Annotated in this window: 106 protein-coding genes and 2 pseudogenes (2 of these 108 cut by a window edge); 61 read left to right on the forward strand and 47 right to left on the reverse strand. The window is 73.4% G+C overall.

All coding sequences use genetic code 11. The annotated features are described in order from the left end of the window. A protein-coding gene (locus BLU42_RS01025; RefSeq protein WP_091072477.1) for a UvrD-helicase domain-containing protein crosses the window boundary here: on the forward strand, positions 1-299 show its 3' end. 2,245 nt of this gene lie to the left of the window's left edge; the window shows 299 of its 2,544 coding nt (coding positions 2,246-2,544); its start codon lies off the left edge, out of view; it ends in the stop codon at positions 297-299. Positions 300-517: 218 nt separating this feature from the next. Here the strand turns inward: BLU42_RS01025 and BLU42_RS01030 are convergent, their stop codons facing one another. The 3 genes from BLU42_RS01030 to BLU42_RS01040 form a co-directional block, all read right to left on the reverse strand. After that, on the reverse strand, positions 518-1,453 hold the full coding sequence (locus BLU42_RS01030; protein WP_091072483.1) for a M23 family metallopeptidase: 936 nt from the start codon (positions 1,451-1,453) through the stop codon (positions 518-520). A 289-nt stretch (positions 1,454-1,742) separates the two neighbouring features. After that, the gene (locus BLU42_RS01035) at positions 1,743-2,708 is read right to left on the reverse strand and encodes a M23 family metallopeptidase (RefSeq protein ID WP_091072486.1); all 966 of its coding nucleotides are present in this window, start codon (positions 2,706-2,708) and stop codon (positions 1,743-1,745) included. Positions 2,709-2,805: 97 nt separating this feature from the next. After that, the gene (locus BLU42_RS01040) at positions 2,806-3,702 is read right to left on the reverse strand and encodes an esterase/lipase family protein (protein ID WP_091072490.1); all 897 of its coding nucleotides are present in this window, start codon (positions 3,700-3,702) and stop codon (positions 2,806-2,808) included. 54 nt (positions 3,703-3,756) lie between these two features. Between BLU42_RS01040 and BLU42_RS01045 the strand changes: the two genes are divergently transcribed. The 4 genes from BLU42_RS01045 (at position 3,757) to BLU42_RS01060 (ending at position 7,823) form a co-directional block, all read left to right on the forward strand. After that, positions 3,757-4,197 carry a cobalamin B12-binding domain-containing protein gene (locus tag BLU42_RS01045; protein ID WP_091072494.1) on the forward strand — a complete coding sequence of 147 codons (441 nt, stop codon included), beginning with the start codon at positions 3,757-3,759 and terminating at the stop codon, positions 4,195-4,197. Between the two features lie 126 nt (positions 4,198-4,323). After that, complete coding sequence (sucC, locus tag BLU42_RS01050) at positions 4,324-5,511, forward strand: ADP-forming succinate--CoA ligase subunit beta (RefSeq protein ID WP_091072496.1); 1,188 nt, start codon at positions 4,324-4,326, stop codon at positions 5,509-5,511. A gap of 36 nt (positions 5,512-5,547) precedes the next feature. Further along, complete coding sequence (gene sucD / locus BLU42_RS01055) at positions 5,548-6,429, forward strand: succinate--CoA ligase subunit alpha (RefSeq protein WP_091072498.1); 882 nt, start codon at positions 5,548-5,550, stop codon at positions 6,427-6,429. Between the two features lie 161 nt (positions 6,430-6,590). Next, positions 6,591-7,823 (forward strand): FAD-binding domain-containing protein, encoded by a 1,233-nt coding sequence (locus tag BLU42_RS01060; RefSeq protein WP_091072501.1) that lies wholly within the window; start codon positions 6,591-6,593, stop codon positions 7,821-7,823. Between the two features lie 42 nt (positions 7,824-7,865). On the opposite strand, the gene BLU42_RS01065 is transcribed toward BLU42_RS01060, so the two are convergent. Continuing rightward, entirely contained in the window at positions 7,866-9,722 is a 1,857-nt protein-coding gene (locus BLU42_RS01065; protein ID WP_091072504.1) for a hypothetical protein, read from the reverse strand. Between the two features lie 169 nt (positions 9,723-9,891). On the opposite strand from BLU42_RS01065, the gene BLU42_RS01070 reads away from it, so the two are divergent. From BLU42_RS01070 to BLU42_RS01090, 5 genes are all read left to right on the forward strand, one after another. Next, positions 9,892-11,229: a cell division protein PerM gene (locus BLU42_RS01070; protein WP_091072513.1), complete on the forward strand. Its 1,338-nt coding sequence runs from the start codon at positions 9,892-9,894 to the stop codon at positions 11,227-11,229. A 45-nt stretch (positions 11,230-11,274) separates the two neighbouring features. Then, positions 11,275-11,928 (forward strand): phosphoribosylglycinamide formyltransferase, encoded by a 654-nt coding sequence (purN, locus tag BLU42_RS01075; protein WP_091079007.1) that lies wholly within the window; start codon positions 11,275-11,277, stop codon positions 11,926-11,928. Then, the gene (gene purH, locus BLU42_RS01080) at positions 11,921-13,534 is read left to right on the forward strand and encodes a bifunctional phosphoribosylaminoimidazolecarboxamide formyltransferase/IMP cyclohydrolase (protein WP_091072515.1); all 1,614 of its coding nucleotides are present in this window, start codon (positions 11,921-11,923) and stop codon (positions 13,532-13,534) included. Before purN ends, purH begins: the two co-directional genes overlap by 8 nt. A 67-nt stretch (positions 13,535-13,601) precedes the next feature. Then, on the forward strand, positions 13,602-14,453 hold the full coding sequence (locus BLU42_RS01085) for a bifunctional methylenetetrahydrofolate dehydrogenase/methenyltetrahydrofolate cyclohydrolase (protein ID WP_091072518.1): 852 nt from the start codon (positions 13,602-13,604) through the stop codon (positions 14,451-14,453). Then, on the forward strand, positions 14,450-14,767 hold the full coding sequence (locus tag BLU42_RS01090; RefSeq protein ID WP_091072523.1) for a DUF3017 domain-containing protein: 318 nt from the start codon (positions 14,450-14,452) through the stop codon (positions 14,765-14,767). Before BLU42_RS01085 ends, BLU42_RS01090 begins: the two co-directional genes overlap by 4 nt. 24 nt (positions 14,768-14,791) lie before the next feature. Here BLU42_RS01090 and BLU42_RS01095 read toward each other — a convergent pair whose 3' ends face one another. Both BLU42_RS01095 and BLU42_RS01100 read right to left on the reverse strand, forming a co-directional pair. Next, positions 14,792-15,586: a DUF4190 domain-containing protein gene (locus BLU42_RS01095; RefSeq protein ID WP_091072527.1), complete on the reverse strand. Its 795-nt coding sequence runs from the start codon at positions 15,584-15,586 to the stop codon at positions 14,792-14,794. Positions 15,587-15,668: 82 nt separating this feature from the next. Then, on the reverse strand, positions 15,669-16,682 hold the full coding sequence (locus BLU42_RS01100; RefSeq protein WP_091072529.1) for a malate dehydrogenase: 1,014 nt from the start codon (positions 16,680-16,682) through the stop codon (positions 15,669-15,671). A gap of 106 nt (positions 16,683-16,788) precedes the next feature. On the opposite strand from BLU42_RS01100, the gene BLU42_RS01105 reads away from it, so the two are divergent. Then, positions 16,789-17,364 (forward strand): nucleoside/nucleotide kinase family protein, encoded by a 576-nt coding sequence (locus BLU42_RS01105; protein WP_091072532.1) that lies wholly within the window; start codon positions 16,789-16,791, stop codon positions 17,362-17,364. Positions 17,365-17,425: 61 nt separating this feature from the next. Here BLU42_RS01105 and BLU42_RS01110 read toward each other — a convergent pair whose 3' ends face one another. Together BLU42_RS01110 and BLU42_RS01115 are read right to left on the reverse strand one after the other, a co-directional pair. Continuing rightward, positions 17,426-19,645, reverse strand: coding sequence for an NADP-dependent isocitrate dehydrogenase (locus BLU42_RS01110; RefSeq protein ID WP_091072535.1), 2,220 nt, complete (start codon positions 19,643-19,645; stop codon positions 17,426-17,428). A gap of 326 nt (positions 19,646-19,971) precedes the next feature. After that, complete coding sequence (locus BLU42_RS01115) at positions 19,972-21,288, reverse strand: UDP-glucose dehydrogenase family protein (RefSeq protein WP_091072538.1); 1,317 nt, start codon at positions 21,286-21,288, stop codon at positions 19,972-19,974. A gap of 229 nt (positions 21,289-21,517) precedes the next feature. Here BLU42_RS01115 and BLU42_RS21230 point away from each other — a divergent pair. Further along, positions 21,518-22,885: pseudogene (locus tag BLU42_RS21230) on the forward strand (hemolysin family protein); the annotation flags it as partial. A 105-nt stretch (positions 22,886-22,990) separates the two neighbouring features. Then, positions 22,991-23,896, forward strand: a pseudogene (locus tag BLU42_RS21235) (DMT family transporter); the annotation flags it as partial. Positions 23,897-23,932: 36 nt separating this feature from the next. Here the strand turns inward: BLU42_RS21235 and BLU42_RS01125 are convergent. Next, complete coding sequence (locus BLU42_RS01125) at positions 23,933-25,837, reverse strand: Na+/H+ antiporter (RefSeq protein WP_197680567.1); 1,905 nt, start codon at positions 25,835-25,837, stop codon at positions 23,933-23,935. 83 nt (positions 25,838-25,920) lie between these two features. Here BLU42_RS01125 and BLU42_RS01130 point away from each other — a divergent pair, with 83 nt between their 5' ends. Beyond that, positions 25,921-27,501 (forward strand): acyl-CoA mutase large subunit family protein, encoded by a 1,581-nt coding sequence (locus tag BLU42_RS01130; protein ID WP_091072548.1) that lies wholly within the window; start codon positions 25,921-25,923, stop codon positions 27,499-27,501. Between the two features lie 43 nt (positions 27,502-27,544). On the opposite strand, the gene BLU42_RS01135 is transcribed toward BLU42_RS01130, so the two are convergent. Continuing rightward, positions 27,545-28,438 carry a siderophore-interacting protein gene (locus BLU42_RS01135; RefSeq protein ID WP_091072552.1) on the reverse strand — a complete coding sequence of 298 codons (894 nt, stop codon included), beginning with the start codon at positions 28,436-28,438 and terminating at the stop codon, positions 27,545-27,547. 122 nt (positions 28,439-28,560) lie between these two features. On the opposite strand from BLU42_RS01135, the gene BLU42_RS01140 reads away from it, so the two are divergent. From BLU42_RS01140 to BLU42_RS01175, 8 genes are all read left to right on the forward strand, one after another. After that, positions 28,561-29,808: an amidohydrolase gene (locus BLU42_RS01140; protein WP_091072557.1), complete on the forward strand. Its 1,248-nt coding sequence runs from the start codon at positions 28,561-28,563 to the stop codon at positions 29,806-29,808. A gap of 194 nt (positions 29,809-30,002) precedes the next feature. Continuing rightward, positions 30,003-31,121, forward strand: coding sequence for a BMP family lipoprotein (locus tag BLU42_RS01145; protein ID WP_172825724.1), 1,119 nt, complete (start codon positions 30,003-30,005; stop codon positions 31,119-31,121). 1 nt (position 31,122) lies between these two features. Next, entirely contained in the window at positions 31,123-32,742 is a 1,620-nt protein-coding gene (locus tag BLU42_RS01150) for an ABC transporter ATP-binding protein (RefSeq protein ID WP_091072559.1), read from the forward strand. Next, positions 32,739-33,977 carry an ABC transporter permease gene (locus tag BLU42_RS01155; protein WP_407940240.1) on the forward strand — a complete coding sequence of 413 codons (1,239 nt, stop codon included), beginning with the start codon at positions 32,739-32,741 and terminating at the stop codon, positions 33,975-33,977. Before BLU42_RS01150 ends, BLU42_RS01155 begins: the two co-directional genes overlap by 4 nt. Continuing rightward, positions 33,974-35,284 carry an ABC transporter permease gene (locus BLU42_RS01160; RefSeq protein ID WP_091072563.1) on the forward strand — a complete coding sequence of 437 codons (1,311 nt, stop codon included), beginning with the start codon at positions 33,974-33,976 and terminating at the stop codon, positions 35,282-35,284. The genes BLU42_RS01155 and BLU42_RS01160 overlap by 4 nt, the downstream gene beginning before the upstream one ends. 106 nt (positions 35,285-35,390) lie before the next feature. Beyond that, complete coding sequence (locus tag BLU42_RS01165; protein ID WP_269458007.1) at positions 35,391-35,861, forward strand: cytidine deaminase; 471 nt, start codon at positions 35,391-35,393, stop codon at positions 35,859-35,861. Further along, a complete protein-coding gene (locus BLU42_RS01170) occupies positions 35,854-36,921 on the forward strand; it encodes an adenosine deaminase (protein WP_172825725.1) in 1,068 nt (355 codons plus the stop codon). Before BLU42_RS01165 ends, BLU42_RS01170 begins: the two co-directional genes overlap by 8 nt. Continuing rightward, on the forward strand, positions 36,918-37,349 hold the full coding sequence (locus tag BLU42_RS01175) for a hypothetical protein (RefSeq protein WP_091072571.1): 432 nt from the start codon (positions 36,918-36,920) through the stop codon (positions 37,347-37,349). Before BLU42_RS01170 ends, BLU42_RS01175 begins: the two co-directional genes overlap by 4 nt. A gap of 12 nt (positions 37,350-37,361) precedes the next feature. Here BLU42_RS01175 and BLU42_RS01180 read toward each other — a convergent pair whose 3' ends face one another. Beyond that, positions 37,362-38,585 (reverse strand): ArgE/DapE family deacylase, encoded by a 1,224-nt coding sequence (locus BLU42_RS01180; RefSeq protein ID WP_091072573.1) that lies wholly within the window; start codon positions 38,583-38,585, stop codon positions 37,362-37,364. Positions 38,586-38,667: 82 nt separating this feature from the next. Then, positions 38,668-39,213: a DinB family protein gene (locus tag BLU42_RS01185; protein ID WP_091072577.1), complete on the reverse strand. Its 546-nt coding sequence runs from the start codon at positions 39,211-39,213 to the stop codon at positions 38,668-38,670. 121 nt (positions 39,214-39,334) lie between these two features. Between BLU42_RS01185 and metG the strand changes: the two genes are divergently transcribed. From metG to BLU42_RS01205, 4 genes are all read left to right on the forward strand, one after another. Next, positions 39,335-41,119 carry a methionine--tRNA ligase gene (gene metG / locus BLU42_RS01190; protein WP_407940241.1) on the forward strand — a complete coding sequence of 595 codons (1,785 nt, stop codon included), beginning with the start codon at positions 39,335-39,337 and terminating at the stop codon, positions 41,117-41,119. A 102-nt stretch (positions 41,120-41,221) separates the two neighbouring features. After that, positions 41,222-42,079, forward strand: coding sequence for a phytanoyl-CoA dioxygenase family protein (locus BLU42_RS01195; RefSeq protein ID WP_231918384.1), 858 nt, complete (start codon positions 41,222-41,224; stop codon positions 42,077-42,079). A gap of 61 nt (positions 42,080-42,140) precedes the next feature. Then, on the forward strand, positions 42,141-42,533 hold the full coding sequence (locus tag BLU42_RS01200; RefSeq protein ID WP_091072580.1) for a PPOX class F420-dependent oxidoreductase: 393 nt from the start codon (positions 42,141-42,143) through the stop codon (positions 42,531-42,533). Positions 42,534-42,643: 110 nt separating this feature from the next. After that, on the forward strand, positions 42,644-43,918 hold the full coding sequence (locus BLU42_RS01205) for an MFS transporter (protein WP_091072583.1): 1,275 nt from the start codon (positions 42,644-42,646) through the stop codon (positions 43,916-43,918). Positions 43,919-43,936: 18 nt separating this feature from the next. Here BLU42_RS01205 and BLU42_RS01210 read toward each other — a convergent pair whose 3' ends face one another. Next, on the reverse strand, positions 43,937-44,794 hold the full coding sequence (locus tag BLU42_RS01210; protein ID WP_197680568.1) for an NAD(P)-dependent oxidoreductase: 858 nt from the start codon (positions 44,792-44,794) through the stop codon (positions 43,937-43,939). Between the two features lie 128 nt (positions 44,795-44,922). Here BLU42_RS01210 and BLU42_RS01215 point away from each other — a divergent pair, with 128 nt between their 5' ends. From BLU42_RS01215 to BLU42_RS01230, 4 genes are all read left to right on the forward strand, one after another. Then, positions 44,923-45,588, forward strand: a complete 666-nt coding sequence (locus BLU42_RS01215; protein WP_091072588.1) for a hypothetical protein — start codon at positions 44,923-44,925, stop codon at positions 45,586-45,588. Between the two features lie 168 nt (positions 45,589-45,756). Continuing rightward, positions 45,757-46,671 (forward strand): hypothetical protein, encoded by a 915-nt coding sequence (locus BLU42_RS01220; RefSeq protein ID WP_091072591.1) that lies wholly within the window; start codon positions 45,757-45,759, stop codon positions 46,669-46,671. Between the two features lie 128 nt (positions 46,672-46,799). Further along, the gene (locus BLU42_RS01225; protein WP_269458026.1) at positions 46,800-47,201 is read left to right on the forward strand and encodes a DUF3253 domain-containing protein; all 402 of its coding nucleotides are present in this window, start codon (positions 46,800-46,802) and stop codon (positions 47,199-47,201) included. 249 nt (positions 47,202-47,450) lie between these two features. Continuing rightward, positions 47,451-48,674: an MFS transporter gene (locus tag BLU42_RS01230; protein ID WP_091072594.1), complete on the forward strand. Its 1,224-nt coding sequence runs from the start codon at positions 47,451-47,453 to the stop codon at positions 48,672-48,674. Here the strand turns inward: BLU42_RS01230 and BLU42_RS01235 are convergent. The 4 genes from BLU42_RS01235 to deoC are packed head-to-tail and all read right to left on the reverse strand — an operon-like array spanning position 48,671 to position 52,755. Continuing rightward, positions 48,671-49,255 carry a hypothetical protein gene (locus BLU42_RS01235; protein ID WP_231918385.1) on the reverse strand — a complete coding sequence of 195 codons (585 nt, stop codon included), beginning with the start codon at positions 49,253-49,255 and terminating at the stop codon, positions 48,671-48,673. The two genes, BLU42_RS01230 and BLU42_RS01235, sit on opposite strands and share 4 nt — an antisense overlap. Positions 49,256-49,274: 19 nt before the next feature. Further along, positions 49,275-50,204: an aldehyde dehydrogenase family protein gene (locus tag BLU42_RS01240; protein ID WP_231918386.1), complete on the reverse strand. Its 930-nt coding sequence runs from the start codon at positions 50,202-50,204 to the stop codon at positions 49,275-49,277. Continuing rightward, positions 50,201-51,673 carry an aldehyde dehydrogenase family protein gene (locus tag BLU42_RS01245; RefSeq protein ID WP_091072598.1) on the reverse strand — a complete coding sequence of 491 codons (1,473 nt, stop codon included), beginning with the start codon at positions 51,671-51,673 and terminating at the stop codon, positions 50,201-50,203. The genes BLU42_RS01240 and BLU42_RS01245 overlap by 4 nt, the downstream gene beginning before the upstream one ends. 29 nt (positions 51,674-51,702) lie before the next feature. Beyond that, a complete protein-coding gene (gene deoC / locus BLU42_RS01250; protein ID WP_091072602.1) occupies positions 51,703-52,755 on the reverse strand; it encodes a deoxyribose-phosphate aldolase in 1,053 nt (350 codons plus the stop codon). A 99-nt stretch (positions 52,756-52,854) separates the two neighbouring features. On the opposite strand from deoC, the gene BLU42_RS01255 reads away from it, so the two are divergent. Then, the gene (locus BLU42_RS01255) at positions 52,855-54,252 is read left to right on the forward strand and encodes a TrpB-like pyridoxal phosphate-dependent enzyme (RefSeq protein WP_091072606.1); all 1,398 of its coding nucleotides are present in this window, start codon (positions 52,855-52,857) and stop codon (positions 54,250-54,252) included. Between the two features lie 103 nt (positions 54,253-54,355). Here the strand turns inward: BLU42_RS01255 and lat are convergent, their stop codons facing one another. Then, entirely contained in the window at positions 54,356-55,693 is a 1,338-nt protein-coding gene (gene lat / locus BLU42_RS01260) for an L-lysine 6-transaminase (RefSeq protein WP_091072609.1), read from the reverse strand. Positions 55,694-55,893: 200 nt separating this feature from the next. Between lat and BLU42_RS01265 the strand changes: the two genes are divergently transcribed. From BLU42_RS01265 to BLU42_RS01280, 4 genes are all read left to right on the forward strand, one after another. After that, complete coding sequence (locus BLU42_RS01265; protein ID WP_091072613.1) at positions 55,894-57,243, forward strand: sensor histidine kinase; 1,350 nt, start codon at positions 55,894-55,896, stop codon at positions 57,241-57,243. A 7-nt stretch (positions 57,244-57,250) separates the two neighbouring features. Further along, on the forward strand, positions 57,251-57,934 hold the full coding sequence (locus tag BLU42_RS01270; RefSeq protein WP_091072616.1) for a response regulator: 684 nt from the start codon (positions 57,251-57,253) through the stop codon (positions 57,932-57,934). Positions 57,935-58,007: 73 nt separating this feature from the next. Continuing rightward, the gene (locus tag BLU42_RS01275; RefSeq protein ID WP_091072619.1) at positions 58,008-58,265 is read left to right on the forward strand and encodes a hypothetical protein; all 258 of its coding nucleotides are present in this window, start codon (positions 58,008-58,010) and stop codon (positions 58,263-58,265) included. Between the two features lie 135 nt (positions 58,266-58,400). Beyond that, complete coding sequence (locus BLU42_RS01280; RefSeq protein ID WP_091072623.1) at positions 58,401-59,297, forward strand: hypothetical protein; 897 nt, start codon at positions 58,401-58,403, stop codon at positions 59,295-59,297. Between the two features lie 127 nt (positions 59,298-59,424). Here BLU42_RS01280 and BLU42_RS01285 read toward each other — a convergent pair whose 3' ends face one another. Genes BLU42_RS01285 through BLU42_RS01300 form a run of 4 tightly spaced genes read right to left on the reverse strand, consistent with a single transcriptional unit; the run spans position 59,425 to position 63,416 of the window. After that, entirely contained in the window at positions 59,425-61,086 is a 1,662-nt protein-coding gene (locus BLU42_RS01285) for a phospho-sugar mutase (protein WP_091072626.1), read from the reverse strand. Between the two features lie 10 nt (positions 61,087-61,096). Continuing rightward, a complete protein-coding gene (locus BLU42_RS01290; protein WP_091072631.1) occupies positions 61,097-61,909 on the reverse strand; it encodes a purine-nucleoside phosphorylase in 813 nt (270 codons plus the stop codon). A 57-nt stretch (positions 61,910-61,966) separates the two neighbouring features. After that, the gene (locus BLU42_RS01295) at positions 61,967-62,929 is read right to left on the reverse strand and encodes an SDR family NAD(P)-dependent oxidoreductase (RefSeq protein WP_091072634.1); all 963 of its coding nucleotides are present in this window, start codon (positions 62,927-62,929) and stop codon (positions 61,967-61,969) included. A gap of 31 nt (positions 62,930-62,960) precedes the next feature. Next, complete coding sequence (locus BLU42_RS01300) at positions 62,961-63,416, reverse strand: gamma-glutamylcyclotransferase family protein (protein WP_091072638.1); 456 nt, start codon at positions 63,414-63,416, stop codon at positions 62,961-62,963. Positions 63,417-63,525: 109 nt separating this feature from the next. Here BLU42_RS01300 and BLU42_RS01305 point away from each other — a divergent pair, with 109 nt between their 5' ends. Then, positions 63,526-64,938: an NAD(P)H-quinone dehydrogenase gene (locus tag BLU42_RS01305; RefSeq protein WP_091072641.1), complete on the forward strand. Its 1,413-nt coding sequence runs from the start codon at positions 63,526-63,528 to the stop codon at positions 64,936-64,938. An 8-nt stretch (positions 64,939-64,946) separates the two neighbouring features. After that, on the forward strand, positions 64,947-65,243 hold the full coding sequence (locus tag BLU42_RS01310; protein WP_091072644.1) for a hypothetical protein: 297 nt from the start codon (positions 64,947-64,949) through the stop codon (positions 65,241-65,243). 84 nt (positions 65,244-65,327) lie between these two features. On the opposite strand, the gene BLU42_RS01315 is transcribed toward BLU42_RS01310, so the two are convergent. Then, positions 65,328-65,564: a hypothetical protein gene (locus BLU42_RS01315; protein WP_091072646.1), complete on the reverse strand. Its 237-nt coding sequence runs from the start codon at positions 65,562-65,564 to the stop codon at positions 65,328-65,330. Continuing rightward, positions 65,561-66,283 (reverse strand): haloacid dehalogenase type II, encoded by a 723-nt coding sequence (locus BLU42_RS01320; RefSeq protein ID WP_091072650.1) that lies wholly within the window; start codon positions 66,281-66,283, stop codon positions 65,561-65,563. The genes BLU42_RS01315 and BLU42_RS01320 overlap by 4 nt, the downstream gene beginning before the upstream one ends. A 72-nt stretch (positions 66,284-66,355) precedes the next feature. On the opposite strand from BLU42_RS01320, the gene BLU42_RS01325 reads away from it, so the two are divergent. Continuing rightward, entirely contained in the window at positions 66,356-67,249 is an 894-nt protein-coding gene (locus tag BLU42_RS01325; RefSeq protein ID WP_231918387.1) for a Sir2 family NAD-dependent protein deacetylase, read from the forward strand. A 161-nt stretch (positions 67,250-67,410) separates the two neighbouring features. Here the strand turns inward: BLU42_RS01325 and BLU42_RS01330 are convergent, their stop codons facing one another. After that, positions 67,411-68,217: a hypothetical protein gene (locus BLU42_RS01330; RefSeq protein ID WP_091072655.1), complete on the reverse strand. Its 807-nt coding sequence runs from the start codon at positions 68,215-68,217 to the stop codon at positions 67,411-67,413. A gap of 107 nt (positions 68,218-68,324) precedes the next feature. Further along, complete coding sequence (locus BLU42_RS01335; RefSeq protein WP_231918388.1) at positions 68,325-70,112, reverse strand: acetyl/propionyl/methylcrotonyl-CoA carboxylase subunit alpha; 1,788 nt, start codon at positions 70,110-70,112, stop codon at positions 68,325-68,327. 109 nt (positions 70,113-70,221) lie between these two features. Between BLU42_RS01335 and BLU42_RS01340 the strand changes: the two genes are divergently transcribed. Continuing rightward, positions 70,222-70,794: a DinB family protein gene (locus tag BLU42_RS01340; protein ID WP_231918389.1), complete on the forward strand. Its 573-nt coding sequence runs from the start codon at positions 70,222-70,224 to the stop codon at positions 70,792-70,794. Positions 70,795-70,822: 28 nt separating this feature from the next. Here the strand turns inward: BLU42_RS01340 and BLU42_RS01345 are convergent, their stop codons facing one another. After that, positions 70,823-71,299, reverse strand: a complete 477-nt coding sequence (locus BLU42_RS01345) for a VOC family protein (RefSeq protein ID WP_091072663.1) — start codon at positions 71,297-71,299, stop codon at positions 70,823-70,825. Between the two features lie 144 nt (positions 71,300-71,443). Beyond that, entirely contained in the window at positions 71,444-72,874 is a 1,431-nt protein-coding gene (locus BLU42_RS01350; RefSeq protein ID WP_091072665.1) for a cation:dicarboxylate symporter family transporter, read from the reverse strand. Positions 72,875-73,046: 172 nt separating this feature from the next. Here BLU42_RS01350 and BLU42_RS01355 point away from each other — a divergent pair, with 172 nt between their 5' ends. The 3 genes from BLU42_RS01355 to BLU42_RS01365 are packed head-to-tail and all read left to right on the forward strand — an operon-like array spanning position 73,047 to position 76,715. Then, positions 73,047-74,642, forward strand: a complete 1,596-nt coding sequence (locus tag BLU42_RS01355; RefSeq protein WP_091072669.1) for a sensor histidine kinase — start codon at positions 73,047-73,049, stop codon at positions 74,640-74,642. Continuing rightward, positions 74,639-75,313 carry a response regulator gene (locus BLU42_RS01360; protein WP_091072672.1) on the forward strand — a complete coding sequence of 225 codons (675 nt, stop codon included), beginning with the start codon at positions 74,639-74,641 and terminating at the stop codon, positions 75,311-75,313. The genes BLU42_RS01355 and BLU42_RS01360 overlap by 4 nt, the downstream gene beginning before the upstream one ends. A 28-nt stretch (positions 75,314-75,341) precedes the next feature. Beyond that, positions 75,342-76,715 (forward strand): serine hydrolase domain-containing protein, encoded by a 1,374-nt coding sequence (locus BLU42_RS01365; protein ID WP_231918390.1) that lies wholly within the window; start codon positions 75,342-75,344, stop codon positions 76,713-76,715. Between the two features lie 86 nt (positions 76,716-76,801). Here the strand turns inward: BLU42_RS01365 and BLU42_RS01370 are convergent, their stop codons facing one another. From BLU42_RS01370 to BLU42_RS01410, 9 genes are all read right to left on the reverse strand, one after another. Further along, on the reverse strand, positions 76,802-77,152 hold the full coding sequence (locus BLU42_RS01370; protein ID WP_091079036.1) for a hypothetical protein: 351 nt from the start codon (positions 77,150-77,152) through the stop codon (positions 76,802-76,804). Between the two features lie 182 nt (positions 77,153-77,334). Further along, entirely contained in the window at positions 77,335-78,123 is a 789-nt protein-coding gene (locus tag BLU42_RS01375) for an SDR family NAD(P)-dependent oxidoreductase (RefSeq protein ID WP_091072677.1), read from the reverse strand. Continuing rightward, positions 78,120-78,956, reverse strand: a complete 837-nt coding sequence (locus BLU42_RS01380) for a M55 family metallopeptidase (RefSeq protein WP_091072680.1) — start codon at positions 78,954-78,956, stop codon at positions 78,120-78,122. Before BLU42_RS01380 ends, BLU42_RS01375 begins: the two co-directional genes overlap by 4 nt. Continuing rightward, positions 78,953-79,909, reverse strand: a complete 957-nt coding sequence (locus tag BLU42_RS01385) for a N(4)-(beta-N-acetylglucosaminyl)-L-asparaginase (RefSeq protein ID WP_091072686.1) — start codon at positions 79,907-79,909, stop codon at positions 78,953-78,955. The genes BLU42_RS01380 and BLU42_RS01385 overlap by 4 nt, the downstream gene beginning before the upstream one ends. Further along, on the reverse strand, positions 79,906-80,763 hold the full coding sequence (locus BLU42_RS01390) for an ATP-binding cassette domain-containing protein (RefSeq protein WP_197680570.1): 858 nt from the start codon (positions 80,761-80,763) through the stop codon (positions 79,906-79,908). Before BLU42_RS01390 ends, BLU42_RS01385 begins: the two co-directional genes overlap by 4 nt. A gap of 29 nt (positions 80,764-80,792) precedes the next feature. Next, positions 80,793-81,866, reverse strand: a complete 1,074-nt coding sequence (locus BLU42_RS01395) for an ABC transporter ATP-binding protein (protein WP_172825726.1) — start codon at positions 81,864-81,866, stop codon at positions 80,793-80,795. Then, entirely contained in the window at positions 81,863-82,789 is a 927-nt protein-coding gene (locus BLU42_RS01400; RefSeq protein ID WP_091072696.1) for an ABC transporter permease, read from the reverse strand. Before BLU42_RS01400 ends, BLU42_RS01395 begins: the two co-directional genes overlap by 4 nt. After that, entirely contained in the window at positions 82,786-83,727 is a 942-nt protein-coding gene (locus tag BLU42_RS01405) for an ABC transporter permease (protein ID WP_091072699.1), read from the reverse strand. Before BLU42_RS01405 ends, BLU42_RS01400 begins: the two co-directional genes overlap by 4 nt. Then, positions 83,724-85,274, reverse strand: coding sequence for an ABC transporter substrate-binding protein (locus tag BLU42_RS01410; RefSeq protein ID WP_091072702.1), 1,551 nt, complete (start codon positions 85,272-85,274; stop codon positions 83,724-83,726). The genes BLU42_RS01405 and BLU42_RS01410 overlap by 4 nt, the downstream gene beginning before the upstream one ends. A gap of 174 nt (positions 85,275-85,448) precedes the next feature. On the opposite strand from BLU42_RS01410, the gene BLU42_RS01415 reads away from it, so the two are divergent. The 3 genes from BLU42_RS01415 to BLU42_RS01425 are packed head-to-tail and all read left to right on the forward strand — an operon-like array spanning position 85,449 to position 89,177. Further along, the gene (locus BLU42_RS01415) at positions 85,449-87,590 is read left to right on the forward strand and encodes an amidase family protein (RefSeq protein WP_157719709.1); all 2,142 of its coding nucleotides are present in this window, start codon (positions 85,449-85,451) and stop codon (positions 87,588-87,590) included. After that, positions 87,587-88,300, forward strand: a complete 714-nt coding sequence (locus BLU42_RS01420) for an SDR family NAD(P)-dependent oxidoreductase (RefSeq protein WP_091072707.1) — start codon at positions 87,587-87,589, stop codon at positions 88,298-88,300. Before BLU42_RS01415 ends, BLU42_RS01420 begins: the two co-directional genes overlap by 4 nt. Before the next feature lie 19 nt (positions 88,301-88,319). Continuing rightward, positions 88,320-89,177, forward strand: coding sequence for an alpha/beta fold hydrolase (locus BLU42_RS01425; RefSeq protein WP_091072710.1), 858 nt, complete (start codon positions 88,320-88,322; stop codon positions 89,175-89,177). 27 nt (positions 89,178-89,204) lie between these two features. On the opposite strand, the gene BLU42_RS01430 is transcribed toward BLU42_RS01425, so the two are convergent. The 5 genes from BLU42_RS01430 to BLU42_RS01450 form a co-directional block, all read right to left on the reverse strand. Next, positions 89,205-89,885, reverse strand: a complete 681-nt coding sequence (locus BLU42_RS01430) for a GntR family transcriptional regulator (protein WP_091072716.1) — start codon at positions 89,883-89,885, stop codon at positions 89,205-89,207. Positions 89,886-90,027: 142 nt separating this feature from the next. Then, positions 90,028-90,651, reverse strand: coding sequence for a rhomboid-like protein (locus tag BLU42_RS01435; RefSeq protein WP_091072719.1), 624 nt, complete (start codon positions 90,649-90,651; stop codon positions 90,028-90,030). 32 nt (positions 90,652-90,683) lie between these two features. After that, positions 90,684-91,439: a decaprenylphospho-beta-D-erythro-pentofuranosid-2-ulose 2-reductase gene (locus tag BLU42_RS01440; RefSeq protein ID WP_091072723.1), complete on the reverse strand. Its 756-nt coding sequence runs from the start codon at positions 91,437-91,439 to the stop codon at positions 90,684-90,686. Positions 91,440-91,481: 42 nt separating this feature from the next. After that, complete coding sequence (locus BLU42_RS01445) at positions 91,482-92,951, reverse strand: FAD-binding oxidoreductase (protein WP_091072725.1); 1,470 nt, start codon at positions 92,949-92,951, stop codon at positions 91,482-91,484. Continuing rightward, positions 92,948-93,940 (reverse strand): decaprenyl-phosphate phosphoribosyltransferase, encoded by a 993-nt coding sequence (locus BLU42_RS01450; protein WP_091072728.1) that lies wholly within the window; start codon positions 93,938-93,940, stop codon positions 92,948-92,950. The genes BLU42_RS01445 and BLU42_RS01450 overlap by 4 nt, the downstream gene beginning before the upstream one ends. Before the next feature lie 102 nt (positions 93,941-94,042). On the opposite strand from BLU42_RS01450, the gene BLU42_RS01455 reads away from it, so the two are divergent. Further along, entirely contained in the window at positions 94,043-94,495 is a 453-nt protein-coding gene (locus tag BLU42_RS01455) for a hypothetical protein (RefSeq protein ID WP_091072730.1), read from the forward strand. 12 nt (positions 94,496-94,507) lie between these two features. Here BLU42_RS01455 and BLU42_RS01460 read toward each other — a convergent pair whose 3' ends face one another. Then, positions 94,508-95,089 carry a hypothetical protein gene (locus BLU42_RS01460; protein ID WP_157719710.1) on the reverse strand — a complete coding sequence of 194 codons (582 nt, stop codon included), beginning with the start codon at positions 95,087-95,089 and terminating at the stop codon, positions 94,508-94,510. Positions 95,090-95,320: 231 nt separating this feature from the next. Between BLU42_RS01460 and BLU42_RS01465 the strand changes: the two genes are divergently transcribed. Together BLU42_RS01465 and BLU42_RS01470 are read left to right on the forward strand one after the other, a co-directional pair. Next, a complete protein-coding gene (locus BLU42_RS01465; RefSeq protein ID WP_091079039.1) occupies positions 95,321-95,845 on the forward strand; it encodes a Dps family protein in 525 nt (174 codons plus the stop codon). A 136-nt stretch (positions 95,846-95,981) separates the two neighbouring features. Beyond that, positions 95,982-97,403, forward strand: coding sequence for an aminotransferase class I/II-fold pyridoxal phosphate-dependent enzyme (locus BLU42_RS01470; RefSeq protein ID WP_091079042.1), 1,422 nt, complete (start codon positions 95,982-95,984; stop codon positions 97,401-97,403). 81 nt (positions 97,404-97,484) lie between these two features. Here the strand turns inward: BLU42_RS01470 and BLU42_RS01475 are convergent, their stop codons facing one another. Next, entirely contained in the window at positions 97,485-97,982 is a 498-nt protein-coding gene (locus tag BLU42_RS01475) for a DUF309 domain-containing protein (RefSeq protein ID WP_091072735.1), read from the reverse strand. Continuing rightward, the gene (locus BLU42_RS01480; RefSeq protein WP_157719711.1) at positions 97,979-98,641 is read right to left on the reverse strand and encodes a TIGR03085 family metal-binding protein; all 663 of its coding nucleotides are present in this window, start codon (positions 98,639-98,641) and stop codon (positions 97,979-97,981) included. The genes BLU42_RS01475 and BLU42_RS01480 overlap by 4 nt, the downstream gene beginning before the upstream one ends. A gap of 124 nt (positions 98,642-98,765) precedes the next feature. Here BLU42_RS01480 and BLU42_RS01485 point away from each other — a divergent pair, with 124 nt between their 5' ends. From BLU42_RS01485 to BLU42_RS01510, 6 genes are all read left to right on the forward strand, one after another. Further along, positions 98,766-99,560: a nitrilase-related carbon-nitrogen hydrolase gene (locus BLU42_RS01485; RefSeq protein WP_157719712.1), complete on the forward strand. Its 795-nt coding sequence runs from the start codon at positions 98,766-98,768 to the stop codon at positions 99,558-99,560. Between the two features lie 98 nt (positions 99,561-99,658). Then, a complete protein-coding gene (gene hisD, locus BLU42_RS01490) occupies positions 99,659-100,984 on the forward strand; it encodes a histidinol dehydrogenase (protein ID WP_091072744.1) in 1,326 nt (441 codons plus the stop codon). Positions 100,985-101,116: 132 nt separating this feature from the next. Continuing rightward, positions 101,117-102,442, forward strand: coding sequence for an ABC transporter substrate-binding protein (locus BLU42_RS01495; RefSeq protein WP_091072747.1), 1,326 nt, complete (start codon positions 101,117-101,119; stop codon positions 102,440-102,442). A 95-nt stretch (positions 102,443-102,537) separates the two neighbouring features. Then, positions 102,538-103,416: a carbohydrate ABC transporter permease gene (locus tag BLU42_RS01500; RefSeq protein WP_091072750.1), complete on the forward strand. Its 879-nt coding sequence runs from the start codon at positions 102,538-102,540 to the stop codon at positions 103,414-103,416. Continuing rightward, positions 103,413-104,327 carry a carbohydrate ABC transporter permease gene (locus BLU42_RS01505; protein ID WP_091072754.1) on the forward strand — a complete coding sequence of 305 codons (915 nt, stop codon included), beginning with the start codon at positions 103,413-103,415 and terminating at the stop codon, positions 104,325-104,327. Before BLU42_RS01500 ends, BLU42_RS01505 begins: the two co-directional genes overlap by 4 nt. After that, positions 104,324-105,028, forward strand: a complete 705-nt coding sequence (locus BLU42_RS01510) for an alpha/beta fold hydrolase (RefSeq protein WP_091072757.1) — start codon at positions 104,324-104,326, stop codon at positions 105,026-105,028. Before BLU42_RS01505 ends, BLU42_RS01510 begins: the two co-directional genes overlap by 4 nt. Before the next feature lie 124 nt (positions 105,029-105,152). On the opposite strand, the gene BLU42_RS01515 is transcribed toward BLU42_RS01510, so the two are convergent. Continuing rightward, a complete protein-coding gene (locus BLU42_RS01515; RefSeq protein WP_091072761.1) occupies positions 105,153-105,872 on the reverse strand; it encodes a GntR family transcriptional regulator in 720 nt (239 codons plus the stop codon). A 127-nt stretch (positions 105,873-105,999) separates the two neighbouring features. On the opposite strand from BLU42_RS01515, the gene BLU42_RS01520 reads away from it, so the two are divergent. The 6 genes from BLU42_RS01520 (at position 106,000) to BLU42_RS01545 (ending at position 112,463) form a co-directional block, all read left to right on the forward strand. Beyond that, positions 106,000-107,355, forward strand: a complete 1,356-nt coding sequence (locus BLU42_RS01520; RefSeq protein ID WP_157719713.1) for an ABC transporter substrate-binding protein — start codon at positions 106,000-106,002, stop codon at positions 107,353-107,355. Next, a complete protein-coding gene (locus BLU42_RS01525; RefSeq protein ID WP_231918391.1) occupies positions 107,352-108,320 on the forward strand; it encodes a carbohydrate ABC transporter permease in 969 nt (322 codons plus the stop codon). The genes BLU42_RS01520 and BLU42_RS01525 overlap by 4 nt, the downstream gene beginning before the upstream one ends. Positions 108,321-108,405: 85 nt before the next feature. Then, on the forward strand, positions 108,406-109,215 hold the full coding sequence (locus BLU42_RS01530) for a carbohydrate ABC transporter permease (RefSeq protein ID WP_157719714.1): 810 nt from the start codon (positions 108,406-108,408) through the stop codon (positions 109,213-109,215). 75 nt (positions 109,216-109,290) lie between these two features. Beyond that, positions 109,291-110,103, forward strand: a complete 813-nt coding sequence (locus tag BLU42_RS01535; protein WP_091072771.1) for a 6-phosphogluconolactonase — start codon at positions 109,291-109,293, stop codon at positions 110,101-110,103. A 51-nt stretch (positions 110,104-110,154) separates the two neighbouring features. Continuing rightward, on the forward strand, positions 110,155-111,456 hold the full coding sequence (locus BLU42_RS01540; protein ID WP_091072773.1) for a family 4 glycosyl hydrolase: 1,302 nt from the start codon (positions 110,155-110,157) through the stop codon (positions 111,454-111,456). Beyond that, entirely contained in the window at positions 111,453-112,463 is a 1,011-nt protein-coding gene (locus tag BLU42_RS01545) for an N-acetylglucosamine kinase (RefSeq protein ID WP_091072775.1), read from the forward strand. The genes BLU42_RS01540 and BLU42_RS01545 overlap by 4 nt, the downstream gene beginning before the upstream one ends. A 24-nt stretch (positions 112,464-112,487) precedes the next feature. Here the strand turns inward: BLU42_RS01545 and BLU42_RS01550 are convergent, their stop codons facing one another. Continuing rightward, the gene (locus BLU42_RS01550; RefSeq protein ID WP_091072777.1) at positions 112,488-112,949 is read right to left on the reverse strand and encodes a MarR family winged helix-turn-helix transcriptional regulator; all 462 of its coding nucleotides are present in this window, start codon (positions 112,947-112,949) and stop codon (positions 112,488-112,490) included. 276 nt (positions 112,950-113,225) lie between these two features. Between BLU42_RS01550 and BLU42_RS01555 the strand changes: the two genes are divergently transcribed. Continuing rightward, a protein-coding gene (locus tag BLU42_RS01555) for an MEDS domain-containing protein (RefSeq protein WP_172825727.1) crosses the window boundary here: on the forward strand, positions 113,226-113,581 show its beginning. 592 nt of this gene lie beyond the right edge of the window; 356 of the gene's 948 nt are visible here — the first part of the coding sequence; the start codon lies at positions 113,226-113,228; its stop codon lies off the right edge, out of view.

The raw sequence follows: 113,581 nt of genomic DNA on the forward strand, positions 1-113,581 counted from the left end.
ACCTCGTGCACTGGCGGCGTACGGAGCGCGCGGTGACGAGCTGGCGCAACACGTCGGCCACGGCCTCGCGCCGCGACGACGGCGCGTGGCGCGACCGGACCGGCTACGCCTCGCCCAAGCCCAAGGTGCGGGTGGTGCCGGTGGTCGACGCGGGCGACCGGGTGCTGCACGCGACCTTCGGTATGGGCAAGGTGCTGAGCACCTCCGGCAGCGGCGACGACGTGAAGGCCGACGTCGACTTCGGCTCCAGCGGGGTCAAGCGCCTCGCGCTGAAGTTCGCGCCGCTCGAGAAGCTCTAGCCGCGACCGGGTCCGGACACGACCCTCGGTCGGGCCTGGACGGACGAGAACGGGACGCCCCGCCCCTCGTGGAGGGACGGGGCGTGGTGCCGACCGTCAGACGCCTCTCGGCGAGTGGCCGCTCGTGGCGGCGAAGGGTGAGGCCCGGGGTCATGATCCGGCCGACGAGAGCATCAACCGGCGGCGGGCCCGGGTTGTTCCCGCCCGACGGGGGAGACCTACGGGTTGAGCCCGTGCGCCTTCAGCCAGCCCAGCGGGTTGACCGCGCGGTAGACGTCGCCCGGGGTGATGCCGGCCGGGTAGATCTCGAAGTGCACGTGCGGGCCGAACGTCCGGCCGGTCATCCCGACCGCGCCCACGGTCTGGCAGCCGCTCACGCTCTGACCGACCTGCACGGACACCGTGGACATGTGGGCCATCAGGCTCTGGGTCCCGTCCGGGTACTTGATCGCCACGTAGTTGCCGGCCCAGCCGCTGGCCGGACCACGGCCCGCGTTGGTCACGACGCCCGAGGACGGCGCGCGCAGCGTCGTGCCGATCGGCGCCGAGAAGTCGAAGCCGGTGTGGTAGCGCGCCCAGCTGCCGACCTGGCCGAAGGTGGCCGCGACGCGGTAGTGGGCGGCCGGCAGGCAGCTCTTGCCGTTCGCGTCGCCGTCGCCGGTCGTGGCGGCGGGCTTGTCGGCGGGGGCGGGGTCGTCGCTCTTCTGACCCGAGGCGATCTTCTTGGCCTGCTCCTGGGCGGCGTCGGAGGTCTCGGCGAGTTCCTGCTCACGCTGGTCGACCTGCTTGCCGGCCGCCGCGGCGGTGATTTTGTCGTCGGTCTTGGCCAGCTCCTCGGCCCGCTGGTCGGCGAGGCTCTTGACCTTCGCCGGGTCGAGCGCGGTGCGGGCGCTGCTGCGGCTGGTCTGGGCGGCGGCGCCGTCGCGGGCCGCACCCCCCTCGACGGCGGCGGCGGTCGCGGCCTGCGTGCGGGCGGCGGCGCCGGCGTCCGGCGTGCCCCCGGTCAGCGCCAGGGACCCGGCGACACCGAGGCCGACGGCGGACACGGCGAGCGCGGCGACGCCGTGCTGCAGCCAGCCGCGCCGGTTGACGCGGACGTCGTCGATGAGCGCGCGTCGGGCCTGGTGGCGCTGCGTCGGGGACGTACTCGGCACTGATCACCTCGTGCAGCGGGCGTGACCGTCGTACATGACGGTCTCCCGCCGCGGCTCGTGGGGGGTTCGCGGACGGAGTAAGGCCCGTCGCCACCAGGGGGGTGCGGCAACGGGCGCTCCAGAACCATAACGGAACCGTAACGAGAGGCAAAACTTCTCAGTACCACTGTTGAAAGTGGTACTATCCCTCCGCCTGCGACCTAGATTCGTGCGGATCACGACCTGTGCGCAGGCTGTGCCGTCCCTGAGGGGCGCCGTCCGCGGCAGCCTCGTGGAGCCGCGGCGAGGGTCAGCGGGTGGTGACGCCGACGCTGCGGAGGAACGGGGTGGGGTCGACGGCCTTGTAGACGTCGCCGAAGCGGACGCCCTGCGGGTAGAGCTCGAAGTGCAGGTGCGCGCCGAACGCCCGGCCGGTCTGCCCGACGTAGCCGATCACCTGGCCGGTCTGCACGGTGTCGCCGGTCGAGACACCCATGCGCGACATGTGCGAGTACATCGTGGTGCGCCCGTCCGCGTGACGCACGGCCACGTGGTTGCCGGCCCAGTCGCCGGAGTTGCCGGCGTAGACGACGACGCCCGCGAGCACGGAGTGGATCGGGGTCCCGTACGCGGCCCGGAAGTCCAGGCCTGTATGGTAGGTCGCCCAGGAGCCGACCGCGCCGAACTTGGCGCCGACGACCCCGGTGCTAATCGGGAGCGTGCCGCGGGTGCCGACCGGCAGCGAGCCGGACGTGCCGGTCACGGGCTGCAGGGCGGAGCCGGACAGGGTCGGGTCGACCGTGGGGTCGGGGGTCGCCCCCGTGACCAGGCCGGCGTCGACCGCGGCCTGCCGGGCGGCCACGGCCGCCTCCAGCCGCTGCTGCGCGATCTTCGCGGCCTCCGCCTGGACGGCGGCCTGGGCGCTGGTGAGCTGCTGCTGGCGCGCGGTGCCGGCGTCGCTGAGGGACGCGCGGGCCACCTTCTGCGCGTCGCGGGCCAGCGCGTCGCCACGCTGCGCGGCGACCTCGGCGAGCAGGGCCGCCTGGAGGTCGGCGCTGCGCCGGGCGACGGTGGCGTAGTCGGGCGCCGCGGCCTGCGGCTGGGCCTGGGCAGGGCGGGCGGTGCCCGCGTCGGCCCGGACGGCGAGGGGCGACGACCCGGCGGCGACGAGCCCGGCCACGGCGATGAGCAGGGCCAGGATCGTGTTCGTCACCAGCGTGCGCTGCTCGCTCGCAGACCGCGCGGGCGCGCGGTGCAGGACGGCGGTGGAGGACACGGGGCTCCTGGGTCTCGTGGCGTCGCCGGTGCGGCCGGCGCCCTGCCGGCAGGGGCGGTGCGCCCCTCGGGCGCACCTTCTTCCGGCACCTGAAATTCTACGTGCCGGAGGGTCCTCGCGCACGGTCCGCCGCCGATTCGGTGCGGGTGTCCGCCCGCTCCTGCCGGGAGCGCGAGAGCAGGTCGGCGATCTCGTGCGCCAGCGCGCGGTGGTGCGGCATGGAGAGGTGCCCGACCCCGTGGACGTCGACGTTGGTGGCGTCGAGGTCGGGGTGCTCCAGCCGGGCCCGGCGCGCCGGCACGACCAGGTGGTCGATGTCGCTTGCGTACGCCACGAAGCGCGTGCGGCAGCCGGGCGCGGGCTCCGCGAGCGCCCGGACGACCGCGCTGCCCGGGGCGAGCTGGCGGGCCATCGGCAGCACCGGGACGAGCGGGGCGAGGCGGGCCAGCTCCGTGCCGCCGTGCGGAGTGCCGAGCGTCACCAGGGTGTCGACGACCTCGTCGCCGCCCTGCTTCTGCACGAACCAGCGGGCGAGCAGGCCGCCGAGGCTGTGCCCCACCACCTGCACGCGCTCGTGGCCGGTCTCGCGGACCAGGCGGTGGACCACCTCGCCGAGCGCGGCGGACGCGCGGGCGACGTCGCTGGTCAGCAGCCCGTAGTCGTGGGCGGCGACGGTCGCGAAGCCGCGGGCCCGCAGCAGCCGGTCGAGGCGGGCGAAGACCGAGTGGTTGTCCACGATCCCGTGCACCAGCAGGATCGGTGTCGTCGCGGCGCGCGGGTCGAGGTTCACCAGCCCGCGCTGGCCGGGACCGGCGGCGTCGCCCCGCCGGCGCAGCGTCCGGGCGGCCGACCCGGGCAGCGCGCCCAACGGGTAGCGGGCCAGGTGGGCGGCGATCCAGCCGGCCTCGCGGGCGAGCCCCGGCACCGCGGCCAGGGCCCTCGGCGGCACGGCCCGCGAGCGCCACGACGGCGCACCGTCCCGCGCGACGACCACCGCCCCAACCTACCGGCGCCGCCGTGCGCAGGGGTGCTCACTAGGGTGGACGGCATGGTTCCGGGACCGGGCGAGGCGGGTCGCGCGACGGCCGTGCCGCGCCGCGTCGTCGTGGCCAAGCCCGGCCTGGACGGGCACGACCGGGGGGCCAAGGTGGTCGCCCGCGCGCTGCGCGACGCGGGCATGGAGGTCATCTACACCGGCCTGCACCAGACCCCGGAGCAGATCGTCGCCACCGCGCTGGCCGAGGACGCCGACGCGATCGGGCTGTCGGTCCTGTCGGGTGCCCACCTCACCCTCTTCACCCGGGTCATCGACCTGCTGGCGGCGGAGGACGCCTCCGACATCGTGGTCTTCGGCGGCGGCATCATCCCCGAGGCCGACCGGGCCCAGCTCCTCGAGCGCGGGGTCGCGGGGGTCTTCGGGCCGGGCGCGACGATGGCGTCGATCGTGGAGTGGGTGCGCGAGCACGTGCCCGAGCGCGAGGCCGGCTAGCCCTGGTTCCCGCGGTCGACGGCCCGTACGACCGCCCGGTCGCCACGGACTAGGCTCGTCCACCGACCACGACCCAGCAGAGAGGGTGTGCGGCGCACGCCGCCGGACGCCTCAGGAGGATCACGGATGGACCTGTTCGAGTACCAGGCGCGCGACATCTTCGAGGCCCACGGGGTCCCGGTGCTGCGCGGCATCACCGCCACGACCCCCGAGCAGGCGGTCGAGGCGGCGCGCCAGCTCGGCACCCCCGTCGTGGTCGTCAAGGCGCAGGTGAAGACGGGCGGTCGAGGCAAGGCGGGCGGCGTCAAGCTCGCGAAGAGCCCGGAGGAGGCCGGCGAGCGCGCCGCCGAGATCCTGGGCATGGACATCAAGGGCCTGACCGTCGAGACCGTCATGGTCACCGAGGGCGCCGACATCGGCGAGGAGTACTACTTCTCCCTGCTGCTCGACCGGGCCAACCGCCGCTACCTCGCCATGGCGTCCAAGGAGGGCGGCATGGAGATCGAGCAGCTCGCCGTCGAGCGCCCCGACGCGCTGGCCCGCGTGGCCGTCGACCCGCAGGTCGGCATCGACGCGGCGAAGGCCGACGAGATCGTGCGCGAGGCCGGCTTCGACGCGGAGGTCGCGCCCAAGGTCGCCGCGGTGCTGCAGCAGCTCGGCAAGGTCTACGAGGCCGAGGACGCCACCCTGGTCGAGGTGAACCCGCTGATCCTCACCGGCTCCGGCGACATCGTCGCCCTCGACGGCAAGGTCTCCCTCGACGAGAACGCGGCCTTCCGCCACGCCGACCACGCCTCGCTCTCCGACACCTCCGCGGAGGACCCGCTGGAGGCGGCGGCCAAGGCCAAGGGCCTCAACTACGTCAAGCTCGACGGCTCCGTGGGCATCATCGGCAACGGCGCGGGTCTCGTGATGAGCACGCTGGACGTCGTCGCGTACGCCGGCGAGGGGCTGCCCGGCACGCCGAAGCCCGCGAACTTCCTCGACATCGGCGGCGGCGCGAGCGCCGAGGTCATGGCCAACGGCCTCGAGATCATCCTCGGCGACACCCAGGTGAAGAGCGTCTTCGTCAACGTCTTCGGCGGCATCACCGCCTGCGACGCGGTGGCCAACGGCATCGTGCAGGCCTTCTCGCTGCTCGAGGGCCGCGGCGAGCCGGTGACCAAGCCGGTCGTCGTCCGCCTCGACGGCAACAACGCCGAGCTCGGCCGGCGGATCCTCACCGACGCCGGCCTGCCCGGCCTCGAGCAGGTCGACACGATGGACGGCGCCGCCGCCCGGGCCGCCGAGCTCGCAGCCCAGCCGGCCGCCTGAGCCCCGGACGAGACGAACACAGGAGCACACGAACAGATGTCGATCTTCCTCACCAAGGACAGCAAGGTCATCGTCCAGGGCATGACCGGCTCGGAGGGGCGCAAGCACACCGCGCGCATGCTCGCCTCCGGCACCAACATCGTCGGCGGCGTCACGCCGGGCAAGGGCGGCCAGAGCGTCGACTTCGACGACAGGTCGGTCCCGGTCTTCGGCTCGGTCGGCGAGGCCATCGAGGCCACGGGCGCGGACGTCACCGTGATCTTCGTCCCGGCGAAGTTCACCAAGGGCGCGGTGGTCGAGGCCATCGAGGCCGAGATCCCCCTGGCCGTCGTCATCACCGAGGGCGTCCCGGTCAAGGACAGCGCCGAGTTCTTCGCGCTGTCGCAGGGCTCCAAGACCCGCCTCATCGGCCCGAACTGCCCCGGGCTCATCTCGCCCGGGCAGTCCAACGCCGGCATCATCCCGGCCGACATCACGCCGCCCGGGCGGATCGGCCTGGTCAGCAAGTCGGGCACGCTGACCTACCAGATGATGTACGAGCTGCGCGACATCGGCTTCTCCTCCGCCGTCGGCATCGGCGGCGACCCGGTCATCGGGACGACGCACATCGACGCGCTCGCCGCCTTCCAGGCCGACCCCGACACCGACGCGATCGTCATGATCGGCGAGATCGGCGGCGACGCCGAGGAGCGCGCGGCCGAGTTCATCCTCGCCAACGTCACCAAGCCGGTCGTCGGCTACGTCGCCGGCTTCACCGCGCCCGAGGGCAAGACCATGGGCCACGCCGGGGCGATCGTGTCCGGCGGCGCCGGCACCGCGGCCGGCAAGCAGGAGGCCCTCGAGGCCGCCGGCGTGAAGGTCGGCAAGACGCCGAGCGAGACCGCACGGCTGATGCGGGAGATCGTCAAGGGCCTCTAGCCCTCCCGGGCCCCAGGGCCCGTTCCAGCACGCCGCGAGACGCCGGCGGACGACAGCCCCGGACCAGCTCCGGGGCTGTCGTCCGCCGGCGTCTCCTGCGTCCGGGGCAGGGCGGGGCAGCACGGGGCATCCTGTCGGAGGTCCCGGGTAGAAGTTCTGCCGTGCCTCTTCTCCCCGCGCCCCCGTCCACCGTCGACGGCGCGAGCCTGGGCGACGTCGAGGCCTGGGTCGCGCAGCACCTCGGCGACCTGACGCTGGAGGGGCCCGACGGTGTCCGGGCGGGCGGGTTCGACGGCGGGCAGTCGGCGGCCGACGCCGCGCTCGCCACGCTGGACATCAGCGGCTACGCGAACACCCGCAGCACCGTGCTCCCGGAGGAGCGGCGGGGAGCCAGCCGGCTGTCGCCGTACATCCGCCACGGGCTGCTCCTGCTGCCGCAGGTGTCGGCCGCGGTCGCCGACGCCCCCTCCTTCGACCGCAAGCGCTTCCGCGACGAGCTGCTCTGGCAGGAGTACGCCCGGCACGTGTACGCCCGTCTCGGGCGGCGGTTCCGCCGGGCGCTGCGCAACGAGTCGCCGGCCGAGGGGCGGGCCACGTGGCACCGGCCGGGGTGGGACCCAGAGATGGCGTGCATGGACTTCGTCACCGACGAGCTCCACGGGCAGGGCTGGGTGGTCAACCAGACGCGCATGTGGCTCGCCTCGCAGTGGGCGGTCCGCGCGGGGCTCGACTGGCGCGAGGGCGAGCAGGCGATGTTCGTCCACCTGCTCGACGGCTCGCGCGCGGCCAACGGCCTCGGCTGGCAGTGGACGGTCGGCGCCGGCAGCACCAAGGCGTACGGGTTCAGCCGCTGGCAGGTGCAGAAGCGGGCCCCGCAGCTCTGCCGCCGCTGCCCGCTGCGCGACGCCTGCCCGATCCAGGAGTGGCCCGACGTCCGCCTCCAGCGCGTCGACGACCGGGCCGACCTGGCGCGCGGGCCGATCCCGGCCGGGCCGGAGGAGGTCGAGGGTGAGGGCGGCGACGCCGTCTGGCTGACCGCCGAGTCGCTCGGTGACGCCGACCCGGCGCTGGCCGCCGACGACGACCGGCCCGCCGTGTTCGTCTTCGACGAGCCGCTGCTGGCCACGCTGCGGCTCTCGGGCAAGCGGCTGGTCTTCCTGGCCCAGACCCTCGGCGAGCTCGCCGCCCGCCGTCCGCTCGAGGTGCGCCGCGGCGAGGTCGTCACCGAGCTCGAGGGGCGTCGCCTGGCCGCGACCTGGACGCCCGTGCCCGGCTGGCAGCAGCGTGCCGCCCGCCTGCAGCCCGTCGAGGTCCACCCGTGGCCGTGGCTCGTCCGGCCCCGCCCGGCGGGGATCGGCAGCTACTCCGCCTGGCGGCGGGACCTCAAGGTCTGACGCCGCGCCTGCCGACCCGGGGCGACGACGCGGGAGCTGGCCTCAGCCCTGCTGCGTCAGACGCTGCACCCCGCGCACCGTGACCGTGTTCCACTCCTCGGAGCTGATGTCGAGGCCCTTCTGGGGGTTGAGGAACACGAAGGCCACCTTCGTGCCCGAGGAGGCGATGCCGACGCGGAAGCGGGTCGTGGTGCTGCCGGCCTTCTGCTCGACCTCGGTGGTCCAGCCGGCCACCGACGCACCGCCCTCGGCCACCCCGGTGACCTTGGTCGCCTTGTCGACGGTCGCGGTGAGCTTGCGCTCCTTGCAGCTGGCCCAGTCGTCCTTGATCTTCTCGACGAGCTTGGTCGCTGTCGCCTCGTCCTTGGCGGTCAGCACGATCTCGTTGAGCCCGAAGATGCCGGGCACGTCCTGGAGCAGGTAGACCCGTGAGCTCTTCTCGACCGCGGCCGTGGTGGACCAGTTCACCGACTCGCACTGCGAGCCCGTGAAGTCCTCGCTCGGCGCCTCGACGGGCGTGCCCACCCAGGGGGCCGGGCTCGAGCTGGCGGGCGGCAGGTCGCCGGTGGCGAAGAAGCCCGGCTCGTCCCCGCCGACGGGCGGCGGGGCGTCGGAGGTGCTCGGGCTGTCGGCGCAGGCGCCGCCGGCCGTCGCGCACTGCGCGCCGACGACCGAGGCGAGGCTGGCGGTCACGTTGTTGACGTTCAGGGCGTCCTTGCCCGGGGTCGAGGCGTCGACGACGTCGATCGCACGGCCGGTGCGGCTCACGACGACCCAGTGCTGGGTGGTCTGCCCGTCGGCGGCGGAGCGGACGGCGACCGCGGTCGCCTCGTCCCCGACGCCCTGGAGGGCCCGGCCGGTGAAGATCCAGTCGCCGGTGACCGCGCAGGTGCCCATCGCCCTGGACGTGACGGAGAAGGCCTGCGTCGCGTCCTCGACGGTCGCGTACGCCTGCGCCACGTGCAGCACGGACGGTGCGTCGGACCCGTCCGCGGTGACGGTGCGGCTGAGGGTCTGCTGCGCGGTCGGGGCGCCCTCGAGCGGGTCGCTGCCGAGGCAGCTCGGACCCGTGCCGGCGGGCAACGGGCCACGGACGACCTCGCCGACCGTCCAGGTGCGCTTCGGCAGGATCGAGGTGGCCCCCTGCGCGGTGAGCATCGAGGAGTCGTCGAGCAGCGCGGCGGCGCTGGGCGTCGCGGCCGCGGAGCTGCTGGTGGTGCCGCCGGGGACGCCGTCGGCGCCGGGCTGCTGGTCGCTCACGCCGACCACGGCGTAGCCGACGCCCAGGCCGACCACCACGACGGCGGCCACGGCGCTGACCAGCAGGGCCAGGCGGCCGCGGCGCCCGAGGCGGCGCGGGCGCTCGTCGAGGTCGTCGAGGTCGGGGTCGGTCACGGCGGCTCCCGCCCGGCCGTCGCGGCCCGTGGTGCGGGGGAGCAGGGTCGTCGCGTCCTCGTCGTCGGCCGGACGGGCGCGCGGGGTGAAGTTCAGCCGGCGGCTGCCGGTCGTGGGTCCCGACGCGGGGTCGGCGGCCGGCGCGTCCGCGGCGCCCGGCTCGGTCGACGCCCCCGCGGGCTCGCCCTCGGAGGAAGCACCCTTCGGTGCGCTCGTCGCGGCCGGGGCGTCGGAGCCACCCGTCGGCGTACGCACGGTCGCGGCGTCCGCGTCGGCGGCGGCCTCGCGGAAGATCGGTCGGGCCTCGTCCTCGGTGAAGCGCCCCGGCGCCCCCGGGGCGGTGCTGCCGGCGCCCTCCGCGGCACCGTTCCCGGAGCCGGGCGTGCCGTCGCCGGAGCCTGTCCGCCCCGGCTCGGAGCCGCGCGGTGCCGAGGGTCCGGCGGGAGCCGGGTCCTCCCCGGGAGCGGCTCGGCGGGGGCTGTGCGGACTTCGGTCGTCGGCCATGGGCGGGAACGTGCTCCTCGTGGCTCGTCGCGGGCACACCGCGTCGCCACGTCTCGACGGTGCTGGGCCCGGGCGTCGGTGGCCGCGGGCGGGGACCACCAAACTTTACCCCTGGTCGCGCGTGTCCCGCCCTCCTCGATGCGGGCCCGTGGGAAACGATGGGCCGGACATGGCTCAGCTCACCTCACCCCGTCGTCCGGACTCGCCCGAGCGGCACCGGCTCGTCCTGAAGGCGTCCGAGGCCGCCACGCCGGACGAGCGGGCCGAGGTCGACCCCGTCAGCTGGCCGGTGGCCGCGGTCGTCGGGGGTCTGACCACCGCCGCGGTCGGCTGGGTGCTCGTCACCGGCCTGGTGGTCTGCGGGTGGCTGATGGGCGACGACACCCGGCTGTCGGGCGCGATCGAGCTCGGCACCCGCCTGTGGCTGCTCGCCTGCGGCGTCCCGGTGCCGGTCGCCGGGCTGGACGTCACCCTCGTGCCCTGGGGCGTCACCGCGCTGAGCGCCGCCCTGCTGTGGCGCTTCGGCGGCTACGCCGTGCGCCGGGCGACCGACGAGCGCACCGGCCCGCTGGCCGTCGGGCTCGTCGTGGCGCTGGCGCACACGCTCCCCGTCCTCGCCGTCGCGGTCTTCCTCGGCGAGCCGTGGCGTGCCCCGGGCCGCTGGGCCGCCGTCGTCCTCCTCCTGCTGGTGGCGGCCTGGAGCGGTGCGGCGCACCGGTCGGGCCGCCCGGTCGGCTCGTCCTGGCCGGGCCCGCTCCGGTCCCTGCCCCGGGCGGTCGTCGGCGCCCAGCTCGTGCTCCTGATCGCGGGCGCCGGGGTCCTGGCCCTCGGCCTGGTGACCGGCTGGGACCGGGTCGTCGCGCTGACCTCCTCGCTCCAGGCCGGCACGTTCGGCACCATCCTGCTGGTGCTGCTGCAGCTCGCGCTGCTGCCGAACGCGCTCGTCTGGTCCGGCTCGTACGCCCTGGGCGCCGGCTTCAGCCTCGGCTCCGGCTCGGTGGTGGCTCCTGCCGCCACGTCCCTCGGCGTGCTCCCGGGCCTGCCCGTGCTGGGCGCCCTGCCGGCGGCGGGCCCAGGCAGCACGCTGCAGCTGTGGTGGCTCGTCTCCGGCGCCGTGGCCGGGGCCCTCGCCGCCTGGCTCGCCCTGCGCTCGGGCGCGCCCCGCCGCTTCGACGCGACGACGCTGGTCGGCGGGCTGGCCGGCGTCGCGGCGGCCCTCGTCTTCACCGGCGTCGCCTGGACCACCAGCGGCGACCTCGGCACCCTCCGCCTCACCGGTCTCGGCCCGCGCCTGCTGCCCCTGCTGGTCATGAGCACCACCACGCTCGGGCTGTCGGGCATGGTCACCGGCGCCGTCGTCGGGGTCGTGCGCCACCTGCGTCGCGGGGACCGGCACGGGACCGAGGGGTCCGACGCGGAGCCGACCGTCCTCGTCGGCGGCACGCACCCCGGCGACCAGGACGGACCGGACGACGCCGAGGCGACCGAGGTGATCGAGGCGCGGTGACCGGCGGCGCCCCCGGCGCCGCTCGGTAGGGTGGCGGCCGTGCCGATGCCCGAGCCCGACCTCAGAGGTGGCTCGTCGGACCGACCGCCCAAGCGCCTCGTCGTCCTCCTGTCGGGTACCGGGACGCTGCTCCAGGCGCTGCTCGACGCCTGCGCCGACCCCGGCTACGGCGCCACCGTCGTCGCGGTCGGCTCCGACCGCGAGGGCGTCCTCGGCCTGGAGCGGGCGAGCGCGGCCGGGGCGGAGACGTTCGTCCACCCGCTCGTCGACCGGGAGCAGCGGGCCGCGTGGGACGCCGGGCTGGCCGACCTCGTGGCCGCGTACGAGCCTGACCTCGTCATCAGCGCCGGCTTCATGAAGCTCCTGGGGCCGGCCTTCCTCGAGCGGTTCGGCGGGCGCACGATCAACACCCACCCGGCGCTGCTCCCAGCCTTCCCCGGGATGCACGGTCCCCGCGACGCGCTCGCGTACGGGGTGAGGTACACGGGGGCGACCGTCTTCCTCGTCGACGCCGGCGTCGACACCGGCGTCGTGCTCGACCAGGCCGTGGTGCCCGTCGAGGACGACGACACCGTCGAGACCCTGCACGAACGGATCAAGACCGCCGAGCGCGACCTGCTCGTCACCACCACCCACACGCTGGTCACCCGCCCCTGGCGCGTGGTCGGCAGGAAGGTCCACCGGGACCCCCATGACTGACACCTCCGACACCCCCACCTCCGGCGCGGTCGCCGAGCGCATCCCCGTCCGGCGCGCGCTCGTCTCCGTCTACGACAAGACCGGCCTGGTCGACCTCGCCCGGGCGCTCGTCGACGCGGGCGTGGAGATCGTCTCGACCGGCTCGACCGCGAAGACGATCGCCGGCGCCGGGCTGCCCGTGACCGCGGTGGAGGACGTGACCGGCTTCCCCGAGTGCCTCGACGGCCGGGTCAAGACGCTGCACCCCAAGGTCCACGCGGGCCTGCTCGCCGACCTCCGGCTCGAGACGCACCGCCGCCAGCTCGACGAGCTGGGCATCGCGCCCTTCCAGCTGCTGGTCAGCAACCTCTACCCGTTCACCCAGACCGTCGCCTCCGGCGCCTCGCCCGACGAGTGCGTCGAGCAGATCGACATCGGCGGGCCGGCGATGGTGCGGGCGAGCGCCAAGAACCACCCGAGCGTCGCGGTCCTGACCTCCCCCGAGCAGTACGCCGAGCTGACGGCCGCGCTCGCCGACGGCGGGACCACCCTCGAGCAGCGCAAGCGCCTGGCCGCGGCGGCCTTCGTGCACACCGCGACCTACGACGTCGCGGTCGCGAGCTGGATGGGTTCGGTGCTCACCGGCTCCTCCGCCGGCGAGGACGGCGCCGCGGCCGACACGTTCCCGGCGTGGCTCGGGGCGACCTGGGACCTCGCGGCGTCGCTGCGCTACGGGGAGAACCCGCACCAGGCCGCCGCGCTCTACCTCGCCCCGGGCTCGGCCGGCACGCTCGCCGGCGCGCATCAGCTGCACGGCAAGGAGATGTCCTACAACAACTACGTCGACGCCGACGCGGCCCGCCGGGCGGCGTACGACTTCGACTCCCCGGCCGTCGCGATCATCAAGCACGCCAACCCCTGCGGCATCGCCGTGGGCGCCGACGTGGCCGAGGCGCACCGCCGCGCGCACGCCTGCGACCCGGTGTCGGCCTTCGGCGGCGTCATCGCCACCAACGTCGAGGTCAGCGTGGCCATGGCCGAGCAGGTGGCCGAGGTCTTCACCGAGGTGATCCTGGCCCCCGGCTACGAGGACGGCGCCGTCGAGGTGCTGGCCCGCAAGAAGAACATCCGCATCCTCGTCACCGACGCCCTCGCCGACGGCGGGACGGAGTTCCGTCGCATCGACGGCGGCCTGCTGCTGCAGGAGCGCGACACCGTCGACGCCGAGCACGACGGGCCGGCCGGCTGGACGCTGGCCTGCGGCGAGCCGGCCGACGAGGCCACGCTCGCCGACCTCGAGTTCGCCTGGAAGGCGTGCCGCTCGGTCAAGTCGAACGCGATCCTGCTCGCCGCCGACGGCGCCTCGGTGGGCATCGGCATGGGCCAGGTCAACCGGGTGGACTCCAGCAGGCTCGCGGTCAGCCGCGCCGGGGAGCGCGCCGCGGGTTCCGTCGCGGCGTCCGACGCCTTCTTCCCCTTCCCCGACGGTCTGGAGATCCTGCTCGAGGCCGGGGTCCGGGCGGTCGTGCAGCCGGGCGGGTCGATGCGCGACGACGCCGTCGTCGAGGCCGCCCGCAAGGCCGGGGCGACGCTCTACCTGACCGGCGCCCGGCACTTCTACCATTGAGCCCGCACCGCTGAACCGCAGCCGTACGGCTCCCGCAGCAGACACCTCGTCGAGGAAGGCACGACCCATGACCGCAGAGACGCTGGACGGCAAGGCGCTGGCCGCCACCATCAAGGCCGAGCTCAAGGAGCGCGTGGCCGCCCTCGCCGAGCGCGGGATCGTGCCCGGGCTCGGCACGGTGCTGGTCGGCGACGACCCGGGCTCGCACTCCTACGTGCGCGGCAAGCACCGCGACTGCGCGGAGGTGGGCATCGCCTCGATCCAGGTCGAGCTGCCGGCCTCGACGAGCGCCGCGGAGCTGGAGGGCCGGATCCGCGAGCTCAACGAGGACCCGGCCTGCACCGGCTTCATCGTGCAGCTCCCGCTGCCCGGCGCGCTCGACGACGCGTGGGCCCTGGAGCTCGTCGACCCCGGCAAGGACGCCGACGGCCTCCACCCGGCCAACCTGGGCCGCCTGGTCCTCGGTGAGCCCGGCCCGCTGCCCTGCACGCCGCGGGGGATCGTCGAGCTGCTGCGCCGCAACGGCGTCGGCCTCAGCGGGGCCGAGGTCTGCGTGATCGGCCGCGGCACCACGGTGGGCCGTCCCCTCGGGCTGCTGCTCACCCGCAAGAGCGAGAACGCCACGGTCACGCTCTGCCACACCGGCACCGTCGACGTGGCCGAGCACACCCGACGCGCCGACATCGTCGTCGCGGCCGCCGGACGGCCGAGGATCGTCACCGCCGACATGGTCAAGCCGGGCGCGGTCTGCGTCGACGTGGGCATCACGCGCACCGAGGCCGGGCTGGTCGGCGACATCGACCCCAGCGTGCGCGAGGTGGCCTCGTGGATCGCCCCGGTCCCCGGCGGCGTGGGTCCGATGACCCGGGCAATGCTCCTGACGAACGTCGTCGAGCGCGCCGAGGCGCTCGCGGGGTGAGCGGGCCCGGCACGCGTCCGCGCGACCCGGCCGGGGGAGGTCTCGTCCGGCCCCGGCGGCAGTGGCCGCTGCTGCTCGTCTCCGCGCTCGTGCTCGGCGGGGTCGTCGCGGCGCTGCTCGGGCCCGAGACCTGGCGGGCCGGCTGCATGGTCGTCGGCGGTGCGCTCGTCCTCGGTGCGCTGCTGCGGCTCGTGCTGAGCACCCGGCGCGCCGGGCTGCTGCGCGTGCGCAGCAAGGCCTTCGACGTCGGCGTCATGCTGCTCGCCGGCGGGGCCGTGCTGGTCCTGAGCGTGGTCGTGCCCGCCGGTCGGTGACCGGCGGGCACCACGGGTTCGGGTCTAGCTGCTGCTGGCGACCGCGGCGGCGATCGCGATCCCGTAGATCAGGATACCGAGTCCCTGGAGCACGACGCCGATGATGCCGAGGATGCGCCCCGTGACGATCGTGGAGCGGTTGTTGTAGGCGGCCGGGTTGGCGTCGATCTCGCGGAGCGCCTTGTTGCCAGTCGTGATGGCGAAGATGCCGCAGATGAAGCAGACGACCAGGCCGAGGATGCCGAGCACCAGGACGGTCGTCCCGGACTGGTGGGCGACGGGGGCGCCGCCGTAGCCGCCCTGGTAGCCGCCGTAGGCCGGCTGGCCGTAGGGGACGGGCTGCCCGTAGCCGGCGTCGGGCTGGCCGTAGCCGCCCTGCTGCCCGTACGCACCCGGCTGGCCGTACTCGCCCTGCTGCTGGCCGTACTCGCCGCCGGGCTGCCCGAGCTCGCCCTGCTGCTGGCCGTACTCAGCCTGCTGGCCGTAGTCGCCCTGCTGCCCGTACGGCGCCTGCTGCTGGCCGTACTGCCCGGCCTGGTCGCCGTACTGGCCCTGCGGGGAGCTCTGGTCGCCCCCCTGCTGCTGCCCGTAGGGGGAGGAGTAGCCCTGGTCGCCCTGCTGGCCGTAGCCGCCGGCGGCCTGGTCCGAGCCCGAGCCGTACGACGACCCGTAGGAGGACGAGCCGTACGAGGACGGGTCGACGGCCGACGAACCGGCGCTGTCGGACCCGCTGCGGCCCGCCTCGTCGGAGGACGGGGGCTGGTAGGGGTTGGTGTCGCCGCCGCTGGGCTCGTTGCGGGGCTCGTTCGGCTCGCTCATGGCCGACATCATCGCGCATCAGCGGGTCGCACGCGGTCAGGTGCGCGCGCGACCCGCGCCGGCGGGGCTCAGGGCACAGGGCTCAGGGAACGAGGCCCAGGGAGCGCACCGCCTCGCGCTCCTCGGAGAGCTCGGCGACCGTGGCGTCGATCTTGGCCTGCGAGAACTCGTTGACCTCGAGGCCCGGGACGATCGTCCAGTCGCCGCCGCTGGTCGTGCAGGCGAATGAGCTCACGATGCCCTCGGGGACGCCGTACGAGCCGTCGGACGGGACGGCCATGGAGACCCAGTCGCCCTCCGGCGTGCCCAGCACCCAGTCGTGCATGTGGTCGATGGTCGCCTTGGCCGCGCTGGCCGCCGAGCTGGCGCCACGCGCCTCGATGATCGCCGCCCAGCGCTTCTGCACGGTCGGCAGGAAGTCGCTCTCCAGCCAGGCCTTGTCGTCGACGACCTCGGCGGCGCTGCGGCCGCCGATGCGCGCGTTGAAGATGTCGGGGTACTGCGTGGCGGAGTGGTTGCCCCAGATCGTCACCTGGCTCACCTCGGCGACCGGCACACCGGCCTTGATCGCCAGCTGGCCGGCGGCGCGGTTGTGGTCGAGGCGGGTGAGCGCGTTGAAGCGCTCCTTCGGGATGTCGGGGGCGTTGCTCAGCGCGATCAGGGCGTTGGTGTTGGCCGGGTTGCCCGTGATCAGCACCCGGACGTCGTCAGCGGCGTGGTCGTTCAGCGCGCGGCCCTGCGGCTTGAAGATCGCCCCGTTGGCCTCGAGCAGGTCGCCGCGCTCCATGCCCTTGCTGCGCGGGCGCGCGCCCACGAGGAAGGCCAGGTTGACCCCGTCGAAGACCTGGTTGGGGTCGTCGCCGATCACGACCGACTCCAGCAGCGGGTAGGCGCAGTCGTCGAGCTCCATGACCACGCCCTCGAGCGCCTTGAGCGCCGGGGTGATCTCCAGGAGCCGCAGCTGCACGGGCTGGTCGGGGCCGAGCAGCTCGCCGCTCGCGATCCGGAAGAGCAGGCTGTAGCAGATCTGCCCGGCGGCTCCGGTGACGGCGACCTTCACAGGCTGCTTCGCGGTCGCTCCAGCGGTGGTGCTCACGGGTCTCCTCGTTCTCTCGTCGGTCTCGGGGTCGTGCTGAGGGTGGTGCGGTGGGACCTCCGTGCGGAGGGTCCGGCACCCCGACGCTAGTCCGTACGGTGGTGCGGTGACGGTCCGGGTCGGGATGGCGCAGGCACCGGGCTTCGTCCGCGAGCGCCTGGCCGGGCTCGGCGGCACCCGCTGGGTCGGCCTCGACGGCAAGGGGGCGTCGGGCAAGACGACGCTCGCCGCCGCCGTGGCCGCGGCGCTCGGTGCCGCCGCGGTCGTCCACGTCGACGACTTCGCCCGGCGCTCGGTGGAGACCTGGGAGCGCGACCGGTTCGTCGCGCAGGTCCTGGCGCCGCTGCGGGCCGGGCGGCCGGCGCGCTACGAGCGCTGGGACTGGGACGCCGACACCTCGCTCGGCTGGGCCGAGGTGCCCGTCGGTGTGCCGGTGGTCGTCGAGGGGGTCTCGAGCACCGACGTGCGGCTCGGCGTCCCGTGGGACGTCACGCTCTGGCTGGACGTCGCGCCGGAGGTGCGGCTCGCCCGGGCCCTGGCCCGCGACGGCGAGGCGATGCGCGAGCAGTGGGTGGAGCGGTGGATGCCGGCCGAGGACGCGTACGAGGCCGCCCAGCGGCCGCAGGAGCGTGTCGACGCGGTGGTGGTCGGCGACGCCGCGCCGGTTTCCTTACCGCAGTGAGCGCCCGAGGCCCCTCGGGGGCCAGCAGGACGCGACCGGGCAAGAAAACCGGCGCGCGAGGTCAGCCGAGCTGAGCCAGGACCTCGTTCAGCGTCGCCGAGGGGCGCATGACCTCGCCGGCCTTGGCGTCGTCGGGACGGTAGTAGCCGCCGATGTCGACCGGGTGGCCCTGCACGGCGAGCAGCTCGTCCACGATCGTCTGCTCCTGCTCGGCCAGCCGCTGGGCGACCGGGCCGAACGTCGACGCCAGGTCCGCGTCGTCGGACTGCGCCGCCAGCTCCTGCGCCCAGTAGAGGGCGAGGTAGAAGTGGCTGCCGCGGTTGTCGATCGTGCCCAGCCGGCGCCCGGGCGAGCGGTTCTCGTTGAGGAAGGTCCCCGTCGCCCGGTCCAGGGTGTCGGCCAGGACCTGCGCGCGCGGGTTGCTGGTGGACTGGGCCAGGTGCTCGAGGCTGACCGCGAGCGCGAGGAACTCGCCCAGGCTGTCCCAGCGCAGGTAGTCCTCGCGGACGAGCTGCTGCACGTGCTTGGGCGCGGAGCCGCCGGCACCGGTCTCGAAGAGCCCGCCGCCGTTGATGAGCGGGACGACGGAGAGCATCTTGGCCGACGTCCCCAGCTCGAGGATCGGGAAGAGGTCGGTGAGGTAGTCGCGCAGCACGTTGCCGGTCACCGAGATGGTGTCCTCGCCGCGGCGGATCCGCTCGAGCGAGAACGCCGTCGCCTCGACCGGCGCCAGGACGCGGATGTCGAGGCCCTCGGTGTCGTGCTCGGGCAGGTACTGCTCGACCTTGGCGATCAGGCGCGCGTCGTGGGCGCGGTCGGCGTCGAGCCAGAAGACGGCCGGCGAGCCGGTCGCGCGGGCGCGGCTCACGGCGAGCTTGACCCAGTCGCGGATGGCGACGTCCTTGGTCTGGCACATGCGCCAGATGTCCCCGGCCTCGACCTCCGTGGTCAGGACGACCTCGTCGCCGCTGCCGACGACGCGGACGGTCCCGGCGGCCGGCACCTCGAAGGTCTTGTCGTGGCTGCCGTACTCCTCCGCGGCCTGCGCCATCAGCCCGACGTTCGGGACCGAGCCCATCGTCGTGGGGTCGTACGCGCCGTGGGCCCGGCAGTCGTCGAGGACGACCTGGTAGACGTCGGCGTACGAGGAGTCCGGGATCACCGCGAGGGTGTCGGCCTCGGCGCCGTCGGGGCCCCACATGTGGCCGCCGATGCGGATCATCGCCGGCATCGAGGCGTCGACGATGACGTCGCTCGGGACGTGCAGGTTCGTGATGCCGCGGTCGGAGTCGACCATGGCGAGCGGCGGGCCGGCCTTCAGCCCGTCCTCGATCGCGGTCCGGATCTCGTCGCCCTGCTCGAGGGAGTCGAGGCCCGAGAGGATCGCGCCGAGGCCGTTGTTGCCGTTCAGGCCGGCGGGCAGCAGCACGTCGCCGTAGCGCTCGAACACCTCGGGCAGGAAGGCCCGGACGACGTGGCCGAAGATGATCGGGTCCGAGACCTTCATCATCGTGGCCTTGAGGTGCACCGAGAACAGCACGCCCTCGGCCCTGGCCCGCTGCACCTGCTCGGCGATGAACGCGTCGAGCGCGGCGACGTGCATGACGGTCGCGTCGACGACCTCGCCGTCGAGGACCTTGACGCCGTCCTTGAGGACGGTGACCGTGCCGTCCTGGGCGACGTGCTCGATGCGCAGGGTCGCGTCGGCGTGCGCCACGGCGGAGGTCTCGTTGGAGCGGAAGTCGTCGGCGGTCATGTGCGCGACGTTCGTCCTGCTGTCGGCCGACCAGGCGCCCATGGAGTGCGGGTGGTTGCGCGCGTACTGCTTGACCGATGCGGGCGCCCGGCGGTCGCTGTTGCCCTCGCGCAGGACGGGGTTCACCGCGCTGCCCATGGCCCGGCCGTAGCGGGCGCGGACGTCACGCTCCTCGTCGGTCGAGGGGGAGTCGGGGTACGCCGGCAGCGCGAAGCCCTGGCCCTGCAGCTCGGTGATCGCGGCCTTGAGCTGGGGGACCGAGGCCGAGATGTTCGGGAGCTTGATGATGTTGGCCTGCGGCGTCTTGGCCAGCTCGCCGAGCTCGGCGAGGGAGTCGGGCACCTGCTGGTCGGCGGGCAGGAGGTCGGCGAACTGCGCCAGGATCCGGCCGGCCAGGGAGATGTCCCGGGTCTCGACCTCCACGCCGGCCTGGCCGGTGAAGGCCTGGATGATCGGCAGGAAGGAGTAGGTCGCCAGCATCGGCGCCTCGTCGGTGTGGGTGTAGATGATCGTCGAGTCGCTCACCCCACGAACTTATCGTGCGCCCGGCGCGGCCCCCGTGGGCGCTCGGCGCGACCGGCCTCCGTGCGACCTCTCCCGAGACCGCCGAGCGGTAGGTTGCAGCGCCTTCCCGGGCCCAGATCGCGCCGCAACCTACCGCTCGGCGGTGGTTCGGGAGCGCGCTCGCCCCGGCGGGACCACTGGTCAGCAGTGGTCCGCAGCGGCGTCCGATTCGACTCAGAAGTGACCAGTGGTCAGCCAGGGGGGCTGGTGCCGCGTGGACCCAGCCCTCGCCAGACGGGGCGCGGCGACCCGACCCCGGTCCGCGTCCGAGCGAAGCGAGGACCACGTCACATCGTGGCGGCGCGGCCGATCTGCACGACCTTCCAGCCAGCGTTGCGCCAGGTGGGGGCGTGGAGCTTGAGGCGGGCGTCGATGAGGACCTTGGCCTTGACCAGGTCAGCGAACTTCTCCGGGTCGAGCTGGCGGAACTCGGGCCACTCGGTCAGGTGCAGGACGACCTCGGCGCCGAGCATGGCCTGCTCGACGCTGGCGACCTGGGTGAACCCCTCGCGCGGCGGGAGCCGGGCCTCGGGGTCGTAGATCCGCACGTCGGCGCCCGCCGCGTGGAGCCGGTCGGCCACCGTGAGGGCGGGGGAGTTGCGGGTGTCGTCGGTCCCCGGCTTGAAGGCGGCGCCGAGGACGGCGATGCGCTTGCCGGTCACGTCGCCGCCGGCCTGCTCGATGGCGAGGTCGGCGATCTCGGTGCGCTGGCCGTCGTTGATGGCCTCGACGGCGTGGATGAAGTCGGACAGGACGTTCACGCCGAGCTCGTCGGCCCGGTAGGCCAGCGCGGCGATGTCCTTGGGCAGGCAGCCGCCGCCGAAGCCGAGGCCGGCGTTGAGGAACTCGCGGCCGATGCGGTTGTCGAAGCCGATCGCGTCGGCGAGGAGCGTGACGTCGCCGCCTGCGGCCTGGCACATCTGCGCCATCGCGTTGATGAAGCTGATCTTGGTGGCGAGGAAGGAGTTCGCCGCGACCTTGATCAGCTCGGCCGTGGCGATGTCGCAGCGCACGACCGGGGTGCGGTCGCTGATCGGCAGGGCGTACACCTCGTCGAGCACCTCGAGCGCGTGCCGGGAGTGCGTGCCGAAGACCAGGCGGTCCGGGTGCAGGGTGTCCTCGACCGCGTACGCCTCGCGCAGGAACTCCGGGTTCCACGCGACCTCGACCGCGTCGCCGGCCGGCGCGAGCCCACGGATCCGGGCCTCGAGCGCCATCGCGGTGCCGACCGGGACCGTGGACTTGCCGACGACCAGGCACGGCTCGGTCAGCAGCGGCGCGAGGCTCTCGACCGCGGCGTGCAGCTGGCTCAGGTCGGCCGCACCGTTGGCCTGCGACGGCGTCCCGAGCGCGAGGAAGTGCACGTCGGCCCAGTCGGCGATCTGGGTGTAGTCGGTCGTGAACCGCAGCCGCCCGGTCGCCGTGTGCTTCTCGAGCAGCGGCTCGAGCCCGACCTCGAAGATGTGGGACTGGCCGGCGTTGAGGACCTTGACCTTGTCCTCGTCGATGTCGATGCCGATCACCTCGTGACCGAACTCGGCCATCCCGGCCGCGTGCGTCGCACCGAGGTAGCTGGTGCCGATGACGCTGACACGAAGAGTCATGCGCGGCATCCTCGCACGCGCGCGCCCGCCTCCCGCGTGTCCGAACGGCCCCGCGGGGGCGTGGCGGGTGACGCGACGACGAACTTCTCGTGAACGGCATCGACCGCGCGGACCCGCGCGTTGCACCCGCAGATGGGTCACCATGGACGTGGCCCGATCCACCCGACAGGAGCACTGCGAAGCCCGTGACCAGACGCCCGACCCACCGAGCGCCCTCGAGCAGCACCGCATGAGCTCCACCCTGTCCGACGTCCTCGTCGTCCTCGTCCTGATCCTGGTCGGCTCGGTGTTCGTCGCCGCCGAGATGTCGCTGGTGTCCCTGCGCGACAGCCAGGTCAAGCAGATGGCGCACCAGGGACGCCGCGGCCAGGCGGTCGCGCGGCTCAACGACAACCCGAACCGCTTCCTCTCCGCCGTGCAGATCGGGGTGACCCTCACCGGCTTCCTCAGCGCGGCGTTCGGCGGCGCGACGCTGGAGGAGTCCGTCTCACCGCTGCTGGTGCGCTGGTTCGGCCTCGACCCCGACGTCGCCGGGACCATCTCGTTGGTCGTCATCACGATCCTCATCTCCTACGTCTCGATCGTGGTCGGGGAGCTCACGGCCAAGCGGCTCGCGCTGCAGCGCACCGAGGCCTTCGCCCTGGCGCTGGCCCCGATGGTCGACGTCGTCGCCAAGGTGCTGCGCCCGGTGATCTGGCTGCTGGGCGCGTCGACGAACCTCCTCGTCAAGCTCCTCGGCGGGGACCCGACCGCGGGGCGCGAGGAGGTCAGCGACGAGGAGATCCGCGCGCTGGTCAGCGGCTCGACGACGCTCGGCGCCGAGGAGCGGCGGATCGTGGACGACGTCTTCGACGCCGGCGACCGCAACCTGCGCGAGGTGATGCTGCCGCGCACCGAGGTCGACTTCCTCTCCGGCGACATGCCGGCCCACCGCGCCGTGCGCGAGCTGGCGCGCTCGCCGCACTCGCGCTACCCCGTCACGGGGGAGTCGGCCGACGACATCCTCGGCTTCGTGCACGTGCGCGACCTGCTCGACCCCGACGTCAGCAGCAGCGGCACGCGGCTGTCGGAGATCGTGCGCCCGGTGGTCCGCATGCCCGACACGGTGCGGGTGCTCCACGCGCTGTCGGAGATGCGGCGCGACCGCTCGCACCTCGCGATCGTCGTCGACGAGTACGGCGGCACCGCGGGCATCGTGACGATGGAGGACCTCGTCGAGGAGCTCGTCGGGGACATCACCGACGAGTACGACGTCGTGGAGGCCGAGCGCCCGGGCATCCGGGGCGACCTGAGCCTGGACGGGCTGACGACGGTGGAGGAGTTCGAGGACCTCACCGGCCTCGGGCTCGAGGACGGCCCGTACGACACCCTGGCCGGCTTCTTCATGGCGCGTCTCGGGCAGCTGCCCGCGGTGGGCGACGTCGTGGTGGCCGAGGGCCGCCGCAACGACGACGACGAGGCCGACCCGGTGCGCGTCGAGCTGAAGGTGACCGAGCTCGACGGCCGCCGCGCCGCCCGCTTCGTGGCGCACCTCCTCGACGGCGGCGAGTTCACCCCCGCCCCGAGTGAGCCGCCCGAGGACGTCAGCATGAGCGCAGCCGTCGCCTCCCGCACGCCGGCGCGGGCCGGTGCCGGACGCCTCGGGCTCGCCCAGATCACCGCGGCCGCGGTGCTCTGGGGGACCGCCGGGGTCGTCGCCGCCCTGGTGCACCGCTCGACCGGGCTCGGCCCGCTCGAGATCAGCTTCTGGCGCCTGGCCGTGTCGGCGGCGGTGATGCTCCTCATCGCGCTGCCGCGGTTCAGGACCGTGCTCGTCGCCGCCCGCCGGGACCCGGGCCCGCTCGCCCTGGCCGGGGCGGCGCTGGCCGCCTACCAGGGCCTGTACTTCCTCTCGGTCACCACCGCGGGCGTCAACGTCGCGACGATGGTCAGCCTCGGCACCGCACCCGTGGTGGCGTCGCTGTGGGAGGCGCTGCGCGGGCGCCGCGCGCCCGGGGTGCGGCAGGGCGCCGTCCTGGTGGTGGCGGTCGCCGGCCTGGTGCTCGTCGCCGGCGGGCACGGCGGACCGGCCGGCCCGCAGCAGGGGCTCGGGGTGCTGGCGGCGGTCGGTTCCGGCGCCGTCTACGGCGGCAGCACGGTCCTCGGGCGCCACCTCGCCCAGCACACGCCCGCCGTCGCCATGACCACGCTGACCTCGGTCGTCGGCGCCGCCTGCCTGGCGCCCTTCGCCCTGCTGGCGGGACCGGCGGTCGTCCCCGCCGACCCGCCGCTCCCGCTCTGGGCGGCCTGGGCCGGGATCGGGGCGATGGGCGCGCTCGCGACCGCCGTGGCGTACGTGCTCTTCAACCGCGGCCTGCGCGGTACGCCGAGCAGCGTGGCCGCGGTGCTGACCCTGGTCGAACCGCTGACCGCGGCCGTGCTCGCGGTGGGCGTGCTCGGCGAGCCGGTGGGCGTGGCCACGCTCGTCGGGGCCGGCCTGCTGCTCGGGGCGGTGGCGGTGCTCTACCTCGCGCCCGGCGCCCGGGACGTGGGCACCGCCGGCGGTGCTCCGTCCGGGGCGCCCCCCACCGTGGCCGAGGACGACCTCACGGCTCCGACGTCGGGCTGAGCACCGCGCGTACCCATGTCCACCAGGCGCGACGACCTACCCGAGGCGCTCGTCCTTGTAGCACCAGCGCCAGTCCTCGCCGGGCTCGAAGGAGCGCATCACGGGGTGGTGGGTGGAGTGGAAGTGCTTGTCGGCGTGCCGGCCGACCGAGCTGTCGCAGCAGCCGACGTTGCCGCACTCCAGGCAGATGCGCAGGTGGACCGGCGTGAGGCCCTCCCGGACGCAGTCGAGGCAGCGGCCGTCGCCGTCCGGCTCGACCTCGGGCGGTGCGTCGGCGAGGTGCTGGCAGGGGCCGATGGGGTCGACCGGCGTCCGGACGTCGGAGTTGATCTGGTCGATGCGGTCGGCCCGGTCGGTGGCGATGGTGAGCATCGACTCCTCGATGTCGAAGGAGTCGAGCACCTCCTCGACGACCTCGTGGTCGACCGTGCCGTTGGAGCGGACCTTGAGCACCGCGTCGCGCTGCACCTGGAGGGTCTCCAGCCGCAGCCGGCGGTAGGTCTCGGCCGGGGTCTCGCCGTTGCTGTGGTCGCCGAGGCGCTCCCAGAGGCGCTCGGGCCCCGACGAGATCCGGTCCCGCACCCGCTCGACCGCGTCGGGGTTGTCGTCGGACCCGCTCAGGTCGTCCAGGGCCTTGAGCGCCGCCGTCGTCGACGTGGTCAGCACGGTGGCCGCCTGGAGGGCGTCGGAGCGCGCGTCCGGCGCGCGCAGCTTGAGCGCCCGGACGAGCGGCGGCAGGGTCAGCCCCTGCAGCAGCAGCGTCCCGAAGGTGACGACCATGGCCGCGAAGATCAGCACCTCCCGCGACTCGACCTCCGGCGGGATCAGCAGCACGGTCGCCAGCGTGACGACGCCGCGCAGGCCGGCCCAGCCGACGACCAGCGTGGCCTGCCAGGGGACCTCGACCTCCTCGCCCTCGTCGCGGTGCCGACGGAACAGCGAGATCCTCATCAGGAAGACCCACACCATCCGCAGCACGATCACGGTGACGAAGACGGCGACGCACAGGCCCGCGATCTGACCCCCCGACAGCGGCGACTCCGCCAGCGCGGCCACGATCCGGCGCGCCTGGAGGCCGATGAGCAGGAAGACGGTGTTCTCCAGCAGGAACTGGATGGTGCTCCAGTTGATCCGTTCGTTCAGCCGGCTCTGACCCGTCTGGATGACCTGGCTCTTGTGCCCGAGCAGCAGGCCGGCGGTGACGACGGCGATCACGCCGGACCCGTGCAGCTCGTGGTAGCCGATCTCCTCGGCGGGCAGGTAGGCCGCGAACGGGACCATGAACGAGATGGCGGTGTCGTAGACGGCGTTGCGCACCCGGCGCCTGATCAGCACCGCGAGCAGCCCCACGGCCAGGCCCACCGCGACGCCACCGACCAGGGCGATCAGGAAGCCGACGCCCGCGTCGAAGGCGGAGAACTGGCCCACGGCGATGGCGGCCAGGGCCACGCGCAGGCAGGTGATGGCCGTCGCGTCGTTGACCAGCGACTCGCCCTCCAGGATCGTCACGACCTGTCGCGGCAGGCCGATCCGGCGGGCGATCGAGGTCGCGGCCACCGCGTCCGGCGGCGCGACGACGGCGCCGAGGGCCAGGGCGACGGCGAAGCTCACCGGCAGCAGCGCCCAGGTGACGAGGGCGACGCCGAGCGCGGTGATGAGGACGAGCAGGACCGACAGGTACGCGATCGGGCGCAGGTTGTGCCGGAAGTCGAGGATCGAGGTCCGGATCGCCGCCGAGTAGAGCAGCGGCGGCAGGAAGCCCAGGAGCACGACCTCGCTGCTGAGCACGGGCTCGTCGATGAACGGGATGTACGACGCCCCGACCCCGACGACGAGCAGCAGCAGCGGGGCGGAGACCTTGATCTTGTCGGCCAGCCCGCTCACGGCGATGACCACCGCCACGAGGGCCAGGATCTCCAGAGCGATCTCCACGGCGCACATGCTGTCAGCCCGGGCAAGCGCCGCCGGCCCGCGACGAGACACCTCGCCCGCGCGCGGCTCAGTGGCGGTGGGACCATGCACCGGTGAGCGGACAGACCGAGTCGGGCACGCCGTTCGCCGACGTCTACGGCCCCGGCGAGCCCGCGGGCTTCGACCCGGACGCCGCGCTCGGCGAGCCGGGGGCGTTCCCCTTCACCCGCGGCGTGCACCCCGGGATGTACACGACGCGGCCCTGGACGACCCGGCAGTACGCGGGCTTCGGCACCGCCGCGGAGTCCAACGCGCGCTACCTCGAGCTGATCGGGCACGGCAGCGCCGGGCTCTCGGTCGCCTTCGACCTGCCCACGCAGATGGGCATGGACTCCGACGCAGCGCTCGCCGCCGGAGAGGTGGGCAAGGTCGGCGTGGCGATCGACTCCGTCGACGACATGCGGGTGCTGTTCGCGGGCATCGACCTGGCCCAGGTGTCGACGTCGATGACCATCAACGCCCCCGCCGCGGTGCTCCTCCTGCTCTACCAGCTGGTGGCCGAGGAGAACGGCATCGACCCTGCGCTGCTGACGGGCACGATCCAGAACGACGTGCTCAAGGAGTACATCGCCCGGGGCACCTACATCTACCCGCCGCAGGCGTCGCTGCGCCTGGTGGGCGACACCTTCGCCTACTGCGCGCAGGCGCTGCCGCGCTGGAACACGATCTCGATCTCGGGCTACCACATGGCCGAGGCCGGGGCGACGCCCGCGCAGGAGATCGCCTTCACCCTGGCCAACGGGATCGCGTACGTGGAGGCGGCGCTGGCCGCCGGGCTCGACGTGGACCAGCTCGCGCCGCGGCTGTCGTTCTTCTTCGTCGCGCGGACGACGCTGCTCGAGGAGGTGGCCAAGTTCCGAGCCGCGCGGCGGATCTGGGCGCACGTCATGCGCGAGCGCTTCGGTGCCGAGAACCCCCGGTCGCTGATGCTGCGCTTCCACACCCAGACCGCGGGCGTGCAGCTCACGGCGCAGCAGCCGGAGGTCAACCTCGTCCGCGTCGCCGTCCAGGCGCTCGGCGCGGTGCTCGGCGGCACGCAGTCGCTGCACACCAACTCCTACGACGAGGCGATCGCCCTGCCCACGCCGAAGGCCGCGCGGCTCGCGCTGCGCACCCAGCAGGTGCTGGCCCACGAGACCGACCTGACCAAGACGGTCGACCCGTTCGCCGGCTCCTACGTCGTCGAGTCGCTGACCGACGACGTGGAGGCCGCGGCGCTCGCGCTGATGGAGGCGGTGGAGCAGCGCGGCGGCGCGGTCGCCGCGATCGAGCAGGGCTACCAGAAGGGCGAGATCGAGTCGTCGGCGTACGACGTCCAGCGTGAGATCGACGCGGGCGAGCGCGTGGTGGTCGGGATCAACCGCTTCGTCCTCGACGAGGAGGAGCCCTACGAGCCGCTCCGCGTCGACCCGGCGCTCGAGGCCGCGCAGGCCGCGCGCGTCGCCCGGATGCGCGAGGGTCGTGACAACGTCCGCGTCCAGGCCGCGCTCGAGCAGCTGCGCTCGGCGGCGCGGGGGACCGACAACGTCCTCCCGCCCATGAAGCGCGCGCTCGCCCTGCGGGCCACCGTCGGCGAGGTCTGCGACGCCCTCCGCGACGTCTGGGGCGTCCACCGCCCCTCCGAGCGCTTCTGACGACGAGCTCCGGGAGCGCCTGCGGGCCTGCCCCTCGACGCGCCTACAGCCCCGCGCGCTCCAGGGCCTCGTCGTAGAGCTCGAGGGCCTCGTCGGAGCTGACGCCGGCGGCGACGGCCTCGGTGTAGACGGACTCGATGGTCGGGGCGACCTCGGCGTAGCGGGCGTCCCAGCGCTCGGAGTCGACGCGCCAGTAGCCGAGCGTGCAGCAGTGGGTGCTCGGCCAGCGGCGGACGTGGCGCAGGTGCTTGCGGACCGCGCGCGAGGCCGCCGCCTCTCCGGCGAACCAGACGTAGCCCTGCCCCTCGGGGGCCTCGAAGTGCTCGACCGCCTCGGGCAGCCGGCTCGGGCCGACGTCGTTGCCCGAGCCCACGAGCCAGGTCCACGTCACCCGCCCGGCCGTGGCGACCTCGATGCGGTCGTCCTCGCCCGGGACCTCGACGACCGCGTGGGCGCGGGTGCCCGGGGGCAGCTCCTCGACCGCGCGGGCGAGGGCGGGCAGGCCGGTCAGGTCGGCGGCGAGGAGCCGCCACGGGGCGTCGGCGGGCGGCTTGCACCAGCCCATCGCCTCGGTCAGGTAGATCACGTCACCCGGGCGTGCGGCCTGGGCCCAGGTCGAGGCGACCCCGCCCTCGTGCACCACGAACTCGATGCTCATGAGCAGGCGCTCCGGGTCCCAGGCGCGCACGGTGTAGCTGCGCATCGGCGGCTGGTCGTCGGGGTCGGGGTAGTCCTGCGTGCCGTCCGGCATCGTCGTGGGCTCGACGACGGCGTCCGCGCCCGGCGCGGGCAGCACGAGCACGAGCCGCTCGTCGGGCAGCCCGCTGCTCGACCAGCCCCGCAGGCCCTCACCGCCGAGATCGACGCGCAGCAGGTGCGGCGTCAGCCGTCGCGTCGCAACGACCTCGGCGCGGTGGTAGACGTCGTAGTAGCCCATGAGCCCTCCCGTGGCTTGAGGTTAGGCAACCCTAACCGCCGCTGCGCCCTCCCGGAACCGTCACAGGGTCGTCACGCGAGCGGGCCCGCCGGCTGGGGGACCGCGTGCGAGACTGGACGGCGATGTCTGCACCCGTCGACGACCACCTGCGCCGCGCCCGGATCGTCGCCGAGGTCGACGACCTGCACGAGCGTCTGATCGCCTTCCGCCGCGACGTGCACGCGCACCCCGAGGTCGGCAACGCCGAGCACCGCACGACCGCCAAGGTCGTCGAGGCGCTCGAGTCGTGCGGCCTGGTGGCCAAGGTCCTGCCCATCGGCACCGGCGCCTGGTGCGACGTCCTGCCGTACGGCGACGCGGGCGACGACGGTGACAGCGGCGCCGGCCTCGTGGGCCTGCGCGCCGACCTCGACGCCCTCCCGATCCCGGACGGCAGCGCGGTCGACTTCGCCTCGAAGGTCCCCGGCGTCGCGCACGCCTGCGGCCACGACGTGCACACGACCATCGTGCTCGGCGTGGGCATGGTCCTCGCCCGGCTGCGCGAGGACGGCCTGCTGCGCCGCGGCGTGCGGCTGATCTTCCAGCCCGCGGAGGAGACCAGCCCCGGCGGTGCGGTCGACGCCATCGACGGCGGCGTGCTCACCGACGTCTCCGAGGTGTACGCGCTGCACTGCGACCCGCGCACCGACGCGGGGCAGATCGCCCTCAAGACCGGCCCTGTCACCTCCGCGGTGAGCCAGGTCAGCGTGATCCTCACCGGCGGTGGCGGCCACACCTCCCGGCCGCACCTCACGCAGGACGTCGTGGCCGCGCTCGGCACCCTGGTGACGCAGACCCAGCTCGTCTTCTCCCGCCGCGTCGACCCGCGCAGCGGCGTCTCGATGATGTGGGGCCGGATCACCGCCGGCTCGGCGCCGAACGCCATCCCCAGCAGCGGGCAGGTGCTCGGCACGCTGCGCGCCCTGACCACCGACGGCTGGGAGCAGGCGATGGCGCTCCTGCCCGAGGTCATCACCCAGATCGTCGCGCCCTTCGGCGTCGAGGCCCGGGTGACCATCAACGAGGGCACCCCGCCGGCGGTGAACACGCAGTCCGGTGTCGACCGGCTCACCGCCGCCGGGGAGGCGATGCTCGGCCCCGTCGGCGTCACCGCGACCGAGCAGTCGCTCGGCGGCGAGGACTTCTCCTGGATGCTCCAGCAGGTGCCCGGCGCGATGGCCCGCCTCGGGGTGCGGACCCCCGGCAGCGCCTCCTGGCCCGACATCCACCACCCGAGCTTCCGCGTCGACGAGAGCTGCATCGACGTCGGCCTCAAGGTGCTCGCCGACGTCGCGAGCACGGTTCCGGCGCCGGTCGGCAGCCCGGCCTGAGCCGGACGGGAGAGTCCGCGCCCCGTCGTAACGCGATGGTGACCCTCAGGATTCGAGGTCGGGGGGTGGGCAGGCACTAGAGTGCTCTGCGCCGGGCGACCCCTGGCGGCGCGAGGTTTCCTCGCCGCGGCCCTGCTGGGCCGCACGATCTCTTGACGAGCGTGACACGCAGACCCGAACGAGGAGACCGTTCCGTGAAGAAGACCCTGACCCTGGTGGGCGCGCTCGCGACGTCCGCCGCCCTGGCCCTGGCTGGCTGCGCGCAGGCGCCCGGCACCGACGCCGGCTCGTCGGCCCCGGCGAGCGGTGGGGCGTCCTCCGCCGCCGCCGACTCGAGCGGCTTCAAGGCCTGCATGGTCTCCGACTCCGGCGGCTTCGACGACAAGTCGTTCAACCAGACGGCGTACAAGGGCCTCACCGACGCCAAGACCGAGCTCGGCATCGAGACCGGCCAGGTCGAGTCGAACGCCGCGGCCGACTACGCCAAGAACGTGCAGTCGATGGTCGACGCCAAGTGCAGCATCATCGTCACCGTCGGGTTCGCGCTGAGCGACGACACCCTCGCCTCGGCCAAGGCCAACCCGAGCATCAAGTACGCGATCGTCGACAACAACGACCCGGAGAACTACCCGGCGGCCAAGAACCTCAAGCCGCTGGTCTTCAACACCGCGCAGTCGAGCTTCCTCGCCGGCTACGTCGCGGCGGGCATGAGCCAGACCGGCAAGGTCGGCACGTTCGGCGGGCAGAAGTTCCCGACCGTCACGATCTTCATGGACGGCTTCGCCCAGGGCGTCGAGTACTACAACAAGCAGAAGAGCAAGAGCGTCTCGGTGCTCGGCTGGGACGAGGCCAAGCAGGACGGCCAGTTCGTCGGCAGCTTCGAGGACCAGAAGGGCGGCCAGCGCGTCGCCCAGGGCCTCGTCAGCCAGGGCGCCGACATCATCCTCCCGGTCGCCGGCCCGGCGGGCCTCGGCGCGCTGCAGGCGGCCAAGGCGAGCGGCGGCAAGGTCAACGCGATCTGGGTCGACACCGACGGCTGCGTGAGCGCGGAGACCTACTGCTCCAACATCATCACCAGCGTCACCAAGGGCCTCGACGTCTCCGTGACCGACGCGATCAAGGCCGCCAAGGACGGGTCGTTCGACAACAGCCCGTACGTCGGCACGCTGGAGAACGGCGGCACCGGGCTCGCCCCGTACCACGACTTCGACGGCAAGGTCCCGGCCGAGCTGAAGTCCGAGGTCGACGCCCTGAAGGCCGACATCATCTCGGGCAAGATCACCATCGAGTCCAAGTCGCAGCCGACCTCCTGAGGTGACCTCCCGCACCACGGAGGCCCCGGGACCCGGGACCGACCCCGCAGCGCCGCCCCCCACGGGGCTGGCGCTGCGGGGCATCACCAAGCGCTTCGGCTCGCTGGTCGCCAACGACTCGATCGACCTCGACATCCTCCCGGGCGAGATCCACTGCCTGCTCGGGGAGAACGGGGCCGGCAAGTCGACGCTGATGAACGTCCTCTACGGGCTGCTCAGCCCGGACGAGGGCCAGATCTTCGTCGACGGCGCGCCGGTGACGATCCGCAACCCGAAGGAGGCCATCGCCGACGGGATCGGCATGGTCCACCAGCACTTCATGCTGGTCGAGGTCTTCTCCGTCGCGGAGAACCTCGTCCTCGGCCGCGAGGGCAGCGCCGGCCTGCTGAGCATGCGCAAGGCCCGCCGGACCGTCCGCCGGCTGTCGGAGCGCTACCGCTTCGACGTCGACCCGGACGCGGTCGTGGAGGAGCTCCCGGTCGGGGTGCAGCAGCGCGTCGAGATCCTCAAGGCGCTCGCCAACGACGCCCGGTTCCTGATCTTCGACGAGCCGACCGCGGTGCTGACGCCGCAGGAGATCGACGAGCTCATGGCCGTCATGCGCTCGCTGCGCGACGAGGGCAAGGCCGTCGTCTTCATCACGCACAAGCTGCGCGAGGTCCGCGAGATCGCCGACCGGATCACGGTCATCCGCCGGGGCGCGGTCGTCGGCACGGCCGACCCCGGCGAGCCCGAGGGGCGCCTGGCCGAGCTCATGGTGGGCCGTGCGGTCAACCTCGTCGTGGACAAGGAACCGCCCACGCCCAGCGCCACCCCCCGCCTCGCCCTGCGCGGGGTGTCGGTGGCCAACGCCGCCGGCCAGGTCGTCGTCGAGGACCTCGACCTCGACGTGCACGGCGGCGAGATCGTCTGCGTCGCGGGCGTGCAGGGCAACGGCCAGAGCGAGCTCGCCGACGCCCTGCTCGGCACCCTCGGCGTCACGGCGGGCTCGATCACCCTCGACGGCGCGACGATCAGCGGGCGCTCGCCCAAGGAGATCATCGACGCGGGCCTGGGCTTCGTGCCCGAGGACCGTCAGCACGACGGCTTCGTCGGCAGCTTCACCGTCGCGGAGAACCTCGTGCTCAACCACTTCGACGAGGCCCCGTACGCGAAGGGCATCCGGCTCGACCTCTCCCGCATCCGCGGCAACGCCGACGAGCGGGTGGGGGAGTTCGACATCCGTACGCAGGGGATCGACACCCCGGTCAGCGCGCTGTCGGGCGGCAACCAGCAGAAGGTCGTGCTCGCCCGCGAGCTGTCGCGCCCGCTCGCGGCGCTGGTCGCGAGCCAGCCCACGCGCGGCGTCGACGTCGGGGCCATCGAGTTCCTGCACAAGCGCCTGGTCGGCGAGCGCGACCGCGGGACCGCCGTGCTCATCGTCTCGACCGAGCTGGACGAGGTCGCGGCGCTCGCCGACCGCGTCGCCGTCATGTACCGCGGCCGCGTGGTCGGTGTCGTGCCGCCCGACACCTCGCGCGAGGCGCTCGGGCTGATGATGGCGGGCGTGCCCGTCGAGGAGGCCCTCGCGGCCGCCGACGCCGCCGGGGCCCAGGCCCCGGCCGGGAAGGACCTGACGTGAGCACGGCCACGACCCCGCCGACTAGCCCGACCAGCCCGGTCGGCCCGGGCACGAGCGCCCCGGAGCGGCGCCGGCCCGCCCGGCGCTTCCCCTGGACCGACGTCGTCACGACGGTGATCGCCTTCGTGCTGGCGTTCCTGGTCGGGGCGGTGCTGATGATCGTCTCCGACACCGACGTCCGCACGAAGTTCACCTACTTCTTCGCCCGGCCCTCGGACGCCGTCACCGCCTCGCTCGACAAGGTCGGGGGCGCGTACGGCGCGCTGCTCGCCGGGTCGCTCGGCGGCATCGGCCCGATCACCGAGACCACCGCGCAGGCCGCGCCGCTGATCTGCGCCGGGCTCGGCGTCGCGCTGGCCTTCCGCGCGGGGCTGTTCAACATCGGCGCGCAGGGCCAGGCGATCCTCGGCGCGCTCTTCGCCGCGTGGGTGGGCTTCAGCCTCCACCTGCCGCCCGGCGTCCACCTGCTCGTGGCGGTCGTCGCCGGTCTGGTCGGCGGCGCGCTCTGGGGCGGGCTGGTCGGCTGGCTCAAGGCCGTCGCGGGCGCCCACGAGGTGATCGTCACGATCATGCTCAACTACGTCGCGGCCGGGCTGCTGGCGTACCTGCTCACGACGACCGCCTTCCAGCGCCCGGGCCGCACCGACCCGATCTCGCCGATCGTCGACTGGAACGCCACCTTCCCGCGCGTGGCCGGCACGCAGCTCCACCTCGGCTTCGTCGTCGCGCTGCTCGCCGCCGTGGTGGTGTGGTGGCTGCTCGAGCGCTCGACCACGGGCTTCGCGATCCGCGCCGTCGGGGCCAACCCGCACGCCGCCGCGACCGCGGGCATGAGCGTGGCCCGCACGACGATCATCACGATGGCGCTCGCCGGGGCGCTCGCCGGGCTCGCGGGCGTGCAGGCCGCGCTCGGCCCGTCCGCGTCCGGGCTGCCCGTGCCGCTATCGGCCGGCATCGTCGGCTCGATCGGCTTCGACGCCATCACCGTCGCCCTGCTCGGCCGCTCGACGCCGCTGGGCACCGTGCTCGCCGGGCTGCTGTTCGGGGCCCTGCACGCCGGCGGCCTGGCCATGCAGAGCGTCGCGCAGACGCCGCTGACCCTGACCACCGCGCTGCAGGCGCTGATCGTGCTCTTCGTCGCCGCGCCCGCCCTGGTCACCCGGCTGGTCCCGTTCGTCCGCACCCGCAAGGCCCACACGTCCGGGCCGGTCCCGCAGGGAGGCCTCGCCTCGTGAGCAGCACCTCCTCGCTCGAGCCGGCCCCGCGGACGGACGCGGTCGTCCCGGCCACGGCCGAGACCGTCGAGTCGCCGGAGCGCCGCCGACAACGACTGTCGACCGGCGTGCTCATCGCCGTCGTCGGCCTGCTGCTGCTCGTCGCCCTCGGCTCGACGACCGGCGTGGCCCGCTTCGCGCTCTCCGACGCCTTCGACGAGGTCCAGCTCGGGACGATCCCGCTGCCGGGCCTGCCGACCGTCGCCGTCTGCGCGGTGCTCTGCCTGGTCGCCGCCGCCTCCTTCCTCAGCGGGCGGGTGCACGGCCGGTGGGCCGCGCTCGCCGCGACCGTGGCCGGGCTCGCCGTGGTCGTCGGCTTCCTCACCTGGGCCGCCGCCGGGCGCGACCTGCCCTTCCCGGTGAGCAACCAGTTCGCCGGGACGCTCTCGCTCGCCACCCCGCTCGTCTTCGGCGCCCTCTGCGGCGTCCTCTGCGAGCGCGCGGGCGTGGTCAACGTCAGCATCGAGGGCCAGTTCCTCGCCGCCGCCTTCGCCGCGGCCGTCGTCGGCAGCATCACTCAGTCGGTGCCTGCCGCGATCGTCGCCGCCGTCGTGGCCGGCGTGGTCATGGCCGCGCTGCTCGCCCTCTTCTCGATCAACTACCTGGTCAACCAGGTCGTCCTCGGCGTCGTGCTCAACCTGCTGGCCGTCGGCGTCACCGGCTTCCTCTTCGACCAGCTCGTGCAGCCCGCGGCGTCGACGTACAACAACGCCCCGGTGCTCGACACGATCGCCATCCCCGGGCTGTCGTCGATCCCGTTCTTCGGCCGCGTGCTCTTCGACCAGAACGTCCTCGCCTACCTCGCGATCATCGCGGTGGTCGTCGTGTGGGTCCTGCTCTACCGCACCACCTGGGGCCTGCGCGTCCGCTCGGTGGGGGAGCACCCGCAGGCGGCGGACACGGTCGGCATCAGCGTCCGGGGCATCCGCTGGTCGGCCGTCCTGGCGGGAGGCGTGCTGGCCGGGCTCGGCGGCTCGTTCTTCACGCTGGCCTCGACGGGCCAGTTCACCAAGGAGTTCACGGTCGGCAACGGCTTCATCGCCCTCGCCGCGCTGATCATGGGCCGCTGGCGGCCCGTGCTGGCGACGGTCATGTGCCTGTTCTTCGGCTTCGTCACCCAGATGGCCTCGCAGCTGCAGACGCTGAGCACGCCGATGCCCAGCCAGCTGCTGCTCGTGCTGCCCTACATCGCGACGATCATCGCCGTCGCCGGCCTGGTCGGACGCGTACGACCTCCCGCCGCCGACGGCGTGCCGTACGAGAAGTGAGCTCCGCTCCCATCGCCCCCACCCCTCGTCCCGCGAGCGGTAGGTTGCGGCGCGAATCGCGGGCCGGAAGGCGCGGCAACCTACCGGTCGAGGAGGGTGGAGCAGCGTGAGCGAGACGACGCACGGGACCGACGAGACCCGGGAGGGCCGCCCGAGCCGTGAGGTCGACTGGGAGCTGCTCCGCGCCCGCGCCGCGAAGATGATGCGGCGGGCGTACGCGCCCTACTCCCGCTACCCGGTCGGGGCGGCCGCGCTGGTCGACGACGGCCGGCTGGTCGGCGGCTGCAACGTCGAGAACGCCGCGTACGGGGTCACGCTCTGCGCCGAGTGCGGGCTCGTCTCCGACCTCGTGGCCGGGGGCGGCGGCCGGCTGGTCGCGTTCAGCTGCTGCGACGCCGACGGCGAGCGGCTGATGCCCTGCGGCCGCTGCCGGCAGCTGCTCTGGGAGCACGGCGGCCCGGACCTGCTCGTCGACACCCCGCTCGGGGTGCAGCCGATGACCGCGGTGCTGCCGCAGGCCTTCGGGACCACGGACCTGGACAAGGTCGCCGCGCGCGACACTGGTGGGCATGCCTGAGCTCGATCTCGACCACGTCCGCGCCCTGCCCAAGGTCTCCCTGCACGACCACCTCGACGGGGGCCTGCGCCCCGCGACCGTCCTGGAGCTGGCCGGCGAGGCTGGTCACCCGCTGCCCGACGGTGCCGACGGCTCGGCGGAGGCGCTCGGGCGCTGGTTCGTCGAGGCGGCCGACTCGGGCTCGCTCGTGCGCTACCTCGAGACCTTCGACCACACCATCGCGGTCATGCAGACCGCGGCGAACCTGCGACGCGTCGCCCGGGAGTTCGTCGAGGACCTCGCCGCCGACGGCGTCGTCTACGGCGAGGCCCGCTGGGCGCCGGAGCAGCACACCCAGCAGGGGCTGACCCAGTCCGAGGCCGTCGCCGCGGTGGCCGAGGGCATCACCGACGGCGTCGAGGCGAGCCGGGCCCGGGGTCGCACGGTCGTCGTCCGCCAGCTGCTGACCTCGATGCGCCACGTCGAGCCGAACCTCACCGCCGCCGAGCTGGTGCTGGCCGACCGCAGCGGCACCGTCGCCGGCTTCGACATCGCCGGCGCCGAGGACGGCTTCCCGCCCGAGCGCTTCCTGCCCGCCTTCGTGCACCTGCGCACGCACGGCTGGCCCTCGACGATCCACGCCGGCGAGGCGGCGGGCGTCGACTCGATCGCCGGCGCCGTGCTGGCCTGCGGGGCGAACCGCGTCGGGCACGGGGTGCGGATCGTCGAGGACATCGGCGCCGGCGGCGCCCTCGGGGCCGTCGCCGGCTACGTCCGCGACCGCCGGGTGCCGCTGGAGCTGTGCCCGTCGAGCAACGTCCAGACCGGCGCCGCCGCCTCGGTCGCCGAGCACCCGATCCGCCGCCTCGACGAGCTCGGCTTCCTGGTCACCGTCAACTGCGACAACCAGCTGATGAGCGGCACCAGCCTGAGCCGCGAGATGAGCCTGCTGGTCAGCGAGCTCGGCTACGACCTCGACGGGCTGCGCCGGCTGACGGTCAACGCGGCCGAGAGCGCCTTCTGGTCCTTCCCCGAGCGTCGCCGGCTGATCGAGGACGTGATCCTCCCCGCGTACCGGTGAGCCGGTCGCCGCGGATCGCGCCCTACCGGGTGTCCTACCGGCTCGCGCTCGGCCCGGACGGGTCGGTCTACCGCGTCGTCGACGTGACGACCGACCAGCCCCACCTGCTCGTCGTGTCCGACGAGGAGGAGCGGTCGGCGACCGACCGGGTGGCCGCGCGGCTGGCCGGGCTCGACCCCGACCTGGTGGTCCGCACCGGCGCGGGTGAGCAGCTCTGGGCGGCCCTGTTGCCGGGCGAGGAGCTGCGAGCGGTGGAGCTGGTGGGCCTCGGCGGCGTCCCGCGGCAGAACTGGCTGACCGACGGGCGGGGCTGGCCTCGGCGCGACGCACGGTCCTGGACGCTCGTCGCCCTCCGCACGCTGCTCGTGCTGGTCCTGCTCGGGGTGCTCCTCTGGGTCGGGCACCTGCTGCGGACCCAGGGCTCCTGAGGACGGCGCCGGTCAGGCCACCCCGGCGCGCAGCAGGTCCTCGAACACCGCCGCCGCGGTCGCGACCTCCGCGACCGGGACCGACTCGTCCGGGCCGTGCGCCAGCCGGACGTCGCCCGGGCCGTAGTGCAGCGTCGGCACCCCGACGGCCGCGTACTGGCGCAGGTCGCTGCCCCACGGGGCGCCGACCTCGGGCGGTTCGCTGCCGCCGGTGACCTGGGCGTGCGCCCGCGCGACCTGCCGGCCGAAGGGGTGCCCGGCCGTCAGGTGCCCGCCGGCGAAGCGGCCGCCGGGCCAGGTGACGACCGGTGGGTGGTCGCGCAGGAAGGGGTGGGCCGCGGCCGCCTCGGCCACCGCCTGCTCGAGCTCCGCCCGGGCCGACGCCGGGTCCTCCTCGACCCGCAGGCCGTAGCGGCCCTCGGCGACGAGCAGGTCGGGGACGCTGCTCGCCCAGTCGCCGGCACGCACCCGCCCCACCGAGAGCGGGTAGGGGACCGGCAGGTGGTCGAGCAGCGGTTCGCGGACCCGGTTGCGGCGCTCGGCCAGCGCGGCCAGCGCCGCGTGCAGGGGCAGGTAGGCGTCGATCGCGGAGACGCCGACGTACGCGGTGCTGCCGTGCGTGGCGACGCCCGGCACCTCGAGGCGGAAGGTCAGCGAACCCGCGTTCGCGGTGTTCAGCCGCAGGCTGGTCGGCTCCGGGATCACGCACGCCCGGCCCGTGTGCCCGCGCACGAGGGTCCCGAAGGCCCCAAGCCCGCCGTCCTCCTCGCCGATCGTGCAGTGCACGGCGAAGGGCGGCACCCGCGTCACGTCCCGGCCGAGCGCGGCCACGGCGGCCAGGCTCGCGGCGAGACCGCCCTTCATGTCGCACGCCCCGCGCCCGACCAGGCTCCCGCGGTCGACGACCGGGACGAAGGGGTCGCCGCTCCACGCCTCGAGGTCGCCCGGCGGCACGACGTCGACGTGGCTGGACAGCACGAGCCCGACCTCCTCGCCCGGCTGGCTGACCGCGACCAGGCCCCAGGCGGCGGCACGGTCGACCTCCTCGCCGGGGTAGGCCTCGCCCGCGCGCAGGGCGTCGAGGTCGAGCGGCCACAGGTCGACGGTGAGGCCGAGGTCTCCCAGCCGCTCGGCCAGCAGGTGCTGGATGCGCAGCTCGTCGGCGGCGCCGCCGATGCTGGGCACCGCGACGAGGTCGGCGAGGGTGCGGACCAGGGCGTCGGGGTCGACGGTCACGGGCGGTGCTCCTCTGCAGGACGACGACGGGTGCGATCCTGCACCGTGACGGTGCAGGATCGCACCCGGTCTCCCCTCCGGGTCAGCCCATCGACCTCTGCCCGTCGATCGTCTCGCGCAGGATGTCGGCGTGGCCGGCGTGCTGGGCCGTCTCGGCCAGGACGTGCATGAGGACCCGCCGGTTGCTCCAGACCTCCCCGGGGGTGAACCACGGTGCGCTCGGTACCGCGTGCACCTCGTCGAGGTCGACGGAGCCCACCAGCGACTCCAGCCGCTCGCTGACGGAGCCGTACGCGGCCAGGGCGCCGTCGAGCGTCTCACCCTCGACCAGGCGGAACTCGTCCGCGCGCGCCTCGAGCAGGGCCGGGTCGGGATTCGACCAGTCGATGCCGTCGGGCTCGGGCGCACCGTGCTCGACGAAGTCGAGCCAGGAGGCGACCGTCGCCGCCACGTGCTTGACCAGCCCGCCGGCGCTCAGGGCGCTGACCGTCGGTGCGAGCCGGGCCTGCTCGTCGGTCAGGCCCTTGACGGTCAGGAGGAAGAGCCCGCGGTGCTTGGCGTGGATCGCCAGGATCTCGTCGCGCTCGGAGGGTGAGGGCGGTGCGGTCGGGTCGGTGGCTCCGGTCATCTGCGGCTCCTTGCTCGGAGGGTCGGCGGGACGGGACTGACGCTAGCGACGACCGCTGACAGATCACCCCGGCCGAAACCCGTGCCCGGGTCGCCCGCGGCGCCGACTAGGCTCGCCCGTCGTGGCTCGCATCCTGACCGCTGTCGCCTGGCCCTACGCGAACGGGCCCCGGCACATCGGGCACGTCTCCGGTTTCGGCGTCCCCTCCGACGTGTTCAGCCGCTTCATGCGGATGAGCGGGCACGACGTCCTCATGGTCTCCGGCACCGACGAGCACGGCACGCCCATCGGCGTCCAGGCCGAGCGCGAGGGCCTGACGAACCGCGAGGCCGCCGACAAGTACAACCGCGTCATCGTCGAGGACCTGCAGGGCCTCGGGCTGTCGTACGACCTCTTCACCCGCACGACGACGCTCAACCACTACGCCGTGGTCCAGGACCTCTTCAGCGCCCTGCACCGCAACGGCTACGTCGTGCCGCGCGTGCAGATGGGCGCGATCAGCCCGTCGACCGGCCGTACGCTGCCCGACCGCTACATCGAGGGCACCTGCCCGATCTGCGGCTACACCAGCGCCCGCGGCGACCAGTGTGACAACTGCGGCAACCAGCTCGACCCGATCGACCTGGTCGAGCCGCGCTCGCGGATCAACGGCGAGACCCCGGAGTTCGTCGAGACCGAGCACTTCTTCCTCGACCTGCCGTCGCTGGCGGGTGCGCTGGGGGCGTGGCTGGAGACCCGGACCGACTGGCGGCCCAACGTCCTCAAGTTCAGCGAGAACCTCATCGCCGAGCTCAAGCCGCGCGCCATCACCCGCGACATCGACTGGGGCGTGCCGATCCCGCTCGAGGGCTGGAGCGAGCAGCCGATGAAGCGGCTCTACGTCTGGTTCGACGCGGTGATCGGCTACCTGTCCGCGGCGATCGAGTGGGCGAAGCGATCGGGCGACCCCGAGGCCTGGCGGCAGTGGTGGACCGACCCCGACGCGCGCTCGTACTACTTCATGGGCAAGGACAACATCGTCTTCCACTCGGTCATCTGGCCGGGCATCCTGCTCGGCCACAACGGCCAGGGCGACCACGGCGGCGTGCCGGGGCCGTTCGGCGAGCTGGACCTGCCGAGCGAGGTCGTCTCGAGCGAGTACCTGACGATGAGCGGCGCCAAGTTCTCGACCAGCCGCAACCAGGTCATCTACGTCGGGGACTTCCTGCGCGAGTTCGGCCCGGACGCCCTGCGCTACTTCATCGCCGTCGCCGGTCCGGAGACGACGGACTCCGACTTCACGTGGGACGAGTTCGTCCGGCGGACCAACTTCGAGCTGGCCAACGAGTGGGGCAACCTCGTCAACCGCTCGATCTCGCTGGCCTGGAAGAACAACGGCGCGATCCCGACGCCGAACGAGCTCCAGCCCGTCGACACCGCGCTGCTCGCCACCGCCGCGGGCGCCTACGACGTGGTCGGCGAGCTGCTGGGGCGCAACCGCTTCAAGGCCGCGATCAGCGAGGCGATGCGGCTGGTGCAGTCGGCGAACCGCTACCTGTCCGAGACCGAGCCCTGGAAGCTCAAGGACGACCCGGCCCGCCGCGACACGGTGCTGCACACCGCGCTCCAGGTCGTCTGGGACGCCAACACCCTGCTGACGCCCTTCCTGCCGCACGCGGCGCAGAAGGTCTTCGAGGCCCTCGGCGGCGAGGGCGTGTGGGCAGCCCAGCCGGAGATCCGGATGGTCTCGGAGGACGGCGGGCCCGACTACCCCGTGCTGATGGGCGACTACGCCGACGAGCAGGCGCGCTGGGAGAGCCGTGCGATCGTGCCCGGGACGCCGCTGGTCAAGCCGACCCCGCTCTTCACCAAGCTCGACGACGAGCTCGGCCGTACCGGCCCCTCGTGGGCCCCGATCCAGGCCTGACCCGGACCTCGGACGACCGCCCGCCGCCGGCCCCGGACCGCTGACGACGAGGTGCCGGAGGACCGGAGGGCCCCCTCCACGGCGCCCGCCCGAGGTCCTACGATGCGGGTCATGACCGATGTTGCAAAAACCAGTCCGGAACTCTCGGCCGACCTCGACGACGAGGCCCGCACGATCGTCGACGGCCTCTACGGCGACGGCATCGTCGCCCGCAAGGGCGCGTTCCCGACGGCGTGGGTCGACCGGCTGAACGCCGACGTCCTGGCCGCCTTCGAGGAGGCGCGCGGGCGTGAGGGCGGGGCCGTGAGCCGCGGGCCGGAGCGCTGGTACGTCGAGGTCCACCCCGAGCAGCTGAGCGGGTTCGTCGACCTGGTGACGCACCCGTGGGTGACGAAGGTTTGCGAGACCGTCCTCGGCCCCGACTACCAGATCGTCGAGATCGGCTTCGACATCCCGTTCGCCGGCGCGAAGAACCAGCCCTGGCACCGCGACTTCCCGTCGCCGCCGGAGACCTACGAGCAGCACCGGCTGACGTCGCTGGCCTTCAACGTGACCACGGTGGACACCACCGAGGACATGGGGCCGTTCAACATCTCGCTCGGCACGCAGTTCGAGAGCGGGCTGGAGTTCAACCACCAGCAGTTCCCGGACGAGGCGGAGTGGCCGCGCTACGAGGGGGGCAGCGTCTACAAGATGCCCCAGCGCGGCGACATCTCGGCCCGATCGGCCCTGACCATCCACCGCGGCACCGCGAACCGCTCCGCGCTGGCGCGCCCCGTCGTCGTCCTCGGCGTCGACGCGCCGGGCGCCGGGCACGACGAGCTGCACGACATGATGGTGACGAAGGCGTACCACGACGCGCTGCCCGAGGACCTCGAGCGCCACCTGCACGCCCGCGTGGTCGACGAGCTCGTGCCGATCGTCCAGAAGCACGACATCGAGGGCCTGGTGATGGGCTGACGGCTCGTCCCGCGCGGAGGGTCCTGCCGCGCGGAGGGCGGGCAGCGGGTAGAACGGAGACGTGACTCTCCCCGACGACCTGCTCGCCCTCCTGCGCGGCGCCGCCCCCTGCTTCGTGGCGACCGTCATGCCCGACGGGTCGCCCCAGCTCACGCAGACCTGGGTCGACACCGACGGCGAGAACGTCGTGATCAACACCGTCGAGGGTTTCCAGAAGGTCCGCAACCTGCGCCGCGACCCGCGCGTCTCGCTGAACGTCTGCGACCCGGCCGACGTGAACCGCTACTTCGAGGTCCGCGGTCACGTCGTCGGCATCACCGACGAAGGCGGCTGGGACCACATCGAGGCGCTGTCCCAGCGCTACACCGGCGGGCCGTACCAGAACTACGGCGGACGTCCGAGCACCCGCCTCGTCGTCACGATCGCCGTCGACAAGGTTCGCTCGCCCTACTGATCCCGGCGCGGGACCCGGCCTCGCCACCTCGGCAGCACCCTCTCGTGCGCTCCTGCTAGCCTTTCCATAGCAACGCTAAACAAAAACGCACGAGAGGCGAGGAACAGGGCATGGCACACGGCACGACGGGCAGCGCGAGCGCGGGAAGCATCCTGCACCAGCCGAGATCGGTCTGGGCCGTGGCCTTCGCGTGCGTCATCGCCTTCATGGGCATCGGCCTGGTCGACCCGATCCTGCCGGCGATCAGCGCCGAGCTGGGCGCCACGACGGCCGAGACCGAGCTGCTGTTCACCAGCTACCTGCTCGTGACCGGGCTGGCCATGTTCTTCACGAGCTTCGTCTCGAGCCGGATCGGCGCCAAGCCCACCCTGCTCGTCGGGCTGGCGCTGATCGTGGTCTTCGCCGCGCTGGCCGGGGCGAGCGGCTCGGTCAACGAGGTCATCGGCTTCCGCGCGGGCTGGGGCCTGGGCAACGCGCTGTTCATCTCGACCGCGCTGGCCACCATCGTCGGCGCGGCCAGCGGCGGCGCCGACCGCGCGATCATCCTCTACGAGGCCGCCCTCGGCCTCGGCATCGCCGTGGGCCCGCTGCTGGGCGGCGCGCTGGGCAGCATCAGCTGGCGCGGGCCGTTCTTCGGCACCGCGGTGCTGATGGCGATCGGGCTCGTCGCCATCGTGGCGCTGCTGGGCAAGGTGCCGGCCCCGACGACCCGGGTGCCGCTGTCGGCGACGTTCCGGGCGCTGCGGCACCGCGCCCTGCTGACACTGGGGCTGGCGGCGCTGTTCTACAACTTCGGCTTCTTCACGCTGCTCGCCTACACCCCGTTCCCGCTGGAGGCGGCGGCCGAGGCGTCGGGCTACGCCGACTTCGGCGCCCACGAGCTCGGCCTGATCTTCTGCGGCTGGGGCCTGTGCGTCGCGATCACGTCGGTCTTCGTGGCCCCGCGGCTCACCGCGCGGTTCGGTCGGCAGCGCACCCTGTACGCGATGCTCGTGCTGCTCGCCCTCGACCTCGCGGCGATGGCCCTGCTGTCCGACCGCTTCTGGGTCCTCGTCGGCTGCACGATCGGGGGCGGGCTCTTCCTCGGCGTGATGAACACCGTGCTCACCGAGTCCGTCATGGAGGCCACCGAGCTCCCGCGTGCGGTGGCCTCGTCCACCTACTCCGGGATCCGCTTCGTCGGCGGTGCGATCGCGCCGGCGCTCGCGGGTGTCCTGTCCGCCTCGCTCAGCCCGGCCGCCCCGTACGTCGTCGGCGCCGTCGCACTCGTGGTCTCGATCGGCGTGCTGATCCTCGGGCGCCGCCACCTCGCGCACCTCGACGCCGAGCCCGAGGCCGAGACCCTGCGCGAGCAGGCCGCCGTCCTGACCGCCGCCGACAGCTGAGGCGCGCGGGGGTCTCGCCTAGCGCTCCACGAAGCCGGTGACCACCGCGGCCATGTCGTCCGCCCCGTGGCCCTTCTCCGCCGCGGCGTCGAAGCGGCCCAGCACGGCGTCGGTGAGCGCGGTCGAAGTGCTCGAGCGCCGCTCGGCCTCGCGGATCAGCCCGAAGTCCTTGCGCACCCCGTCGAGCGCGAACGACGGCGGGTAGTCCTGCGCGATCATCATCCCGCCCTTGACGTGCACGTACGGCGAGTCGCTCGCCCCGCCGTCGAGGGCGTCGAGGAACAGCGCCGGGTCGAGCCCGAGCTGCGTCGCCAGCGCGACCGACTGGCCGACGGCCGCGGTGAGGGTGCCGACGAACGAGTTGCACACGAGCTTGAGCGCCGAGCCGCGGCCGGGCTCCTCGCCGACCCAGATCGTCTTGGACCCCATCGCCTCGAACGCGGGGGCGACGCACTCCCGCAGCTCCCCGGCCCCGGCCGCGAGGAAGACCAGCGAGCCCTGCTCGGCCGGCTGCTTGGTGCCGAGCACCGGCGCGTCGACGAAGGGCGCCCCGAACCCGCTCGCGAGGTCGGCGGCCTCGCCGGTCCCGTCGAGGCCGATCGTGCTCGCTTGCACCCACACCGGCCCGTGCTCGGCCGCGGGCAGGGCCTCGCGCATCACCGCGAGCACCGCCTCGGTGTCGAAGAGCATCAGGACGACCACGTCGGCGTCGGCGACCGCCTCACCCGCCGAGGCGCACACCCGCGCGCCGTCCTCGGCCAGGGGTTCGGCCTTATCGGGCGACCGGTTCCAGGCGTTCACCTCGATGCCCGCCCGCAGCAACGAGCGGGCCATGCCCGCACCCATGACACCCGTCCCCAGCACCGCGACTCGCATGCTTGTCATCCTCCCAGGTGACAAAAACCGGGTGATGTGCGCGATCGCCCGCGCGCCGCTCAGGTTCTCCTTAGGGTGGCGGCGGCGCGGGGCCGGGTGGGCTCCGCCGACACTCGGAGGAGCTCCCCATGACCGACATCGTCCCCACCGCCGTCGACCAGGCGGCCCTGCAACGCCGCGGCTTCCTGCGGGGCGGCGCGCTGCTCGCCGCCGCCGCCGGAGGGGCGGTCGCCGCGACCGTCGCCGGCCCGGCCCCCGCCCAGGCCGCCGAGGGTGACGTCGTCACCGCCAGCTTCGGCTTCACGCCCTTGCGCTACCTGGACACCCGGACGGCCGACGGGCGGGCGCTGATCGTGGGCTCCTCGAAGTCGGCGTTCGACTCCAAGCACCGGCTGAGGAAGAACGCGTGGCTGGACGTCGCGGTCTTCCCCGCCGACGAGCCGGGCATCGACGTCATCGCCGCCTACGTCAACGTGGGCAGCCGGGCCTCGACGGCCAAGGGCACGCTGCTCGTGACCGACCCGGAGGGCGGCAAGTCGTCCGCCTGGACCATGCACTACGGCAAGGGCGCGGAGGTCAACAACTCCGCGATCGTCGCCGTGAGCGTGGACGAGAGCGGCACCTTCTGGACCGTGCGGATCTACGCCGGCTCGGTGACGCACGTCGTCCTCGACCTCACCGGCGTGTCCGCCTCGGTCACGGTCGACGCGGGCGAGGAGCGGGCCGCCGGACGCGCCACGGCCCGCGGCGCGCGCGCCCGCGTGACCCGGGCCGCGCAGTCGCTCGGTCGTTGACCGAGAAGGCGAGCCTCGCACCGGTGCGCCGCTCCCGGCGGCGTACCGGTGCCGTCCAGGGACAGCCGGGTCCGGGCCAGTCGGCCCGAACCGCCACGAGTCGCTCAGGAAATGCTTAGGGTGACTCTGCTCGAGGCGCAGTGGCCTCGACCGATCCGAGGAGCACTTGTGACCGATCCCGTCCCGTCCGCCGACGACGCGGCCCTCCAGCGCCGCCGCTTCCTGCGCGGGGGAGCCCTGCTGGCCGCCGCGGCCGGCGGAGCCGTCGCCGCGAGCGCGAGCAGCGCGCTCCCGGCGGCGGCCGCGGAGCCCGTCGAGTACGTCCGGCTCGGCGGTGAGAGCACCAGCTCCGCGACGACCGCGCTCAGCACCAGCGGAGCCGACCTGGCGGCGCTGCAGGTCTCGAACCCCCTCGGTGCTGCACTGCGGCTCGTCCCCGTCGGCGAGAACATCCCGGAGTACTACGGTCTCCCGCTCGGCAGCGTGGTCAACACCGAGTACGGGCCCTTCATCAGCGTCGCGGACGAGGACCGCGGTTCGTTCATGACCTACCTCGTCACGGGGGAGGACCTCGTCGACGTGCCGAGGTCGAGGGCGTTCACCCCGACCAGGGCCTGGGACTCCAAGAAGAAGCAGGGGACCGTCGTGGGCACCTCGGGCTCGGGTGCGCTCGACTCGAAGGGCCGCCTCGTCAAGGGTCACTGGGTCGACGTGAAGGTCGCCGACACCGATCTGGACACCTACCCGATCGCCGCGTTCGTGACCCTCGGCAGCAGCGGGTCGACGAAGGACGGGTACCTGAACGTCTGGGGGTCCGGCAACCGCCCGTCCGGCACGATCTCGCTCTCCTTCCTCAAGGGCAAGACCCTGTCCGGCGCCGCCTACTCCCAGCTCGCGCTGAACCGGGGGAAGAAGGCATTCACGGTCCGGGTGTACGCGTCCCAGACCACCTACGTCACGCTCGACGTCAGCGGCCTGACCGCACACGCCTATCCCGGCCCCGACTTCGGCGACGACAGCGCTCGTCGCGGGGTGCAGCGCGGCGAGCGGACCCGGCAGAGCAGGACGAGCGCACCGCGCTGAGAGCCGTCCGAGCGCAACCGAGGTGGATCGCGCGCCGGACCTTCCTGCGCTCCGTAGGCTGATGCCGTGCTGATCCCTCGAACCTCCGCCGGTCTGGTCGTGACGACCAGACGCGGTGGGCCGGGCCGCTGACCCACCGGCGCGGGTCCGGGGACGACGGTCACGCGGATCGCCCCGAGGACAAGACCTGCGCGAGCTGTGGGCGCCGGATCGAGTGGCGGCGCTCGATGGCCAAGAACTGGGACGACGTCCGCTACTGCAGCGAGGCCTGCCGGCGCCGCAAGATCACGTCGGTCGACCGCCGCCTCGAGGAGCTGCTGCGCGCGCTCGTCGAGCGCGCGGGGCGCGCCGGTGTCGACCCCGACGAGGCGGCGCGCTGCGTCGACCCGGAGGCGTGGAAGCAGCTGCACGAGCCGGCGCGGCGCGCCGCCCGGCGTCTGGTGGCCGCCGGGGCCGCCGAGATGGTCCAGGGCGGCCGGGTCGTGGACCCCTCGACGGCCAAGGGCGAGGTTCGCCTGCGCGGCGTCTGAGCCCTAGGTGGGGCTCTGGCGGCGGCCGGCGGAGCGCCGGGCACCGGCGACCTTGCCGAGCGTGGTAAAACGTTCAAGAGGCTCGGGCCGCAGCGTCGTCCCGGGCTCGGCGACCGGCTGCGACGAGGACGACGCGGGCCCCGGCCCTCCCGACACGCACCCGAACGAGATCCCGCCACGTCCCCCGTACGCCTCGCCGCCTCCCGCCTGGCCGCATCACGCCTCGCCACGTCGCTCCCGCTGGCGCTCGTGTGGCGCGACCGCTTCCACCGCTCCGCGCTGCTGGCGCTGTTCTTCTCCGGGATGGCGACCTCGGTGGCGATGCCGCAGCTGACGACCTTCTTCGTCACCGACCTCGGAGCCACGCTGCCGCAGGCCGGGCTCTACTACCTGACCAACGTCACCGCGCCGGTCGTCGGGTTCGCCCTCGGCCGGCTCTCCGACCGGCAGGCCGACCGGCTCACCCTCTTCCGGATCGGGGCCGTGGTCGGGGCGGCGGGCTGGCTGGCGATGGGCCTGTCGACGCAGCTGTGGATGCCGTTCGTCGTGAGCGTGCTCGCCCTCGGCGTCGCCGGCGCGGCCGGGGCCCAGGTGTACGCGGCCGTGCGCGACGAGCTCAGCCGCCGGCCCTCGCGCGGGGACGCCGAGGTCATCTCGACGGTCCGGATGGGCTTCACCCTCGGCTGGGTCGTTGGCCCGGTGCTCGGCAGCGTCGTGGGCGGCGCCTTCGGGCTGCGCGCGGTGCTCTTCGTGACCGCGGCGCTGGCCGCCCTGCAGCTGGTGCCGATGATCGGGGTCAAGGCGCCGCGCTTCGTCCGCACCCTCGCGCCCGACGAGCCGGTGGCGGCCCCGCCCAGCCGACGGGCCTCACGGCGGGCCCTGATGCCGCTGCTCGCGTTCTGCGGCCTGGCCATGGTCGCGTGCTGCGGCGACACGGTGAAGTTCGCCTACCTGCCGCTCTACATGAGCGAGCAGCTGCATCTGCCGGCCCTCACCCGCGGCCTCGTCATCGGGCTGCAGCCGGTCTGCGAGCTGCTGCTGATGCCGCTCGCCGCCGCCCTGGCGAGCCGGCACGGCGCGATGAAGGTCGTCATGGTCGGCACGGTCTGCTCCGTGCTCGCCCACCTCGCGTACGCGACGAGCACGAGCGTGACCGGCCTGGTGCTGGCCCAGGTGCTGCTCTCAGCGATGTGGGCTGCCCTGGCCGGGCTCGGCGTCACCGTTGCGCAGGACCTCTACCCGGAGGGCGTCGGGCTCGCGTCGTCGACGTTCATGAGCTCGATCGTCTTCGCCTCGACCGTCGGCGGCCTCGTCGGCAGCGTCTTCGTCACCGGCCTCGGCATCCCGCACGTCTTCGTCGTGCCCGCCGTCCTCAGCGCGCTGGCGCTGGTCGGGATGGCCGTGCTCGCGCGCCGCTCGGGTCGTCCGTCGGCGCCCGAGCCCCTCGTGGCGCAGACCGTCTCGGCGTCCTAGACGCCGCGGACCACCCGCAGCGCCTCGGCCATCCCCACCGGGCGGCAGCCGCTGGCCAGGGCGCGACGCCGCAGCGCCGGCTCGGCCCGGAACAGCGCCACCCCGCGCCGCAGCAGCACCGGCAGCGGCTTGCGGTGCTCCGAGACGTCGCGGACGAAGCGGAACAGCAGCGTCTGGACCCGCGGCCGGTCGAGGTAGAGCGCGTCCATGGCGATCCCGGCGGCCCGGCAGCCCGGCACCACCTCGGGGGCGAAGAGCCCCTCGGCGACGAACGTCGACGCCCCGCCGAGGTCGACGGTGCGCGTCCCCGTACGCCGGCTGGCGGAGATGTCGTAGACGGGCACCTCGGCCCGGCCGGTCGTGCACAGGTCGACGAGCGCGGCCACGGCCGCAACGAAGTCCCAGCTGCCGACGTCGTCCCAGTCCACCGCCGGCTCCTCGCCGGCGCCCACCGTGGTCGTCGTCCGCGGGTTCGCCGGGTCGTCCTCGTCGCGGTAGAAGTCGTCGAGGTTGACCCGCGGGCACCCCACGGCCGACACGAGCCGCGACTTGCCGCTGCCCGACGGTCCCGCGAGCAGCACGAGCCTCGCGGGAGCGGGGCTAATAGCCACCGCCGCCGGAGAGCGAGAGTGCGCCCGTCGGGTGCCACACGGTCTTGATCTCGAGGAACGCGCGGAGCCGGGCGAGACCGGGCTCGGCGGTCCAGTCCGGCTCGCCGCGGGGGACGAGGACGCGCTTGATCGTGTCCGCCGCGGTCCGCTCGAGCTCGACGCGCAGCTCGGCCGGGGCGCCGGTCAGGTCCAGCGCGTCGACGTCGCCGTGCGCGGCGAGGACCGGGGCCAGCTCGGCCACCGAGCCCGTGAGGACGTTGACGACCCCGCCGGGCACGTCGGACGTCGCCAGCACCTCGGCGAAGGCGATCGCGACGCACGCGTCAGGCTGCGCGGCGACGACGACGGAGGCGTTGCCGGTGGCCAGGACCGGCGCCAGCACCGAGACCAGGCCCAGCAGCGGCGACCCGGTGGGGGCCAGCACCCCGACGACGCCCGTGGGCTCGGGTGCGGAGTAGGAGAAGTACGGCGCCGAGACCGGGTTCGTCGAGCCGAGCACGGCGGCCAGCTTGTCGGTCCAGCCCGCGTGGTGCACCAGCCGGTCGACGCTGGCGTCGACCTCGGCCAGGGCGGCGTCGCGCGTCGCCCCGCCGGTCACCAGCAGGTCGGCGACGTCCGAGCGGCGCCCGTCCAGCATCTCGGCGATCCGGTAGACGACCTGCCCGCGGTTGTACGGCGTCGCCCTCGCCCAGGCCTTCGCCCCCTTGCGGGCGGCGACGACCGCGTCACGGACGTCCTTGCGCGAGGCCAGCGCCGCGTTGGCCCAGAAGCCGCCCTCGGCGTCGCGGACGGCGTACGTGCGTCCGGACTCCGAGCGCGGGAACGCGCCCCCGACGTAGAGCTTGTAGGTCTTGGGCACGCCGAGGCGGCTGCCGTCGCCGTTCGCCGAGCCCGTCGTCGTGCTCCTGCCGATCCTCACGAGGCGTCCTCCAGGTAGGCGGCCATCCCGGCGCGGCCGCCCTCGCGGCCGAAGCCCGACTCGCCGTAGCCGCCGAACGAGGCGGCGGGGTCGAAGCGGTTGAACGTGTTGTCCCAGACGACGCCGACCTTGAGCGCCCCGGCCATGGCCATGGCCCGCGAACCCTTCTCGGTCCAGACGCCCGCCGACAGCCCGTACGGGGTGTTGTTGGCCTTGGCGACCGCCTCGTCGGGCGTGCGGAACGTCTCCACGGTGAGCACCGGGCCGAAGATCTCCTCGCGCACCACCCGCATCGAGCCCGCGGTGCCGGTGATGATCGTCGGCGCGACGTACCAGCCGCGCTCGGGCACCGGGCACGACGAGCGCCAGACCTGCGCGCCCTCGTCCGCGCCGGAGCCGACGAGCTCGTCGATCTTGGCCTTCTGGGTGGGGGAGTTGATCGCCCCGACGTCGGTGTTCTTGTCCAGCGGGTCGCCGATGCGCAGCGTCTGCGCGCGGGCCTCCAGCTTGGCCAGCAGCTCCTCGGCGACCGGCTCCTGCACCAGGAGCCGCGAACCGGCGCAGCAGACCTGGCCGGCGTTGAAGAAGATGCCGTTGACGATCCCCTCGACGGCCTGGTCGAGCGCGGCGTCGTCGAAGACGATGTTCGCTCCCTTGCCGCCGAGCTCGAGGGTCAGGCGGCGGCCCGTGCCCGCGAGGGAGCGCTGGATCTCGCGGCCGACCGCGGTCGAGCCGGTGAAGGCGACCTTGTCGACGCCCGCGTGGTTGACCAGGGCCGAGCCGATGTCACCGGCTCCGGTGACCACGTTGACCACACCCGGCGGAAGGCCCGCGTCGGCCATGACCTCGGCCAGCACGAGCACCGAGAGCGGGGTCGTCTCGGCCGGCTTGATCACCACGGTGTTGCCGGCGGCCAGGGCCGGGGCGATCTTCCACGCGGCCATCAGCAGCGGGAAGTTCCACGGGATGACCTGGGCAGCCACGCCGAGCGGGCGCGGAGCCTGGCCGAGGCCCAGGTGCTGCAGCTTGTCGGCCCAGCCCGCGTGGTAGAAGAAGTGCTGCGCCGCCGTGGGCACGTCGAAGTCGCGCGTCTCGCGGATCGGCTTGCCGTTGTCGAGGCACTCGAGCACGGCCAGCTCTCGGGCCCGCTCGGCCAGCCCGCGGGCGATGCGGAACAGGTAGCGGCCGCGCTCGGCGCCGCTCATCGGGCCCCACACCTCGTCGTACGCACGCCGGGCCGCGGCGACCGCGGTGTCGACGTCGTCGGTGGTGCTCTGCGAGACGGTCGCGAGGGTCTCGGCCGTCCCGGGGTTGTAGGTCGCGAAGTCGTCGCCGCGGCCCTCGACGAAGGCGCCGTCGACGAAGGGGAGGTAGCGGTCCTTGACGTCGGCGATGGCGGCGCTCTCCGGGGCGGGGGCGTAGGTCCAGCCCGCGCTGAGCGGAGCCGGTTCCGTGGTCTGGGTGGTCACGTGGCTGCTTCCTGGTTCGATCTCGTGGATCAGTCGAGCGCGACGGTGTCGGGGTCGGCGTAGTGGCCGTCGAGCTGCGCGCGGCGCTGCAGGACGAGGTCGTCGAGCAGCGACGAGGCGCCGAAGCGGAACCAGTGCGGGTCGAGCCACTCGGGCCCGGCGACCTCGTTCACCGCGACGAGGTGGCGCACGGCGTCCTTGGTGGTGCGGATGCCGCCGGCCGGCTTGACCGCGACCTGCTGGCCGGTCTGGTCGCGCCAGTCGCGCACGGCCTGCAGCAGCACCTGCACGATCGGCAGCGTCGCGGCGGGGTTGACCTTGCCGGTGGAGGTCTTGAGGAAGTCGCCGCCACCGAGCAGGGCGATCCAGCACGCGCGGCGGACGTTGTCGTACGTCGCCAGCTCGCCGGTCTCGAGGATGACCTTGAGGCGCGCGCGGCCCTCGCACTCGGCCTTCACCGCGCGGATCTGCTCCAGCACCAGGCCGTACTGGCCGGCCAGGAACGCGCCGCGGTCGATGACCATGTCGATCTCGTCGGCGCCGGACTCGATCGCCAGGCGCGTGTCGGCGAGCTTGACCTCGAGGCTGGAGCGGCCCGACGGGAAGGCCGTGGCCACGCTGGCCACCTTGACCCCGCTCCCGGCCAGCGCGTCGGCTGCCGTGGCCACCCGGTCGGGGTAGACGCAGACCGCGGCGACACGCGGGCAGACGTTCCCTGAGCCTGTCGAAGGGCCCCCGGGGTCGGGCGCGAGCGCCTTGCGGGAGAGGTTGCGGACCTTGCCGGGGGTGTCGGCGCCCTCGAGCGTGGTCAGGTCCACCATCGAGATGGCCAGGTCGATCGCGGCGAGCTTGGACGCCTTCTTGATCGAGCGCGTGGCGAGCGTCGCCGAGCGCTGCTCCAGTCCCACCGGGTCGACCGCCGGCAGCCCGGAGAGGAAGCGCCGCAGCGTCGCCTCGTCGGCCGTGGCACCGGCCAGGTGGGCGGGCAGCGCGGGCGGTGTGGGCGTCGCAGTGGCGGTCGGGACCGGGTCGGAGGAGGTCGACCCCGACGCCTGCCCGGGCGGTGCGGCGTACGTCGTCATGGGGTCCACCCTATGCCGCAGGGGCCTGGGCCTCGGCCCCGCGAGGGGCGGCCCTAGGGTGCCGTCACCACGGGTGGACAAGCAGGCAGGAGACCAGGCATGGCCGCAGGGCAGGCGAGCACCAGCAGCAGCCGGCACCGCATCGACCTCGACGAGAGCGAGATGCCGACGCGCTGGTACAACGTGCTGCACGACCTCCCGACGCCGCCCCCGCCGCCGCTGCACCCGGGCACGCACGAGCCCATCGGGCCCGAGGACCTGGCGCCGCTCTTCCCCATGGACCTGATCGCGCAGGAGGTGTCGACCGACCAGTACGTCGACATCCCCGAGGAGGTCCAGGACGTCTACAGGCTGTGGCGGCCGAGCCCGCTGTTCCGCGCGCACCGGCTGGAGCGGGCGCTGGGGACCCCGGCGCGGATCTACTACAAGTACGAGGGCGTCTCGCCGGCCGGCTCGCACAAGCCGAACACCGCCGTGCCGCAGGCGTACTACAACGCCAAGGCGGGCATCAGACGCCTGACGACCGAGACCGGGGCGGGGCAGTGGGGCACCGCGCTGGCCTTCGCCTGCGCCCAGTACGGGATCGAGTGCGAGGTCTGGCAGGTCCGCGCCTCGTACGACCAGAAGCCCTACCGCCGGATGATGATCGAGACGTTCGGCGGCTCGGTGCACCCGAGCCCGTCGGAGCTCACCGCCGCCGGCCGAGCGATCCTCGCGGCCGACCCGTCGTCCACCGGTTCGCTGGGCATCGCGATCAGCGAGGCGGTCGAGGTCGCCGCGCAGGACCCGACGACGAACTACGCGCTCGGCAGCGTGCTCAACCACGTCCTCATGCACCAGACGGTGATCGGGGAGGAGGCGCTGCTGCAGCTGGCCAAGATCGGTGAGACGCCCGACCTGCTCGTGGGCTGCACGGGCGGCGGCTCCAACTTCGGCGGCCTGGCCTTCCCGTTCATGCGCGAGCGCTGGGCGGGACGGATGAGCCCGCAGGTCCTCGCCGTCGAGCCCGAGGCCTGCCCGTCGCTGACGCAGGGCACGTACGCGTACGACTTCGGCGACACCGCCGGCATGACGCCGCTGATGAAGATGCACACGCTGGGCCACGACTTCGTCCCCGACCCGATCCACTCGGGCGGCCTGCGCTACCACGGCATGAGCCCGCTGATCAGCCACCTCTACGAGACCGGCGAGCTGACCGCGGTGGCCAAGCCGCAGAGCGAGTGCTTCGCCGCCGGCGTGCTGTTCGCGCGGACGGAGGGCATCGTGCCCGCGCCCGAGCCGACGCACGCCCTCGCCGCCGCGATCGAGGAGGCCCGGCGCTGCGCCGAGACCGGCGAGGAGAAGGTCATCCTCACCGCGCTCTGCGGGCACGGGCACCTCGACCTGCCCGCGTACGACGCCTACCTGCACGGCCGGGTCACCGACCACGGCTGGTCCTCACCCGACCTCCAGGCCTCGGTCAAGGACGCGCTCAGCAGGCTCCCGCAGCTGGTCTGATCCCCGTACGCCGCGAGGCACCCCCTGCTCGTCGAGGCACCCTCTGCAGGGGGTGCCTCGCGCAGCAGGGTGCCTCGTGAGGTAGGGCCTTGGGGCGGGCCGCTCAGGCGGAGGCGACCCGCGCGACGGAACGCTCCATCGCCCCGACGGCCTCGTCGATCTCGTCGGTGGTGACGACGAGCGCCGGGCGGAAGCGGATGGACCGCTCGCCGCAGGCGAGCGCGATCACGTGCTCGCGCTCGAAGAGGTCGACGATCACCGCGTCGCGCGTGGTGCGGTCGACGAGGTCGACGGCGGCGAACAGGCCGCGGCCGCGGGCGTTGTCGACGACCTCGGAGCCCGCCTCGACGCGCCGCAGGCCGGCGAGCAGGTGCTCGCCCATCGCGCCGGCGTGGCTGAACAGGTCCTGCGACTCGATGATCTCGAGCAGCTTGCGCGAGCGGACCATGTCGACCAGGCCGCCGCCCCAGGTGGAGTTGATGCGGCCCTGGACGACGAACACGTTCTGCTCGACCTCGTCGACGCGCCCGCCGGCCATGACGCCGCCGACCTGGGCCTTCTTGGCGAAGGCGACGACGTCGGGGGTGACGCCGAGCTGCTGGTACGCCCACGCGCTGCCGGTCGTGCCGACGCCGGTCTGCACCTCGTCGAAGATCATCAGCGCGTCGTGCGCGTGCACGAGCTCCTTCATCCGGGCGAAGAACTCTCCGCGGACGTGGTTGTCGCCGCCCTCGCCCTGGACCGGCTCGGCGATGAACGCCGCGATGTCGTGCGGGTGCGCGGCGAACGCGCGCTCGGCCTGCTCCAGCGCGCGGGCCTCGGCGTCCTCGACCTCGCGCAGGTGGCGCTCGAGCGGGAAGCGGACCGCCGGCACCTCGATGCGCGGCCAGTCGAACTTCGGGAAGCGGTCGGTCTTGTTCGGCTCGGTGTTGGTGAGCGACAGGGTGTAGCCGCTGCGGCCGTGGAACGCCCTCGTGAAGTGCATGATCCTGGTGCCGAGGTCACGGCTGCGGCCGGCGGCCTCGTTCTGGCGGCTCTTCCAGTCGAAGGCGACCTTGAGCGCGTTCTCGACGGCGAGCGCGCCGCCCTCGACGAAGAACAGGTGCGGCAGCGCCGGGTCACCCAGCACGCGGGCGAACGTCGCGACGAAGTCCGCGTACGCGGTCGTGTAGACGTCCGGGTTGGCCGGCTTGTGCAGCGCGACCTGGCCGAGCTCGGCGAGGAACGACGGGTCGTCGGTCAGGCCGGGGTGGTTGAAGCCCAGCGGCGAGGACGCGAAGAACGTGTAGAGGTCGAGGTAGCGGGTGCCCGTGCGGGCGTCGACGATGCGCGAGCCGCGGCTGCGCTCCAGGTCGGCGACCAGCGCGGCCGGGTCGGTCAGGAGGTGCGACGCCAGCACCTCGTGGACCTCGTCGGGGGTCAGACGGGTGTGCTCGGCCATGGGGTCCTCCTCGGGCTGGGATGTTCGGCAGGTCAGGATCGCTGACGCGAAGATATCCTGCCAGAAGGGGACACTGTGAGAGAAACGGCGGTGGGTTCGCGATCTCGACCGAGATCGTCCACCGCCCCTCGCGGGCAGCTGCCGAGCGGGTTCCCGCTTCCCCACCCCGCGGGCACAGGGCGCGGCCTACGATCTCGATCATGGGCCTGGTCGCGAACGGACGGGCTGCCGGCCGGCGTCGACGCACCGATCCCGCCCGGCCGGTCTCGGTGACGGCGCTGGTGGTCCGCTTCAGCCTCGCGGGCGTCGTGGTGATGGTGCTGCTGGGCTCCGTCGTCGCCGTGCTCGCGCGGCAGGCCGGCACCGACCAGGCCGTCGACGCAGCCCGTCGCGTCGCCTGGGTGACCGGACGCGGGATCGCCGAACCCCGCCTCACCGACGCCGTGGTCGCCGGAGACCCGCAGGCGCTGGCCGCCCTCGACGCCGACCTGCGCCGCTACGTCCTGCAGGGCTCGCTGGTGCGGGTCAAGATCTGGCGCCCGGACGGGCGCATCCTCTACTCCGACGAGCCCCGTCTGGTCGGGCAGCGTTTCACCCTCGAGGAGGAGGAGGTCGAGGCGCTCCAGGAGCGCACGACGGACTCCGAGATCAGCGACCTGTCGGCGCCGGAGAACGTCTACGAGCGCCCCTTCGGCAAGCTGCTCGAGGTCTACGTCGGGCTGACCGCCGCCGACGGCGAGCCGCTGCTCTTCGAGGCGTACTTCCGCTACGACGCCGTGGTCGACGCCGCCGAGGCGCAGTGGCGCCGCTACGCCCCGGCGACGCTCGCCGGGCTGCTGGTCCTGCAGCTCGTGCAGATCCCCTTCGCCTGGTCGCTCGCGCGCCGCCTGCAGCGCCAGCAGCGCGACCGCCAGCGACTGCTGCAGCGTGCGGTCGACGCGTCGCACACCGAGCGCCGCCGCATCGCCGCCGACCTGCACGACGGCGTCGTGCAGGACCTGACCGGGCTGACGTACGCGCTCGACGCCGCGCGCCTCGCGCCGCCCGACCCCGCCGGGCAACTGGAGGTGGTCGGTCAGGCGGCCACCCAGCTGCGCAGCAGCGTCGCCGACCTGCGGACCCTGCTCGTCGAGATCTACCCGCCCGACCTCGCCGAGGAGGGCCTGCCGGCCGCGCTCACCGACCTCGCCGCCGGGCTCGAGCGCACCGGCCTGGCGGTCGAGGTGGACGTGGAGGCCGGGGCCGACCTGCCGCTGGCGACGTCGTCGGTGCTCTACCGCAGCGGGCAGGAGGTGCTGCGCAACGTCGTCGCGCACAGCGACGCGGGGCGCGTCGTGCTGCACCTCGACGCCGACGAGGCTTCCGCGCGGCTCGTGGTCGACGACGACGGACGGGGCTTCGACGAGGCCGACCTCGACCAGCGGTTCGCCGACGGCCACATCGGGCTGCGCTCGCTCGGCGACCTCGTCGACGACGCCGGCGGCACCCTCACGATCCGTTCGGCCCCCGGGCGGGGCACGCGCGTCGAGATCGTGGTCCCCGTCGGATGATGCTGCGGTGACTGCGACCCCGGCGCCGCCGGAGCCCCCGGCCCGGATCGACGTGCTCCTCGTCGACGACCACGCGATCGTGCGCGGCGGGCTGCGCGCCCTCCTCGCGACGACGACCGACCTGCACGTGGTGGGCGAGGCCGGCGACGCGGCGGAGGCCGTGCGCCTGGCCTCGGAGCTGCGTCCCGACGTCGTCCTGATGGACCTGTCGATGCCCGGGACCGACGGCGTCCGCGCGACCGCCGCGGTGCTGGCGGCCCACCCCGGCGCCCACGTCCTCGTGCTCACCTCGCTCGCGGACCAGCGCTGGATCCTCGACGCGCTCGAGGCCGGCGCCGAGGGCTACCTGCTCAAGCACAGCGAGCCGGAGGTGATCCTGGCCGGCGTGCGGGAGGTCGTCGCCGGCGGCTCGCCGCTCGACCCCAAGGCGGCGCGCACCCTGCTGACCAGCCGCCGCCCCTCGGCGCCGGCGTCGGCCGCCTCGACGGCCGGGTCCTCGCCCCTCAGCGACCGGGAGGAGGAGGTGCTCGCCATGGTGGCCGAGGGCCTGCCGAACAAGACCATCGGCCGTCGCCTCGGCATCAGCGAACGCACCGTCAAGGCCCACCTGACCAACGTCTTCGCCCGCCTCGGCGTCGCCGACCGCACCTCGGCCGCCCTCTGGTTCGAGCGCCGCGGGGCCCGCTCGTAGGCCGGGTGCCCGGCCCGGTCCTACGACGTTCGTCCGACTGACGGCGGCGGCGACGGCCCGCCAGGGTGGGGGAGTGCCTCCCGCCGACCACCCGACCGACGACCCCCGCGAGCCCGACCGCCGCGTGGTCTGGACCGCCGGGAGCGACGGGGCGGACGCGCGTACGCCGCACCCGCTCCGGCGCTGGCTGTCGTTCCTCGCCCTCGTGGGCGTCTGCTCGTTCGTCCTCGCGTACGCGGTCCACACCCTGCTGGGCGGCGAGCCGTCGGCGCCGGCCGGCTCGCTGTGGCTGCCCGAGCGGCTGGCCCCGGACGCCTGCTCCGGCTCCTGAGCGCCCTTCCGGCCAGGCGGACCGGCCGGACGGCCTAGCCCGATCGTCCTATGGAGCCCTGCACCTGACGATCCTCAGGATGGGTGGCGCCGACGAGGACCTCGCCGGCCCTGCCCCCCGAGCCCAGGAGCTCCCGTGTCCCTCCACCCCGTCACCCCGGACCACGCCCACGAGCGCCGCCCCGTCCGCGGCCGTGCCCGCGCCGGTCTCGTCGCCACCGCGGCGCTGCTCGCCGCTGCCGGCACCGTGCTCGCGGCGCCGACCGCCTCGGCCAAGGCCGAGCCCACCGGCGACTTCGCGGTCGCCGTGAACGGCACGACGTACAACCCCGCCGCCGGCAAGGACGTCAGGCTGCGCGGCGTGGCCACGAACGGCCGCATCGCCGTCCGTGGGGTCAACGTGCGCTTCGACCTCGACGTGTCGACCTTCGGCGTCTACGACTACACGCTCACGGGCGCGCCGTCGGCCGACCGCATGGTCGCCTCGCCGACGGTCGTCTTCGCCTCCAAGGTCCCGACGCTCACCGCGGCCCAGCGCAGCGGCGCGCGGCTCTCGCAGCTCGAGGTGAAGGACGACACCCTCACCGCGATCCTGTCGACGTCGGCGGGCAAGCTCAAGGTGCAGGCCAAGGACGCGCCGGCCGGCGGCATCTTCCAGATGGAGCCGGAGTTCGCCGGGCCGGTCACCCTCACCCACGTGCTCGGGCCGGACCTCTTCTACTTCGTCAACCCGTACACCAACAAGATCAACTTCGGCGACGGGCTCGACCCGGTCACCTCCGGCAGCGGCGCGCACCAGATGCTGCTCGGCAAGGACAGCCCGCAGGTGGCGACGAAGACCAGCCAGGACCGGACGACCACGACGTGGGTCGTGCAGCCGGGCGGGCGCCTCGGGGGCGTCCTCGGCGAGGACGCGATCGAGCTCTCGGCCGGGGCGACCAACTGCACCAGCCAGTGCCAGGCGCAGAACCAGGTCCGCGGTTCGCTGCCCGTCCCGCCGCTGCCGACCGACCCGACGCCGATCGGCGGCTGACCCCTGGGTCGGTTTGCTGAGAACGCGTCACTCGATCGACCCGGGCCGAAGGAACCACGCTCAGCCCGGGCCGGGACCGCGATCGAGTGACGGCTTTTCAGCAGACCCTGCCGGCGAGTCGGATGGCTCAGGCCAGCCCGAGCGCGTCCTTCATCTCCTGCCGCAGGCGGGTCAGCTTCTCGCTGGCCCGCCTGCGGTCGTCCTCGAGACCCTCCGTCTGCGCGAGCGGGACCCGGGCCTCGAGGTAGGCCTTGAGCTTGGGCTCGGTGCCGGAGGGCCGCACGACCACGCGGACCGTCGGCCCCTCCAGCAGCACGGCGTCGGTCGGCGGCAGGTCGTGGGAACCCGCCGACAGGTCCGAGACCTCGACGTGCTCGTCGACCAGCGTGCCCGGCGGCTGCGCCCGGAGCCGTGCCATCGCGTCGCTGATCTCGCTGAGGTCGTCGACCCGGACCGAGAGCTGGCTGGTGAGCGTGACGCCGTACGTGGTGGCGATCTCGTCGAGGCGCTGAGCGAGCGTCGTCCCCGAGGCCCGCAGGCCCGCGACCAGCGCGAGCACCCGGACCAGGGCGGTCATGCCGTCCTTGTCGTGCACCGCCTCCGGGTCGACGCAGTAGCCGATGGCCTCCTCGTAGCCGAAGGCCAGCCCGGGCACCCGTCCGATCCACTTGAAGCCGGTCAGGGTCGTCACGCTCGCCTGCCCGTACGCGGTCGCGACGTCGGCGAGCTGGGTGCTCGAGACGACGGAGCGGGCGTACGTCCCCGTCGTGCCCCGGCGCAGCGCGTCCTCGCCGAGCAGCACGCCCAGCTCGTCGCCGGTGAGCATCCGCCAGCCGGTTCCGGGGAAGGACGCGGCGACGGCGCACCGGTCGGCGTCGGGGTCGTTGGCCACGACGACGTCGGCGTCCACCTCGCGGCCCAGCGCGAGGGCCTGGTCGATCGCGCCGGGCTCCTCGGGGTTGGGGAAGGGCACGGTCGGGAAGTCGGGGTCGGGCTCGGCCTGGTCGGCCACCACCGCGGGCGCCGGGAAGCCCGCCCTCCCGACGAGGTCGAGCACCAGCGCGCCGCCGACGCCGTGCATCGGCGTGTACGCCCACCGCAGCTCGCGCGGGCCGTCGGCCGGGGCGAGCGAGGCCGCGCGGGCCGCGTACGCGTCGAGCAGCTCGGCACCCGCACGGGCGTACGCGTCGCTGTGGGGCAGGTCGGCGAGCGGTCGGGTGGCGGCCTCGTCGATGTGCGCGGCGATGACGGCGTCGGCCGGCGGCACGATCTGCGAGCCGTCGCCGAGGTAGACCTTGTAGCCGTTGTCGCGGGCCGGGTTGTGCGAGGCGGTGACGACCACGCCGGCCACGCAGCCGAGGTGAAGGATCCCGAAGGCGACGACCGGCGTGGGGACCGGCCCGTCGGTCAGGAGCACCTCGAGGCCGGCCGCGGCGAGCACCTCGGCGGTGTCGCGCGCGAACGCCTCCGAGCCGTGCCGCGCGTCGTGCCCGACCAGCACCCGCCCGTCGCTGTGGCCCTGGTCGCGGAGGTAGCGCGCCAACCCGGCCGCGGCCTGGGTGACGACGACGCGGTTCATCCGGTTGGGCCCCGGGCCGAGGGCCCCGCGCAGGCCCGCGGTGCCGAAGGCGAGGCGAACGCCGAACGCGTTCCGGAGCTCGGCGAGGGCTGGCCCGTCGCCGCCCTCGGCCGCCTCGAGCAGCCGGCGCGTCTCGGCGCGGGTGGCGTCGTCGGGGTCCTGGGCGGCCCAGTCCTCGACGGTCCGGCGGAGGTCGGGCTCGAGCGCCATCGCGGGTGTCCTAGAGCGCCGCGACGATGCCGGCGAGGAGGCTGCGCAGGCGCGGGGCCGCGGCGGCACCGGCCTCGAGGACCTCCTCGTGGTGCAACGGGGTGGGGGAGATGCCGGCGGCGAGGTTCGTCACGAGGCTCAGCCCGAGGACCTCCGCGCCGAGCTCGCGCGCGGCGATGGTCTCCAGCGCGGTGGACATGCCGACGAGGTCGGCGCCGAGGACGCCGGCCATCCGGACCTCGGCCGGGGTCTCGAAGGACGGGCCGTGGAACTGGGCGTAGACGCCCTCGGGCAGGTCCGGGTCGACGGTGCGGGCGAGGTCGCGCAGGCGCTTCGAGTACGACTCGGTCATGTCGATGAACCGCGCCCCGACGAGCGGGTTGGCCCCGGTGAGGTTGATGTGGTCGCGCATCAGGACGACGGTGCCGGCCGGGCGGTCGAGGTTCAGGCCCCCGCAGCCGTTGGTCAGCACGACGGTGCTCGCGCCCGCCTTGATCGCGGTGCGCACGCCGTGCACGACCGGCGCGACGCCGCGGCCCTCGTAGTAGTGCGTGCGCCCGGTGAGCACGGCGGCGGTCTTGCCGCCGGCGGTCCGCACGACCCGGAACTGCCCGCCGTGACCGATCACGACCGGCGTGCTGAAGCCGGGCAGCTCACCGATCGGGCAGCTGCCGATCTCCTCGCCGAGGTCCTCCGACGCCGCCGACCACCCCGAGCCGAGCGTCAGGACGACGTCGATGCGCTCGACGCCGAACCGCTCCCGGACGGCCTGGGCGGCCTCCTCGGCGAGCGCGTACGGGTCGGGTCGGGTCGGCAGAGGCATGCTCCGCACCCTAACGAGGGCCGGTCGGGCTGCCCGACCGGTGCCCCGGACCGCGGCTCAGGCGAACGCGTTGACGCCGGTGAGGTCGGCGGACAGGTCCCACAGCCAGGCCGCCTGCTGGGGGTCGACCGCGTACGGGCGCACGCCGGGCTCGTCGCCCGTCGAGACCTCGGCGACCTCGCAGTCGACGCAGTAGACCCCGCCGAGGCCCTCGAGCAGCGGGCTCGTGGCCGCCCACACCGTGGTCGCGGCGCCCTGCTCGGGGGTCTTGAAGTCGACCAGCGGGCGGCCCTGCTCGTCGACCCAGCCGAGCGCCACCTGCTCCTCGAGCGGCAGGTGGCGCTGGAGCGGGGTGAGGATGCCGCCGGGGTGCAGCGAGAAGGCCCGGACGCCCGACCCCGCGCCGAGCTCGTCGAGGCGCAGGGCGAAGAGGACGTTCGCGGTCTTGGCCTGCCCGTACGCCTCCCACTTGTCGTAGTCGCCGCGGGTGAACATCGGGTCGTCCCAGCGGATCGGGCTGCGGCGGTGGCCGGCCGAGGAGACCGAGACGACCCGACCGCCGCCGGTGCTGATCAGCGGCCAGAGGCGGTTGACCAGGGCGAAGTGCCCGAGGTGGTTCGTGGCGAGCTGGGCCTCCCAGCCCGGGCCCACGCGGGTCTCCGGGGTGGCCATGATCCCGGCGTTGTCGATCATGAGGTCGACCGGTCGTCCGGCGGCGAGGACGCCGTCCGCGAAGGCCTTGACGCTGTCGAGGTCGCCGAGGTCGAGCGTGCCGACCTCGGTCCGCTCCAGCCCGCCCAGCTCCTCGCGCGCCCGCTCGGGCCGTCTAGCCGGGACGAGCACCTCGGCGCCGGCGGCGACGAGCGCGCGGGTCGTCTCCAGGCCGATGCCGGAGTAGCCGCCGGTGACGACGGCGTACGTGCCGGCGAGGTCGGTGCCGTCGAGGACCTCGGCGGCGGTGCTGGTGGCGCCGAACGGCGAGCCGACGGGTTCCTGCGGGGTGCGGTTCCAGGTGGTCACGGACCGACGGTAGGCCGTCGGCCGTGAGGAGTCACCAGCCGCTGCGGCAGGGACGGTTCCTGAGCTCGGCGAGGTAGTCGGCCGGGGCGCCGGCGTTCTCGGCCGCGTCGGCGAGGATGCCGAGGGTGCGGGCGCTGGGCAGGCCGCCCTCGAAGTCCTCCAGGACGTAGACCCAGGCGGTCTTGATCCCGTCGAGCGTCTCCACCCGGACGCGGACCTTGGAGTAGAGCCCGGAGTCGGCGCTCTCCCACGCGTCGAGGGTCGACTCGTCGGCGTCGGTGACGTCGTAGACCGCGACGTAGACGTGCTGCTCCGACGGGTCGGCGCCGCGCGCCTCCACCACCGTCGGCAGGGCGCCGTCGAAGCCGTCGCCGCCGAAGGTCAGGCGCCAGCCGGGGATCCAGCCGGTCCAGCGCAGCGGGCTGTGCGGGCACCGCTCCGCCATCTGCGCGGAGTCGAGGTTGCTCCCGTAGGCGGCGTACAGCACGCACGCACGCTATCCGAACCGCACCAGCCAGGGCCCGCACGGCGAGCGGGCCGGACGCGTGCGGACGGGTGTGGGGCGTGCGTTGGGTCGACCCTGCGACCATGGGGGCGTGGACCAGGTGGTGATCATCGGTGGAGGACCCGGGGGCTACGAGGCCGCGCTCGTCGCGAGCCAGCTCGGCGGCGCGGTGACGCTGGTCGAGGACCAGGGCCTCGGCGGGTCGGCCGTGCTCACCGGCACCGTGCCCTCCAAGACGCTGGTCGCCACCGCCGACGTGATGACCGAGGTGCGCGAGTCCGGCGAGCTGGGCGTCCGGCTGGATGCCGCCGGCTGCGCCGACGACGACCCCGACCACGGCGTCGCCGTAGATCTCGCCGCGGTCAACGCCCGCGTGCTCGACCTCGCCACCAACCAGTCCGCCGACATCGCCGAGCGGCTGCTCAACGAGCACGTGACGATCCTCGACGGCCGAGGGCGCATGGACGGGCCCGAGCGGGTCGTCGCCACGCTGAAGGACGGCACCGAGCAGCAGCTCGACGCCGACATCGTGCTCATCGCCACGGGGTCGCGCCCGCGCGAGCTGGCGTCCGCGCCGCTCGACGGCGAGCGCATCCTCAGCTGGCGCCACCTCTACGACCTGCCCGAGCTGCCCGAGCGGCTGATCGTCGTCGGGTCGGGCGTGACCGGCGCGGAGTTCGCCAGCGCGTACGACGCCCTCGGCTCCGACGTCGTGCTCGTCTCCTCGCGCGACCGGGTGCTGCCCGGCGAGGACGCAGACGCTGCCCAGGTGCTCGAGGACGTCTTCACCCGGCGGGGCATGACCGTGATGTCGCGCTCGCGGGCCGCCTCGGTCGAGCGCGACGGCGACGGCGTCCTGGTGACGCTCACCGACGGCCGCAAGGTCTCCGGCTCGCACTGCCTGCTCGCCGTCGGCTCGATCCCCAACACCGAGGACCTCGGCCTGGAGACCACCCGGGTCGAGACCGACCGCAACGGCTCGATCGTCGTCGACCGGGTCTCGCGCACCAAGGCCCGCGGCGTGTACGCGGCCGGCGACTGCACCGGCGTGCTGCCGCTGGCCTCCGTCGCGGCGATGCAGGGCCGCATCGCCATGTGGCACGCGCTCGGCGACGCGGTGGCGCCGCTCGACCTGCTGACCGTGTCCTCGAACGTGTTCACCACCCCCGAGATCGCCACCGTCGGGGTGAGCCAGCAGCAGGTCGACGACCACGTCGTGCCGGCGCGCGAGGTCGTGCTGCGGCTGCGCGGCAACCCGCGGGCCAAGATGCAGGGCAACCGGGACGGGTTCGTCAAGCTGTTCTGCCGCAGCGTCACGGGCATCGTCATCGGCGGCGTCGTCGTGGCGCCGCGCGCGAGCGAGCTGATCTACCCGATCTCGCTGGCCATCTCCCAGCGCCTCACCGTCGACCAGCTCTCGGCCTCGTTCACGGTCTACCCGTCGCTCTCCGGCTCGATCGCCGAGGCGGCGCGCCGGCTGCACGGGACCCGCTCGATCACCTAGGGGTCCCGGTGGCGCGCGAGGACGTCGAGCACACCGAGGACGGCCGCTTCATCCTGGTCGACGGACGCCGCTGGCGCGCGACCGACCCGCTGATCCCCGACGAGCGGCGCGCCGAGCTGCAGAAGGTGCTCATGGCCTGGCGCCGCGACGTCCGGCGTACCAAGGGCACCGACGAGGAACGCACCTCGCGCGACGGCGTGCAGGCGGCCAAGGTCGCCCTCGGGGAGCGCGGCACCCCCTGGTGGGAGCAAACGGACAACGAGCGCCGGGCGCGCTGGGAGGCCGACGTCCGGGGGCCTGCGTAGCGGGTCGCTGTTCGCACCCGCAGGAACGCTCCCTGAGCCTGTCGGAGGGCCGGGCAGCGGTCGGCGTCCGGTCTCGTCGAGACCTCAGGCCCGCGGCGGACCCTCCGCGGGCGGCACCGCACCCGCCCGCTGACGCCGCAGGCCGACGAGGAGCAGGGGCAGGCCGACGACCAGCAGCACGAGGCCGAGCCAGACGGTGGCGTCGCCGGTGCCGAGCACCAGCCCGAGGACGAGCATCGCGGCCGCGATCGCGAGGAACGTCTGCCCGAGCTGCACCAGCAGGTTGCTGCGCGGCCGGCGGCGGGGCGGCTGGGGGCTCACCGGGCTCCGTCCTCCGAGCGGTCGACGACCGCGTCGAGCGCGTCGGCCAGGGCGTGGAGGTCGTCGACCTCGAGGTCGAACTCACCCTCAGGTGCGGGCTCCTCCCCGGGTCGACGGACGTAGCAGGTGCGCATCCCCGTCCGGGCGGCGGCGCGCAGGTCCCAGGGGTGCGCGGCGACCATCATGATCTCGCCGGGCTCCAGCTCGAGGGCCTCGACGGCGACCGCGTACGCCCGCGGGTCCGGCTTGTAGGCCCCGCTCGGCCGCGTCGACAGCCCGAGGTGCCAGGCCAGGCCGCCACGGCGTGAGAAGCCGGCGAGCTCGGCCGGGTCGGCGTTCGTCAGCGCGACGACGACGTGGTCGGTGCGGAGCCGGTCGAGCGCGTCGGGGGAGTCCGGCCAGGGCTCGAAGCGGTGCACGACCCCGGAGAGCTCGTCCTCGTCGGCCTGCTCGAGCGGGGCCAGGCCGGCCGCCTCGACGGCCTCGCGGACCGCCGTGCGGCGCAGCGCCCGGTGCGACGCCCACGGGCGAGCGCCGGAGCTGACCTCCTTCATCAGCGCGGTCTGGCGCTCGGCGGTCCCGGACGCGACGGCGAGGGCGGCCTCGTGGTCGTCGCCGCGCCTCTCCAGCACGGTCAGGGTCGCGCCGCGGACGCCGCCACGGTCGTCGACGACCGTGCCCATGACGTCGAAGACCAGCGCGGCGGGAACGGTGTCCATGGCGTCATGCTGCCAGCGGGCCCGCACGCTCGACCGGGGGCCGTGCCTCCGGTCCGCAGGTACTCTCGCGACGTGACGGCGGCAGCGGTGGAGGCGGTGCAGACGGGGCAGACCGACGCGGTCGCGGCCGCGGAGGCGCTCGCCGAACTGCTCGGCGGTCGCACCTGGACGGTCCTGTCGGGCGCCGGGATGAGCACCGACAGCGGCATCCCCGACTACCGCGGACCGACGTCGGTCCGCGCCACGCCGATGCTCTACGCGGAGTTCGTCCGCTCGGTCGACAACCGCCGGCGCTACTGGGCGCGGTCGTACCAGGGCTGGTCGCGGATGGGCCACGCCGAGCCGAACGCCGGCCACCGCGCCCTCGTCGACCTGGAGCCGAGCGGCCTGATCGGCGTCGTGACGCAGAACGTCGACGGCCTCCACCAGCAGGCCGGCAGCTCGCCGGTGATCCCGCTGCACGGGTCGATCGCCGACGTCGTGTGCCTGGGTTGTGGTCGCGTCACCGGTCGTCGGCAGCTGCAGGACCGGCTCGCCGTCCTCAACCCCGACGTCGGCGCCCCGCGCGTCCTCGAGCACGCCGAGCTGCGGCCGGACGGCGACGCAGTGGTCGACGAGTGGGGCGACTTCGTCCTCGCCGACTGCCTCGCCTGCGGCGGTGTGCTCAAGCCCGACGTCGTGTTCTTCGGCGAGACGGTCCCGCGCGACCGTGTCGACCAGGCGTACGCGCTGGTCGACGGCGCCGACGTCCTGGTCGTCCTGGGCTCGTCGCTGACCGTGATGTCCGGGCTGCGGTTCGTGCGCCACAACGTCAAGCACGAGCGCGACGTCGTGATCGTCAACCGCGGCACGACCCGCGGCGACGACCTCGCCACCCTCAAGCTCGACGTCGGCTGCGCCGAGACCCTGCGGGCGCTGCTCGACCTGCACAGGTCCTCAGGCGGCATGGTCCGCAACTCGCGCTGACATGACCGTCGCCGGTCGGCGCGCCGCCGTCTGGACGACGGAGCGCTGACGCCGCCGCTCGCGTGCGGCAGCCGCACATCTGCTCGACGTCAGAGCGGAGGAGGAAGACGGCGGACCAGAGCGCCGACCGCGTCGGAGCGGAGCGGAGACAGACGACGCGCTCAGTCGCCGAAGAAGTCGCCGATGCCGTCGAACATGCTGCCGATGCCGTCACCGATGGACTCGAACCCGTCGCCGATGCCCTCGCCCAGGCCGCCGAGCCCGGCGCCGATGCCACCGAACATGTTGCCGCCGCCGAAGAGCATGCTGCCGATCAGCATCCCGGAGAGCATGTCGCTGCCGCTCCAGCGGCCGTAGTAGCCCTGGGCCCAGGGCTGGTAGCCGGGGCCGCCCTCCCAGTAGGGCACGCGCTGCGCGCCGACCTGGACGGTGCGGATGTACGGGTCGGCGCCGGCCAGGACGCGCTCGGCGTCGGCGGGGCAGGCGGGCACGGAGCGGCTCGCGCCGCCCGGGGGCGCCCAGTCGACGTTCTGCGACGAGGGGCCGTGCGCGGGGTTGAAGAAGCACGGCGGCCGCTTCTGCGGGAGCTTCGTGCCGTTGACGCGGGCCTTGACGCAGGCCACGGCGTAGCGACCGTCCTCGAGGATCTCGGTGACGTGGCGGATCTCGTCGGGCTTGGTGACCGCGTCGAGGGAGCTCTTGGCGTCCTCGTACGCGTCGAGCGCGCGCTGGTAGTCCTGCTGCATCGCCTCGTCGAGCGGGTGCCCGGCGACGTCGACGTCGAGCCGCTGGAGCTCCTCGCCGAACTTGGTCACGTCCTCGTCGGCGGCTCGCCGGGACGTGGAGAGCTGGCTCTCCAGCGCCGCCTGCTCGGCCTGCTGGCGCTGCGCCACCGCGTGCCGACGGTAGAGCCCCACGCCCCCGAAGACGACTGCCAGCACGAGCAGCAGCACGAGAAACTCACCCATGGGACAAGTCTCCCCATCGGCAGCCGCAAGACCAGTACGGCGGCTCGTTCTTAGCGACTTATTGCGAGCCGGGTGTCACGCTCCGGTGAAGCGCAGGAACGCGACGTTCAGGCGTCGACGATCTCGCAGAGCACGGACCCCGACGTCACGGTCGCGCCCAGCTCGGCGGCCAGCCCGGACACGGTGCCGGCGCGGTGCGCGGTCAGCGGCTGCTCCATCTTCATCGCCTCGAGCACGACGACCAGGTCGCCCGCCTCGACGTGGTCGCCGTCGTTCACCGCGACCTTGACGATCGTGCCCTGCATCGGTGAGGTGAGCGCGTTCCCGCTGGGGGCGGTCGCCGCCCCGGCCGCCTTGCGGCGGGCCGGCTTGGTCTTGGTGGTCCCGTTGGCCACGGCTCGCCCGGCCCCGAGCCCGGCGGGCAGCACGACCTCGAGGCGACGGCCGCCGACCTCGACGACGACGCGCTCGCGCTCGGCCTCCTCGCCCGCCTCGGCCCCGGTGCCGTGCCACGGCTGGATCTGGTTGTCGAACTCGGTCTCGATCCAGCGCGTGTGCACGCCGAACCGACCGTCCGCCGCGGTGAAGGCCGGGTCGTCGAGGACGACGCGGTCGAAGGGCACCACCGTCGGCATGCCGTCGATGACGAGCTCGGCGAGCGCGCGGCGGGAGCGAGCCAGGGCCTGCTCGCGGTCGGCGCCCGTGACGATGATCTTGGCGACGAGGGAGTCGAAGCTGCCCGGCACGGTCATGCCGGCGCGGTAGCCCTCGTCGACCCGGACGCCCGGGCCGCTCGGCGGCTGCCAGGCCGTGAGGGTGCCGGGCGCGGGCAGGAAGCCGCGGCCCGGGTCCTCGGCGTTGATCCGGAACTCGATCGAGTGGCCCTTGGTCACGGGGTCGCCGTAGCCGAGCTCCTCGCCGTCGGCGACGCGGAACATCTCGCGCACGAGGTCGAGGCCGGTGACCTCCTCGGAGACCGGGTGCTCGACCTGGAGCCGGGTGTTGACCTCGAGGAAGGAGATGGTCCCGTCCTGGCCCACGAGGAACTCGCAGGTCCCGGCGCCGACGTAGCCGGCCTCGCGCAGGATCGCCTTGGACGAGGTGTAGAGCCGGTCGAGCTGCTCCTCGCTCAGGTACGGCGCTGGCGCCTCCTCGACGAGCTTCTGGTGGCGGCGCTGGAGCGAGCAGTCGCGGGTGGAGACGACCACGACGTTGCCATGGGTGTCGGCCAGGCACTGGGTCTCGACGTGGCGCGGGCGGTCGAGGTAGCGCTCGACGAAGCACTCGCCGCGGCCGAAGGCCCCGACGGCCTCGCGGACGGCCGACTCGTACAGCTCGGGGATCTCCTCGAGGGTGCGCGCGACCTTGAGGCCGCGACCGCCGCCGCCGAACGCCGCCTTGATCGCGACCGGCAGCCCGAACTCGCGGGCGAAGGCGACGACCTCGTCGGCGTCCTGCACAGGGTCGGCCGTGCCGGGGACGAGGGGGGCGCCGACCTTCTGCGCGATGTGGCGGGCCTGGACCTTGTCGCCGAGCGCGGTGATCGCGGCGGGCGGCGGACCGATCCAGGTCAGGCCGGCCTCGGCGACCGCGGTCGCGAAGTCCGCGTTCTCGGCCAGGAAGCCGTAGCCCGGGTGGACCGCGTCGGCGCCCGAGCGCGCCGCGACGTCGAGGATCTTGGCCACGTCGAGGTAGGTCTGGGCCGGGGTCGCGCCGCCGAGCGCGTACGCCTCGTCGGCCAGGGTGACGAAGAGGCCGTCGGCGTCGGGGTCGGCGTAGACGGCGACGCTGGCCAGGCCGGCGTCGGCCGCGGCCCGGATCACGCGGACCGCGATCTCGCCGCGGTTGGCCACGAGGACCTTGGTGATGCGTCCGGACCGGCTCGCCTGTGGCACGTGGCTCTTCCTCCCGCGGTGGCGCCCTCGGCTCCCGCGTCGCAGGAGTCTAGTGGTGGAGGGCGTACGCGGACGGCCCCGGCCCGCCGGGCTGTGCGACGCTGGACGCGTGGCCGAGAACGCGCTGACGGAGCCGCCCGGGGACGACAAGGACTGGACCTGGGTCCTGCTGCGACGCTGCGAGCAGTGCGGGGCCGAGGTCGGCACCGTCGCCCGCGACGCGCTCGGCGAGCGCTACTTCGTCGCCGCCGAGGAGTGGGTGCGCATCCTCGAGGAGAACCCGGCCGTCGAGCAGCGCCCCGCGCCGGACCGGTGGTCGCCGCTGGAGTACGGCGCGCACGTCCGCGACGTGCTCGCGATGACCAGCGAGCGGCTCGACCTGCTGCTCACCCAGCAGGACCCGGTCTTCGCGGACTGGGACCAGGACGAGGCGGCGCGCACCGGCCGCTACGCCGAGCAGGACCCCGAGCAGGTGGCCGACGACCTCGAGGCCGCCGCGCAGCGGCTCGTCAGCGAGATCGCCGAGATCGAGCCCGCGGCCTGGGCGCGCCGCGGCACCCGGTCGAACGGGTCGGAGTTCAGCGTCGAGACCCTGCTGCAGTACGTGCTCCACGACGTCGTCCACCACCTCTGGGACGTGACCGGCCAGGAGGACGCGGCGGGTTCGCTGCAGCTGGGCTGACCGGGGCCGCTGCCCCGGGGCGTACGGCTCAGCGGCCCGCGGCCACGCGCTCGAAGGTGGCGACGTCGAGCCGCTTCATCGTCAGCATCGCCTGCATGGCCCGGCTCACGACGCCCGGGTCGGGGTCGGCCAGCAGCTCGGTGAGGATCCGCGGCACGACCTGCCAGGAGAAGCCGTACTTGTCCTTGCACCAGCCGCAGTCGCTCTCCTGCCCGCCGTCGCCGACGAACGCGTCCCAGTAGCGGTCGACCTCGGCCTGGTCGGCGCAGTCGACCTGCAACGAGAAGGCCTCGGAGAAGGTGAACTCCGGGCCACCGTTCAGCGCGCTGAACGGGCGCCCGTCGAGCACGAACTCGACCATCAGCGGCGTGCCCTGGCGCTCCGGGTTCTCCGGTCCCCACAGCTGCACGGACGTGATCGACGAGCTCGGGAACAGCGACACCCAGTAGCGGGCCGCCTCCTCGCCCTGGGTGTCGAACCACAGGCACGGCGTGATCGCGGACATCGGTCCTCCTCGGTGACGGTTCGCTGTCACGGGGACGGACCAGGGTCGAGGGCTCCACTCATCGGTCCCCGGAGGACCACGGCGCGGTCCTGCTCAGGTCCTACGCCTGAGCAGGACCGCGCCTCGGTCAGAGCGTCGTCCGCCTCAGCGCGCCCCGACCAGCTCCTGGGCCTGCGGGTCGGCGGGCTCGTCGTCCGTGCGCGAGCCGTGGTCGTCGACCAGGTTGGCCTCGTCGAAGGGCAGCTCCCCGGCGAAGACGCGGCGCGCGCGGTCGGCGTCGAAGCTGTGGGTCCAGCGTCCGACGACCAGCGTGGCGACGGCGTTGCCGGAGAAGTTCGTGACCGCACGGGCCTCGGACATGAAGCGGTCGATGCCCACGATGAGCCCCACCCCGTCGACGAGGTCGGGACGGTGCGAGGCCAGGCCGCCGGCCAGGGTGGCCAGGCCCGCGCCGGTCACGCCGGCCGCGCCCTTCGAGGCGATCATCATGAACACGAGCAGCGAGATCTGCTCGCCCGCGCCGAGCGGGCTGCCCTGGGCGCTCGCGACGAACAGCGACGCCATGGTCAGGTAGATCGCGGTGCCGTCGAGGTTGAACGAGTAGCCCGTCGGGACCACGACGCCCACCGTGGAGCGGGACACCCCGAGGTGCTCCATCTTGGCGATCAGGCGGGGGAGCGCGGACTCCGAGGAGGACGTGGAGACGATCAGCAGGTACTCCCGGCCGAGGTAGCGCAGCAGCGAGAAGATGCTGACGCCGGTGACCGCCTTGAGCAGCAGGCCCAGCACGAGGAACACGAACAGCGCGCAGGACAGGTAGAAGGCGATCATGAGGATCGCCAGGCTCTTGAGGGCGGCGACGCCGGTGCTGCCGACCACGGCGGCGATCGCGCCGAAGGCACCGATCGGGGCCAGCCACATGATCATCGACAGGATGCGGAACACAAGCTTCTGCAGGTGGCCGATGCCACGGAGCACCGGTTCGCCCGCCTTGCCCATGCCCTGCAGCGCGAAGCCGACGAGCAGCGCGACGAGCAGCGTCTGGAGCACCGTCTCGGTGGTGAACGACGAGAACAGCGTCGTCGGGATGATGTTGAGGATGAACTCGGCGGTGCTGAGCTTCTCCTCCGGCGCCTGCGCGGCACCCGCCTGCGCCGCGGCGTCGGTGAGCCGCAGCCCCTCGCCGGGGTGGATGACGTTGCCGACGGCCAGGCCGATGGCCAGCGCGAAGGTCGACATCACGAGGAAGTACGCGAGCGCGAGCCCGCCGGCCTTGCCGACCTGCGACGCCTTGCGGACCGAACCGATGCCGAGCACGATCGTGCAGAAGATCACCGGCGCGATCATCATCTTGATCAGCGCCACGAAGCCGGTGCCGAGCGGCTTCAGCGCCTTGCCGAGGTCGGGTGCGGCGAGCCCGACGAGGATGCCCAGCGCCACGGCGACGATCACCGCGATGTAGAGCCAGTGGGTGCGGTCGCGCTTCTTGGCCGGGGCCTGGGGCTCGCCGGCGGTCTGCAGCGCGTCACGGGTGTCGGACGGCGGGCGCGAGGACGGGCCCGAGGGTGCGCTCATGGGGGTGCTCCTGGTCAGCTCTGACGGGGTGCGCCGGGTGGCGTCGCGTCATCCTGGGGCCGGTCGCCGAGGACCCGCACGCTTGCGTTCGTTGAGTTCACGAGCGCCGACCGCCGCGCCGCACCGCCCTCGGGCGCCGTCGCCCCGGCACAATGCCGCTCGTGGTCGTGCCATGAGCCTGCGAGGACGCGTGGCGGCGCAGAGCGTCGCCGTGCAGCTCCTGCTGCTGCAGGTGGTCGTCGTCGCGGCGGTCGTGCTCGTCGGCGGGGCCCTGGCGCTGGCCGACGCGCGAGGCGACCAGCGGCGCGAGGCGGAGACGGCCACCCTGCTGGTGGCCCACACGGTGGCCACGACGCCCGAGGTGGTCGACGCGGTGGCCGCGCCCGACCCGACCGCCGTCCTCCAGCCGTACGCGCTCGCCGTGCAGCAGCAGACCGGGACCGACTTCGTGGTGATCATGACCACGGACGGCCGCCGCTGGACCCATCCCGACCCGACGCAGATCGGGCTCACCTTCCGCGGCACGATCGCGGGTGCCCAGCAGGGGCGCGACGTCACCGAGGAGTACGTCGGCACACTCGGCCCCTCGGTGCGCTCGGTCGTCCCCGTGCGCTCCGGCGGGCGGGTGGTCGCCCTCGTCGGCGTCGGCATCACCACCGACCGCCTGAGCCGGTCCTTCTGGCCCAACCTCGTGCCCATCGGGCTGGCCGCACTCGCCGTGCTCGCGGTGGGCACGGCCGGCGCCGGGCTCGTCAGCCGCCGGGTCCGTCGCCAGACCGGCGGGCTCCCGGAGCGGGACCTGAGCCGGATGCTCGACTACCACGACGCGGTCCTGCACTCCGTGCGCGAGGGGATCGTGCTGGTCGGGCTGGACCACCGCGTCCGGCTGGTCAACGACGAGGCCCGGCGGCTGCTGGGCGCGGACCCGCCGGTGGGGGAGCCCGTGGGCCCGGAGCTGCCCCAGGCCCTCGCAGCGACGATGGCGTCGCCGCGCGACGTGCGCGACGAGTGGCACCTGGTCGGCGACCGCATCCTCGTGGTCAACCACACGACCGCACGCTGGCGCGGTCGTGCGCTCGGGACCGTCACGACGCTGCGCGACCGCACCGAGCTGCAGGCCGCCACGCGCGAGCTCGACTCCGTACGCAGCCTCGCCGACGCCCTGCACGCCCAGGTGCACGAGTCGGGCAACCGGATGCACACGGTCGTCTCGCTGATGGAGCTCGGCCGCACCGACGAGGCGATCGGCTTCGCCACCGGCGAGCTGGACCGCGGCGGGCGCCTCGACGCCCAGATCCTCGAGCACGTGGGCGACCCGGTCGTGGCCGCGCTGCTGCTCGGGCTCACGGCCAAGGCGAGCGAGCGCGGGGTGACGCTCCGGCTCGCGCCCGCCTCCAGCGTCGGCGCGCACGAGCTCGACGACCACGACCTGCTGACGCTGGTCGGCAACCTCGTCGACAACGCGGTCGACGCCGCCGCGACCCGCGGGCCGGAGGGTCGTACGCCGGAGGTCACGGTGGACCTGACGACGGCGGGCCGGGCCCTGCGGCTGGTCGTCGAGGACAGCGGTCCGGGTGTCGCCCCGGCCGACCGCGAGCGGATCGTGCGGCGCGGGTGGTCGACCAAGTCGACCGACTCCGTGGCCGGGCGCGGGCTCGGCCTGGCGCTCGTGCTCCAGACGGTGCGCCGCCTCGGCGGGACGCTCGACATCGACGCGAGCGCGCTGGGCGGGGCGCGGTTCACGGTGAGCGTCGGAGGTGGGCGGTGACCTACCGCGCCGTCGTCGTCGAGGACGAGGAGACCGCCGGGGCCGCCCACGCCGCGTACCTGACCCGTCTCGGGTTCGACGTGGTCGGGATCGCCCGCTCGGGGCGCGACGCCGTACGCCTGCTGGCTCAGCACCCTGACGTCGACCTCGTCCTGCTCGACTTCAGGCTGCCCGACACCCACGGGCTCCAGCTGCTCGCCCACCTCCGGGTCGCCGGCGTCGACGCGGACGTGATCGCCGTGACCTCCGTCCGCGAGGTCGAGGCGGTGCGCCAGGCGGTCGCGCAGGGCGTGGTCGCGTACCTGATCAAGCCCTTCAGCTTCGCCGCGTTCAAGGCCAGGATCGAGCAGTACGTCGCCTACCGCGACCAGCTCGACGCCCAGCCGGCGTCGGTCGCGCAGTCCGACGTCGACGCGGTGCTACGGACGCTCCGCCCGCACCGCAGCGCGGAGTCGCTGCCCAAGGGCCTGACCGCGGAGACGGTGGCCCTGGTCGTGCGCGCGGTGCAGGACGCCGGGCCGCTCTCGGCCGGGGAGGCGGCCGAACGGGTCGGCACCTCGCGCGTCACGGCCCGCCGCTACCTCGAGCACCTCGTCGACACCGGCGTGGTGGAGCGGCGCACGCGGCACGGCGGGTCGGGCCGTCCCGAGATCGAGTACGGCTGGCGCTGAGCTTCGCCGAGGTGATGAGGTGGTCGCCGTGACCGACGCGCCCCCGCTGCTGGAGAGCACCCGCCGTGCCCTGGACCACCGCCTCGCCCGCGCGCAGGCCGAGGGACGGGCGCCGAGCTTCGTCGCCGGGCTGGTGCGCGACGGTGAGCTCGTCTGGACGGGCTCCAGCGGCACGGTCGACGGGGCGGCCCCGACGCCGGACACGCAGTACCGGATCGGCTCGATCACCAAGACGTTCGTCGCGGTCCTGGTCCTGCGGCTGCGCGACGAGGGCCGGCTCGACCTCGGCGACCGGGTCGAGACGCACCTGCCCGGGACGTCGGTCGGCGACCGCACCGTGCTGCAGCTGCTCAGCCACACCGCGGGCATCGCGTCGGAGACCCCGTCCCCCTGGTGGGAGCGCACCGACGGGGCGGTGCGCCCCGCGCTCGCCGACGTGCTCGGCCCCGAGCCGGGGCGGCTCCTGGCGGGGCGGCACTTCCACTACTCCAACGCGGGCTTCGCCGTCCTCGGGGCGCTCGTCGAGCGGCTGCGCGGCCGGCCCTTCGGCGAGGTGCTCGCCGCGGAGGTCCTCGAACCCCTCGGCCTGCGCCGGACGACCCTGATGCCGGTCGCGCCGCACGCGCAGGGGTTCGCCGTGCACCCGTGGGCGGACCTGCTGCTGCCCGAGCCCGCCCACGACGCCGGCCTGATGGCCCCGGCCGGGCAGCTCTGGTCGACCGTGGCCGACCTGTCGCGGTTCGCTGCCTTCCTGCTCGACGGCGACGACCGCGTGCTGTCCCTCGACTCGCTCCGCGAGATGCGCGAGCCGGTGGCGCGGACCGACCCGGAGGCGGGCGGCTACGGGCTCGGGCTCCAGGCGTCGGGCGGCAAGCACGGCCTGGTGGGCCACGGCGGTTCGATGCCCGGCTTCCTCGCCGGGCTCGACCTCGCGCCGGACGCGGGGCTCGCCCTCGTCGCGTTCGCCAACGCGACGTCCGGGCCCGACGTCGGCGCGCTCGTCGAGGACCTGTTCGAGGCGGTCGTCAGCGCCGAGCCGCGCTTCCCCGAGGCATGGGCGCCGCTGCCCGAGGCGGAACCGGCCCTGGTCGCGCTGACCGGTCCCTGGTACTGGGGTGCAGCACCGTTCGCGATCAAGCTGCACGCCGACCGCTACCTCGAGCTCGTCACCCTCGGCAACCGCGGGCGAGAGTCGCGGTTCCGTCCGCAGGCCGACGGCACCTGGACCGGTCGCGACGGCTACTACCGCGGCGAGACCCTGACCGTCGTCCGCGACGCGGACGGGGCGGTGACGCACCTCGACCTCGCGTCGTTCGTCCTCACCCGCGAGCCGTACGCCCCCGCCGACGTCGTCCCCGGCGGGGTCGGGCCGACGGGTTGGGGCACCAGTCCGGAGGTCTGATGGACGGTTTTCTGCTGCTCATGGCCTCGTCAGGGGGCGGAGGGGCCCGATACCGGCGACGAACCGCAGAAAACCGTCTCCGCGACTCAGTCGTCGGCGGGCAGCTGCGGCTGGGTGGTCGAGGCGAGGACACGTCGGGCGCGACGCCCGAGGTCGCTGAGGTCGACACGGCCGGCGTCGGCGGCCGCGGCGAGGCGGGCGGCCAGGTCGAGCGCCTCGTCGAGGACGGGGACGTCGGCCGCCGCCTCCTCGCCCATGTCGCGCAGGATCGTCACCTCGGTCCGCGACGCCACGATCGGCTCGGGGACGCCCTCGATCCACACCCGCGTACGCCGGCCCTCACCACGCTGGTCACCGACCAGGCGTTCCAGCGCGAAGACCTTGTCCGAGCGCACGTACTTCCCGAACCCCAAGGCGATCATGCGCGGCTCCGGCATGCCGATCATGATGCGCCATCCCGGCACCCACGTCACCCACGCCAGCCGGGATGCTCCGGATCCCGTGCCTTCGCCTGGACGAGCGGAGCGTGACGACACGCTTTTCGTCGTCACGCGCGGGGAGGAAGGCGAAGGGTCAGAGCGGGATCCGCGTCCGAGCGGAGCGAGGACAGGAGGTAGAGCTACGGGTGTCGGAACGTCACCGTGCAGCCGCCGTCGACCGGGACGATCGCGCCGGTCATGAACGACGACTCGTCGCTCGCGAGGAACACGGCCACGTTCGCGACCTCCTCGGCGCTCGCCTGGCGGCCGATGGGCTGCAGCGCGGCGGCCGCGTCGCGGCGGGCGTTGGCCGCGGCCGCACCCTCCGGGCCGAGGCTCGCGCGGTAGCCGCCCATGTCGGTGTCGATGTAGCCGGGCAGGATCGCGTTCACCCGCACGCCCAGGGGTGAGTAGTCGACCGCCAGCTGGCGCGTCAGGTTCACCACGCCGCCCTTGGTGGCGCAGTAGGCCGGTGCCCACGGGGCGCCGACGATGCCGTACGTCGAGGCGATGTTGATCACCCGGCCGCGACCCGAGGCGAGCAGGTGCGGCATCGCCGCTCGGACGCAGAGGAACGGGCCGGTCAGGTTCACCGCGACGCAGCGCAGCCAGGTCTCCACGTCGAGCTCGTGCGCCGGTCCGGAACCGCCCGAGATGCCCGCGTCGTTCACGAGCACGTCGAGCGAGCCGTACGCCTCGACCGCCGCGGCGACCGCGGCGTCGACCTGGTCGGGCTCCGCGACGTCGCAGCCCACCGCGATCGCCTGCCCACCCGCGGCCTCGATCTCGCCGACGGTCCGGGCGCCGTCCTGCACGTCCGCGACCACGACGCGCGCGCCCTCGGCGGCCATGCCGCGGGCGATCGCCGCACCGATGCCGCCGGCCGCGCCGGTGACCAGCGCGACCCGTCCCTCCAGGCGCGCGCTCATTCCACGATCGCCCGGGTCAGGAGGACGGCGGTGATGAACGTCCGGAACAGCCGGATCGGGTCGTCGTCGCTCATGGTCACGGTGCGGGCGTCGACCCGCGTGACGCCGTTGATCCAGGTGGCCATCTCGGCCATGTCCCCGGTGAGGAAGAGGACCTCGAGCGTCGCGGGCAGGGTGATCTGGGGCAGCAGCTCCTTCTTGTCCCGTGAACCCACCCCCTCGACCGCCCGCCGGGCCGCGTCCTCGATGAGGGCCTTGGCCTCCTCCGGGTGCAGCGACTCGGCGGCGAACCGGCTCACCGAGTGCTTCACCACCGCGGGCACGATCCCGGGGCTGATCCGCGCGGCTTCCTCGGCCGTGGTGTCGTCGCCGGTGACCAGGACGACGGGTACGCCGTGGCCGAGCGCGACGAGCATGTTGATGCCCGACTCGCCGACCTCGATGCCGTTCAGCCGGACGCGGGCGATCGCGCGCGGGTTGTAGGTGTGCGACAGCGTCGAGGCCTCGCTGGCCATCGAGCCGTGGTAGCTGACGAAGAACACGGCGTCGAACGACGGGTCGAGCCCCTGCATCATGTACAGCGGCTTGTGCCGCCCGGACAGGTAGCGGGCGCGGCCGTGCAGGGCGTCGGGGCGCAGGTTCTGCATCGTGGAGTGCGAGTCGTTGACCAGCACCTCGGACGCGCCGCCGGCCATGGCACCGTCGATCGCGGCGTTCACCTCGTCCTGCAGCAGCCCCCGGTAGTACTGGTACTCCGGCTGGGGCGCCAGGCACTGGCTCCAGTCGACGACGCCGGCGGTGCCCTCCATGTCGGAGGACAGGAAGACCTTCACAGCACGCTCCTTCGGCAGATCTCGGGTTCGTCGTGGTCGGGCGTCATCAGCGCGTACGTGGCGCTCGCAGAGCCCGCGGCCCCGCCGTGACGACCGTCCGGGGTCAGGGCCAGCACGCGCAGCTCGGAGCGGAACGTGTCGGGCAGGGTCGCGGCGTCGGCCAGCGCCTCGCGGCACGCCTGCTCGACGTCCTCGCCGCGGCGCAGCGCCTCGACGACCGTCCGGGCGGTGCCCGAGCGCATGCTCAGCTCGCCACGGCCGGTGCAGGCCGCGCCGCCGCCGCGGAGGTCGGCCCAGGTGCCCGACCCGGGCAGCGGGGTGTCGCCCAGTCGGCCCGGGTACTTCCAGGGGTAACCGCTCGTCGAGACGCCGACGACGAGCTCGCCCGAGGCGTCGAGCGCGAGCACGTTGATCGTGCCCCACGGCCCGTCGTGCGGGGCGAAGCGGCGGACCAGGTCGAGCGCGGCCTGCCGGTACGCCCGGTCGCCCGCGCTGCCCTCCTCGCGCTCGCCCTCGACGTTGGCGCCGGAGTTCGCCTCCGAGAGGGCCTCGGCGAACATCCGCCGGGACTCCTCGGTGGTGAGGTCTGCGGTCGCGAACCCGCACTCCGCGGCGAAGTTCGCCGCCCCCTCGCCCACGAGCAGGCAGTGCTGCGGGAGCCGCTCCATCACGGCGCGGGCGACGGAGATCGGGTTCGGGTAACCCTGCAGGGCGCCGACCGCGCCGAAGGCCCGGCTCGAGCCGACCATGACCGACGCGTCGAGCTCGACGACGCCGCGCGCATTGGGCAGCCCGGCGGTGCCGACGTAGTGGTCGGCCAGGTTGTCCTCGCAGGCCCGCAGCGCGGCCTCGACCGCGTCGAGGGCCGAGCCGCCGGAGCGGAGGACGGCGGCGGCCGCGGGCAGGCCGATCTCGCTGCGCTCGGAGCCGATGACGGAGGGGGTGACGCTCACCGGAGGTCCCTCCCGGCGGTGGCGGGTGCGGGGGCGGGCGTGCCGCCGATGCGGGGGACCGACGCGAGCAGGAGCCGCGTGTAGTCGTGCTGGGGGTGCTCGAACACCTCGGGCGTGTCTCCTTCTTCGACCACGACGCCGTCGTGCATGACGGCGATCCGGTCGCTGATCTGGCGGACGACCGCCATGTTGTGGGAGACGAAGAGCATCGAGAGCCCCAGCGTCTCCTTGAGGTCCAGCAGCAGGTTGATGATCGTGGCCTGCACCGACACGTCGAGTGCGGACACCGGCTCGTCGGCGATCAGCACCTGCGGCTCGAGGGCCAGCGCCCGGGCGATGCCGATGCGCTGGCGCTGCCCGCCCGAGAACGAGCGGGGCAGCTGGTCGACCGCGCGCGTCGGCAGGCCCACGAGGTCGATCAGCTCGCCGACCCGCGTCCGCACCTGGGCCCGCGGCACCAGGCGGTGGTAGGTCAGGATCTCGCTCAGCGTCTGCCCGACGGTCATCCGCGGGTTCAGCGAGCTGTACGGGTCCTGGAACACCATCTGCACCAGGCGGCGCTGCGCACGGTCGGGCGCCCCGTGCAGGGGCTGCCCGGCGTAGCGGACGACGCCGCTCGTCGGCGTGTAGAGCCCGGCGGCGCAGCGGCTGAGCGTCGACTTGCCGCAGCCGGACTCGCCGACCAGCCCGAGCGTCTCGCCGCGGTGCAGCACGAGGTCGACCCCGTCGACCGCCTTGACGACCTTCGGCGGTCGGCCCCGCAACCGTCCCCACGCGCTCCCGCGCCCGCGGAAGTGCTGGACCAGGCCCTCGACCGCGAGGACCTCCTCGCCGCCCCCTGCTCCTGTCTCCACGCTCCCTGAGCCTGTCGAAGGGCTCGCGCTCATCCGTGCACCCCCTCGACCGCTGCCTCGCCGACCTGCCCCGGCCACTCCTGCGGCTCGTGCGCCCGCCAGCAGGCGCTGGTGTGCCCGGCGGAGAGCGGCATCAGCGGCGGTCGCTCCGTACGGCAGCGGTCCACGACCGCGGGGCAGCGCGGGGCGAACGCGCACCCCCCGATCGGCTGCAGCAGGTCCGGCGGTGCGCCGGGGATCGTCAGCAGCCGGTGCACGGGGGCGTCCGGGTCGGGGACCGAGCGCAGCAGCGCCGCCGTGTACGGGTGCCGCGGGGCCGACAGCAGCACCTCGGTCGCGCCCTCCTCGACGACCCGCCCGCCGTACATGACGTCGAGCTCGGAGCAGGTGCTGCTGACGACCGCGAGGTCGTGCGTCACCAGCACCAGCCCGACGCCGTCGTCGCGACGGAGCCGGCCGAGCACGTCGAGCACCTGCTTCTGGATCGTCACGTCGAGCGCCGTGGTGGGCTCGTCCGCCAGGATCAGGCCCGGCTCCGCCGACAGCGCGATGGCGATGCAGACGCGCTGCCGCATGCCGCCCGACAGCTCGTGGGGGAAGGCGCGGTAGCGCTGCTCGGGGTCGCGGATCCCGACCTGCGCGAGCAGGTCGAGCGCCCGGGCCCGGGCCTCGGTCCGGCTCATGCCGAGCCGCTGGCGCGGCACCTCGGCGACCTGGTCGCCGATGCGCATCGTCGGGTTCAGCGCGGTGAGCGCGTCCTGGAAGATCATCGCCATCGTCGAGGAGATGTGCTCGCGGCGCTGCGCCGGGCGCATCCCGGTCACGTCCGTGCCCGCCACGACGACGCTGCCGCCGGTGATCACCGCCGGCGACGGCAGCAGGTCCATCGCCGCGCGCAGGGTCAGGCTCTTGCCCGACCCGGACTCGCCGACCAGCCCGAGGGCCTGCCCGGCGTACGCGGTCAGCGACACCCCACGCACGGCGTGCAGCCGGCCCGAGGGGAGCGGGATCTCGACGTCGACGTCGTGCAGCTCGAGCACCGGGGTGCCCACCGCCGGGGCGCTGCGCGGCTCGCGCACGGGTCCGTCCACGAGGGTGCTCACCGTCGTCCGCTCCGCTGCACGACGCCGTCGGCGACGAGCGCGAGGGCGAGGCCGGTGACGACCACGGCGAGACCGGGCACCGCGGTCAGGTACCACTTGGTGAACACGAAGTTCTGACCCTCCGAGATCATCGAGCCCCAGTCGGGGGTGGGCGGCGGGACGCCGAGGCCGAGGTAGCCGAGCGTGACGATGGCCAGGATCGAGAGCACCACGTCGCTCATGGCGAAGACGAACGCCTGCAGCAGCACGTTCGGTAGCAGGTGCCGCAGCAGGATCCGCCAGGTCGGCAGCCCGCTGGCCCGGGCGGCGAGCGCGTACTCCTGCTCGCGTGCGACCAGCACCTCGCCGCGCACGATGCGGGCGTACGCGACCCAGCCGACGAGCGTGATCGCGATGTAGATGCTCGCCGTGCCCTGCCCGAGCGCGAAGACCAGGGCGATGATCAGCACGAAGGACGGGAACGCGACGACCATGTCGACGACGCGCATCAGCACCAGGTCGAACCACCCGCCGAACCAGCCCGCCAGCAGCCCGAGCGTCGTCCCGATGATGAACGGGAACAGCACGGCGAGTGCCCCCACCCGCAGGTCGACGCGGGCGGCGTACAGGAGCCGGGTGAAGACGTCGCGCCCGAGCTGGTCGGTGCCGAGCAGGTGCCCGTTGCCGGGCGGCTGCAGGGACGCGGTCAGGTCCTGCTTGATCGGGTCCCACGGGCTCAGCACCGGCGCGAGCACGCCGGCCAGGATGATCACGACCAGCAGCGAGAGCCCGATGACCAGCGTCGGGTTGAGCCGCAGCACGCCGTCGCCGGTGCGGTTGCGGAGCCAGGGCAGCCGGGACGGCTGGGTCGGACCGAGCGGCTGGAGCGGCTGGGTGGGCTCGCCGGGACCCACGGGGCCTGCGGTGAGTGGGGCGGCGCTCATGCGAGCTCGATCCGCGGGTCGAGGGCGGCGTGGGCGAGGTCGGTCAGCAGGTTGACCGCGACGACCATCAGCGCGAAGACGAGCGTCACACCCTGCACCACGGGGAAGTCCCGGTTGAAGATCGCGTCGAGCATCATCGTGCCCATCCCCGGTAGCGCGAAGACGCGCTCGACGACCAGCGTGCTGCCCACGAGGTAGGCGATGTTGACGCCGAGCACGGTGATCGAGGAGACCGCGGCGTTGCGCAGCGTGTGCGCGGTGATCACGCGGCGGTGGGACAGCCCCTTGGCGCGCGCGGTCACGACGTAGTCGCTGTCGAGCACGCCGATCATGGACGTCCGCAGGCTGCGGATGAGGATCGGCGTCAGGGCCAGCGCGATGGTCAGCCCGGGCAGCACGATCGAGCTGAGGTGCTGCACCGGGGTCTTGCCGAAGCCCGACACCGGGAAGGCGTGCACCTTGAGCGCCAGCAGCAGCACGAGCATGATCCCGACCCAGAAGGTCGGCATGCCCAGCCCGACGAGCGGCACGGCCCGCACCACCTGGTCGGCGATCCGGTCGCGGTGCGTCGCGGCGAGGACGGCCAGCGGAACGCTGATCAGCAGCGCCAGCACCGTCGCCGCGACGAGCAGCCACAGCGTCGCCGGGAGCCGGTCGGCCAGCAGCGAGCTGACGTCGGTGTCGTACAGGATCGAGCGCCCGAGGTCGCCGTGGAGCAGCCGGCCCAGGAACGACAGGTACTGCTCCCAGATCGGGCGGTCCAGCCCGAACTTCACGTGCAGCGCGGCGACGGCCTCGTCCGTGGCCCGCACGCCGAGCAGCGTGCGGGCCGGGTCGCCCGGCACCAGGTGGATCAGGAAGAACACGATCACCGAGATGCCGAGCAGGACCGGGACGGTCGAGAGCAGCCGACGGCCGACGTACGCGACGTGCCTCACGAGCCGAGCGTCACGTCTTCGAGGTGGTAGTTCCCGGTCGGGTAGACCTGGAAGCCGCTCACCTTGGTGCTGTAGGCGTAGCTGAAGGGGGAGTAGTAGAGGAAGCCCATGAAGGCGTCCTCGGCGGCCTGCTTCTGGATCGCGGAGTAGAGCTCCTGGCGCCCGGCCGTGTCGAAGGTCTGCTGCGCCTTCTTCGTGTCGGCGATGACGGTCGGGTTGTCATAGCTGGTGTAGAAGGAGTGGCTGCCGGCGTCGGGGTCGACCGCGAAGGTGACGAGCTCGTCGGGGTCGGCGATGTCCATCGTCCAGTAGGAGTGGCTGATCTGGTACTTCTGCTCCTGCTGCAGGTCGTGCGCCGCGCTCGGGTCGACGTTCTGGATCTTCATGTCGATGCCCAGCTCCTTGAGCGAGGACTGCAGGACCTGGGCGAGCGCCTGGTCGGTGCTGTCGCCGGAGGAGGCGAGGAAGGTCGTCGAGAAGCCGTTCGGCACCGAGGACTGGGCCATCTCCTCCTTGGCCTTGGCCATGTCGTACGTGATGCCCGGCGTCGCCGCGTCGTAGAAGGGGACGTTCGGCATGAGGAACGAGTTCGCGGGCGTCCCGTTGCCGAAGAGCAGCGTCTTGACCAGGGCCTCGCGGTCGATGGCGTAGGAGATCGCCCGGCGCACGTGCACGTCGTCGTACGGCTTCTCGTTCTGGTTCATCATGATGTAGTCGGTCTTGGTGCTGGGGAAGAGGTCGACCTTGACGTTCGGCTGGCCCTTGAGCTGCTCGAGCGTCGAGAACGGCGGGTTCTCGTTGATCTGCGCCTGGCCGCCCTGGATCTGCACGTTGCGCGAGTTGTCGTCGGGGACGACCTTCCAGGTCACGCTGTCCAGAGCCGGCTTGCCCGCGTCCCAGTAGGTGGGGTTCTTCTTCAGCTGGATCTCGGTGCCCTTGTTCCAGTGGTCCCAGACGAACGGGCCGGTCCCGATCGGGGCCTTGTAGAAGTCGTCGTGGCTCTTGCCGGCGTAGTCCTTCGGCAGGACCGCGTTGTTGAAGTTCGCGAGATCGGCCAGCAGCGGGGACCACGGGTACTTGGTCTTGATCACCACGGTCGCGTCGTCGGGCGCCTCGACCGACTTGATCGCCACGTCGAGGAACTCCCAGCCGCCCTTGGTCGCGCGGGCCTTGTCCAGGCTGAACTTCACGTCCGCCGAGGTCATCGGCTGGCCGTTGCTGAACTTCACGCCCTGCTTGAGCTTGAAGGTCCAGGTCAGCTTGTCGTCGCTGAGCGTGTGGCTCTCGGCCAGCAGCGGCTTGACGTCCTTGCCGTCGGGCGTGACCTCGTAGAGCGACTCGAACATCTGCTGGAAGACCCAGATCGAGGAGTTGGAGAACACCATCGTGTTGTCCATCGAGACGCTGTCCTGGGGCCGGACGATCACGAGGTCGCCCCCGGCGGCGCCGGAGGTCGAGGTCGACGGGGTGGAGCCGTTGTCGGCACAGGCCGCGGCTCCGCCGAGGCAGAGCACGGCGGTGACGAGGGCGGCGAGGGGCTTGCGCACGAGGTCCTCCGAGGGTGGGGCGGATGGTCGTCAGGCGGGGTGTCGAGCGGGGTGGTGAGCGGTCGAGCAGCAGGCGAAGGCTGAACGAGTACTGAGATATCAGCAGTAAGTCACGTGGATGTTAAGGCTTCGTGTCGGCTTGCGGTACCCCCCGCCGCCCCGCATGCTTCAGCCGTGCGCACGGTCGTGGTCGGGGCGGGAGCGGTGGGTGGCGTGGTCGCGGCCCACCTCGTACGAGGTGGTCACGACGTCCTGCTGTGCGACGCCGACCCCGACCAGGTGGCCGCGCTCGATGCGGCCGGCCTCACGATCGCGCGCCAGCCGCAGGACGTCACCGGGCAGGACGTCGTCGTGCCGGTCACGGCGGTGCTCCCGACCGCGCTGCCCGAGCGGGTCGACCGCGTGCTGCTGGCCGTGAAGTCCCACCACACGCGGGCGGCGCTCGAGCCGCTGCGCCACCGGCTGGCGCCCGACGGCTACGTCGTCACCCTGCAGAACGGCATGACCGGCGCGGTGGTCGACGACGTGCTCGGGCCCGGCCGGCGGGTCAGCGCCTTCGTCAACTTCGGGGCCGACGTCGTCGAGCCGGGCGTGGTCGCGCAGGGCAACGTCGCGACCGTCCGGGTCGGCGAGCCGGGCGGCGGGATCAGCGATCGGGTGCGTGAGGTGGCCGCGCTGCTCCCGTACGCCGAGGCGACCGACAACATCGACGGCTACCTGTGGAGCAAGGAGGCGTACGGGGCGATGCTCTTCGCCACCGCCGTCTCCGACCTGACCATCGCCGAGGCGCTGGGCGCGGCCGCGTACCGGCCGCTGTTCCTGGCGCTGGCCCGCGAGGTCGTCGAGCGGGCACCCGTGCGGCTCGAGACGTTCGACGGCTTCGACCCCGGCGACCTGGAGGGTTCGCTGGAGCGGCTCGTCGCCTTCAACGCCGCGAGCGGCAAGGCGCGGACCGGGGTCTGGCGCGACCTCGCCGTCCGGCACCGCAAGACCGAGGTCGACGACCTCGACGCCGTCGGCGGGCCGCTGGTCCACCAGGTCGCGGCGCTGGTCCGCTCCATCGAGGCGGGGGAGCGGCGGTGCGAGACCGCGAACCTCGACCTGCTCGCCGCGTACGAGCGCCTGGAGAGGGTCGGCCGACCGCTGGCCGCGGTGGTCGAGGCTCTGCCCGCCCCGCGTCGGGCGCCCGACGGGCCGCTGCTCGGCGTGCAGGTCGCGGTCAAGGACATGATCGACGTCGCCGGGGTGGTCCGGGGCAACGGCAACCCGCGCTCCATGGCGGAGGGCGCGCCGGCGGAGCAGGACGCACCCGTCGTGGCCCGGTTGCGGGCGGCCGGCGCCGACGTCTTCGCCACCGCCGCGCTGCTCGAGTACGCCGCGGGCGCGCAGCACCCCGGGCTCGCGGAGGCCCGGAACCCGGCGGACCCGACGAGGACCGCGGGCGGGTCCAGCGGGGGTTCGGCGGCCCTGGTCGCCGCCGGCGTCTGCGCCGCCGCGCTCGGCACCGACACCGGCGGCTCGATCCGCATCCCCGCCTCCTACTGCGGCTGCGTCGGGATCAAGCCGACCCACGGCCTCGTGCCCGTCGACGGCGTCACGCCGCTGTCGCCCTCCCTCGACCACGTCGGGGTGCTCGCGGTCGACGTGCCGACGGCCGCGCGGGTCCTCGGCGCGGTCGCCGACCTGGGTCCGCTGCCCGCACTCCTAGCCGCGACGGCGCTGCGGGTCGGGGTGCTGGTCGCCGAGCTCGCCGACCCGGCGGTCGAGCCGGGCACCCGGGCGGCGGTGCAGGCGGCGCTCGACCGGCTCGTCGCGGCCGGGGCGCAGGTCAGGGAGGTCGACGTCGCCCCGCTGCGGGCGCTCCACGCGACCTTCGAGCCGGTCCTGCTCCACGAGGCGTGGCGCGAGCACGAGGCCCTGGCCGCCGACCCGGACTGGTTCGGTCCCGACACCGACCGGCTGCTGCGCCTCGGCCGTGACGTGACGCCCGAGCAGCACGCCGCGGCGCTGGCCCGACGGGCCGAGCTGCTGCCCGCGGCCGATCGCATGCTCGACGGGGTCGACGTGCTGCTCGGCCCCGCCGTCGCCTTCACCGCGCCGGGCACGACGCCGGTGATCGACTCCGAGGCGGGCGCGGTCGAGGGCCTGTTCTCGATGGGCGCGAACCTCACCGGCTGGCCCGCGCTCGTGCTGCCCTGCGGCCACGACGACGGCCTGCCCGTCGGGGTGGAGCTGATGGGTCGCCGCGGTGGCGACGCCGCGCTGCTCGCGGCGGCGGCGACCGTCGAACGGGTGCTCGGAGAGGTGGACGCATGACGGGACTGGCAGGCCGGACCGCGGTGGTGACGGGGGCCGCGCACGGGATCGGGGCGGCGATCGTGGCCGCCCTCCAGGCCGACGGGGCGACCGTGCACGGCCTCGACCTCGAGGCCGAGGGCGAGCTGCGCGTCGACGTCAGCGACGCGGCCGCGGTCGGGGCGTTCGTCGACCGGGTCGGACCGGTCGACGTGCTCGTGAACAACGCCGGCGGCGTCCGCGGCCAGACCGGCCGCCCGCTCGAGGAGGTCACCGACGACGACTGGCGGTCGGTGGTCGACGCGAACCTGACGAGCACGTTCGTCTGCACCCGCGCCGTCGTGCCCGGCATGAAGTCGCGCGGCTGGGGCCGGATCGTCAACATCTCCTCGGGCGCCGGCCGGAGCGTGAGCCTGACCGGCATCCAGGCCTACGCGAGCGCCAAGGCAGGCCAGATCGGCCTGACGCGGCAGACCGCGCACGAGCTGGGGCAGTTCGGGATCACGGTGAACTGCATCGCGCCCGGCTTCGTCCTCTCCAACCCGAGCACGCAGCGCCAGTGGGAGTCGTACGGGCCCGAGGGCCAGGCCGCGCTCGTCGCGGGCATCGCGACGCGCCGGCTGGGGCAGCCCGAGGACATCGCCAACGCCGTGCGGTTCTTCACCGCCGAGGCGTCGTCGTGGGTGACCGGGCAGACCATCGCCGTCGACGGCGGGCACGGGATCTTCTGATGATCGAGGGAGTCGCACGATGAGGGTGAGCATCAACGGGGCGGAGCTCGAGGTCGAGGTCCTCGGCGACGACGGCAGCGAGGCGGCGCAGGCCAAGCCGCTGCTCGTCGCGCACCACGGCGGCGGCGGGATCGGGTCAATGGCCGAGCCGCGCTCGACGTTCGGTCCGCTGGCCGACCGCTTCCGCGTGCTCGTCTTCGACGCCCGCGGGTGCGGGCGCAGCGAAGCCGTCCCGCCGTACAGCCACGCCCAGTGGGTCGCCGACGTCGACGCGCTGCGGGCGTGGGCCGGGGCCGAGCGCTGCGTGGTCGCGGGCGGTTCGTACGGCGGGTTCATCGCGCTGGAGTACGCCCTCGCGCACCCGGACCGGACGCAGGCCGTCGTGCTCCGCGACACCTCCCCGGACTCGTCCAACCTTGCGCTCGCGTACGAGAACGCGCGGCAGCAGAACCGCGTGGAGATCGACTGGGAGCACTTCGACCGCTACTGGCAGGGCCGCGTCCGCAGCGACGACGAGCTCAAGGCGCTGTGGGCCGAGCTGATCCCGCTGTACGACCACGACCCGGACCCGGCCCGCGCGGCCGCCTCGGTGGAGGCCGGGATCTACCGCCACGAGTCCCACAACTGGTGCTTCCAGCACAACATGCCGGCCTACGACCTCAAGCCGCGGCTGGGTGAGGTTCGCTGCCCGGTGCTCGTCACCGTCGGCCGCTACGACTGGGTCACCCCGGTGTCGATGTCGGAGACCATCGCCTCCCTCGTGCCCGACGGACGGCTCGTGGTCTTCGAGGAGTCTGGCCACTCGCCCCAGGTCGAGGAGCGCGACGCCTTCCTCGCCACCGTCCGCGGCTTCCTCGACGAGGCCGTCCCCGCCTGAGCCGGGCGGCAGGTCGCTCCGGCACGGTCAGTGCCGGAACGCGTCCTGGATCGTCCCGCGCGAGACGGCGAGGTGGTCGCGCATGGCCTGCTCGGCCGCGTCGGAGTCGCCCGCGGCGACGGCGTCGATCAGCTCGGCGTGGGAGAGCATGGCCGCCCCGCGCGGCTCGTGGGTCGTCCAGTAGGAGCGCCAGAAGCGCAGGCTGTGCTGCAGCAGCCGCTCGACGGCCTCGACGAGCAGGTCGTTGCACGTCATCTCCACCAGGTGGGCGTGGATGGCGTGGTCGGCGTGCAGGTGCTGCTCGATGGCGTCGCTGGCCCGGACCTCGTCGGCCGAGTCCGCCAGCGCGCGCAGCCGCTCGAGCTGGGCCGGGGTCGCCCGGCGCGCAGCGAGGTGCGCGACGCCGCACTCGATCGCCTCGCGCGCCTCGAACATCGCCAGCACCTCCGCGAGCCCGAGCGGGGTGACGAAGGTGCCGCGGCGGGGCACCACGGAGACGAAGCGGTCGACGGCCAGCCGGGCGAGGGCCTCCCGGACCGGCATCCGGCCGAAGCCCGTGCTGGCCGCGAGCTGTTGCTCGTTGAGCACGGCGCCGGGCGGCAGGCGGAGGTCGACGACCATGTCCCGCAGCTGGAGGTAGGCCAGGTCGCTGGCTCTCGGTTCCGGGGCCGTGAGCAGCAGCGAACCCGGATCCGGTGCGTGCCCCATGCCGTCCGTCCTCCCCCTCGCCGGTCGCGGCCGACCAGGTCGGCAGCGGCTCGTGCGCGGGGTCCCGTGCCGGGCGGTCGGTCTGTACGCGGCTCAGCATAAGGTCGCCCCGCGCAGCTCACCCCAGCCCAGCCCCGCCCCGTCATCCCTGCCGGTGCTGGCCGAGCGTGCCGATCGCGAGGGGATCGGGCTCCCGACGCTGCCGGTCACGTCGCAGGGCCGGCCCGGCGAGCAGCGCCGCACCGATGGCGACGACGTGCCCGACGGCCGGCACGTCGAGCCGGGTCAGCCCGCCGAAGAGGTGGGGCGCCAGGGCAGCGAACCCCAGCCCCGACGCGACCCGGCCACCGGTGGCACCCAGCACGAGCCCGAGGACCAGGGCCGGGGCGACGACGTACGAGGGTCCGACGTCGATCATGGAGCGCGCGGTCCCCGGCGCGTCACCGAGGCGGATCTGCAGCGCCAGGACGGACTGGCTCACGAGCGTGCCGAGCACGTGGGTCGAGGCGAGCAGGCCGGCGAGGCGGAGGCCGCCCAGCGCCTGCCCCGCGGCGCCGAGCCCGATCAGCGCCAGCGCGGCGAGGGCGAGCACGTCGCTCTCCGCGACGAACGCCGAACCCGCGAGCGCCTGCACCGGGTGGTCGGCGAGGTTGTCCAGGTCCGTGCTGAGGTAGGCCAGCCACGCGTCGCGCACCGGCGCCGGGCGCGAGGCGACCGCCGTGGCGACGACCCCGAACAGCGACGCGTACGCCAGCGCGACCCGCACAGTCCTAGTCCGGCCCCGCCGCGCGACGCGGGCTAGAGCGGCAGCTTCCGGAACAGCGGGCGGGGCACGTGGCGCAGCCCCGACATGACGAAGCGCATGGGCACGGGCACCCAGATCAGCTCCCGCCTGGCGGCGACGGCGTCGACGGTCGCGTCGGCGACCTCCTCGGGCGTCGCGGCCAGCGGGGCCTCGTCGAGACCGTCGGTCATCTTCGACTTCACGAAGCCGGGGCGGACGACGAGCACGCGGACGCCGGTGCCGCGCAGTGCCTCGCCGAGACCGAGGTAGAAGCCGTCGAAACCGGCCTTGGTGGAGCCGTAGACGAAGTTGGAGCGGCGTACGCGCTCGCCGGCCACGCTCGAGAGCGCCACGATGACGCCGTGGGCCTGGGCCTTCAGGCGCTCGGCCAGCAGCACGCCGAGGTGCACGGGGGCGGCGTAGTTGACCTCGGCCAGCTCGAGCGCGTGCTCGGCGTCCTGCCAGGCCTGCTCGGCGTCACCCAGCAGCCCGAAGGCCACGACCGCCACGTCGATGTCGCCCTCGGCGAAGGCCGCCTCGATCGTCGCTGCGTGCGACGCGTGGTCGCGGGCGTCGAGGTCGACCTCGGCCACGCGGCAGCCCAGCCCGGTCAGCTCGGCCGCGGCTGCCGTACGCCGCTCGCCCGGACGCGCTGCGAGCACGACGCGCAGGCCGCCGCGCCGGGCGTACTTCCGCGCGATCGCCAGGGCGATGTCGGAGGTCCCTCCCAGCAGGAGCAGCGAGGAGGGGTTGCCGGTCGCGTTGATCAAGGAGCTGCTTTCGTCGGAGGGTGAGCGTCGAGGGGGAGCCACCTAGATCTCCAGGCGGCGGGCGAGGTCGGAGCTGAAGAGGTGCTGCGGGTCCACCGCGTTGCGCACGGACAGGAAGTCGTCCAGGCGCGGGTACATCTGGCGGAACCGCTGCGCGGTGAGCCGGGAGTCCTTGGCCAGGTAGACGCGGCCGCCGGCGCCGACGACCTCCTCGTCGAGCGCGTCGCAGAGCCGGTCGAGGCCGGGCTCGATGGGCAGGTCGACGGTGAGCGTCCAGCCCGGCATCGGGAAGGACAGCGGCGACAGGTTGCCCGGGCCGAAGCGCTTGAGCACGTTGAGGCAGGACAGATGGCCCGACGTCACGATCATCTCGAAGCACCGCTTGAACGTCTCGGGCTGGTCGAACGGCACGGCGAACTGGTACTGCAGGAAGCCGTTCGGGCCGTAGAGCCGGTTCCACTCGGCCACGATGTCGAGCGGGTGGAAGAACTGCGTGATGTTCTGCAGCTCGCCCACGCGGTGCTGCGGCGCCTTGCGGTACCAGAACTCGCTGAAGGCCTTGGCCGTCAGCTTGTTGACCATGCGGTTGGGGAAGACCTCGGGGATGGTGCCGAAGGAGGGTGCGGCGAACTTGAGCGGGTCGCGGCGCTGCTTGGGCTCGAGCTGCGACAGCCTGGCCTTGTCGCCGCGGGTCAGCACCGCCCGGCCCATGTGCTTGCCGCGGGTGACGGCGTCGAACCACGCGACGGAGTAGTTGTAGTCCTCGTCGCCCTCGCTCATCCGCGCCATCAGGTCGTCGATGTCGCTGCAGCGGTCGGTGTCGACGGTGAAGTACGCCGTCTCGACGCGCTGGAGCTCCACGACGGCGGCGACGATCGCGCCGGTCAGGCCCATGCCGCCGATGGTGGTCCAGAAGAGCCGCCCGTCGTCGTCCAGACCCTCCCAGCTGCCGCCCGTGGGGCGGGTGAGCGTCCGCACGCTGCCGTCGGGCGTGAGGAGGTCGAGCGAGCGGACGTGGTTGCCGAAGCTGCCCTGGGTGTGGTGGTTCTTGCCGTGCACGTCGGCGGCGATGGCGCCGCCGATCGTCACCTGGCGCGTGCCCGGCAGCACCGGGACCCACAGCCCGAAGGGCAGCAGCGCCTTCATCAGCGTGTCGATGCTCACCCCGGCCTGGACGGTGACCGTGGCCGGCTCCGCGGCGACGTCGACGGCGAGGATCTTGTCGAGGTGCGTGAGGTCGAGCGTCGCGCCGCCGGAGTTCTGCGCGGCGTCGCCGTAGCTGCGCCCCAGGCCCCGCGGGGTCACGCCGCGCCCGGCGCTGCTCCGCAGGGCGGACACCGCGTCCGCCACGGACTCGATGCCGTGCAGGTGCGACATCGCGCCGGCCGCGCGGCCCCAGCCGTGGATCTCCACGAGCCGCTGCGGGATGGGCGGCTGCTGCTCGATCTCGGAGGGCCGGATGTGCGGCAGGTCGAGGTCGTTGCCCAGGGGGGCGGCGGGGAAGGCGTTCATCGGGAGAACACTCCGATCGAGATGATCACGAGCCACAGCAGGCCGACGCCCTGGAGCACGCGGTCGTGCAGGACGACCTCCTCCGGCTCCCCGGCGTGGCCGGCGTCGACCTCGAGGGCGTACTGCAGGAGCCCCAGCGTGAAGGGGGCGATGGAGATGGCGGTCCAGGGGATGGTGAAGGCCCCGGCGCCGCCGTTGGTGAAGGCCCACAGGCTGTAGGAGATGAGGACCATCGCCGCCGCGAGCATCCACGCGAAGCGCAGGTAGGACTCCGAGTAGCGCTCCAGCGAGCGGCGGGTGCCCGCCTCGCTGCCGAGCGACTTGATCTCGGAGTAGCGCTTGCCGGCGACCATGAAGAAGGAGCCGAAGGCGGCTACCAGCAGGAACCACTGGCTGAGCGGGATGTCGCTCGCCACGCCGCCGGCGATCGCACGGAGCAGGAAGCCCGAGGCGACCATCGCCAGGTCGACGACCGGCAGGTGCTTGAGGAAGGCGGAGTAGAGCAGCTGCAGCCCGACGTAGATGACGAGCGTGACGCCGAGCTGCGGCGAGGTGAGGAAGCCGACGGTGAGCCCGATCGCCCCGGTGATCACGGCCAGCACGATCGCGGCCTGAGGGCGGAGCTCGCCGGCCGCGATGGGCCGGAACCGCTTGCGGGGGTGGAGCCGGTCCTCCTCGACGTCGCGGACGTCGTTGACCAGGTAGACCGTGGCGCTCATCAGGCAGAAGGCGACGAAGGCCAGCGCCGAGCCGAGCAGGACGTCGCGCTCGAAGAGCCGGCCGGCGGCCAGGGGCGCGGTGAAGACGAGGACGTTCTTGACCCACTGCCGCGGGCGCATCGCGCGGACCGCGGCGGGCAGGCGGCTGCGGCGCGGCTCCTCGAGCAGGTGCTCCTCGGGGATCGCCGGCACCGCCGGGGTCGCCGCGGGCGCGGACGGGTCGAGGGGTGCCGACCCGGTCGAGGCGGGCCGTGGCGAGGTGTCGGTCATCAGACCTCCGATGGTATCGGCGCGGACCGACAAGACCGGCCACCCGGCGCGGGGGCCTGTCGGGCGGCCGAGGACCCGTACGCCAGCGGCTACTCTCGCCCGGTGCTCACGCCCCCGGCCGTCCGTCGGGCCCTCCGTCGGAGCCTGGGCGCCGCGCTGGTCGTGGTGACGCTCGCCGCCTGCGGGGCGGCGCCCCGGCCGGACGTCCCCGTCCCGCCGACGCCGTCGGCGACCGCGCCGGTGCAGGTTCCGTCGGACGGGGTCAGCCTGGCCGGGCTCGGCTTCACCTACGGCCCGGTCGACCGCGTGTTCGCCCCCTTCGGCGCCCAGGTCGCCTCGCGGGTCGACCAGCCGGACAACGTCACCCTCGTGATGACCGCGCCGTCGGCGGCCGACCTGCTCGCCTTCTACCGGCGTACGGCGGTCGCCAACGGCTTCGCCGTCATCGCGGACGACCCGGCGACGACGACGCTGACCTTCTCCGGCTTCGGCTGGACGGGCACCTTCACCGGGGACGAGCGCGCCTCGGCCCTGCTGCTGCGCCCGGCCGCCTGAGCCGGCGGCCGCTCAGAGGTCGTCGACCAGCCAGCGGCCGTCCTGCTTGACCATCGAGATCTTCGCGGTGTCGTCGGGGCTCGTCTGCACCGTCTTCCAGCTGCCCCCGCGCCGTACCTCGATGCGGTTCTCGTACTTCACGGTCGCGGTGGCGCTCTCGGCCTTCAGCCCGGTGACCTTCGGGGCGCCCAGGAACTTCGTCTTCGTGCGGGCGTCGCCGCCGAAGCGGGTCTTGAACGTCTTCGTCGCCGCCTCCAGGTCGGCCTTCTCGAAGGAGCTGAGTGCCTTCTTCGTCATCAGCGGCTCCAGCCTGTCCCGGTAGTCGGCGTAGCTCTGGTCGGAGGAGAAGCCGAAGGCCGCCGTGACGAAGTCCTTCGCGGTCTCGACGACCTGGTCCTTCTCGGCCGCCGGGTCGCTCGTGGGGGTGGCGGAGGGCGCGCTCGACGACGCCGCGCTGCTGCTGGGTGCGGCCGCCGTGCTCGCGGGGGCGGACGAGCCCTCGGGCGCGGCCGACCCGCTGCCGGCGCCGCAGCCGGCGAGCAGGGGCAGCGCCAGGGCGGCTGCCACCAGTGACGTCGAGATCCGGGTCCTCATCGTTCGCCTCCATGATCATACCGGCGCCGCCTTCCGGGTCGGAAGATCGACAGCGCCGGGGAGGAACGTTGCCGGACCGAGCGTCGAGCCGCAGGCGAACGGGGAGTTGTCCACAGCCTCTCCGGAACTTCTTCGCCGGTGTCCACCACGTGAGAGGTCGCGCGGAGGAGGAATGGCGTCCACGGACGAGGAGTTGTCATTCGTGCACGACCTGACGGAGAGGATGTGGACATGACCACCAGCACCACCGAGAAGAAGCGCACCTACAAGCCGGCCTTCAAGGCCGACGAGAAGCTGGCCGCGAACCTGCAGAAGGTCGCGGTCGACCTGATCAACCTGCACGTCGTGGGCAAGCAGGCCCACTGGAACGTCGTGGGCAAGAACTTCCGCGACCTGCACCTCCAGCTCGACGAGCTGGTCGAGGCCGCGCGCGAGTTCTCCGACGACATCGCCGAGCGGATGCGCTCGATCTACGTCACGCCGGACGGCCGCGCCTCCACGATCGCGGCGACGTCGACGATCGCCGAGTTCCCGGCGGGCGAGGTCGACACCGCCGAGACGGTCGACCTGATCGTGGCCGCGATCTACGCGACGGCCGGCACCATGCGCGAGGTGCACGACGAGGTGGACGAGGCCGACCCGACCACGGCCGACCTCCTGCACGGCTTCCTCGAGCGCCTCGAGCAGCTCGCCTGGATGATCGAGGCCGAGAACCGCGTGGCCAACAAGACCGCGCCGACGCCCGTCCAGGAGTGACGCGGGGTCGTACGCGACCTCGCCCGGCCTGAGCAGGCCGACCAGCCGGAGCCCGGCGACCCCACGGGGTCGCCGGGCTCTGCTGCGGACGAAGTACCTCCGGGATCCGCCGGCGACGGCTGGCAGCATGCCGCGCATGACTCTGCACGAGGCGCGGTACGAGGAGCGCCTGCGGGCCGACGCCCCGCTGCTCGACGCCTACCTGCGCACGCTCGAGGCCGACGGCGCGCCCTTCACGATCCCCGGTCACAAGCGGAACCCGTCGATGGGTCGCGTCGTCGCCGGCGACGTCCCCCTGTACGGCGGGCTCGACTCGGTCTCGCTCGCGGGCGGCACCCTGCTCGAGGCCGAGCGGCGCGCGGCGGTGCTCTGGGGCGCGGACGTCGCCCGCTTCTCGGTCGGCGGGTCCACGCACGGCAACCAGGCCCTCGCGCTCGCCGTCGGCCGGCCCGGCGACGCGGTCGTGGTGCCGCGGACCCTGCACCGCTCGCTGCTGCTCGGGCTGGTGCTGGCGGGGCTCGACCCCGTCTGGCTGCCCACCCGCGTCGACACCGCGACGGGGCTGCCGCTGGGGTGCCGCGCGGCGGACGTCGAGCGGTGCCTGCGTGAGCGCCCCGACGTCGTCGCGGTCTTCGTCGGCGACCCGACCTACGTCGGGACGGTCGGAGAGCTGGAGCGCACCGCCGCGGTCGTGCACGCGCACGGCGTGCCCCTCCTGGTCGACGCGGCGTGGGGCGCGCACTTCGGCTTCCACCCGGCGCTGCCGCCGCACGCCCTCCGGGCCGGCGCCGACGCGCTCGTGACCAGCGCGCACAAGATGCTCACCGGCTACTCGCAGGCCGCGCTCGTCCTGGCCCGCACCGGGCGGATCGACCCCGAGCGGCTCGCCCTCGGCTTCGAGGCCGGCAACACCACCAGCCCGGCCGGCGCGGTCCTGGCCAGCACCGATGCAGCCCGGGCGCTGCTCGAGCTCGACGGCCCCGCGCTGCTCGGCGCCGTGGTCGGGCTCGTCGCCGCGGCGCGCGCCCGGCTCGGGGAGGTCGACGGGCTGGCGGTGCTGGGCTCGGTCGAACCCACCAAGCTCGTCCTCGGTCTCGCGGGCACCGGCGCCGACGGGGTGGCCGTCGGCCGCGACCTGCGCGAGGCCGGCGTCGAGGTCGAGATGGCCGAGCGCGACTGGCTGGTCCCGATCGTCAGCCTCGCCGACACCCCGGCCACGGTCGACCGGCTGGTCACCGCGCTCGTCGAGGCCGTCGGTCGCCGCGCGGGTGCTCCCCGCGAGACCGCCGTGGCCGCCAGCTGGTCGGTCCGTCCGGACATCGTCCTCTCACCGCGCGAGGCCTTCTTCGCCGCCGCGACGACGGTGACCGCGCGCGAGGCGGTCGGCCGGGTCTGCGCCGAGCTCGTCGCGCCCTACCCGCCCGGCGTCCCGGTCCTGGCCCCGGGGGAGCGCGTCACCGCCGAGGCGGTCGAGAGCCTCCAGCGCGCCGCGGCCGCCGGCACGCGCATCGCGTACGCGGCCGACCCGACCATCGCCACCCTCCGGGTGGTCGCCTAGCTCGCCCGCTCCCGGATCGCCCGCTCCTGACCGCCGAGCGGTAGGTTGCGGCGCCCCGCCAGCGTCAGAACGCGCGGCAAGCTACCTCTCGGCGGGTTGGCGGAGCACCGGGACCCGCACCTCGCTCTTCGGCTCGGGCAGCGAGCCCAGCACCTCGTCGCACCAGGCGACGAGACCGGCGACGTCGATCCCGTACGGCGGCGCGTCGGCGTAGAGCGCGACCCGCCGGCGGGCGCGCTGCAGGAGCGTGGTCGCGCCTCGGGGGTTGCCGCGCAAGAGGTGGGTGAGCCCGACGGCGAGCTGGGCGAGGCCCTGCCAGAGCTCGCGCTCGTCCTCCGGCGCGGCCTTCCAGCTGGCCTCGAGCACCTCGTGGGCGTGGAACGGCATGCCCGCGTCGAGCAGCCGCTGGGCCTCGGCGAGCGCCGGGTCGGGGGCGAGGACGAGGTCCTCCGGCACGCGCTCGACGCCGACCGCGCCGCGGGGGAGCGGGCGGCCGAGGGCGTCGCGTGGCCGGGCGTTCTGGGCGCGGCCGCGCGCGTCGCGCTCCCGCTCGAGGCGCGCGGGCTCCTCCGTGCTCACCGGTCCGCGGCCCAGCGCCGCAGCCGCGCGACCGCGTCGGGCTCGCCGTCCAGCTCGACCCGGGCCACGCTCGTGCGCCCGCTGGTCCACAGTGCGAGCTCGACGGGCTCGCCGGTGACGGTGACCGTCGGACGCTTCCGCGAGTGCCGCACCTGACCGCCGGGCCGTGCGAGGTCGACGCCGACGGGCGCGCTGCGCAGCGAGAGGGCGAACGGGCCGAGCTGGCGCCACACCGCGTCCTGCTGCGCCTCGGGCAGCGGCCGCGGGCCGGCGGCGTCCGGGCCGGCCCGGCGGACGTCCTCGTGGTGGATGACGTACTCGAGCAGGTTCGTCTGCTCGGCCGCCCAGCTGAAGGGCGACCAGCGCGGCGCGCCCGCGGCGAAGCGGTCGACCAGCGCCGCGTACCCCTGCGGGCTCCGGGCACGGCCGGTCAGCCGGGTGAGGCCGGGCTCGTCGCCCGGTCCGCGACGCGACACCACGTCGCCGAGCGCGGCCACGAGGTCGTGCTCGCGCTGCACGAGGTGGGCGACGAGACGGCGTACGTCCCAGCCCTCGTCGAGCGTGGGGGCGTCGGGGTCGGCCGCCCGCAGCGTCGCGACGAGCGCGTCCCGCTCGGTGCTCACCCAGCGCGTACGGGACCCTGCGGCGTCGTCGACCATCGGGCCAGCATAGGAAGAGGGATCCACCATCGACCGCGCCCCGAGCCGTCACCAGATCGTCACGCAGAAGCAGCACGCCCGACGAGCCGCTTTGCCACGATGCTGCCGTGATCACGGTGGCGGCGTGCCAGGTACCGGTCGACATCGACGACCCGGAGAAGACGCGACGGATCGTCGCGGAGTCGGTGGGGAGGCGGCACGCCTCGGCGCCCGTCTCGTCGTCCTGCCCGAGCTGGTGCTGTGCGGGTCGCTGTTCGTCGACGCCGCCGAGTCGAGCGCCCGCGCGGAGCCGCTCGACGGGGAGTCGGTGCGCTTCCTGGCCGACCTGTCGCGGGCGTACGGGCTCGTCCTCGTGGCCGGCTTCTGCGAGGTCTCCGGGCTGGCGAAGCCGTACAACAGCGCGGTCGTCATCGACGGCGGCGAGCTGCTGGCCGTCTACCGCAAGACCCACCTGTGGGACTTCGAGCGCGAGCTCTTCACCCCGGGCCCGGTCCTGCCGCCCGTGGTGCCGACGTCGGTCGGGGTCGTCGCGCCGCTGATCTGCTACGACCTGGCCTTCCCCGAGGTCCTGCGCAGCGTCGCGCTGCGCGGCGCCCAGCTGGTGGCCTCGCCCGCCAACTGGCCGGACTCGACCAGCCCGGCCACGCGGCCGCCCGAGGTGTCCAAGGCGATGGCGTCGGCGGCCACCAACCGGCTCGTCGTCGTGGTGGCCGACCGCGTCGGGCCCGAGCGCGGCTGCCGCTGGGTCGGGGGCAGCGTCGTGGTCGACCACGAGGGCTACCGCGTGGCGGGGCCCGACTTCGGGATCGAGACCGTCCTGGTGGCCGACGTCGACCTCGAGGCCACCCTCGACAAGCGCCTCGGCGGGCGTAACCACGTCTTCGACGACCGCCGCCTGGACCTCTACGCGTCCTGCTGAGCCGTGGCCCGGGGGCCTCGTCTCGCTCGTGTCACGATCAGTCGACAGGTCGGTGCCCCTGGTTGCCAAGACGCGGCTGAACTCTCTAAGTTATACGTATGCACCTGACCCCGTCCGACGCGCGTCGCATCTCCGGTTCCTACTCCGTCGTCCGCCAGCCCGACCGCCCGGACGTGGCCGCGCAGTCCGATCCCAAGGTGATCGAGACCGTGTCGGCGATGCTGTCGGAGATCGAGCGCGACGGCCTGCCCGCCGTCCGCCGCTACGCCGAGCGCCTGGACGGCTGGACCGGCGGCGAGGACTTCGAGGTGCCCGAGTCGTCCTGGGGCGCGCTGACCGACACGCTGCCGCAGGACCTGCGCGACGCGCTCGACGCGGGCGCCGAGCGCACCCGCCGCTTCGCCGAGATGCAGCGCGCGCGCCTCACCGACTTCGAGGACGAGGTGATCCCCGGCGTCGTCTGCGGCCAGCGCTACGTGCCCATCGGCAGCGTCGGGGCCTACCTGCCCGCCGGCCGCTTCCCGCTGCTCGCCAGCCCGTTCATGACCGTCGGCGTGGCCCGGGCGGCCGGCGTGCCGAACGTCGTCAGCTGCACGCCGCCGTCGCTGCACGGCCAGGTGCACCCGGCCGTCCTCTACTCCGCCCGCGCGTCGGGCGCCCACCGGGTCTTCGCGCTCGGCGGCGTCCAGGCCCTCGCCGCGATGGCCTTCGGCCTGCTCGACGGGGTGCCGGCGGACATGATCGTCGGCGCGGGCAACGCGTTCGTGGCCGAGGCCAAGCGCCAGCTCTACGGTCAGGCGGGCATCGACGTCCTCGCCGGCCCGTCGGAGGTCGCGGTCATCGCCGACGAGAGCGCCACCGCCGAGATGGTCGCCGCCGACCTGCTGGCCCAGGCCGAGCACGGCCCGACGTCGCCGGCCTGCCTGGTCACCACGTCCGCCGAGCTCGGGGCCGCGGTCGAGGTGGAGATCGAGCGGCAGCTGGAGGGCCTCGCCACCCGGGACATCGCCGGTGCGGCCTGGCGCGACTGGGGCTCGATCTACGTCGCCGACTCGCCCAAGACGGCGGTCGAGATCATGGACGTGCTCGCCCCCGAGCACCTCGAGATCCTCGCCGAGGACACCGACTTCTACCTCGAGAACATGCGCAACTACGGCTCGCTCTTCCTCGGCCCCTGGTCGACCGTCGCGTACGCCGACAAGGGCATGTCGGGCACCAACCACGTGCTGCCCACCGGGCGTGGCGCGCGGTACACGGCAGGGTTGTCCGTGGCACGCTTCCTCAAGCAGCTGACCTACCAGAAGGCCACGCGGGCCTCCACGGAGGCGCAGGCGGGCCCGGTCGTGACGATCGCGGACTTCGAGGGCATGCCGGGCCACCGCGACAGCGCGCAGCTCCGGCTGGACCTCATCGCCCGCGGCTAGGGCGCGGTCGACGCGCACCGTCCGGCGCACCGAGCGCTGGACGTGCGCACGAGGGACAACTGAATACGTATGGCATAGCTCGTGCTCGACCCGCTTGCGTCCGAAGTCACCGAAGATCGAGAAGAAGGTCCCATGCGTCTCCACAGTCCCATCCGTCGCACCACCCGATTGCTCGCCGTCGGCATGGTCGCCGCCTCGTTGGCCCTGACCGCCTGCGGCGCCGGTTCCCGCACCGGTGCGGCGACCGCCACCAAGGTCGCCTGCGACTTCACCAACCCGGCCCAGCCGACCACGGTGAACGTGCTCGCCTACAACTCCTCGGCCGTCGACCCCTTCAGCAACACGATGGTCGCCAGCTGCACCCACGACAACGTCACGGTCAAGCACGACCCGATCGACTTCTCCGGTCAGGTGGAGAAGACGACCGCGACGCTGGCCGGCGACTCCGGCACCTACGACATCGTCGAGACCTACACCTACGCGATCCCCGACCTGGCCTCGCGCGGCAAGCTCGCCCCGCTCGACGACCTGCTCGCCAAGTACAAGGACAAGTACGAGCTGGGTGAGCTCGACCCGAACACGCTGAAGTCGATGACCTACGACGGCAAGCTCTACGGCCTGCCGATGCAGTCCCAGCTGCTGGTCATGGCCTACCGCAAGGACCTCTTCGACAAGAACGGACTGACGCCGCCGACCACGTTCGAGGAGATGCGCAGCGACGCCAAGAAGCTGCAGGACGCGGAGGGCATGGACTACCCGATCGCCCTGCCGCTGCTCTCCACCGCCGACCTCGACACGGCGTTCGCCGCGGCGCTGGGCTCGCAGGACAGCGCCTTCTTCGTCAACCCCGACACCAAGAAGCCGAACTTCGACCAGGACCCGACGGCGAAGGCGCTCGAGCAGCTCAAGTCGCTGCAGCCGTACATGGACCCGCAGGTCACGACCTTCGACCAGCCCAAGGTCCAGCAGCAGCTCTACAACGGCAAGGCGGCCATGGCCGTCATGTTCTCGGGCCGCATGAACGACCTGACGCAGGAGAAGAACACGAAGCTCTTCAACGACTTCGCCTTCGCCGCGCCGCCGGCGGTCTTCGAGGGCGGCAAGGCCTACAGCACGGTCTCCACCGACGGCTGGTCGATCCCGTTCAACACCAAGGTCGACAAGGACCTGCTCTTCGAGATCATGGGTGCCTCGGTGAGCAAGGACGCGTCGCAGGCCTCCGTGCCGGCCGCGTTCCCGGCCCGGACGACGGTCGACCAGAGCTCGTCGCCGTACGCCGCGGCGGCGAAGGAGTCGCTGGCCAAGGGCCCGACGAAGGAGATCCAGCCCTACGTCCCGGCCGTCAGCACGGCCATCCGTCCCATCCTCGCCAACTACATGGCGGGCAAGGTCAGCGTCGAGGAGGCTCAGCAGCAGATGCAGTCCGCGGCTGAGAAGGTCATGGCGGACTACAAGTAGCCGCACGTGACGGGTGGGGTCCGCAGGTCGGGCCCCACCCGTCACGGCCGTGGGCCGCCCGGCCCGCCACACCGCACGCGACGAGGGGAAGCGCCATGAAGAGACGGCAGTTCTGGGCGATGGTCGCGCCCAGCGTCGTGGTGATGTTCGGGTTCATGCTGCTGCCGCTCTACCAGACGGTGCGCTGGAGCTTCGAGAGCGTCGACTACGGCGCGGCCGGCACCTGGATCGGCCTCGAGAACTACCGCACCGCGCTCGCCGACCCCCGCCTCGGTCGGGCCGTGATCTTCACCATCGGGCTCACGGTGGTCGCCGCCGCGGTCTGCGTCGTCGCCGGCTACGTCCTGGCCGCGCTGGTCAACAAGCTCGGCCGCCGCACCCGGCCCCTGGTGCTCGGCGTCCTGCTGATCTCCTACGTCTCGCCCCACATCGTCGGCGCCACCGCCTTCTCCTGGCTCTTCGACTCCAACTTCGGCGGGGTCGTCGACTACGTCCTGAACGGCCTCACCGGCGGTGCCTTCGGCCAGCCGCTGTGGTTCGTCTCGACCTGGCCCAACCGGCTGGTCATCCTGCTGAACGTGGTGTGGTTCATGCTGCCGTTCGCGATGCTGATGATCCTCGCGGGGCTGCAGGGCGTCTCGGAGGAGACGCTGGAGGCGGCCGAGATCGACGGCGCCTCGCCGCTGCAGCGCCACCTGCACGTGATCATCCCCAGCATCCGCGGCGTCCTCGGCTTCGTGGTGCTGATCCTGACCATGGACGTGCTGCGGACCTTCGACTCGCTCATCCCGCTCGCCCCGCAGTCGCTGACGAACGGCAACGAGTCGCTCATGTTCTTCATCTACCGGGTCGCCTTCAGCGAGGCCACGCGGAACCTCGGGCTCGGCAGCGCCATCAGCGTGCTGACGATCGTCCTCATCCTCATCCTGCTGGCCCCGTCCATCCGCAACCTGGTGAAGGAGTCCCGGGCGTGACCGTCGACCTTCCCGCCACCGGCACGCGCACGGTGCCCACCCCCAGCCGCGCCGCGGCCGACGTCACCCGCCGGAGCGACCGCTCGCGGCGCCGTCGGCGCCGGTCCGGCCCGATCGTCGCGGTCGCGCTCACGGTCGTCTGCCTGCTGATGATCGCCCCGTTCGCCTGGGCGGCCTTCTCGAGCGTCAAGCCGACCGACGTGGCCTTCGCCAACCCCCCGGTGTTCAGCTTCGCGCCGACCTTCCAGCCGTACGTCGACCTGTGGCAGACCACGGACTTCTACCTCTACCTGATCAACACGATCCTCGTCGCGGTGATCAGCACGATCGTGGCGCTGCTGATCGGGTTGCCGTGCGCGTACGCGCTGTCGCGCTACGGCGGCGTCTCCTCGCTGGTGCTGCTCATCCTGGCGCTCGTCTTCCGTGCCCTGCCGCGCTTCGCCGTGGTCCTGCCGATGTACGACATCTCGCGCTCCCTCGGCATCTACGACACGACCTACGCCCTCGCCGGCGCGCTGATCGTGATCAACCAGCCCTTCACGATCTGGTTGCTGCGCAACTTCTTCACCGAGATCCCGCTCGAGCTCGACGAGGCCGCGATGGTCGACGGCTGCACCCGCTTCGGCGTGCTGCGCCGGATCATGATCCCGCTGATGGGGCCCGGCATCCTGACCGCCGGGATCTTCGTCTTCCTCTTCGCCTTCCAGGAGTACCTGACCGCGGCGGTGCTGACCGACACGACGTCCAAGACGGTCCCGGTGTTCATCGCCACCCAGCTCGGGCAGAACCTGCCGCTGCTCCAGCAGGCCTCCGCGGCCACCGTGCTGCTGACGCTCCCGGTCATCGGGATCGCGCTGATCGCGCAGAAGTACCTCGTCGCCGGGCTCGCGTCCGGCGCCGTCAAGGGGTGAGCGCCGGCTCCTCGGAGCCGCTCGTCCTCCTGCCGGGCTCGGGCTGCACGGCGGCGCTCTGGTCGCGGCTCACCCTGGACGGCGAGGTCCTGACGCCGGTGCTGCGGGAGCCGACGCTCGACGGCGAGGTCGACCGGCTGCTCGCGGCGCTGCCCGAGCGCTTCGCGCTGGCCGGGCTCTCGCTCGGCGCGATCGTGGCCATGGCCCTCGTCCGTCGCGCCCCCGAGCGCGTCAGCCGGCTCTGCCTGATGTCGACCAACCCGTACGCCCCGACGCCGGCGCAGCACGAGGCGTGGGCCGCGCAGCGTGCGGTGCTCGCCGACGTCGGGGCCGTCGGGTTGCAGGAGTCGCTCCTCCCGCTGCTGCGCTCACCCGGACGCACCGACCTCGACGCGGAGATCGTGGGCATGGCCGAGGAGCTCGGCCCGGAGACGTACGCGGCCCAGTGCCGCCTGCAGGACACCCGGGTCGACGAGCGGCCGGGGCTGGTGCAGGTTCGCTGCCCGACCCTCGTCGTCGCCGCCCGCGACGACCGCCTCTGCCCGCTCGAGCGCCACGAGGAGATCTCGCGCCTCGTCCCGGGCGCCGAGCTCGTCGTCCTCGACGACTGCGCCCACCTGTCCCCGCTCGAGCAGCCGGAGGCGGTGTCCGGCCTCCTGCGCCGCTGGCTCGCGGGCGCGGCCGGCGAGAACGCTCCCTGAGCCTGTCGAAGGGCCTCGAAGAAGTTGGCGTTCTTTCTCCGCGTCGAGTGAGGAAGCCAACCCGTTCCGGGCCCTTCGACAAGCTCAGGGAGCGTCCTTTGAGCGGTGTTCTTCCCGGTCCAGCTCACAGCGGACGGAACAGGTCCGCCTGGAACTTGTACGCGTCGCCGCGGTAGCGGGTGGCGCCGACGAGGACCGGGCGGCCGGTGTCGCTGTAGCCGACCTCCTCGCCGACCAGGACGGGCCAGCCGACGGGCACGTTGAGCTGGCCGGCGAGCTCGGCGTCGGCGACCTCGGCGCGCACCGAGTAGGTGGAGCGGTGGATCCGGACGTCGCAGAGCGACTCGAGCTGCTCGTAGAGCGAGGTGTCCTCCAGGTCGGCGTCCAGGAGCGGCGCAGCGAGGTCGAGGGGGAGCACGGTCTCGTCGAGGCAGATCGGGGTGCGCTCCATGCCACGGAGGCGCACGAGCTCGAGGACCTCCGAGCCGGGCGGCACGCGGAGCTGGTCGGCCTCGGCGAGCTTGGCTGCCCGCACCCGGCAGACCAGGACGTGCGCGGTCGGCCGCAGCCCGCGCGCTCGCGCCATCTCGCTGAACGTCTGCAGGACGCTCGGCGGCTCACCCACGACCTCCGGCGCGACGAACCACCCGCTGCCGACGACGCTCTCGAGCAGGTGCTCGTCGGCGAGCCGGTTGAGCGCGTTGCGCAGCGTCTCCCGGGAGACGCCGTAGCGGGTGGCCAGCGTCCGCTCGGCGGGCAGCCGGTCGCCGGGGGCGTACACGCCGCGGTGCAGCGCGTCGGCGAGCTGCCGGTACGTCTGCTCGGAGGCGATGGAGACCCGCATCCGGTCACCATAACGATCGGAGGCAGACCGCTGCTACCTCTTGTCCTCGATTGGTCTAATCGGTATGTTCATCGCCACGTTGGTCTTCTCGGACCGCGGCCTGCTGGTTCCAACGAGGGAGTCATCCGTGTCAACACTGAAGGTCCGGCTGGCGGCGGCCCTCGCCCTGCCGCTCACCCTGGTCGCGGCGGCGTGCGCGCCCAAGGCCGCGAACACGGCCGGCGGCAACGCCCAGCCCTCGGCGGTGTCCTCCGACGTGGCCTCCGCCGGCCCGGTCACGCTCAAGTTCCTCGACTTCGAGGAGGGCGCCGACGCGACCTACATCAAGAAGGCGATCGCCGGCTTCGAGCAGCAGTACCCGAACGTCAAGATCGAGCGCACCGAGCAGAGCTTCGACCAGGTCATGTCGACCCTGAACCTGCGCCTGGCCGACCCCGACGGCCCCGACGTCGCCACGATCAACAACGGCTGGCAGTCGATGGGCACGCTGTCCAAGGCGGGCCTGATCCTCAACCTCGACAAGTACGCCGAGCTCTACGGCTGGCGCGACCAGATGTCGCAGACGATGCAGCGCCAGCTCGAGTTCTCCACCGACGGCAAGAAGATGGGGGAGGGCTCGCTCTACGGCACCCCCGGCGCCCGCCTGACCACCGTCGGGCTCTACTACAACAAGAAGCTGCTCGACGAGGCCGGCGTCGCCGTGCCCACCACCTTCGCCGACTTCGAGTCCGCCCTCGCCGCGGTCAAGGCCAAGGGCGAGACGCCGATCGCCCTGGGCACGCAGGAGAAGACGTACGCGACCAACCCGCTCTTCGCGGTGCAGGCGCTGCTCGGCAAGCCGCAGGCGATCAACGACTTCGTGTACGGCGCCGGCGGCACGACCCTCGAGCAGACCGGCCTCGGCACGGCCGCGGCCAAGCTGCAGGAGTGGGAGAAGGCCGGCTACCTCAACTCCGGTTACAACGGGCTGGACTTCGACGGCGGCAAGAAGGTCTTCACCGACGGCAAGGCCGCCTTCCACTTCGACTACTCGGGCGCGCTGGTGGGCACCGGCGCCGACGACACCGAGTTCGGACGGATTCAGCTGCCGAGCACCGACGGCGGGACGCAGACCAGCGTCGGTGCCGCGTCGGCCGTCTTCGGCATCTCGGCCAAGACCCCGCACCCCGACGCCGCGGCCGCGTTCCTGAACTACCTCGGCAGCCAGCAGATGAACGACCTGTCGGTGCAGAGCGGCTACCTCCCGATCCGTCCCTCGACGGAGGCGGTCAAGCCGGGCACCGTGTTCGCCGACGAGGTCGCCGGAGCGGCGGCCGTGACCAAGGACGACGGCTTCCTGCCCTTCTTCGACTGGGCCAGCCCGGAGATGCTCGACGTCATCGGCGGCCAGGTGCAGCTGATCCTCGCCGGCCGCTCGACCCCGGAGACCCTGGTCACCGACGGTCAGAAGAGCTACGACGAAGCCGCGGCGAAGCGCGGGTGAGCACCGGCACCGCGGGACTCACGACGCCGCCCCGGGCCGGCCGGGGCGGCGGCCTGACCGGCACGCGGCCGGACGTAGCGGCTGTCCGCCGGCGCAGCCCGCGCCGTCGGCTGCGGTGGGTGGGGCTGCTCTACCTGGCCCCGGCGCTGGCGATGTACACCTGGATCGTCCTGGTCCCGCTGGTGCAGTCGGCCAACTACTCCCTCTACTCCTGGGACGGCGTCTCGACGCCGACCTGGGTCGGGCTCGCCAACTACGCCGACTTCGTCACCGACCCGGACCTGCGGGCCGCCCTCGGCCACGTCGGCGTCCTGATCTGCTTCTTCGCGCTGCTGCCCATCGTGCTCGGGCTGCTGACCGCGTCGATCATCTCGCGGCGCAACCTGCGGGGGGCGGCGGTCTTCCGGTCGCTGCTCTTCGTGCCGCAGGTCGTCACCACGGTGGTCACCGCGGTCGTGTGGAAGTACCTCTACACCCCCGACGGCCCGATCAACTCGCTGCTGCGGGCGCTCGGCCTCGGCGCGCTGGCGCAGAACTGGCTCGGCGACGTCACGTGGGCGCTGCCGGCGCTCGGCGTCATCGGGACGTGGGTCACCTTCGGCTTCTGCATGATCCTCTTCGTCTCCGGGGCGCAGTCGATCCCGCAGGAGCTGTACGAGGCCGCGCGCGTCGACGGCGCCTCACCGCTCCGGGAGTTCTTCGCGGTGACGCTGCCGGGGCTGCGCCCCCAGCTCGCGGTCGCCCTGACGCTGACGATCACCGCGGCGCTGCGCACCTTCGACCTCGTCTACGTCGCCACGCAGGGCGGTCCGGGCTCGTCGACGACCACGCCGGCGCTGCTGCTCTACCGCAAGGCCTTCCAGAACCCCGACGTCGGCTCCGCCGCGGCCATCGCCGTGGTGCTCGCCATCGCCTGCCTGCTCGTCGCCGTGCTCATCCAGCGCGTCACGGAGCGTGAGTCGTGAGGGCCCGGTCGCAGGTCTCCACCAGCGCGTACGCCCCACGTACGCGCCCGACCGGGCCCTCGCTCGTCCACGCCGGGAGCCGCTCGTGACGCGGCGCTCGGAGACGGTGATCAACTACACGATCCTGCTCTTCTTCACCGTGCTGGTGCTGCTGCCGATCCTCTGGACCGTGCTCGCCGCGCTCAGCCCGAACCTCGACGGCACGCCCTCGACGACGCTGCAGTGGTCGAACTTCGCCTCGGCCTGGACCCGCGGCGACCTCGGCCACGCGCTGGTCTCGAGCCTGGTGATCACCGCTGGCGCGGTCCTGGTGCAGGTGCTGCTCGCGCTCGGCTCGGGCTACGCCTTCGGCGTGCTCGACGTCGTCGGCTCCCGGGTGCTCTTCCCGCTCGTGCTGCTCGGGCTGATGCTCTCGACCGAGGCGCTGATCATCCCGCTGTACTTCCAGTTCCGCGAGCTCGGGCTGATCAACTCCTGGCTCGGGCTGATCGCGATCCACGTGGGGATGGGCGTGCCGTTCGGCGCCTTTTGGATGCGCGCGACGTTCCGGGCCGTGCCGGCCTCGCTCGTGGAGTCCGCCCGGCTCGACGGCGCCGGGTCCTGGCGGGTGCTCTGGCGGATCCTCGTGCCGGTCTCCCGGCCCGCGATCCTCACGCTCGTGCTGCTCAACGCGATGTGGACCTGGAACGACTACTTCGTCGCGCTGATCATGATCTCCGACCCGGGCAAGCAGCCGGTCACGCTCGCCCTCGGTGCCTTCCAGGGCCGCTTCACCACCGAGTTCAACGCCATGGCCGCGGCGGCGATCATCATCTGCCTGCCCGTGCTGATCCTGTACGCGTTCTTCCAGCGCCAGTTCATCCACGGCGTCCTCACCGGGGCGCTGAAGGAGTGAGCACCCGCTCGCCGCGCCCAGACCACCCGAGCCCGTCCACGGGCTCCGCCCGCACCACTTCCCCGAGGAGCTCCCGTGCCCATCGAGCCTGACGTCTTCGCCACCCCCGACGCGCTCGGCCGCCACGCCGCGCGGCTGGTCGCCGACGGCCTGAGGTCCGCCCGCAGCGCCGGGCGGCCGTACGTCCTCGGCTGCCCCGGCGGTCGCAGCGCCGCCCCCGCGTACGCCGCGCTCGCCCACCTGGTCCGCGCCGAGGAGATCGACCTCGAGCACCTGGTCGTGGTGATGATGGACGACTACCTCGTCCCCGACGAGCACGGCGTCCTCGTGCACGAGCGGGCCCACGCGCCGCACTCCTGCATCCGCTTCGGCCGCGAGGAGATCGTGCGTCCCCTCGACGAGGCGGCCCGGCCCGGGCACGGCGTGCGCGCCGAGCACCTGTGGTTCCCCGACCCGGCCGACCCGGCGGCGTACGACGGCCGGATCCGCGACCTCGGCGGCGTCGACCTCTTCCTGCTCGCGTCCGGGGCGAGCGACGGCCACATCGCCTTCAACCCGGCCGGGGCCGAGCGGTCGAGCCGTACGCGGGTCGTCGAGCTGCCCGACAGCACCCGGCGCGACAACCTCGGCACGTTCCCGTCCTTCGGCGGCGACCTGGCCCGCGTCCCGCACCACGGCGTCACCGTCGGCATCGACACCATCGCCGACCTGTCCGCCTCGGTCGTCATGCTCGCCCATGGCTCGGAGAAGGGCGTCGCGGCCGGGCACCTGCTCGCCGCCGACGCGTACGACCCCGCGTGGCCGGCGACGATCTTCAGCGAGTGCCGCCGCCCGCACCTCTTCCTCGACGAGGCCGCCGTCGCGGCCGCTCCCGTCGCCGCGCGCTAGACCTCCGCACCCCGCACCCACCCGACCCAGACCCAGCAAAGGAACCCACGCATGGCCTCCATCAAGCTCGCCTACCTCGGCGGCGGCTCGTCGCGTGCCGCCGGCACCATGGCCTCGTTCATCCACCACGGCGCGGAGTTCGAGGGCTCGGAGGTGGTGCTCATCGACCAGCGCCCCGACGAGCTCGAGGTCGTGCGGACGCTGGCGGAGAAGATGGCCCGGAACGAGGGCGTCGACCTGAAGGTCACCGCCACCACCGACCAGCGCGCCGGGCTCGAGGGCGTCGACGCGGTGCTCACGAGCTTTCGCCCCGGCGACTTCGCGATGCGGCTGCAGGACGAGCTCATCCCCATGCGGCACGGGGTCATCGGGCAGGAGACCCAGGGCCCGGGCGGCTTCATGATGTCGCTGCGCTCGATCCAGGTCTTCCAGGGCCTCATCGCCGACCTCGACGCGGTGGCGCCAGGGGCCCGGATCTTCAACTACACCAACCCCGTCAACATCGTCAGCCAGGCCGTCGAGGACCACACCGACACCCCGATCTGGTCGATGTGCGAGGGGCCGATGACCTTCTGGCAGCCGATCCTGGAGACCGCCGGGCTCGACCCGGCGCGAGCCGAGGTGATCATGGCCGGGGTCAACCACAACTGCTGGTCGACGACCCACACCTACGACGGCGAGGACCTGATGCCCCTGCTGGAGCAGGGCTGGGAGAAGGTCCGTGACGACCTGACCGTGCCGGTCTGGGAGCGGCGGATGCTGCACCTCGCCGTGGCCATGCAGTCGATCCCGGCCGACTACTTCAAGTACTACTACTTCGGCGAGGAGTTCTTCCGCGAGCAGCAGGCGAACCGCCTCACCCGCGCGGGCGTCATCCTGTCCCACGTGGACGACTACTGGGCGCACTACCGCGAGCAGGCGGCGAGCGACCGGCCGCGCCTGGACCCGGAGCGCTCGCGCGGCGGCATCCACGAGCTGGAGCTCGCCATCGACGTGATGAGCGCCTTCTACAACGACGCGCCCGCCCGGCTCCCGGTCAACCTGCGCAACACCGGCGGTGCGCTCCCCGGCTTCGACGAGGACACGGTCGTCGAGATGTGGTGCGACGTCGACGGCAGCGGCGTGCACCCGATCGAGCAGCGCCCGCTCCCGCACGCGGTCCGCGGGATCACCCAGCAGCTCGCCGAGTACCAGCGCCTCGCCGCCATCGCAGCCTGGGACGGGAGCCGCGCCGACGCCGTACGCGCGCTGGCCGCCCACCCCTTCGTCCCGACGCTCGCCGTGGCCGAGGAGCTCTACGACGACCTCGCGCACGCCAACGCCGCCTACCTGCCCGACCGCCTGCTGCGGTGAGCGCGTACTTCCTCGGGCTCGACGCCGGCAACTCCAAGACCGTCGCGCTCGTCGCCGACGAGGCCGGGCGGGTCCTGGGACGCGGGCGTGGCGCAGCGGGGGACATCTACTCCGCGCCGGACGCCGAGGGCGAGGTCACCCGTGCGGTGCACGGCGCCCTCGGCGAGGCCGGGCTGGACGCCGGACAGGTGGACCACGCCGCCTTCCGGCTGGCCGGGGTCGACTGGCCGGAGGACGAGGAGCACTGGGACGCCGTCCTGGCCCACCGCCTCGGCGGGCTGCGGAGCGTCAGCGTCAAGAACGACGGCTACTCGCTGCTGCGCTGCGGGCGGCCCGACGGCGTCGGGGTCGCGGTCAACGCGGGCACCGGTCCCGCGGTCGCCGCGCGCGGGTCTGACGGCTCGGAGTTCTGCGGCTGCTGGTGGATCGCCCGACCCCTCGGCGGACGGGCGCTCGGGGAGTTCGCCCTGCGCGCGGTGGTGGAGGCGGAGCTCGGCACCGGACGCCCGACGCTGCTGACCGCCGAGCTGCTGCGGCTCTACGGCTACCAGGACGTGGAGGCGCTGCTGCACGCTGTCACGCGGCGCCACCCGGTGCGGCCCGTGCCGGACGAGAAGGTCGCCGCCCGCTCCGTGCTCCGCGCGGCGGGGGAGGGCGACGCCGTCGCCGGCCAGATCGTCGACGAGCAGGCCGGGCACTTCGCCCGGCTCGCCGCGGTGGCGGCCCGGCGGACGGGTCAGGCCGGGCCCACGGCGCAGGCGGGGGAGCGGGCGACGACCTGCGTGCTCGGCGGTTCCATCCTGACCTCCGAGCACCCCGCCTTCCGCGGCGCCCTCGTCGAGGCGCTGGAGGCCGAGCTCGGGAGCGTCGAGGTGGTCACGAGCGGCGCGTCACCCGTGTCCGGCGCCCTGCTCGACGCGCTCGCCGAGGGCGGCGCCGAGCTGACCGGGGAGCTGCAGCGCACGGTCCTGCAGGTGCTGCACCCGGAGGAGTTCCTGCTGACCTGAAGGTGCGTGGCCGCGCGCCCCGGCTCAGGAGGACTGCGCCTCGGCGGCGGCGGTCTCCTCCACGACCCGGGTCAGCGCGTCACGCAGGGAGCGGAGCTCGCCGCTGCTCATGCCGACCCGCTCGAGGATCGCGGGCTGCACCGCCGCGGCCCGCACCCGGAGCGCGTCACCGGCCGGGGTCAGGCCGACCAGGGTCCCGGCGTCGTCCGCGTCCTCGCGCCGCTTCACCAGACCGTCCGCCTCGAGGTGCTCGAGGAGCGGTGACAGCGTGGACTCCTCCTGCGTGAGCAGACGGGACAGCTGCGACACCGGCAGCGCGTCGTCGGACTCCCACAGCGCCACCATCACCAGGTACTGCCCGTGGGTCAGCCCGAGCGGTTCGAGCAGGGGCCGGTAGAGCGACACGACCGTGCGTGCCGCCACCGTCAGGGTCAGGCACAGCTGCCGTTCGAGGCGGAGGCTGTCACTGCTGCTCGTGCTCGTCATGGGCCTCCCCTTCGAGGTCTGCTCAGACCGCCAGGACGATTTTCGTCGATGCCGAAAGTACCGCTCCTGCCGACGGATCAAAAATTGTTCGCGGATGGAAAAAGAGCTACCCTCGGGCCTCTTCCAGGGTGCACCGGCCGTCGAGGCGGAGAACCCGTCCTCAGGGGGCCCAGAGATGCGCGGACGTCCGACAGGCTGTGGCTCGCGGCCCCGCCGACTACCCGAGCACCGTGCCGCCGGCTCGGCCTCCGACCGCCTCCCGTGCCCTGGACCACGATGACCAGCACGCTGGTGCCCGCCCGCGCCCGGCAGAGCTATCGCCACGAGGCGTACGTGTGGAGCGGCCGCGACGAGTACGTCGCCGGGCTGGCACCCTTCGTCCTCGAGGGCCTGGACGGCGGCGAGGAGGTCAACGTCGGCGCTACACCCGAGCACGCCCGCTGGCTGCGCCTGGCGCTCGGCGCGCGGTCGACCGAGGTCCGCTTCGTCGACATGACCCGCCTGGCACGCAACCCCGCCCGGATCATCCCGTCGCTCCTCGCTCTCCTCGCGGAGTGCTGCGGCCCTGGACGCCCGGCGCGCGCGATCGGTGAGCCCCTCTGGCCCGGACGCGGCGCGGACGAGGTCGTCGA

The sequence above is a fragment of the Microlunatus sagamiharensis genome (genome assembly GCF_900105785.1).
Classification (GTDB): domain Bacteria; phylum Actinomycetota; class Actinomycetes; order Propionibacteriales; family Propionibacteriaceae; genus Microlunatus; species Microlunatus sagamiharensis.

Excerpts from the sequence above, each read along its gene's own strand:
- BLU42_RS01045 (WP_091072494.1), top strand. The coding sequence starts at position 3,757 with ATGGTTCCGGGACCGGGCGAGGCGGGTCGCGCGACGGCCGTGCCGCGC.
- sucC (WP_091072496.1), top strand. The coding sequence starts at position 4,324 with ATGGACCTGTTCGAGTACCAGGCGCGCGACATCTTCGAGGCCCACGGG.
- sucD (WP_091072498.1), top strand. The coding sequence starts at position 5,548 with ATGTCGATCTTCCTCACCAAGGACAGCAAGGTCATCGTCCAGGGCATG.
- BLU42_RS01065 (WP_091072504.1), bottom strand. The coding sequence starts at position 9,722 with ATGGCCGACGACCGAAGTCCGCACAGCCCCCGCCGAGCCGCTCCCGGG.
- BLU42_RS01070 (WP_091072513.1), top strand. The coding sequence starts at position 9,892 with ATGGCTCAGCTCACCTCACCCCGTCGTCCGGACTCGCCCGAGCGGCAC.
- purN (WP_091079007.1), top strand. The coding sequence starts at position 11,275 with ATGCCCGAGCCCGACCTCAGAGGTGGCTCGTCGGACCGACCGCCCAAG.
- purH (WP_091072515.1), top strand. The coding sequence starts at position 11,921 with ATGACTGACACCTCCGACACCCCCACCTCCGGCGCGGTCGCCGAGCGC.
- BLU42_RS01085 (WP_091072518.1), top strand. The coding sequence starts at position 13,602 with ATGACCGCAGAGACGCTGGACGGCAAGGCGCTGGCCGCCACCATCAAG.
- BLU42_RS01095 (WP_091072527.1), bottom strand. The coding sequence starts at position 15,586 with ATGAGCGAGCCGAACGAGCCCCGCAACGAGCCCAGCGGCGGCGACACC.
- BLU42_RS01115 (WP_091072538.1), bottom strand. The coding sequence starts at position 21,288 with ATGACTCTTCGTGTCAGCGTCATCGGCACCAGCTACCTCGGTGCGACG.
- BLU42_RS01125 (WP_197680567.1), bottom strand. The coding sequence starts at position 25,837 with ATGTGCGCCGTGGAGATCGCTCTGGAGATCCTGGCCCTCGTGGCGGTG.
- BLU42_RS01135 (WP_091072552.1), bottom strand. The coding sequence starts at position 28,438 with ATGGGCTACTACGACGTCTACCACCGCGCCGAGGTCGTTGCGACGCGA.
- BLU42_RS01140 (WP_091072557.1), top strand. The coding sequence starts at position 28,561 with ATGTCTGCACCCGTCGACGACCACCTGCGCCGCGCCCGGATCGTCGCC.
- BLU42_RS01170 (WP_172825725.1), top strand. The coding sequence starts at position 35,854 with ATGCCTGAGCTCGATCTCGACCACGTCCGCGCCCTGCCCAAGGTCTCC.
- BLU42_RS01185 (WP_091072577.1), bottom strand. The coding sequence starts at position 39,213 with ATGACCGGAGCCACCGACCCGACCGCACCGCCCTCACCCTCCGAGCGC.
- BLU42_RS01195 (WP_231918384.1), top strand. The coding sequence starts at position 41,222 with ATGCGGGTCATGACCGATGTTGCAAAAACCAGTCCGGAACTCTCGGCC.
- BLU42_RS01205 (WP_091072583.1), top strand. The coding sequence starts at position 42,644 with ATGGCACACGGCACGACGGGCAGCGCGAGCGCGGGAAGCATCCTGCAC.
- BLU42_RS01210 (WP_197680568.1), bottom strand. The coding sequence starts at position 44,794 with ATGCGAGTCGCGGTGCTGGGGACGGGTGTCATGGGTGCGGGCATGGCC.
- BLU42_RS01215 (WP_091072588.1), top strand. The coding sequence starts at position 44,923 with ATGACCGACATCGTCCCCACCGCCGTCGACCAGGCGGCCCTGCAACGC.
- deoC (WP_091072602.1), bottom strand. The coding sequence starts at position 52,755 with ATGACGACGTACGCCGCACCGCCCGGGCAGGCGTCGGGGTCGACCTCC.
- BLU42_RS01255 (WP_091072606.1), top strand. The coding sequence starts at position 52,855 with ATGGCCGCAGGGCAGGCGAGCACCAGCAGCAGCCGGCACCGCATCGAC.
- lat (WP_091072609.1), bottom strand. The coding sequence starts at position 55,693 with ATGGCCGAGCACACCCGTCTGACCCCCGACGAGGTCCACGAGGTGCTG.
- BLU42_RS01265 (WP_091072613.1), top strand. The coding sequence starts at position 55,894 with ATGGGCCTGGTCGCGAACGGACGGGCTGCCGGCCGGCGTCGACGCACC.
- BLU42_RS01285 (WP_091072626.1), bottom strand. The coding sequence starts at position 61,086 with ATGGCGCTCGAGCCCGACCTCCGCCGGACCGTCGAGGACTGGGCCGCC.
- BLU42_RS01290 (WP_091072631.1), bottom strand. The coding sequence starts at position 61,909 with ATGCCTCTGCCGACCCGACCCGACCCGTACGCGCTCGCCGAGGAGGCC.
- BLU42_RS01320 (WP_091072650.1), bottom strand. The coding sequence starts at position 66,283 with ATGGACACCGTTCCCGCCGCGCTGGTCTTCGACGTCATGGGCACGGTC.
- BLU42_RS01330 (WP_091072655.1), bottom strand. The coding sequence starts at position 68,217 with ATGGGTGAGTTTCTCGTGCTGCTGCTCGTGCTGGCAGTCGTCTTCGGG.
- BLU42_RS01345 (WP_091072663.1), bottom strand. The coding sequence starts at position 71,299 with ATGTCCGCGATCACGCCGTGCCTGTGGTTCGACACCCAGGGCGAGGAG.
- BLU42_RS01350 (WP_091072665.1), bottom strand. The coding sequence starts at position 72,874 with ATGAGCGCACCCTCGGGCCCGTCCTCGCGCCCGCCGTCCGACACCCGT.
- BLU42_RS01355 (WP_091072669.1), top strand. The coding sequence starts at position 73,047 with ATGAGCCTGCGAGGACGCGTGGCGGCGCAGAGCGTCGCCGTGCAGCTC.
- BLU42_RS01370 (WP_091079036.1), bottom strand. The coding sequence starts at position 77,152 with ATGCCGGAGCCGCGCATGATCGCCTTGGGGTTCGGGAAGTACGTGCGC.
- BLU42_RS01375 (WP_091072677.1), bottom strand. The coding sequence starts at position 78,123 with ATGAGCGCGCGCCTGGAGGGACGGGTCGCGCTGGTCACCGGCGCGGCC.
- BLU42_RS01400 (WP_091072696.1), bottom strand. The coding sequence starts at position 82,789 with ATGAGCGCCGCCCCACTCACCGCAGGCCCCGTGGGTCCCGGCGAGCCC.
- BLU42_RS01420 (WP_091072707.1), top strand. The coding sequence starts at position 87,587 with ATGACGGGACTGGCAGGCCGGACCGCGGTGGTGACGGGGGCCGCGCAC.
- BLU42_RS01425 (WP_091072710.1), top strand. The coding sequence starts at position 88,320 with ATGAGGGTGAGCATCAACGGGGCGGAGCTCGAGGTCGAGGTCCTCGGC.
- BLU42_RS01430 (WP_091072716.1), bottom strand. The coding sequence starts at position 89,885 with ATGGGGCACGCACCGGATCCGGGTTCGCTGCTGCTCACGGCCCCGGAA.
- BLU42_RS01445 (WP_091072725.1), bottom strand. The coding sequence starts at position 92,951 with ATGAACGCCTTCCCCGCCGCCCCCCTGGGCAACGACCTCGACCTGCCG.
- BLU42_RS01450 (WP_091072728.1), bottom strand. The coding sequence starts at position 93,940 with ATGACCGACACCTCGCCACGGCCCGCCTCGACCGGGTCGGCACCCCTC.
- BLU42_RS01460 (WP_157719710.1), bottom strand. The coding sequence starts at position 95,089 with ATGAGGACCCGGATCTCGACGTCACTGGTGGCAGCCGCCCTGGCGCTG.
- BLU42_RS01465 (WP_091079039.1), top strand. The coding sequence starts at position 95,321 with ATGACCACCAGCACCACCGAGAAGAAGCGCACCTACAAGCCGGCCTTC.
- BLU42_RS01470 (WP_091079042.1), top strand. The coding sequence starts at position 95,982 with ATGACTCTGCACGAGGCGCGGTACGAGGAGCGCCTGCGGGCCGACGCC.
- BLU42_RS01480 (WP_157719711.1), bottom strand. The coding sequence starts at position 98,641 with ATGGTCGACGACGCCGCAGGGTCCCGTACGCGCTGGGTGAGCACCGAG.
- hisD (WP_091072744.1), top strand. The coding sequence starts at position 99,659 with ATGCACCTGACCCCGTCCGACGCGCGTCGCATCTCCGGTTCCTACTCC.
- BLU42_RS01495 (WP_091072747.1), top strand. The coding sequence starts at position 101,117 with ATGCGTCTCCACAGTCCCATCCGTCGCACCACCCGATTGCTCGCCGTC.
- BLU42_RS01500 (WP_091072750.1), top strand. The coding sequence starts at position 102,538 with ATGAAGAGACGGCAGTTCTGGGCGATGGTCGCGCCCAGCGTCGTGGTG.
- BLU42_RS01515 (WP_091072761.1), bottom strand. The coding sequence starts at position 105,872 with ATGCGGGTCTCCATCGCCTCCGAGCAGACGTACCGGCAGCTCGCCGAC.
- BLU42_RS01540 (WP_091072773.1), top strand. The coding sequence starts at position 110,155 with ATGGCCTCCATCAAGCTCGCCTACCTCGGCGGCGGCTCGTCGCGTGCC.
- BLU42_RS01550 (WP_091072777.1), bottom strand. The coding sequence starts at position 112,949 with ATGACGAGCACGAGCAGCAGTGACAGCCTCCGCCTCGAACGGCAGCTG.